The sequence below is a fragment of the Jiella endophytica genome (assembly GCF_004519335.1).
GTDB lineage: Bacteria > Pseudomonadota > Alphaproteobacteria > Rhizobiales > Rhizobiaceae > Jiella > Jiella endophytica.
The window spans coordinates 226918-338526 of record NZ_SOZD01000006.1 but is presented as its reverse complement, the minus strand read 5'-3'; the positions used below and the strand labels follow the sequence as shown (position 1 = coordinate 338526).

Annotated in this window: 105 protein-coding genes and 1 tRNA gene (2 of these 106 cut by a window edge); 50 read left to right on the top strand and 56 right to left on the bottom strand. The window is 65.9% G+C overall.

The features are described 5' to 3' along the window. Both E3C22_RS19900 and E3C22_RS19895 read left to right on the top strand, forming a co-directional pair. Nucleotides 1–377 carry the 3' portion of a DedA family protein gene (locus E3C22_RS19900; RefSeq protein ID WP_134763603.1) on the top strand. It extends 253 nt beyond the left edge of the window, so only the last 377 of its 630 coding nucleotides appear in the window; the start codon falls outside the window, past its left edge; its stop codon occupies nt 375–377. 189 nt (nt 378–566) lie between these two features. Then, the gene (locus E3C22_RS19895; protein ID WP_134763602.1) at nt 567–2756 is read left to right on the top strand and encodes a methyl-accepting chemotaxis protein; all 2190 of its coding nucleotides are present in this window, start codon (nt 567–569) and stop codon (nt 2754–2756) included. A gap of 134 nt (nt 2757–2890) precedes the next feature. Here E3C22_RS19895 and E3C22_RS19890 read toward each other — a convergent pair whose 3' ends face one another. Both E3C22_RS19890 and E3C22_RS19885 read right to left on the bottom strand, forming a co-directional pair. Continuing rightward, nucleotides 2891–3754, bottom strand: coding sequence for a bifunctional helix-turn-helix domain-containing protein/methylated-DNA--[protein]-cysteine S-methyltransferase (locus tag E3C22_RS19890; RefSeq protein WP_245515101.1), 864 nt, complete (start codon nt 3752–3754; stop codon nt 2891–2893). 126 nt (nt 3755–3880) lie between these two features. Continuing rightward, nucleotides 3881–4423 carry a DUF2244 domain-containing protein gene (locus E3C22_RS19885; RefSeq protein WP_134763600.1) on the bottom strand — a complete coding sequence of 181 codons (543 nt, stop codon included), beginning with the start codon at nt 4421–4423 and terminating at the stop codon, nt 3881–3883. A 22-nt stretch (nt 4424–4445) separates the two neighbouring features. Here E3C22_RS19885 and nth point away from each other — a divergent pair, with 22 nt between their 5' ends. Then, the gene (gene nth, locus E3C22_RS19880; RefSeq protein WP_425364995.1) at nt 4446–5249 is read left to right on the top strand and encodes an endonuclease III; all 804 of its coding nucleotides are present in this window, start codon (nt 4446–4448) and stop codon (nt 5247–5249) included. Here the strand turns inward: nth and E3C22_RS19875 are convergent. The 4 genes from E3C22_RS19875 to thpR all read right to left on the bottom strand — a co-directional run bounded on the left by E3C22_RS19875 (nt 5203) and on the right by thpR (nt 8303). Then, a complete protein-coding gene (locus tag E3C22_RS19875; protein WP_134763599.1) occupies nt 5203–5976 on the bottom strand; it encodes a sulfate transporter family protein in 774 nt (257 codons plus the stop codon). The genes nth and E3C22_RS19875 overlap by 47 nt on opposite strands. A 254-nt stretch (nt 5977–6230) precedes the next feature. After that, on the bottom strand, nt 6231–6737 hold the full coding sequence (locus tag E3C22_RS19870) for an invasion associated locus B family protein (protein WP_134763598.1): 507 nt from the start codon (nt 6735–6737) through the stop codon (nt 6231–6233). 473 nt (nt 6738–7210) lie between these two features. After that, nucleotides 7211–7585 carry a YkvA family protein gene (locus E3C22_RS19865; protein WP_134763597.1) on the bottom strand — a complete coding sequence of 125 codons (375 nt, stop codon included), beginning with the start codon at nt 7583–7585 and terminating at the stop codon, nt 7211–7213. Nucleotides 7586–7706: 121 nt separating this feature from the next. Next, nucleotides 7707–8303, bottom strand: a complete 597-nt coding sequence (gene thpR / locus E3C22_RS19860; protein ID WP_134763596.1) for an RNA 2',3'-cyclic phosphodiesterase — start codon at nt 8301–8303, stop codon at nt 7707–7709. Between the two features lie 408 nt (nt 8304–8711). Here thpR and E3C22_RS19855 point away from each other — a divergent pair, with 408 nt between their 5' ends. Beyond that, a complete protein-coding gene (locus E3C22_RS19855) occupies nt 8712–9311 on the top strand; it encodes a GNAT family N-acetyltransferase (RefSeq protein WP_167591837.1) in 600 nt (199 codons plus the stop codon). On the opposite strand, the gene E3C22_RS19850 is transcribed toward E3C22_RS19855, so the two are convergent. Beyond that, entirely contained in the window at nt 9303–9989 is a 687-nt protein-coding gene (locus E3C22_RS19850) for an arylesterase (RefSeq protein ID WP_134763594.1), read from the bottom strand. The two genes, E3C22_RS19855 and E3C22_RS19850, sit on opposite strands and share 9 nt — an antisense overlap. Before the next feature lie 104 nt (nt 9990–10093). Here E3C22_RS19850 and E3C22_RS19845 point away from each other — a divergent pair, with 104 nt between their 5' ends. The 3 genes from E3C22_RS19845 to E3C22_RS19835 all read left to right on the top strand — a co-directional run bounded on the left by E3C22_RS19845 (nt 10094) and on the right by E3C22_RS19835 (nt 14429). Further along, nucleotides 10094–10855, top strand: coding sequence for an ABC transporter ATP-binding protein (locus E3C22_RS19845; RefSeq protein WP_134763661.1), 762 nt, complete (start codon nt 10094–10096; stop codon nt 10853–10855). Nucleotides 10856–10872: 17 nt separating this feature from the next. Beyond that, nucleotides 10873–13449: an ABC transporter permease gene (locus tag E3C22_RS19840; RefSeq protein ID WP_134763660.1), complete on the top strand. Its 2577-nt coding sequence runs from the start codon at nt 10873–10875 to the stop codon at nt 13447–13449. Nucleotides 13450–13658: 209 nt separating this feature from the next. Next, nucleotides 13659–14429 carry a Bax inhibitor-1/YccA family protein gene (locus E3C22_RS19835; protein ID WP_134763593.1) on the top strand — a complete coding sequence of 257 codons (771 nt, stop codon included), beginning with the start codon at nt 13659–13661 and terminating at the stop codon, nt 14427–14429. Nucleotides 14430–14551: 122 nt separating this feature from the next. Here E3C22_RS19835 and E3C22_RS19830 read toward each other — a convergent pair whose 3' ends face one another. From E3C22_RS19830 to fabA, 4 genes are all read right to left on the bottom strand, one after another. Beyond that, on the bottom strand, nt 14552–14992 hold the full coding sequence (locus E3C22_RS19830) for a GFA family protein (RefSeq protein ID WP_134763592.1): 441 nt from the start codon (nt 14990–14992) through the stop codon (nt 14552–14554). Nucleotides 14993–15033: 41 nt separating this feature from the next. Then, a complete protein-coding gene (fabI, locus tag E3C22_RS19825; RefSeq protein WP_134763591.1) occupies nt 15034–15876 on the bottom strand; it encodes an enoyl-ACP reductase FabI in 843 nt (280 codons plus the stop codon). A gap of 20 nt (nt 15877–15896) precedes the next feature. Beyond that, the gene (fabB, locus tag E3C22_RS19820; RefSeq protein ID WP_134763590.1) at nt 15897–17126 is read right to left on the bottom strand and encodes a beta-ketoacyl-ACP synthase I; all 1230 of its coding nucleotides are present in this window, start codon (nt 17124–17126) and stop codon (nt 15897–15899) included. A gap of 131 nt (nt 17127–17257) precedes the next feature. Then, the gene (gene fabA / locus E3C22_RS19815; protein ID WP_134763589.1) at nt 17258–17785 is read right to left on the bottom strand and encodes a 3-hydroxyacyl-[acyl-carrier-protein] dehydratase FabA; all 528 of its coding nucleotides are present in this window, start codon (nt 17783–17785) and stop codon (nt 17258–17260) included. Between the two features lie 291 nt (nt 17786–18076). Between fabA and E3C22_RS19810 the strand changes: the two genes are divergently transcribed. Both E3C22_RS19810 and irrA read left to right on the top strand, forming a co-directional pair. Continuing rightward, on the top strand, nt 18077–18538 hold the full coding sequence (locus tag E3C22_RS19810) for a hypothetical protein (RefSeq protein ID WP_134763588.1): 462 nt from the start codon (nt 18077–18079) through the stop codon (nt 18536–18538). A 163-nt stretch (nt 18539–18701) separates the two neighbouring features. After that, a complete protein-coding gene (irrA, locus tag E3C22_RS19805) occupies nt 18702–19154 on the top strand; it encodes an iron response transcriptional regulator IrrA (RefSeq protein WP_134763587.1) in 453 nt (150 codons plus the stop codon). Between the two features lie 239 nt (nt 19155–19393). Here irrA and E3C22_RS19800 read toward each other — a convergent pair whose 3' ends face one another. Then, a complete protein-coding gene (locus E3C22_RS19800) occupies nt 19394–20905 on the bottom strand; it encodes an SH3 domain-containing protein (protein ID WP_134763586.1) in 1512 nt (503 codons plus the stop codon). A 248-nt stretch (nt 20906–21153) separates the two neighbouring features. Between E3C22_RS19800 and E3C22_RS19795 the strand changes: the two genes are divergently transcribed. Further along, nucleotides 21154–21453 carry a nucleotidyltransferase family protein gene (locus E3C22_RS19795; RefSeq protein WP_134763585.1) on the top strand — a complete coding sequence of 100 codons (300 nt, stop codon included), beginning with the start codon at nt 21154–21156 and terminating at the stop codon, nt 21451–21453. Next, nucleotides 21453–21803, top strand: coding sequence for a HepT-like ribonuclease domain-containing protein (locus tag E3C22_RS19790; RefSeq protein WP_134763584.1), 351 nt, complete (start codon nt 21453–21455; stop codon nt 21801–21803). The genes E3C22_RS19795 and E3C22_RS19790 overlap by 1 nt, the downstream gene beginning before the upstream one ends. Before the next feature lie 180 nt (nt 21804–21983). On the opposite strand, the gene E3C22_RS19785 is transcribed toward E3C22_RS19790, so the two are convergent. Continuing rightward, the gene (locus E3C22_RS19785; RefSeq protein WP_134763583.1) at nt 21984–22238 is read right to left on the bottom strand and encodes an SMc00767 family acetate metabolism repressor; all 255 of its coding nucleotides are present in this window, start codon (nt 22236–22238) and stop codon (nt 21984–21986) included. A gap of 241 nt (nt 22239–22479) precedes the next feature. Further along, on the bottom strand, nt 22480–23787 hold the full coding sequence (gene aceA / locus E3C22_RS19780) for an isocitrate lyase (protein WP_134763582.1): 1308 nt from the start codon (nt 23785–23787) through the stop codon (nt 22480–22482). 419 nt (nt 23788–24206) lie between these two features. On the opposite strand from aceA, the gene E3C22_RS24580 reads away from it, so the two are divergent. From E3C22_RS24580 to E3C22_RS19745, 8 genes are all read left to right on the top strand, one after another. Next, nucleotides 24207–24347: a hypothetical protein gene (locus E3C22_RS24580; protein WP_167591836.1), complete on the top strand. Its 141-nt coding sequence runs from the start codon at nt 24207–24209 to the stop codon at nt 24345–24347. A gap of 106 nt (nt 24348–24453) precedes the next feature. After that, a complete protein-coding gene (locus E3C22_RS19775; protein WP_134763581.1) occupies nt 24454–25875 on the top strand; it encodes a helix-turn-helix domain-containing protein in 1422 nt (473 codons plus the stop codon). 155 nt (nt 25876–26030) lie between these two features. Continuing rightward, nucleotides 26031–26825 (top strand): aspartyl/asparaginyl beta-hydroxylase domain-containing protein, encoded by a 795-nt coding sequence (locus E3C22_RS19770; protein WP_134763580.1) that lies wholly within the window; start codon nt 26031–26033, stop codon nt 26823–26825. Nucleotides 26826–26871: 46 nt separating this feature from the next. Then, entirely contained in the window at nt 26872–27378 is a 507-nt protein-coding gene (locus E3C22_RS19765; protein WP_134763579.1) for a GNAT family N-acetyltransferase, read from the top strand. A gap of 134 nt (nt 27379–27512) precedes the next feature. Continuing rightward, nucleotides 27513–28619: a polyamine ABC transporter substrate-binding protein gene (locus E3C22_RS19760; RefSeq protein WP_134763578.1), complete on the top strand. Its 1107-nt coding sequence runs from the start codon at nt 27513–27515 to the stop codon at nt 28617–28619. Between the two features lie 66 nt (nt 28620–28685). Further along, on the top strand, nt 28686–29822 hold the full coding sequence (locus E3C22_RS19755) for an ABC transporter ATP-binding protein (RefSeq protein ID WP_134763577.1): 1137 nt from the start codon (nt 28686–28688) through the stop codon (nt 29820–29822). Nucleotides 29823–29908: 86 nt separating this feature from the next. Next, a complete protein-coding gene (locus E3C22_RS19750; RefSeq protein WP_245515100.1) occupies nt 29909–30778 on the top strand; it encodes an ABC transporter permease in 870 nt (289 codons plus the stop codon). After that, nucleotides 30778–31596, top strand: a complete 819-nt coding sequence (locus E3C22_RS19745) for an ABC transporter permease (protein WP_134763575.1) — start codon at nt 30778–30780, stop codon at nt 31594–31596. Before E3C22_RS19750 ends, E3C22_RS19745 begins: the two co-directional genes overlap by 1 nt. Before the next feature lie 33 nt (nt 31597–31629). Here the strand turns inward: E3C22_RS19745 and E3C22_RS19740 are convergent, their stop codons facing one another. Both E3C22_RS19740 and E3C22_RS19735 read right to left on the bottom strand, forming a co-directional pair. Further along, on the bottom strand, nt 31630–32925 hold the full coding sequence (locus E3C22_RS19740; protein WP_134763574.1) for a hypothetical protein: 1296 nt from the start codon (nt 32923–32925) through the stop codon (nt 31630–31632). A 249-nt stretch (nt 32926–33174) separates the two neighbouring features. Continuing rightward, the gene (locus E3C22_RS19735; RefSeq protein ID WP_134763573.1) at nt 33175–34950 is read right to left on the bottom strand and encodes an AsmA family protein; all 1776 of its coding nucleotides are present in this window, start codon (nt 34948–34950) and stop codon (nt 33175–33177) included. A 413-nt stretch (nt 34951–35363) separates the two neighbouring features. On the opposite strand from E3C22_RS19735, the gene E3C22_RS19730 reads away from it, so the two are divergent. Together E3C22_RS19730 and E3C22_RS19725 are read left to right on the top strand one after the other, a co-directional pair. Next, nucleotides 35364–37316 (top strand): acetoacetate--CoA ligase, encoded by a 1953-nt coding sequence (locus E3C22_RS19730; RefSeq protein WP_134763572.1) that lies wholly within the window; start codon nt 35364–35366, stop codon nt 37314–37316. A 159-nt stretch (nt 37317–37475) separates the two neighbouring features. Beyond that, on the top strand, nt 37476–38423 hold the full coding sequence (locus E3C22_RS19725) for a hypothetical protein (protein ID WP_134763571.1): 948 nt from the start codon (nt 37476–37478) through the stop codon (nt 38421–38423). Here E3C22_RS19725 and E3C22_RS24985 read toward each other — a convergent pair. From E3C22_RS24985 to E3C22_RS19695, 6 genes are all read right to left on the bottom strand, one after another. Further along, the gene (locus tag E3C22_RS24985) at nt 38398–39123 is read right to left on the bottom strand and encodes a class I SAM-dependent methyltransferase (RefSeq protein ID WP_134763570.1); all 726 of its coding nucleotides are present in this window, start codon (nt 39121–39123) and stop codon (nt 38398–38400) included. The genes E3C22_RS19725 and E3C22_RS24985 overlap by 26 nt on opposite strands. A 9-nt stretch (nt 39124–39132) precedes the next feature. Then, complete coding sequence (locus E3C22_RS19715; RefSeq protein ID WP_134763569.1) at nt 39133–40023, bottom strand: tyrosine-type recombinase/integrase; 891 nt, start codon at nt 40021–40023, stop codon at nt 39133–39135. 99 nt (nt 40024–40122) lie between these two features. After that, nucleotides 40123–42366 (bottom strand): outer membrane protein assembly factor BamB family protein, encoded by a 2244-nt coding sequence (locus E3C22_RS19710; protein WP_245515088.1) that lies wholly within the window; start codon nt 42364–42366, stop codon nt 40123–40125. Between the two features lie 67 nt (nt 42367–42433). Beyond that, nucleotides 42434–42799: a hypothetical protein gene (locus E3C22_RS19705; RefSeq protein WP_134763568.1), complete on the bottom strand. Its 366-nt coding sequence runs from the start codon at nt 42797–42799 to the stop codon at nt 42434–42436. Nucleotides 42800–43011: 212 nt separating this feature from the next. Next, the gene (locus E3C22_RS19700) at nt 43012–44667 is read right to left on the bottom strand and encodes an ABC transporter permease (RefSeq protein ID WP_245515087.1); all 1656 of its coding nucleotides are present in this window, start codon (nt 44665–44667) and stop codon (nt 43012–43014) included. A 77-nt stretch (nt 44668–44744) separates the two neighbouring features. Then, a complete protein-coding gene (locus E3C22_RS19695) occupies nt 44745–45782 on the bottom strand; it encodes a Fe(3+) ABC transporter substrate-binding protein (RefSeq protein ID WP_425364997.1) in 1038 nt (345 codons plus the stop codon). Between the two features lie 540 nt (nt 45783–46322). On the opposite strand from E3C22_RS19695, the gene E3C22_RS19690 reads away from it, so the two are divergent. Further along, on the top strand, nt 46323–46979 hold the full coding sequence (locus E3C22_RS19690; RefSeq protein WP_245515086.1) for a class I SAM-dependent DNA methyltransferase: 657 nt from the start codon (nt 46323–46325) through the stop codon (nt 46977–46979). Between the two features lie 154 nt (nt 46980–47133). Here E3C22_RS19690 and E3C22_RS19685 read toward each other — a convergent pair whose 3' ends face one another. Then, nucleotides 47134–50967, bottom strand: coding sequence for an ATP-binding protein (locus E3C22_RS19685; protein WP_134763566.1), 3834 nt, complete (start codon nt 50965–50967; stop codon nt 47134–47136). Between the two features lie 568 nt (nt 50968–51535). Here E3C22_RS19685 and E3C22_RS19680 point away from each other — a divergent pair. The 3 genes from E3C22_RS19680 to E3C22_RS19670 all read left to right on the top strand — a co-directional run bounded on the left by E3C22_RS19680 (nt 51536) and on the right by E3C22_RS19670 (nt 52933). After that, the gene (locus tag E3C22_RS19680) at nt 51536–51991 is read left to right on the top strand and encodes a phasin family protein (RefSeq protein WP_134763565.1); all 456 of its coding nucleotides are present in this window, start codon (nt 51536–51538) and stop codon (nt 51989–51991) included. Nucleotides 51992–52355: 364 nt separating this feature from the next. Beyond that, nucleotides 52356–52432: transfer RNA gene (locus tag E3C22_RS19675), tRNA-His, on the top strand. A 141-nt stretch (nt 52433–52573) separates the two neighbouring features. Then, entirely contained in the window at nt 52574–52933 is a 360-nt protein-coding gene (locus E3C22_RS19670; RefSeq protein ID WP_134763564.1) for a hypothetical protein, read from the top strand. Nucleotides 52934–53039: 106 nt separating this feature from the next. Here the strand turns inward: E3C22_RS19670 and pstB are convergent, their stop codons facing one another. The 4 genes from pstB to pstS form a co-directional block, all read right to left on the bottom strand. Beyond that, nucleotides 53040–53873, bottom strand: a complete 834-nt coding sequence (gene pstB / locus E3C22_RS19665; RefSeq protein ID WP_134763563.1) for a phosphate ABC transporter ATP-binding protein PstB — start codon at nt 53871–53873, stop codon at nt 53040–53042. Then, nucleotides 53870–54712 carry a phosphate ABC transporter permease PstA gene (pstA, locus tag E3C22_RS19660; protein ID WP_134763562.1) on the bottom strand — a complete coding sequence of 281 codons (843 nt, stop codon included), beginning with the start codon at nt 54710–54712 and terminating at the stop codon, nt 53870–53872. The genes pstB and pstA overlap by 4 nt, the downstream gene beginning before the upstream one ends. Before the next feature lie 4 nt (nt 54713–54716). Continuing rightward, on the bottom strand, nt 54717–55688 hold the full coding sequence (pstC, locus tag E3C22_RS19655) for a phosphate ABC transporter permease subunit PstC (protein WP_134763561.1): 972 nt from the start codon (nt 55686–55688) through the stop codon (nt 54717–54719). A 266-nt stretch (nt 55689–55954) separates the two neighbouring features. Next, nucleotides 55955–57007, bottom strand: coding sequence for a phosphate ABC transporter substrate-binding protein PstS (gene pstS, locus E3C22_RS19650; RefSeq protein ID WP_425364994.1), 1053 nt, complete (start codon nt 57005–57007; stop codon nt 55955–55957). Nucleotides 57008–57757: 750 nt separating this feature from the next. On the opposite strand from pstS, the gene E3C22_RS19645 reads away from it, so the two are divergent. After that, the gene (locus tag E3C22_RS19645; protein WP_134763560.1) at nt 57758–58774 is read left to right on the top strand and encodes an LLM class flavin-dependent oxidoreductase; all 1017 of its coding nucleotides are present in this window, start codon (nt 57758–57760) and stop codon (nt 58772–58774) included. 968 nt (nt 58775–59742) lie between these two features. Here the strand turns inward: E3C22_RS19645 and E3C22_RS19640 are convergent. Then, complete coding sequence (locus E3C22_RS19640; protein WP_134763559.1) at nt 59743–60228, bottom strand: cupin domain-containing protein; 486 nt, start codon at nt 60226–60228, stop codon at nt 59743–59745. Between the two features lie 243 nt (nt 60229–60471). Here E3C22_RS19640 and E3C22_RS19635 point away from each other — a divergent pair, with 243 nt between their 5' ends. Both E3C22_RS19635 and E3C22_RS19630 read left to right on the top strand, forming a co-directional pair. Next, nucleotides 60472–60801 carry a nucleotidyltransferase family protein gene (locus E3C22_RS19635; protein ID WP_167591835.1) on the top strand — a complete coding sequence of 110 codons (330 nt, stop codon included), beginning with the start codon at nt 60472–60474 and terminating at the stop codon, nt 60799–60801. Then, nucleotides 60798–61139, top strand: a complete 342-nt coding sequence (locus E3C22_RS19630; RefSeq protein WP_134763557.1) for a ribonuclease toxin HepT-like protein — start codon at nt 60798–60800, stop codon at nt 61137–61139. The genes E3C22_RS19635 and E3C22_RS19630 overlap by 4 nt, the downstream gene beginning before the upstream one ends. 100 nt (nt 61140–61239) lie before the next feature. On the opposite strand, the gene E3C22_RS19625 is transcribed toward E3C22_RS19630, so the two are convergent. From E3C22_RS19625 to E3C22_RS19585, 9 genes are all read right to left on the bottom strand, one after another. Beyond that, entirely contained in the window at nt 61240–62031 is a 792-nt protein-coding gene (locus tag E3C22_RS19625; RefSeq protein WP_134763556.1) for a hypothetical protein, read from the bottom strand. Nucleotides 62032–62582: 551 nt separating this feature from the next. Continuing rightward, a complete protein-coding gene (locus tag E3C22_RS19620; protein ID WP_134763555.1) occupies nt 62583–62990 on the bottom strand; it encodes a hypothetical protein in 408 nt (135 codons plus the stop codon). A gap of 34 nt (nt 62991–63024) precedes the next feature. After that, nucleotides 63025–64113 carry a CBASS cGAMP-activated phospholipase gene (locus tag E3C22_RS19615; protein WP_167591834.1) on the bottom strand — a complete coding sequence of 363 codons (1089 nt, stop codon included), beginning with the start codon at nt 64111–64113 and terminating at the stop codon, nt 63025–63027. After that, the gene (locus tag E3C22_RS19610; RefSeq protein WP_206026995.1) at nt 64007–64570 is read right to left on the bottom strand and encodes a type II CBASS E2 protein; all 564 of its coding nucleotides are present in this window, start codon (nt 64568–64570) and stop codon (nt 64007–64009) included. The genes E3C22_RS19615 and E3C22_RS19610 overlap by 107 nt, the downstream gene beginning before the upstream one ends. Beyond that, complete coding sequence (locus tag E3C22_RS19605) at nt 64557–65927, bottom strand: nucleotidyltransferase domain-containing protein (RefSeq protein ID WP_134763553.1); 1371 nt, start codon at nt 65925–65927, stop codon at nt 64557–64559. Before E3C22_RS19605 ends, E3C22_RS19610 begins: the two co-directional genes overlap by 14 nt. 111 nt (nt 65928–66038) lie before the next feature. Continuing rightward, nucleotides 66039–67886, bottom strand: coding sequence for a TniQ family protein (locus E3C22_RS19600; RefSeq protein WP_134763552.1), 1848 nt, complete (start codon nt 67884–67886; stop codon nt 66039–66041). After that, the gene (locus E3C22_RS19595; protein ID WP_134763551.1) at nt 67883–69013 is read right to left on the bottom strand and encodes an ATP-binding protein; all 1131 of its coding nucleotides are present in this window, start codon (nt 69011–69013) and stop codon (nt 67883–67885) included. Before E3C22_RS19595 ends, E3C22_RS19600 begins: the two co-directional genes overlap by 4 nt. 14 nt (nt 69014–69027) lie before the next feature. Then, nucleotides 69028–71319: a DDE-type integrase/transposase/recombinase gene (locus E3C22_RS19590; RefSeq protein WP_134763550.1), complete on the bottom strand. Its 2292-nt coding sequence runs from the start codon at nt 71317–71319 to the stop codon at nt 69028–69030. 13 nt (nt 71320–71332) lie between these two features. Further along, nucleotides 71333–71935, bottom strand: coding sequence for a hypothetical protein (locus tag E3C22_RS19585; protein WP_134763549.1), 603 nt, complete (start codon nt 71933–71935; stop codon nt 71333–71335). A 789-nt stretch (nt 71936–72724) separates the two neighbouring features. Between E3C22_RS19585 and E3C22_RS19580 the strand changes: the two genes are divergently transcribed. Then, entirely contained in the window at nt 72725–73108 is a 384-nt protein-coding gene (locus E3C22_RS19580) for a hypothetical protein (protein ID WP_134763548.1), read from the top strand. 6 nt (nt 73109–73114) lie between these two features. On the opposite strand, the gene E3C22_RS19575 is transcribed toward E3C22_RS19580, so the two are convergent. Genes E3C22_RS19575 through E3C22_RS19550 form a run of 6 tightly spaced genes read right to left on the bottom strand, consistent with a single transcriptional unit; the run spans nt 73115 to nt 78354 of the window. Further along, a complete protein-coding gene (locus E3C22_RS19575) occupies nt 73115–74356 on the bottom strand; it encodes a His-Xaa-Ser system-associated MauG-like protein (RefSeq protein ID WP_206026990.1) in 1242 nt (413 codons plus the stop codon). After that, nucleotides 74340–74738, bottom strand: coding sequence for a TIGR03982 family His-Xaa-Ser system protein (locus E3C22_RS19570; RefSeq protein WP_134763547.1), 399 nt, complete (start codon nt 74736–74738; stop codon nt 74340–74342). Before E3C22_RS19570 ends, E3C22_RS19575 begins: the two co-directional genes overlap by 17 nt. Next, entirely contained in the window at nt 74713–75561 is an 849-nt protein-coding gene (locus E3C22_RS19565) for a peptidoglycan-binding protein (RefSeq protein WP_134763546.1), read from the bottom strand. Before E3C22_RS19565 ends, E3C22_RS19570 begins: the two co-directional genes overlap by 26 nt. A gap of 11 nt (nt 75562–75572) precedes the next feature. Continuing rightward, the gene (gene hxsC, locus E3C22_RS19560; RefSeq protein ID WP_134763545.1) at nt 75573–76667 is read right to left on the bottom strand and encodes a His-Xaa-Ser system radical SAM maturase HxsC; all 1095 of its coding nucleotides are present in this window, start codon (nt 76665–76667) and stop codon (nt 75573–75575) included. Further along, nucleotides 76664–78073, bottom strand: coding sequence for a His-Xaa-Ser system radical SAM maturase HxsB (gene hxsB / locus E3C22_RS19555; RefSeq protein WP_134763544.1), 1410 nt, complete (start codon nt 78071–78073; stop codon nt 76664–76666). The genes hxsC and hxsB overlap by 4 nt, the downstream gene beginning before the upstream one ends. Beyond that, nucleotides 78070–78354: a hypothetical protein gene (locus E3C22_RS19550; protein WP_134763543.1), complete on the bottom strand. Its 285-nt coding sequence runs from the start codon at nt 78352–78354 to the stop codon at nt 78070–78072. The genes hxsB and E3C22_RS19550 overlap by 4 nt, the downstream gene beginning before the upstream one ends. Before the next feature lie 160 nt (nt 78355–78514). Between E3C22_RS19550 and E3C22_RS19545 the strand changes: the two genes are divergently transcribed. Further along, the gene (locus E3C22_RS19545; protein WP_134763542.1) at nt 78515–79318 is read left to right on the top strand and encodes a hypothetical protein; all 804 of its coding nucleotides are present in this window, start codon (nt 78515–78517) and stop codon (nt 79316–79318) included. Between the two features lie 196 nt (nt 79319–79514). Next, nucleotides 79515–80315, top strand: a complete 801-nt coding sequence (locus E3C22_RS19540) for a metallophosphoesterase (protein WP_134763541.1) — start codon at nt 79515–79517, stop codon at nt 80313–80315. Nucleotides 80316–80349: 34 nt separating this feature from the next. On the opposite strand, the gene E3C22_RS19535 is transcribed toward E3C22_RS19540, so the two are convergent. Next, nucleotides 80350–80754, bottom strand: coding sequence for a thermonuclease family protein (locus tag E3C22_RS19535; RefSeq protein ID WP_134763540.1), 405 nt, complete (start codon nt 80752–80754; stop codon nt 80350–80352). A gap of 99 nt (nt 80755–80853) precedes the next feature. Between E3C22_RS19535 and E3C22_RS19530 the strand changes: the two genes are divergently transcribed. Continuing rightward, entirely contained in the window at nt 80854–81333 is a 480-nt protein-coding gene (locus E3C22_RS19530) for a hypothetical protein (RefSeq protein ID WP_134763539.1), read from the top strand. Between the two features lie 152 nt (nt 81334–81485). Continuing rightward, nucleotides 81486–82310, top strand: a complete 825-nt coding sequence (locus E3C22_RS19525; RefSeq protein ID WP_134763538.1) for a hypothetical protein — start codon at nt 81486–81488, stop codon at nt 82308–82310. Nucleotides 82311–82426: 116 nt separating this feature from the next. On the opposite strand, the gene E3C22_RS19520 is transcribed toward E3C22_RS19525, so the two are convergent. Both E3C22_RS19520 and E3C22_RS19515 read right to left on the bottom strand, forming a co-directional pair. Beyond that, entirely contained in the window at nt 82427–82699 is a 273-nt protein-coding gene (locus tag E3C22_RS19520) for a hypothetical protein (RefSeq protein ID WP_134763537.1), read from the bottom strand. Beyond that, a complete protein-coding gene (locus E3C22_RS19515) occupies nt 82696–82881 on the bottom strand; it encodes a hypothetical protein (RefSeq protein ID WP_134763536.1) in 186 nt (61 codons plus the stop codon). The genes E3C22_RS19520 and E3C22_RS19515 overlap by 4 nt, the downstream gene beginning before the upstream one ends. A 195-nt stretch (nt 82882–83076) precedes the next feature. Here E3C22_RS19515 and E3C22_RS19510 point away from each other — a divergent pair, with 195 nt between their 5' ends. Both E3C22_RS19510 and E3C22_RS19505 read left to right on the top strand, forming a co-directional pair. After that, on the top strand, nt 83077–83712 hold the full coding sequence (locus E3C22_RS19510; RefSeq protein WP_134763535.1) for a hypothetical protein: 636 nt from the start codon (nt 83077–83079) through the stop codon (nt 83710–83712). Then, a complete protein-coding gene (locus tag E3C22_RS19505; protein ID WP_134763534.1) occupies nt 83709–85667 on the top strand; it encodes an AAA family ATPase in 1959 nt (652 codons plus the stop codon). The genes E3C22_RS19510 and E3C22_RS19505 overlap by 4 nt, the downstream gene beginning before the upstream one ends. A gap of 64 nt (nt 85668–85731) precedes the next feature. Here the strand turns inward: E3C22_RS19505 and E3C22_RS19500 are convergent, their stop codons facing one another. The 3 genes from E3C22_RS19500 to E3C22_RS19490 all read right to left on the bottom strand — a co-directional run bounded on the left by E3C22_RS19500 (nt 85732) and on the right by E3C22_RS19490 (nt 92546). After that, entirely contained in the window at nt 85732–87498 is a 1767-nt protein-coding gene (locus E3C22_RS19500) for a hypothetical protein (protein WP_245515085.1), read from the bottom strand. A gap of 737 nt (nt 87499–88235) precedes the next feature. Continuing rightward, complete coding sequence (locus E3C22_RS19495; protein WP_134763532.1) at nt 88236–88409, bottom strand: hypothetical protein; 174 nt, start codon at nt 88407–88409, stop codon at nt 88236–88238. 177 nt (nt 88410–88586) lie between these two features. Beyond that, entirely contained in the window at nt 88587–92546 is a 3960-nt protein-coding gene (locus E3C22_RS19490) for a vitamin B12-dependent ribonucleotide reductase (protein WP_134763654.1), read from the bottom strand. A 543-nt stretch (nt 92547–93089) separates the two neighbouring features. Between E3C22_RS19490 and E3C22_RS19485 the strand changes: the two genes are divergently transcribed. Next, nucleotides 93090–94223 (top strand): sensor histidine kinase, encoded by a 1134-nt coding sequence (locus E3C22_RS19485; protein WP_134763531.1) that lies wholly within the window; start codon nt 93090–93092, stop codon nt 94221–94223. A 117-nt stretch (nt 94224–94340) separates the two neighbouring features. Here the strand turns inward: E3C22_RS19485 and gpt are convergent, their stop codons facing one another. Further along, nucleotides 94341–94838, bottom strand: a complete 498-nt coding sequence (gene gpt, locus E3C22_RS19480; protein WP_134763530.1) for a xanthine phosphoribosyltransferase — start codon at nt 94836–94838, stop codon at nt 94341–94343. 310 nt (nt 94839–95148) lie between these two features. On the opposite strand from gpt, the gene E3C22_RS19475 reads away from it, so the two are divergent. Further along, entirely contained in the window at nt 95149–95541 is a 393-nt protein-coding gene (locus E3C22_RS19475; RefSeq protein ID WP_134763529.1) for a DoxX family protein, read from the top strand. 63 nt (nt 95542–95604) lie between these two features. On the opposite strand, the gene E3C22_RS19470 is transcribed toward E3C22_RS19475, so the two are convergent. Continuing rightward, nucleotides 95605–96354 (bottom strand): competence/damage-inducible protein A, encoded by a 750-nt coding sequence (locus tag E3C22_RS19470; protein ID WP_245515084.1) that lies wholly within the window; start codon nt 96352–96354, stop codon nt 95605–95607. Nucleotides 96355–96592: 238 nt separating this feature from the next. Between E3C22_RS19470 and wrbA the strand changes: the two genes are divergently transcribed. The 9 genes from wrbA to E3C22_RS19425 all read left to right on the top strand — a co-directional run bounded on the left by wrbA (nt 96593) and on the right by E3C22_RS19425 (nt 104929). Then, nucleotides 96593–97192, top strand: coding sequence for an NAD(P)H:quinone oxidoreductase (gene wrbA / locus E3C22_RS19465; protein WP_134763528.1), 600 nt, complete (start codon nt 96593–96595; stop codon nt 97190–97192). Nucleotides 97193–97385: 193 nt separating this feature from the next. Further along, nucleotides 97386–98081 carry a ribose-5-phosphate isomerase RpiA gene (gene rpiA, locus E3C22_RS19460; RefSeq protein ID WP_134763527.1) on the top strand — a complete coding sequence of 232 codons (696 nt, stop codon included), beginning with the start codon at nt 97386–97388 and terminating at the stop codon, nt 98079–98081. A gap of 153 nt (nt 98082–98234) precedes the next feature. Beyond that, on the top strand, nt 98235–98804 hold the full coding sequence (locus tag E3C22_RS19455) for a DUF2059 domain-containing protein (RefSeq protein ID WP_245515083.1): 570 nt from the start codon (nt 98235–98237) through the stop codon (nt 98802–98804). Between the two features lie 190 nt (nt 98805–98994). Next, nucleotides 98995–100383, top strand: a complete 1389-nt coding sequence (gene gor, locus E3C22_RS19450) for a glutathione-disulfide reductase (RefSeq protein WP_134763526.1) — start codon at nt 98995–98997, stop codon at nt 100381–100383. Between the two features lie 119 nt (nt 100384–100502). Beyond that, a complete protein-coding gene (locus E3C22_RS19445; protein ID WP_134763525.1) occupies nt 100503–101075 on the top strand; it encodes a helix-turn-helix domain-containing protein in 573 nt (190 codons plus the stop codon). A gap of 17 nt (nt 101076–101092) precedes the next feature. Further along, nucleotides 101093–101362 (top strand): hypothetical protein, encoded by a 270-nt coding sequence (locus E3C22_RS19440; protein ID WP_134763524.1) that lies wholly within the window; start codon nt 101093–101095, stop codon nt 101360–101362. A 487-nt stretch (nt 101363–101849) separates the two neighbouring features. Further along, a complete protein-coding gene (locus tag E3C22_RS19435) occupies nt 101850–102827 on the top strand; it encodes a type III polyketide synthase (protein ID WP_245515082.1) in 978 nt (325 codons plus the stop codon). 1 nt (nt 102828) lies between these two features. Beyond that, nucleotides 102829–103341: an isoprenylcysteine carboxyl methyltransferase family protein gene (locus tag E3C22_RS19430; RefSeq protein ID WP_245515081.1), complete on the top strand. Its 513-nt coding sequence runs from the start codon at nt 102829–102831 to the stop codon at nt 103339–103341. Nucleotides 103342–103372: 31 nt separating this feature from the next. Further along, nucleotides 103373–104929, top strand: coding sequence for a DHA2 family efflux MFS transporter permease subunit (locus tag E3C22_RS19425; RefSeq protein ID WP_206026989.1), 1557 nt, complete (start codon nt 103373–103375; stop codon nt 104927–104929). A 99-nt stretch (nt 104930–105028) separates the two neighbouring features. On the opposite strand, the gene E3C22_RS19420 is transcribed toward E3C22_RS19425, so the two are convergent. The 3 genes from E3C22_RS19420 to E3C22_RS19410 form a co-directional block, all read right to left on the bottom strand. Then, nucleotides 105029–106303, bottom strand: coding sequence for a tlde1 domain-containing protein (locus E3C22_RS19420; protein WP_245515080.1), 1275 nt, complete (start codon nt 106301–106303; stop codon nt 105029–105031). A 231-nt stretch (nt 106304–106534) separates the two neighbouring features. After that, nucleotides 106535–106951 (bottom strand): hypothetical protein, encoded by a 417-nt coding sequence (locus E3C22_RS19415; RefSeq protein ID WP_134763522.1) that lies wholly within the window; start codon nt 106949–106951, stop codon nt 106535–106537. Continuing rightward, the gene (locus E3C22_RS19410; RefSeq protein ID WP_245515098.1) at nt 106948–107520 is read right to left on the bottom strand and encodes a LysR substrate-binding domain-containing protein; all 573 of its coding nucleotides are present in this window, start codon (nt 107518–107520) and stop codon (nt 106948–106950) included. The genes E3C22_RS19415 and E3C22_RS19410 overlap by 4 nt, the downstream gene beginning before the upstream one ends. On the opposite strand from E3C22_RS19410, the gene E3C22_RS19405 reads away from it, so the two are divergent. Further along, nucleotides 107494–108393, top strand: a complete 900-nt coding sequence (locus E3C22_RS19405) for a DMT family transporter (protein WP_167591833.1) — start codon at nt 107494–107496, stop codon at nt 108391–108393. The two genes, E3C22_RS19410 and E3C22_RS19405, sit on opposite strands and share 27 nt — an antisense overlap. On the opposite strand, the gene E3C22_RS19400 is transcribed toward E3C22_RS19405, so the two are convergent. Beyond that, nucleotides 108306–109211, bottom strand: coding sequence for an alpha/beta hydrolase family protein (locus E3C22_RS19400; protein WP_134763520.1), 906 nt, complete (start codon nt 109209–109211; stop codon nt 108306–108308). The genes E3C22_RS19405 and E3C22_RS19400 overlap by 88 nt on opposite strands. Before the next feature lie 88 nt (nt 109212–109299). Next, the gene (locus E3C22_RS19395) at nt 109300–109683 is read right to left on the bottom strand and encodes an MAPEG family protein (protein ID WP_134763519.1); all 384 of its coding nucleotides are present in this window, start codon (nt 109681–109683) and stop codon (nt 109300–109302) included. A gap of 99 nt (nt 109684–109782) precedes the next feature. Here E3C22_RS19395 and E3C22_RS19390 point away from each other — a divergent pair, with 99 nt between their 5' ends. From E3C22_RS19390 to E3C22_RS19380, 3 genes are all read left to right on the top strand, one after another. Continuing rightward, nucleotides 109783–110439: a gamma-glutamylcyclotransferase family protein gene (locus E3C22_RS19390; RefSeq protein WP_245515079.1), complete on the top strand. Its 657-nt coding sequence runs from the start codon at nt 109783–109785 to the stop codon at nt 110437–110439. A gap of 174 nt (nt 110440–110613) precedes the next feature. Next, nucleotides 110614–110850 (top strand): hypothetical protein, encoded by a 237-nt coding sequence (locus tag E3C22_RS19385; protein WP_134763518.1) that lies wholly within the window; start codon nt 110614–110616, stop codon nt 110848–110850. A gap of 32 nt (nt 110851–110882) precedes the next feature. Further along, nucleotides 110883–111609, top strand: the 5' portion of a protein-coding gene (locus E3C22_RS19380; protein ID WP_134763517.1) for a hypothetical protein. 500 nt of this gene lie beyond the right edge of the window; the window shows 727 of its 1227 coding nt (coding positions 1–727); the start codon lies at nt 110883–110885; its stop codon lies beyond the right edge, outside the window.

Genomic DNA, 111609 nt, shown 5'->3' with positions numbered 1-111609 from the left:
TCGGCGAAAAGCGCTTCAAGATGGTCGAGGAGCGTTTCGAGAATTACGGCTTCGTCGTCGTCCTGATCGCCCGTTTCGTCATCATCCTGCGCCAGCTCAACGGTTTCGTCGCCGGCACGATGCGGATGAACTGGGCGCTGTTCCTGCTCTACAATTCGATCAGCGCAGCGGCCTGGTCGCTCGCCTATGGCGGGCTCGCCTATCTCTTCGGCACCGCCTTCCAGAGCTATTTTGCCGGCCATTCGACCTGGCCGCTCTATCTCGTCGCCGCAGCGATCTGCCTGATCGGCTGCTTCGGCACCTACAAGTTCCTGTTCAGCGTCGACGATGGCGATGCGGCGCAGGCTTCGACCGCCGACGCCCGCTCGGATCGCTGAGCGCCGCCCCGTCGTAACGTTCCTTCACCGGGCTCACGGAGCGCTGCCCGAAGACCCTCTGGCTGAGCCACCCTGCTTCGGGGCGAAAAAGTTGCATTTTGCAAGCAAAGGGCGCTGAGTTTAACGCTTCCTAAGAAATCGCCGGGCCAGGTTGCTGCACAGCAACAAATCGCTTCCGAGGGCATCCGGATGAACCTGAAATCGCTTTCCGCAAAGCTCCTGTTCTTTGCGGGCGGGACCGTCGCCACCATCGTCGTCGCCGCGGTCGCCTTTTCGGCGATCGAGACGAAGTCGCGGGTCGAGGCCAGCGTCAACGACGAGGCGAGGGCGGAAGCCCGCAACGTCGCCGCTTCGGTCAGCGCCGAGATCGGCCTGGCGGTCGCCGCCGGGCGCAGCATGATCGCGATGATCGGTGCGGGCCACGAGGCCGGCAACCGCGACGGCGCCGCGGTGATCGCCGAGCTGAAGGCCGTCGCCACCAGCAATGACGGCGTCTTCGGCGCCTGGATGGCCGAGGCGCCGAAGGGTTTCGACGGGACCGCGGCGAAGGATCGGCCGGGCGCCAATGGCGCGGGCGTCTTCACGCCTTACTGGACCAAGAGCCCCGACGGAAAGCTCGAATTCTCGACCTTCGACGCGAAATACGACGCGCCCTGGTATGCGCTCGCCGCCACCAGCGGCAAGGCGGCGATCACCGAGCCCTACATGGCGTCCGAGGTGAAGGTGTTGATGTCCTCGACCGCCTTCCCGGTCCGCTCCGGCGGTCGGCTGATCGGCGTCGGCGGCGTCGATTTCAGCCTCGACGGCCTGACGAAGATGCTGAACGGCCTGACGCCCTTCGAGGGCGGCAGGGCCTATCTCGTCTCCGGCGGCGGCAACTGGCTGGTGGCGGGCGACGGCGGCCAGCTGACGAAGCCCTATGACGAGACAGGCACGGACGCGCTGAAGGCGGCGCTCGCTTCGGGCGAGCCGGCGGTGATCAGCGCCATCGAGGACGGCGCCTATGAGCGGATCGTCTATCCGTTCACCCTGCCGGGTCTCGACACCCGCTGGGCGGTGCTTCTCGACGTGCCCTCGGCGGCCTTCACGACGCCGGTCTATGCCGAGGTCAGCAAGTTCCTGATCGTCGGCGGCATCCTTCTCCTCGCCGTGCTCGGCGCGATGATGCTGGCGACCCGCCAGGTGATCACCCGGCCGCTCGCCCGCCTTTCGGCTGCGGTCGAGCGACTGGCCGGCGGCAACTACGACAGCCCCGTCGCCGGCACCGACAGGAAGGACGAGCTCGGCGCCTTTGCCGGCGCGCTCGAAGGCTTCCGTCACCAGCTGAAGAGCGGCGTTGCCGCCGAACTCGCGGCAGACAACGAGCGCAGCAAGGCCGAGCGCCTGCGCGAGGAAGGCGAGAGCGAGCGTCGACGGACCGGCGAGACCCAGGCCCGCGTGGTCGCCTCCCTCGGCGAAGGCCTGGCGCGGCTTGCCGCCGGCGACCTCGTTACCCCGCTCGAGGGCGAGTTCGACGGTCCCTACCGCAAGCTGAAGGCGGACTACGACGCGGCCCTCGACCGGCTGCGCTCGACCATGCAGTCGGTCAGCCAGTCGGTGGCGAGCATCGAGACCGGCACGCAGGAGATCGGCGCCGCGACGCAGGACATGACCCACCGCCTCGAAGGCCAGGCTGCGAGCATCGAGCAAAGCGTCGCGGCCCTCGGCGAGATCACCGGCCAGGTCGGCGAGAACGCCGATTTCGCCGCGGCCGCTGCCGGGACCGTGCGTTCGGCCCGCGAGGACGCCGAGCGCGCCGACCTGATCGTCCGCCAGGTGATCGAGGCGATGCGCAACATCGCCGGCTCGTCCGAAAAGATCGAGGCGATCATCTCGGTGATCAACGAGATCTCCTTCCAGACCAACCTTCTGGCGCTGAATGCCGGGGTCGAGGCGGCGCGGGCGGGCGAGGCCGGCAAGGGCTTTGCCGTCGTTGCCAGGGAAGTGCGGGAGCTCTCGCAGCGCTCCTCGGCCGCGGCCGAGGAGATCAAGACGCTGATCGCCGATTCGGCCAGCAACGTCGAAAAGGGCGTCAGCTACGTCGACAACGCCGCCGAAGCGTTGCGCCGCATCGCGGCGAAGGTCCTCGACATCGACGGCAAGGTCGAGCGCATCGCGCTTGGCTCGAAGTCGCAGGCGACGGGCATCGGCGAGGTGAATGTCGCCGTCGGCCAGATGGACCAGATGACCCAGCAGAACGCCGCGATGATCGAGGAGACCAATGCAGCGACGCAGGAACTGACGATCCAGGCCGACGCGCTGAAGCGGCTTGTCGGCTATTTCACCATCGCGATCCGGACCTCCGGCACATCGGCGCCGGTCACCCGCCGGGCAGCCTGACTCCGGAGTTTCGGCTCGGCAATCGCCGGGTCGTCAGAACACTTGCCGATCACGAACTGTGCTCCATCGAGCATGGCGATGCCCGGAAGGCCGTCGCAGCCTCCGGGCGATAACCCCAATCATCAGGCTCGCGCTCAGTCGCGCGCGAGCACGCCGCTCTCCCAGCCGAGCATCGCCCGCTTGCGGGTGATGCCCCAGTGATAGCCGGTGAGGGCGCCGCTCTTGCCGAGCACACGGTGGCAGGGGACGACGAATGAGACCGGATTTCGTCCGACCGCCGCGCCGACCGCCCGGGCCGCTTTCGGCACGCCGATCTTATCGGCGATGGTCGAATAGGTGGTGGCGCGGCCGAAGGGGATTTCGAGCAGGCTCTGCCAGACGCGGATCTCGAAGTCGGTGCCGATCAGCACGATCTTCAGCGGCCGCTCCTCCTGCCAGCGCGACGGCTCGAATATCCGCCTTGCGAAAGGCAGCGTCCGCGGCGCGTCGGCGATGAAGCGGGCGCGCGGCCAGCGCCGGCGCATATCCTCCAGCGCCGTCGCCTCGCCGCCGTCGGTCGGATCGGCAAAGCCGATGCCGGCAAGGCCGCGTTCCGTCGCGACGACGATGGCGAGGCCGAAGGGCGTCGGATGGTAGCCGTAGAAGAGATCGATGCCCTGGCCGCGGGCCTTGTAGTCGCCGGGCGAGACCGCCTCGTGCTTGACGAACAGGTCGTGCAGCCGCGACGGGCCGGAGAAGCCGACCTCATAGGCGGCGTCGAGCAGCGAGGCGCCGTCGTCGAGGAGGCGGCGGGCGTGGTCGAGCGTCACCGCCTGGAGGAACGCCTTCGGCGTCAGCCCTGCCCAGCGCTTCAGAAGCGTCGTCAGCGTCTCCTCCGAGCGGCCGACGGCTTCGGCAATCTCGGCAAGCGAGGGCTGGCTGCGATATTCCGTCGAGATGAACTCGATCATCCGCCGGACGGTCTCGTAATCGGTCAAGGTCGCGCGTCCGGAGGGCATGACATGGGGCAGAGGCACGGCTTCGCAGGTGGCAGTGGCAAATGACAGCATGATCGGGTCTCCTTCGCCAGCATCAGTGCATGCCGGGGCTTCGCGCCGCCACCCGATTTCCGGAAGGTCGCATTATCAGCGCTGCTTTGCCGTCAGCAGCGCCTTCTGGAAGGCCTCGGCAAAGCTGTCCTTGTCGTCGGGATTGAGGAAACTGCCGATCTCGGTCGAGACGTCGCGCGAATCGACGCTCATCCGGGTGATGCCGATCTCGTCGTGCCGATTGACCTGAAATCTCGCGAAGAAGGGGTTGTGATGGGCCTCGCGCACGTCGCCCTTCGGCGAGGTCTTGCGGATGGCGCAGTCGGTGCGGGTAACGAGAACCTCCTCGCGGGCCTTTGCCGAGCGATAGCTCGCCGAAAAGGCCCACCAGAGAATCAGGACGTCGAGACCGAAGAAGCCGACCACCGGCCAGGCGCCGTTGAGAAGGAAGAGGACGCCGGTGACGAGGCTGACGAGGCAGAAGAAGCTCATCATCACGGTGAAGCCGAGCCGTCCGAGCGAGCGATAGGGCGTCAGCAGCGCCTGGAAGATCGGCCTGTCCGCATTCGGCGAGGCTGACGCACGGCAAGGGCGCAGAGGCTCCGGGCCGGCGGCGTCGTGATCGCGATTGTCATCCATCGGCCAAGCTCGCTATAGGGCGATGATGGTTGAGAAGATCGACAAGCCGGCCCCCGTGGTCAAGCGGGCGGGTGCGCGGGCGCCAGCCAGGAAGCCGAATGGCCGCACCGCCAGGCGTCGCCCGAAGATACCCTACAGCGCCACCGAAATCGCCGAGATCTTCCGGCGCTTCGCCGTGCAGAGGCCGGAGCCGGAGTCGGAACTCGAACATACCAACCCGTTCACGCTGCTCGTCGCCGTGGTGCTCTCGGCCCAGGCGACCGATGCGGGGGTCAACAAGGCGACCCGCGGCCTCTTTGCCGCCGCCGACACGCCGCAGGCGATGGCAGCCCTCGGCGAAGAGGCGATCCGCGAACACATCAAGATGATCGGCCTCTTTCGCAACAAGGCGAAGAACGTCGCGGCGCTCTCCGAGGCGCTGATCGCGCGCCACGGCGGCGAGGTTCCGGGCGACCGGGCGGCGCTCGAGGCGCTCCCCGGGGTGGGGCGCAAGACCGCCAATGTCGTCCTCAACGTCGCCTTCGGCGAGGAGACGCTGGCGGTCGACACCCACATCTTCCGGCTCGGCAACCGGCTGCATCTGGCGCCGGGCAAGACCCCCGACGAGGTCGAGGAGAATCTGTTGCGGATCATTCCGCAGCCCTATCGCCGCCATGCCCATCACTGGCTGATCCTGCACGGGCGCTATGTCTGCAAGGCGCGCAAGCCGGAGTGCGAAGCCTGCGTCATCGCCGATCTCTGCAGGGCCGAGGTGAAGACCACCGACATTCCGGCCGAGCTCAGAGCCCTGCCGCCCGGTCCACCGCCTGCCGCGATGACGGCCTGACCTCCGCCCGCCCGAGATGGGCGAGGCCGCCGTCCTTTGCCGAGATCTTCTGGTGCAGATGCACCATCAGGCTGGCGGCAAAGAGCGGCGTCAGGAGATTGACGATCGGCACCGCCATGAACAGCGCGACGAGAAGGCCGGCGAGGAAGATCGTCGTCGAATGGGCGGCGCGCAGCTCCTTGGCGTCGGCTTCCGGCCGGTAGCGCATCGCCGCGAACTCGAAATATTCCCGGCCGACGAGATAGCCGTTCACCAGGAAGAAGGCGGCGATGTTGATGCCGGGAACGACGAGCAGGGCGAGCGCCACGAGATTGCCGAGGATGACGACGCCGAAGAATTTCAGCGACAGGACGATGCCCTGCCAGGCCGGCACGGCGCGGCCGACCGGCGAGCCCGGATAGGCGCCGCGCTCGACCACCTCGGCGACGTCGTCGAGGAAGAAGCCGGCGATGATCGCGCTGATCGGTCCAATCAGGAAGAACAGGCCGATGGCAAGGGCGATGCCGGCGCCCCAGCCGGCGAGCGTGCCGGCCTCGTTCACCCAGCCGGGCGCGTCGGGAAAGAGGTTGGAGAGGAACGGCACCGCCAGCCATTCGAAGACCGTCTCGACGCCGAACCAGAGGACGACGAGCACCACCGCGGTCAGGCCGAGCGACTTCCACAGCGTCGCGCGGAAGGGCGGCGAGAAGAGGTCGGACAGGGCCAGGCTGGCAGAGGTGAAGATCATCGCCGTCTCCCGTTGCAACGGGAGGGAGATAGGCGGGGCGAGGGCCTCCCGCAACACCGTGCGCCCGCCGACGTCAGAGCGTCGGTCATCCCGCGGACGCTTCAGCCCGGTCGTTGCCGGGCATCGTTCTGAGGCGACTCGAGCCCGATCTATGCGCCGGTTTCGTCCCGGCGTCAGCGCAAACGAACCGGCCCCGCCAAAGGCGGAGCCGCTGGTCGGGCCTTGCTTTCAGCCCGAGCCGTTGACGGCCCGGCTTACTGGCAGGACTTGATCGAGTTGAGCGCCGCCGTCACGCCGGACAGCGAATAGGTGTAGCTCGTATTGGTCCCGCGCTGCGAAGTCGCCTGGATGCTCAGCGAGCGGCCGGCGCGCATGGCGGCGACGAGCTGCGGCTCTTCGGCGGCGTTCTCCATCCAGGCCGAGTTGCCCTTGGTGAACATCATGAATTTCTTGCCGTCGATGTCGACGGTGACCTTGGAGCCTTCCTTGAGGTCGTATCCCATGACGGCCTGCGGCTCGTAGGAAACGCCTTCGCCAGGCTTCTGCGACACGAGGAAGAAGATGTCGCCGTGGTCGACACTGGCCGGGAGCATCTTCTTCGGGGTCGAGAGGATGTAGCAGACTTTCCCACCGGATCCCGAATAGGCGTAGGTGCCCCAGTCGTTGAAGGTGTTCATCCGGCTCGGTGTCGGGGCGGCGACGACCGCGCTGGACCAGATCAGCAATGCCGCCGCGGTGGTCAGGATAGTCTTAGCGTTCATGGTTTCCTGCTCTCCGGAGTGCGTCTTTCGGGCGATTGCCGCGACCTCGCCGAGGCCCGGCGACCGTCGGAAAACGATGACTTGCGTCATCATAGTCGGTGCGGGTTTAGCGATGGTTAACGAACCGCAAAAGGCCGTAAGGCAAATTTCACGGTCCGGAATGACACGCTGACGCCGCCACAGCTGGATGCGCCATCGCCGCCCGATATGCAAAATGCCGCCGCGCCAAAGGCTTGGCTGAGGAAGTTACGGTGAAACCCCCGGCTGCGGACGCATCGAGCGAACAAGGCAAGGAATCCGGCGAGAATTTGACGGCGGTTCCGGTGGCGAGAGAAGTGAAGGGGGACGGGCAGGTGGGAGCGGGCGCGTTTGAGGCTGGAAGCGGACGCATTGCGCCTCTCCGCATCGCAGCCCGTCGCCGGGAGCCGGGCGGTCCGCATAGCAGCCCGCGCGGGCTGGAATTGCAAGTGCGGTCAGAGGTCGGCGAGGGTTTCCCGGGCGCGGGCGTAGTGCTCCGGCCGGATGTTGCCTCGCACGGCGTTGAAGGCCGTCAGGAGGACGGCGATGTCGTCAGTGAAGCCGATCCCGAGCAGCATGTCCGGGATCAGATCCGTCGGCAGCACGAAATAGGCCAGCGCCGCAATCAGGATGCCGCGGGTCGAGGCCGGCGTCTCGGAATCGATGGCGCAGTAATAGGACGCGACGACGTCCTCCATGAAGGGGACATGGCGAAGCGCCCGGCGCACCGTGTCGAAGAACGAGGAATGGACGCGCTTCTCGCGCTTGCGGAAATCCTCGTCCGACCCGATCCTCAGAATGTCCGAGATCTTGCGCTCGTCGATCGCCATCGTCGTCTCCCGTAATTGCCAGAGATAGAAATGGCGAAGGACAGGCTGGTCCTCAAGCCCCGGCGCGGTGGTTCCGCGCCGGTTCGTCGTTTTTTCCGAAGGACTTAAAGGCCGGGCGCGGTCAGCCGTAGTCGTGGGCGTAGCTCGTGTCCGCCCGGGCCGGGGCCGGTGCGAAGGCCTCGCCGCGGCCAAGATCGAAGGCCTCCTCGAGGACATAGGGGCCGCCACCGATGGAATCGCGCGACGAAAACAGCCCGAAGCGCTCGACGGTGAAGCTGCGGCTGCGAAAGCCGCCGCGCAGCGCCAGATAATGCGCGACGTCGGAGGGCTTGCCGTTCTTCACCCGGGCAAGCGTGACATGCGGCAGGAACTTGCGCTGGTCTGGCGCGAGGCCAAGCCGGCGGCAGGCGCGGTCGATATCCGCCTGCAGGGCGGCGAGCTCCGGCGACGGCGCGACCTCGGCATAGACGGAATGCGGCTTCTTGTTGCCGAAGGCACCGAGGCCCGAGAGCGACAGCCGCAGGCTGGAACGCTCGATCCGGTCGAGGGCGGCGACGATCTCGTCAGCGAGCCGGGGCTCGATGTCGCCGATGAAGCGCAGGGTCAGGTGATAGTTCTCCGGGTCTATCCAGCGGGCCGAGGACAGACCGCCGCGCAACAGCGAGAGCGAAACGGCGATGTCCTGCGGAATTTCGAGGGCGGTGAAAAGTCGCGGCATCGGACAGACCTCCGTGCGTCGTGCTGGCCCCGGACGCGCAATCGCCTTATCGCGTCACCCGTTCGCCAGCCTGACGGCCCGCCCCGGGGCTTTGGGATGAAACGCCGGCCGGCGCGGACGAGTCGCATTGGCCAGTCGTTTCATCGACGAGACTTTCATCACCAAAGCCATGTTTCAAGGACAGGGCAGCCTTGCGCACGGCTTTTCGTCATTGCCTCTGTTGCGGTGCACAATTATTTCGCGGGTCGGGAGGCTCACGATCCGAAGGCCGCTGAGGCGATCTTCGGTCAGGCCAGGCACCAGTTCATGCGTTTTTCTCCCTCGGCTACTTCGGCCGAACCCGCTCTTCCAGACCCCATTCCCGCCATCGACGATCCCTTGACCGGTCCGGTGCATTCGCCCGCGGCGATGAGACCGATCGTCTTCACCCGGCGGCTCCATCCCGGCGAGCACCGCCTTCTCGAACGGCACCTCCTGCGGCTCGACACGCTTTCGCGCCGGCTGCGATTCGGCAATGTCGTGAACGACACCTTCGTCGCCCGATATGCCGAGACGAGCCTCGATGTCGGCGGGCTGGTGCTCGGCCTCTTCGTCGACGGCGAGGTGCGCGGCGTCGCGGAGCTGCGCTTCACCACCCGCGATGGCGACCAGGCGGAAATCGCCTTCTCGATCGAGCCCGACTTCCAGGGCTTCGGCCACGGCACGCGGCTGTTCGGCCGGATCGTCGATGCGGCCCGCAACCGCGGCGTCCGGCGGCTGTGGCTGACCTGCCTTACCGAGAATCGGCGGATCCTCGCCATCGCCAGGCGGTTTGGCGCCACCGTGAAGCTCTTCGGCAACGAGGCAACGGCGGAACTCCTCGACCAGCATCCGGGGCAGGGGAGCCTGACGCGGGAATGGGCTGAGGAGAGCACCGGCCAGCTCATCGCGCTGATCGACCGGCGCAGGCGGCGCTTGGCAGAACTCCTGTCGCCATCCGCCGGCGCGTCGACTCAGGCTCTATCGTGACGCGGCCTCGGCTTTGAGGCCGAGCGCCGTCTCGATGACCGGCTTCATCGCCGCGACGATCTTCGCGACGCCTTTCGCGGTCGGATGCATGCCGTCGGCCTGGTTGAGCTCCGGGTCGGCGGCGACGCCCTCGAGGAAGAACGGATAGAGCGTCACCGGATATTTCTTGGCGAGATCCGGATAGATGGCGTCGAACTTCGAAGCGTAGTCCTCGCCCATGTTGGGCGGGGCGAGCATGCCGGCGAGGATCACCGTCTGGCCGCGATCGGTCAGGCGCTTCAGGATCTCGTCGAGATTGTTGCGGGTGATGTCGGGCGAGATGCCGCGCAGGGCATCGTTGGCGCCGAGTTCGACGATGACAAGGTCGGCCGTCTGCGGCACCGACCAGTCGAGGCGCGACAGCCCGCCGGTCGTCGTGTCGCCGGAAACCCCGGCATTGTCGACCGCGACGTTCAGCCCGTCCTTGCGGAGAGCGGCCTCGAGCTGCTCCGGAAAGGCCTTGCCCGGCTCGACGCCGTAGCCCTGCGTCAGGCTGTCTCCGAAGGCGACGATCTCGATCGGTTTGCCGTCGCCTGCTGCTGGCTGCGCCGCGACAGGCCCTACGGCTGCGACGAAAAGCCATGACAAGGCCGTGAGGATGACGGCCCGTCGGCCGACAAATGGTTGGAAGCGTTGCATTGGTCACCCATATGGACAGCCGATCCGGCCGAACCGCCAAGCGGGGCCAGCCGAGCGGCCCCCGCGAATTTCGATCTCGGCTGAAGACATAGGAAGCGATGACCTTGGCGGAAACGGCGATCCGACTGCGCGACGTTCAACTCACCCTCGGCACCGGCCGCTCGACCGTGCATGTGCTGAAAGGCATCGACCTCAACGTCCAGCGCGGCGAATCGGTCGGCATCGTCGGACCGTCCGGTTCCGGCAAGTCGACGCTTCTGATGGTGCTGGCGGGGCTGGAGCGCGCCGACAAGGGCCTCGTCGAGATTGCCGGGACGCCGCTCGGCGGCATGAGCGAGGACGCGCTCGCTTCGTTCCGCGGCCGCAATGTCGGTATCGTTTTCCAGTCCTTCCATCTCATCCCCAACATGACGGCTCTCGAAAACGTCGCCGTGCCGCTGGAACTTGCCGGCTCGGCCGACGCCTTCGAGCGGGCGGCGCGGGAACTCGCCAATGTCGGGCTGAAGGACCGCGCCAGCCACTATCCGGGGGAACTCTCGGGCGGCGAGCAGCAGCGCGTGGCCATGGCCCGGGCGCTGGCGCCGGAACCGGCGATCCTGATCGCCGACGAGCCGACCGGCAATCTCGACCAGGAAACCGGACGGCAGGTCGCCGACCTGCTCTTTGCCGAACAGGCGCGCCGGCAGATGACCCTCGTCCTCGTTACCCATGACCCGGCGCTGGCGGCGCGCTGCGGCCGGACGATCGCGGTGCGCACCGGGGTGATCCACGACGACGGTCACGGCTCGGCCGCAGCGACCGTCCCCGCTGCCGGACCCGCTGCCTCGCCGGTCGGTGACGCCGCGCTGCCGCAGGCGGCGCGATGACGGTCGCGACCGAACAGATGGCCGGCGCCAGGGGCGGCGAGCGGGAGGATGCGCTCGGCTTTGCGGCGCGTTTCCGCCTCGCCTGGCGCTTCGCCATGCGCGAGATGCGCGGCGGGCTTTCCGGCTTCTACATCTTCCTTGCCTGCATCACCCTCGGCGTCGGCGCCATCGCGGCGGTGAACTCGGTAGCGTCGATGATGTCAGAGGGCATCGCCAAGGAAGGCAAGGCGATCCTCGGCGGCGACCTGCGCTTCGCGCTGATCCAGCGCCCGGCGACAGCCGACGAGATGTCCTACATGCAGGGGCTCGGCGAAGTTTCCGAGACCCAGACGCTTCGCTCCATGGTGCGGCTCGCCGATGGCAGCGACCAGTCGCTCGCCGAGGTGAAGGTCGTCGACGGAGCCTATCCCCTCTACGGCAGCATCGAGACCACGCCGGATGCGCCGCTCGGCGACCTTCTGAAGAAGACCGGCGACGGCTTCGGTGCGCTTGCGGCCGAGAGCCTCTATGACCGGCTGGGGCTGAAACCCGGCGACAGGGTGAAACTCGGCAATGTGACGCTGACGCTCACCGGGGTGATCGACCGCGAGCCGGACCTTCTCGCGGAGGGCCTTGCCTTCGCGCCGCGGCTGATGATCGGTCCCGAGGCGCTGGCCGCCTCCGGCCTCGTCCAGCCGGGCAGCCTGATCGAATATGCCTACAAGGTGAAGCTGCCGCCGGGCGTCGATCCCGACGATGCGGCCCGACCCGCGAACGACCATTTCGGCGCCTTCGGCTTCCAGGTCCGCACCGCCAAGGATGCCTCGCCGTCGCTCCAGCGCAATATCGAGCGGTTCTCGCAGTTTCTCACGCTGGTCGGGCTCACCGCGCTGATCGTCGGCGGTGTCGGCGTCGCCAATGCCGTCGGCGCCTATCTCGATTCCAAGCGCCAGGTGATCGCGACCTTCAAGAGCCTCGGTGCGAGCGGCCGCTTCGTCGTCGCGGTCTATCTGATCCAGATCATGTCGCTGGCAGCGATCGGCATCGCGCTTGGCCTGTTGCTCGGCATCGTCGCGCCGTTCCTGACGGCGCGCTTCCTGGAAAGCCTCATTCCGATCGCGGCGAGCGCCTCGGTCTATCCCGGCGCGCTGGTCGTCGCCGCGCTGTTCGGCGTGCTGACCTCGCTCGCCTTCGCGCTGATCCCGCTCGGACGCACCCGCGACGTGCCGGCGACGGCGCTGTTCCGCGAGGCGGGCGGGACGGGCGACGCCCGCATGCGCTGGTTCTATCTCGGCGCGGCGATCGTGCTCGCTCTGATGATATCGGGTCTCGCCGTCTTCATGGCGAGCGACAAGACGGTGGCGCTGATCTTCCTCGGCGGGACCGCCGCGGCCTTCGTCATCCTCAGGCTGGTGGCGCTCGGCATCGCGGCGCTGGCGAGGCGCGCGCCGAAGGTGCGCTCGACGCCGCTGCGCCTTGCCATCGGCAACATCCACCGGCCCGGCGCGCTGACCCCTTCCGTTGTCCTGTCGCTCGGTCTCGGCCTGACGCTGCTCGTCACCCTGGCGATCATCGACTTCGACCTTCGCCGCGAGATCGGCACCGGGCTTGCCAACCGGGCGCCGGACTTCTTCTTCCTCGACATCCAGAACGGCGAGATCGATCCGTTCCGGACCAAGGTTGCGGCGCTCGCCCCCGGCTCGGACCTCGACGCCGTGCCGATGCTGCGCGGCCGGATCACCAAGCTGAACGGCGAGGACGTCGCGACAATGAAGATCCCGGCGGAGGGCGGCTGGGTGCTGCGCGGCGACCGCGGCATCACCTATGCGCCGGCCGTGCCGGAAAATTCCCGCGTCACCGAGGGCGAGTGGTGGCCGAAGGATTATTCCGGCGAACCGCTCGTCTCCTTCGCCGCGGAGGAGGGCCACGAGCTCGGCCTGAAGATCGGCGAGACGCTGACGGTGAACGTCCTGGGGCGGAACATCACCGCGAAGATCGCCAATTTCCGCGAGATCGAATGGGAAAATCTGGGCATCAACTTCGTCATGGTGTTTTCGCCCAACACCTTTGCCGGCGCGCCGCATTCCTGGCTGGCGACCCTGTCGATCAAAAAGGATGGCGAGGCGGCGGAAAAGGCGGTGGTCAACGGCATCACCAACGCCTTCCCGGCGGTCACCACCGTCCGGGTCAAGGAGGCGCTCGACGCGGTCAACGCGCTGATCGCGCAGCTGGCGCTGGCGGTCCGCGTCGCCGCGGCCGTGGCGCTGGTCTCTTCGGTGCTGGTGCTTGCCGGGGCGCTCGCCGCCGGCAATCGCGGCCGCATGCATGACGCCGTGGTGCTGAAGACGCTCGGCGCGACGCGCATCACGCTGGTTCAGGCCTTTGCGACCGAATATCTTCTGCTCGGCCTTGCCACCGGCGTCTTCGCCGTGGCGGCAGGGGCTGCGGCCTCCTGGTTCGTGGTCGACACGATCATGGCGCTGCCCTGGGTGTTCGACTGGACAGTCGCGTTGACGACGCTGATCGTTTCGCTCGTCCTCACCGTCGGCTTCGGCCTCGCCGGCACCTGGCGTATCCTCGGCCAGAAGGCGGCGCCGGTGCTGCGCAATCTGTGAGCGGTCCCGGCAAGCCGGCAAGATAACGCAGAATTAATCCCGATCGCCGGAGAATCAGCGCTTGCGGCCCCTTGCGCCCTTGTGCGCAAAAGCGGCAATCCGCATATTGTCGGCAGGACTGCTGGGCGTCCCGCCAGCGGCGCCTCCACGCCGAGCCGCAAGCCATGGCGCGGACACCGGACGGGACACGCAGAAAAGGAATTCGATCCATGGCTGATTATCGCAATGCCAGTGTGCGGTCCGTACCCGCGACCGGTACGCGCGCTGATATCGACCAGGGCCTTCGCAGCTACATGCTGAAGGTCTACAATCTGATGGCGGGCGGCCTCGCGCTGACCGGCATCGCCGCCTATGCGCTCTACGCCATGTCGGTAACGACCGAGCCGACGGCCTATCAGGTCCGTCCGGACCTCTTCCTGACCGATCTCGGCTACACCGTCTTCGTCTCGCCGCTGAAGTGGGTGCTGATGCTGGCGCCGCTGGCGATGGTGTTCTTCCTGTCGTTCCGCGTCCACAAGATGAGCGTTGCGGCCGCGCAGGCGACCTTCTGGGCCTATGCCGCTATGGTCGGCCTGTCGCTGTCGACGATCTTCCTCGTCTACACGCAGGAATCGATCACCCAGGTGTTCTTCATCACTGCGGCCGCCTTCGGCGCGCTGTCGCTGTGGGGCTACACCACCAAGCGGGACATCTCGGGCTGGGGCTCGTTCCTGTTCATGGGCCTGATCGGCATCATCCTCGCTTCGATCGTCAACATCTTCATCGGCTCGGGCGCCATCGCCTTCGCCGTCTCGGTGATCGGCGTGCTCGTCTTCGCCGGCCTCACGGCCTACGACACGCAGCAGATCAAGGAGATGTACTACGAGGGCGACGGCTCGGCGGTGATGGGCCGCAAGGCCGTGATGGGCGCGCTGCGCCTCTACCTCGACTTCATCAACATGTTCCTGTTCATCCTGCAGCTCTTCGGCAACCGCAACTGATCTGCCAGCGAAAACGGAATGCGAAAAGGGCGGCTTTCGGGCCGCCCTTTTTCGTTGGGGTTCGTGTCTGGACGTTTCTGCCCGCAGCCTGCGTCACCGTGAGGAAATGAAAGCTCCGTCGCTCACCGTGATGGAGGGGCGAGCCTGGAGCGGGCCGAATCTTCGAGCCGCTCGAGGTCATCATCGATGTGGAGCCACGGCAGGCGCTCTGCTTCATGGGCGTGCAGCCGAGGCGCGAGCTCGTCAGCCTGATCGAGGATGCCCACCCCGATGTAGACCTTGCCTGGCAGGTAGTCGTAGCGCCCCGCAATGGGTGATCCGCAGCTCGCGCAGAACGAGCGCGTCACACCCGCATTGACGCTGACATGGCGGCCATCATCCGGCGTGAACGTCACTGCCGATGCGGCGAATTCCGCGAAGGCGGCAACCGGAGCGCCGGTCACGCGCCGGCAGTCGGCGCAGTGGCAATAGGCGATGGCTTCCGGTCGCCCGGAGGCGTGGATCGTGATGGCGCCGCAATAGCATTGCCCGGAGATCGTCGGCGGGAGCGGGTTCTTCTTCATTTCGTGGTCACTGCAAAGCGTGGGAGGCGCCGTGGCGCGGCTCAGCCCTCGCCGTCCTCCTCACCCTCGACGATCGCCTTGCGCTGTTCCTGCGCCTTCAGCTCGTCCAGCGCCGGCATCGACATGACGTTGTAGCCGGAATCGACGTAGTGGATCTCGCCGGTGACGCCGTTGGCAAGCTCCGACATCAGATAGAGGACGGCGCCGCCGACCTCCTCGATGGTGGTGTTGCGGCGCATCGGCGCGTTGCGGCGCTGATAGTTGAACATCAGCCGCGCGTCGGAGACGCCGGCGCCGGCGAGCGTGCGCACCGGCCCTGCCGAAACGGCATTGACGCGGATGTTGCGCGGGCCGAAATCGGCGGCGAGATAGCGCACCGAGGCTTCCAGCGCGGCCTTGGCGACACCCATGACGTTGTAGTTCGGCATGACCCGGACGGCGCCGCCATAGGTCATCGTGACCATCGAGCCGCCGTTTTCCATGATTGCCGCGGCCCGCTTGGCGACCTCCGTGAACGAGAAGCAGGAGATCAGCATGGTGCGGGTGAAGTTCTCCCGCGTCGTATCGGCGTAGAGACCCTTCAGCTCGCTCTTGTCGGAAAAGGCGATGGCATGGAGCACGAAGTCGATCGAGCCCCATTCGGCCTTCAGCGTCTCGAACACTGTGTCGAGCGAGGCGGTGTCCTCGACGTCGCAGGGGATCACGAGCTTCGACCCGATCTCTGCGGCGAGCGGCTTCACCCGCCGCCCGAAGGCGTCGCCCTGATAGGTCAGCGCCACTTCGGCGCCCTGCGCCGCCAAGGCCTTGGCGGCGCCCCAGGCGATCGAATTGTGGTTGGCGACACCCATCACGAGCCCGCGCTTGCCTTGCATGAGATCGCCCATGGCGGTCTTCTCTCTTCTTTTCACTCTGTGACGCGCTGGAAGACCAGGCAGGCATTGGTGCCGCCGAAGCCGAACGAATTAGACAGGATCCGGTCGATCTGGGCGTCGTCCTGACGCTCCGTCACGATCGGCATGCCCGCAAATTCCGGATCGAGCTCGTCGATATGGGCGCTCTTGGCGATGAAGCGGTCGCGCATCATGATCAGCGAGTAGATCGCCTCGTGGACGCCGGTGGCACCCTGGCTGTGGCCGGTCAGCGACTTGGTGCCGGAGATCGGCGGGATCTGGTCGCCGAAGACGTCGCGGATGGCCTGGATCTCCACCCGGTCGCCCACCGTGGTCGAGGTGGCGTGGGGATTGATGTAGTCGACCTGGCCGTTGAGCCGGCCGTCGAAGCCCGCCAGCGCCTGCCGCATGCAGCGCACCGCGCCTTCGCCCGAGGGGGCGACCATATCGACGCCGTCCGACGTCGCGGCATAGCCGACGATCTCGCCATAGATCCTGGCGCCGCGCGCCTTGGCGCGTTCGTACTCTTCGAGAACCAGGACGCCGGCGCCGCCGGCGATGACGAAGCCGTCGCGGTTCTTGTCATAGGCCCGGGAGGCGACCTCGGGGGTCTCGTTATAGTCCGAGGAGAGTGCGCCCATGGCGTCGAAGAGGTTCGACAGCGACCAGTTGAGGTCCTCGCAGCCGCCGGCGAAGACGACGTCCTGCTTGCCGAGCATGATCTGCTCGGCGGCATTGCCGATGCAGTGGCTGGAGGTCGAGCAGGCCGAGGAGATCGAGTAGTTGATCCCCTTGATCTTGAACCAGGTGGCGAGCGTCGCCGAGGCGGTCGAGGCCATCGCCTTCGGCACCATCGTCGGCCCGATGCGCTTCGGGCCCTTTTCGCGGGTGATGTCGGCCGCCTGGACGATCGAGATGGTCGACGAGCCGCCCGAGCCCATGACGATGCCGGTGCGCTCGTTGGAGACCTCCGAATCGGCGAGGCCGGCATCGGCGATCGCCTGATCCATGGCGACGTGGTTCCACGCCGTGCCGCCGCCGTGGAACCGCATCGCCCGCCGGTCGAGGACGGTCGTCGGATCGAGGCTCGGCTTGCCATGGACATGGCTGCGGAAGCCGAGTTCCGCATATTCGGGCGCGAAGGAAATGCCCGACCGCGCTTCCTTCAGCGAACGGGCGACCTCTTCGACATCGTTGCCGATGGGCGAAACGATCCCCATGCCTGTGACGACGACCCGTCTCATCCGTGCGTCCTCTCCTGTCTTCTGGAACATGATCCGGAACGCTTGGGATCAGTCCGTCGGGGTATCGATCGATTTGGCTGATGACAATAGCGCGCGGCGGCGCTTCGGGCAGGCGTCGTCGCGCCCGCCCGTCAGGCACCGGCGAGTGCAACCTCGTCGGTGAACAGCCCGACGCGCAGGTCGCTCGCCCGGTAGATCACCTCGCCGTCGGCCTTCACCCAGCCATTGGCGATGCCGAGCTTCAGCTTGGAGCGCATCACCCGGCGGAACTCGACGCCGTATTCGACGAGCTTGACCTTCGGCGTCACCTGGCCGGTGAATTTCACCTCGCCGACGCCGAGCGCCCGGCCGCGGCCGAGCTCGCCAAGCCAGGTCAGGAAGAAGCCGGTCAGCTGCCAGAGCGCGTCGAGGCCGAGGCAGCCGGGCATCACCGGATCGCCCTTGAAGTGGCACTGGAAGAACCAGAGGTCGGGATTGACGTCGAGCTCGGCGGTGATCATCCCCTTGCCGTTCTCGCCGCCGGTCTCGTCGACATTGGTGATGCGATCGAACATCAGCATCGGCGGCAGCGGCAGCTTGGCATTGTCCGCACCGAACAGCTCGCCGCGACCGTGGGCGAGAAGATCGTCGTAGTCGAAAGAGGATTTGCGCGCTGTCATCGGTCTGTAATATCCGCCCTGTCCATTTTAGCTGCCACCTGTTGGTCGGCTTTGCCTGCGGCCTTAGCATGGCCACTGCATGGCTGAAAACCGGAAGTCGCTGCGATCTTGCCGGTTAAACCGCCGCAGCCGGCGCCATCCCGGCGTCGTCGGCGCCGTCTGGCCATGATGCGCTCGCAAATGTAGATGCGGCGGCAGGGTTTAAAGACCACCGGCCGGCCCATGGCGGCGCTTTCTCCATGGCGGGCCGGCCGCAAACGACATTCCAGGTTCTCATCCATGCGACGAAAGATGCCGCGCAACCGCCTGATCCTTGTAATCGCCACCCTTGCTCTCGCGGCCCTCATGCCTGTGCGGCCGGGCCTTGCCGCCGGCTGGCGCTTCGCGAACGGTCAGGCCGGGCTCTGGGCCGACGGGGCGTTCAACGGCCTCGTCGTCGGTTGCGGCGAGGGCGGCGTCTCCTTCGATTTCTTCGGCTTTCCGGCCCGCCTCGAAGCCGGCACGAGCTATTCCGTGGTGGTGACGGTGGACGGCACGGCGCGCCGGCTGCGGGCAAAGGCAGATGGGGGGCAGGGGGTGGGCTCGACGCTTTCCGCCACGCTCGGCGGGCAGGAGGCCGCCGATCTCATCGAGGCGCTGGGCCGGGGCCGCAAGGCCGAGGTGGCGACGCCGGCCGGCCGCTACGACCTGCCGCTCGCAGGCTCGTCGAAGGCGCTCGACGCGCTTCGCCGGTCGGCGGACTGCCCCGGCTGAGAGGGGCCGGTTGCGTGCGGGACGAAAAGCTGATCAAAAGAGTCAGGGATATCGCTAATTTTTGATGCTTTGCCGGCTCCACTATGCTATGGCGCTAGGCGTGAATGGACCGCACTTTCGGTGTGCGGGGTGTATGACCAGACAGGCAGTGGCGTAGTCAGCAATGGAAAAGCAGACGCGGAACCAGAGCTTTTGCGTGTTCGAGCGGCTTCGCTCGGTCGGGCTGAGGCCGACCCGGCAGCGGGTCGCTCTGTGCAACATCATGTTCGGCTCGGGCGACCGGCACCTCTCGGCCGAAGAGCTTTATGAAGAAGCGCAGAGAGCCGGCGAGACGGTTTCGCTCGCGACGGTCTACAACACCCTTCACCAGTTCACCGATGCCGGCCTCGTCCGCCCGCTCTCGGCTGAAGGCCAGCGCACCTATTTCGACACCAACACCTCCGACCATCATCACTTCTTCATCGAAGACGAGAACGAGATGGTCGACATTCCGCTCGGTGCCCTGAAGCTCGACGAGCTTCCGCAGCCGCCCGAGGGCATGGAGATCGTCAATGTCGACGTGGTGGTGCGGGTGCGGCGCAAGGCCGCTTCCGGCCTCGTGAGTGATCCCCACTGATCCTTCGCCCGGGCGCTGCGGCGCAAGGTGGACCTTGCGAGATTTCGATCCCGGACCGGCAACGGCTCCGGGATTTCGTATTTTCGAGGCTTTTCATCTTCGCCGCAGATCGATGCGGCGCGGCGGCATTCCAACCGCCGGATCGCACGCTGCGACGGCGGGTGGGGCGAGCCGCGTGGATACCGGCCCTGCTGCGCCTGCCTCACTCCTGACCCGCCCGAGACCCCTGAACCGGCCGACTATTCGGCGACGCCTTGATTGGCAGGCGTGATGGCGAAGCGCCCGGCGCGCGTGCCGAATCGCTCCGCATGGCCCCCGACGAAGCGCGCCGACACCCAGCCCTGCTGGCCCGCTCGGCCGACCTGATACCAGACGCCCTGGTCGTCGCTGGTCGTCCGGCAGGCGGTCACCTCGACCTCGTTGCCCGAAAGAAGCGTCGTGACCACCTGGCCGCTCCGGCCGGGCGCATCGCGCAGATAGACGTCGCGCTTGATCCTGGCCGGGCTGTCGGCGGTGAAGGTGTCGGGCAGCACGGCGCCGTCCCGGCAGGAATAGGCCTCGGCGAGGAGGAAGTTGCTGACGGTGTCGACGCCCGCCGCCGGCATCGGGCACATATCGCTCGGGAACGGATCCTCCATCTCCTTGCAGCCCTCGCTGCCGCGCCAGACGGACACGCCGACGCGGCCCTCCTCGTCGGTCCGCACCTGGCAGGTGAACCAGCCGCAGGTGGCATTGAGCGATCGGGTGCCGCCCTTCAGAAGGTCCGAGAGGAGCTTGCCGCCGCTTTCGTCGGGTGAATAGGTGGCGCCGAGCTGGAAGTCGCAGAACTCGTCCTGCGCCGCCGACATCTGGACGGGACCGGCCTTCAGGACGAGATTGCAGAGATGGCCGACGGCGATCGTATCGAGCCCGGCAAGGCCGATCTCGCTGACAGCCTCGGGGGCGGCGACCGGCGAAAAGCTCATCCGCCAGGTCTCGAGGTCGCCGGAAAGGACGTAGAAGGACGAGGCCGTCCGGTGTTTCAGCATCCGCAGCAGGAGTTCCGGCGGATTGGCACTCTGCTGCAGGAGGCTGACCATCTCCCCGGCAACGTCGTAGCCGAGCCCCAGCATCTGCCGCGCCCCGGTGCCGGTGGTGTCGGTTCCCTCGGGAATATAGGGCATGTGGAAGCCGAGCTTGCCGCCATTCTCGACGAAGCGCGTGTCGGTGTCGGGATGCGCCGTATCGACCGAGGCGGCAAATGCGATGGCGCAGGCAGACAGGCACTCGTCCCCAGCAAAGACCATCAGCCCGGCGATCCGCGGATCCTGGCTTTCGATGTCGTAGCGCAGCACCTCGGCGATGCGGAAGGCTTCGGCGAAGACGCCGCCCGGGCTGTCGAAGGAAATCACCAGCGGGCGGTTGGTGCCCTCCTCCAGCGCCTGCTTCACCCGCTCGGCATCGCCCTTGACGATCTCGCCCTCGATCCGGAGGACCGCCGGGTTGCCGCCGTCGGCAAGGCCGGACGGGAAGGCGGCGAGCGAGGTGAAGCTCTCCGGATCCTCGACCTTGATACCCTCGGTGCCGTCGAGCGTGCGGGGCGGGAAGAGCCGCTTCATCTTCACCGCCCGGTCGAAAAGATCCTGCCGGATGGTGACCTCGGCGGCCGAGGCAGGAAGGACGGGAAGGGCCGCCGCAACGAGGCCGAGACTCGCGGCAAGAAGACGGACCGCGGGGGCGATCGGGCGGCGCATCAGAGTGGCTTGGGGCATCCGGACAGGACCTGCATAACGGCCGGTCGGCGCGCCGGCACCGATCGCCGCCGCGGACACGACCCTTGCTGCCCCGCGCCAGTTGAGACGCAGCGTGAGGTCAAGTCAATCGCAAAGCTTGATAGCATCGGCGCCGGCGGAAATTGAGGGGCCATGCCGTGCCGGACGGCCTCTGACTGATCGAATCACCGCATCGTGCTTTCCGAGAATCGATTCCGATTTCCGGGCCGGTGCTGTAGACTGGGCGCATGACCCGCGATGCGATCCTTGCCCGCCTGAAAGCCATCGAGCCGCGGATGCGCAGCCTGGGGGTGGCGGCGCTGTATCTCTATGGCTCCTACGCCCGCAACGAGGCCGGGCCGGACAGCGACATCGATCTGCTGGCCGATTTCGTCGATGGCGGAGACAGGGACATCATGGATTTCCTCGCACCCTATGAGGAACTGGAAAAGGCTTTCCCCGGAATGGAGATAGGCTTCAGCACCCGCGACCGCATCGTGGCAGCCTATCGGCCTTCCATTGAAAACAGCGCTATCCGGATCTTCTGATGTCCTCCGCGAAGGACCCACGCGTCCGGCTTGGGCACATTCTAGAAAACATCGACGGCATCCTCGCCCACACCGAAGGGCTCACATTCGACGCGATCCTTGCCGATTTCCTGCTCATCCGTGCCACCGAGCGAGCGCTGCAGATCATTTCAGAAGCGGCAAAGGAACTGCCTGCCGAATTGCGGGACCAAGAGGCCACGGTGCCATGGCAGAAAATCATCAGCCTCGGCAATTTCCTTCGTCACGAATATTACCGGATCAACGAGAGCGACATCCAGTCGATCCTGGACGTGCATCTGCCGGCCTTGCGGCCGGCAGTGCTGCGCATGATGGAACGGTTGGGCGAATGAAGAGACGTCGCATCGCCTCGGATCGAGACAGTGAGTGCTACCGACAAAGGCTCGTTGCCTGTCGGCGCAATGATTGAAATCGAGCTGCCGTAGCAAGCGCTGCTTCAGGGCCTCGAGGTATCGCTTGTCCGATGGGTCGGGCCGATGGAGGCCCGAGCCACCGCATGCAACCCGTCCCCCTCAATCGCCGCTCTTCAGCACCACCGGGATCAGCAGGTCGCCCCAGTTGCCGTTGCCGCCGTGGTGGCGGGCCGAGCGGACGAGCTCGACCGAGACGCCGGCCTCGACCGCCTTCATGACGGACTGGTTGAGACGATGGAGGTCATTGGCGAGCATGCGGATGGCGGTCTGCTGTGCCTCGTCCATGGCCGAAGACTGCTCCTCCGCCCGCTCCTTGACGCGGGTGCGGGGAAGGTCGTTGGCAACTGCACTCATCGTTTTTCTCCCTGATTGTCGGCAAACGGGTCACCGGCGGCGGATAGCCTGCCGAAGCCGTTCGGCTGCTGCACGTCGTTGGATGGGCCGCAACCCGTCAGAAGGCATGGTTGCGGTCTGATCGACCGGACGGCTCTCCCAAGACGCCGTCCGGTCGCCTGCGGGCCCTGAACGTGGCTGGCCCGCAATTCGTCCCAGCGATGCGGGGCGACGCCTTTCGGCCGTCCCGCCCGCAGCTTCGTCACTCTGCCGCGACGTGCAGCGGCGTCTTTTCGCGGAACTGGGCGCTTTCGGTGGATTCGCCCATCGCCGTCGTCGAGGAGAGCCCGCCGGTGATCGCCATCGAGACGGCGTCGAAATAGCCGGTGCCGACCTCGCGCTGGTGCTTGGTGGCCGTGTAGCCGTCGCTCTCGGCGTCGAACTCGGCCTCCTGCAACTCCGAATAGGCCGCCATCTGCCGCTCGCGATAGCCGCGGGCGAGCTCGAACATGCCGTAGTTCAGCTGATGGAAGCCGGCGAGGGTGATGAACTGGAACTTGTAGCCCATCGCGCCGAGTTCCTTCTGGAACTTGGCGATCGTCGCGTCGTCGAGGTTCTTCTTCCAGTTGAAGGAGGGCGAGCAGTTATAGGCGAGAAGCTGGTTCGGATGCTCCCGCTTGACCGCCTCGGCGAAGCGACGCGCCTGGTCGAGATCGGGCTTGGAGGTCTCGCACCAGATCAGGTCCGAATAGGGCGCATAGGCGATGGCGCGGGCGATGCAGGGCTCGAGGCCGTTCTTCACCCGATAGAAGCCCTCCGGCGTGCGGCCGGCGTCGTAGTCGACGAAGGGCCGGTCGCGCTCGTCGATGTCCGAGGTGATCAGCTTGGCGGCCTCCGCGTCGGTGCGGGCGACGACGAGGGTGGGCACGCCCATCACGTCGGCGGCGAGCCGCGCGGCGGTGAGGTTGCGGATATGCGCCTGCGTCGGGATCAGCACCTTTCCGCCGAGATGGCCACACTTCTTCTCAGACGCCAGCTGGTCCTCGAAATGGACGCCCGCCGCGCCCGCCTCGATATAGGCCTTCATCAGCTCGAAAGCGTTGAGCGGCCCGCCGAAGCCGGCTTCGGCGTCGGCGACGATCGGCGCAAACCAGGTGTCGACGGAAAGACCGTTGCCCTCCGCCGCCTCGATCTGGTCGGCGCGCTGGAGCGTGCGGTTGATCCGTCGGCAGAGCTCCGGCCCGGCATTGGCCGGATAGAGCGACTGGTCGGGATACATCGCCGAAGCGGTGTTGGAATCGGCGGCGACCTGCCAGCCTGAGAGGTAGATCGCCTTCAGCCCGGCGCGCACCTGCTGCATCGCCTGATTGCCGGTCATCGCGCCGAGCGAATTGACGAAATCTTCCGAATGGATCAGCTGCCACAAACGGTTGGCACCATTTTCGGCAAGGCTGTGGCGGATCTGCACGGAGCCCCTGAGGCGCCGGACGTCCTCGGCGCTGTAGGGGCGCTCGATATCGTCGAAGCGGCCCTCGGGCGCTGACGGGACGAGATTGTAAAAATCGGTCATGTGATACCCTCCACTCGGATCGTGCCTGGCAGTGGGACTGGCGGAGCGAAGCCGCCGATCCCGGCCGGTCGTTGCGATAACTGACACTTGCGGCCGCGTGAGCGAAGGGATGCGAGGCGGAAAGCCAGGATATTTCGCGTCGCAATGTGTTGCGATTGACAGGATGGGAATGTAAATTTGTCAAATATGTAAAGGCGCGAGCGGAGGATTTTTCGGCTAGTCTCGCCGGACGGCGACTGTCACCTGAAAGCCGCAGCGACGCCGATTTCGCCGAACTTGCCACGTCTTGCCTAAAAACAGCCCGACAGATGGTTCCCACATGCACCTAAGCACCTCTTTTCATTCGCAATTTGTCAAGCTTCAGGAATTACTTTTGTGTTTCCATTGGGAGGTGGAGGACCGAAACCGTCGAGGGTGTCATGACCGGCACGAATCTCATCCTGTCCATGCTGCGGGCAGTCAGCGAATTCATCCATCCGACCTACCGGCCGGAGCGCCATTATATGCGCGGCCCCGGCCCGGCCTGCGCCCGCAAGTCCGGCCGCTCGCTGGCGATCTGAGGCTGTCTCCCGTCTGGCGGCTCGCGCGCCGGCAAACACCCGGCGATAGCGCTGGAAGCCCGCGAGCCGTCTCGAGGACGATCGCGGCGAGGGGCGCCTAGCCGCCATGGCCGAGAACAAGATCTTCGCCGGCCCGCGCATCCGCCGCATTCGCAACGGCCTCAACCTGACCCAGACGGCGATGGCCGACGAGCTCGGCATCTCGCCGTCCTATCTGAATCTCATCGAGCGCAACCAGCGCCCGCTCACCGTTCAGCTGCTCCTCAAGCTCTCCGAGACCTATCATGTCGACCTCGCCGACCTGCAGGCGGGGCGCCAGCAGGGCGTCTTTTCCGAGCTGAAGGCGATCTTCTCCGATCCGCTGCTCGCCGGGGAACTGCCGGGCGACCAGGAACTCGTCGAACTCGCCGATGCGGCGCCCAACGCCGCGGCGGGCGTCTCCAAGCTTTACCGGGCCTATCGCGAACAGCAGGTGCGGCTCTCCGACCTGTCGCAGCTGCTCGCCCGCGAGGGGCGGATGCTCGGCTCGGCCGGTGCGAGGCTGCCGATCGACGAGGTGCACGAGGTGTTCGAGACGCGGCCGAACTTCTTTGCCGCCATCGAGACCGCCGCCGAAGCGCTGCATGCAAGGCTCGCGCCGGGCGACGACCTTCTCGGCGCCATGCGCGCCTGGCTGAAACGCGAGCACGACGTCTCGGTGAGGGTGCTGCCGCTCGCCACCATGCCGCTCTGGCGTCGGCGTTTCGACCGCCATTCCCGGCGCCTGTTTCTCTCCGAGCGGCTGTCGGTGGCCGACCGCATCCGCGAGACCGCCATGGAGGTCTGCCAGATGGCGATCGGCGACGTTGTCGAGGCGGAGAGCCGCACCTTCACCTTCGAGACGGACGAGGCGCGGCGGCTCGCCCGCTTCGAGCTCGTCCGCTATGCCGCCCACGCCCTGATGATGCCCTATCAGGCCTTCCAGGGCGCCGCCGAGCGGGCGGGCTACGACATCGACGTTCTGAAGGGGCGCTTCCAGGTCTCCTTCGAACAGGCGGCCAATCGTCTCACCATGCTGCAGCGCCAGGGTGCGCCGGGCGTTCCCTTCTTCATGCTGGAAGTCGACAATGCCGGCCACCGCTTCCGCCGCGCCGGCGCCAGAGGCTTTCCCGTCCAGCGCTTCGGCGGCGGCTGTCCGAAATTGCCGATCCATGCCGCTTTCGCCCAGCCGGGCCAGATACTCGTCGAGCGCGCGGAAATGCCGGACGGCGCCGAATTCCTGCTGATCGCCCGCACCCTCGAGGGGATTTCCGGCGGCTTCGAGGAGCGGCCGCGCCGCACCGCGATCCTCGTCGGCTGCGACATCGGCTTCAAGGACGAGACCGTCTACGGCCGGCATCTCGGCGAGAAGTCGGCGATCGTCAGGATCGGCCCGGCCTGCCGGCTGTGCGAGCGGCAGGGCTGTCTCGCCCGGGCCGAGCCGCCGCTCACCCGCCCGCTCGGCCTCGACGAGATGGTCACCGGCCTTTCGGCGTTTGACTTCCAGTGATGCCGGGTCCAAATCGGCTGCGAAAGCGTTCGATCGAACGGGATCCCTCCGTCACCGAACCGTCACGATCCACCGTCCGCCTGCGGTCATTGCAGGCCGACGCGGGCCATTTCGGTCTCCGATCGAACGCCACGTGCAAATTGAAGCGTAGAATCATGGACAAGAGCGTCAGCCAGCAGAAACTGAAGACCGAGGGCATCGAGGATACGTTGACGCGCGAGGGTTTCGTCGCCCGCGCCGTGCAGAAACTCGTCGACGGTGCCGAAGCGCTCAATCTGAAGCATTCCGCCGTCGGTAACCCGCCCGTCTTCGAGACGGATGCCTTCCCCTGGGCCCGCGAGGTCGAGGCGGAGTGGCACCTGATCCGCGAGGAGCTGGACAAGGTGCTGGTGCGCAAGGGCGACCTGCCGGCGTTCCACGAGATCTCCGCCGAGGTGCGGTCGATCTCCTCCGACAGCAACTGGAAGACCTTCTTTCTCTGCGGCTACGGCATCACCTCGGAAAACGCCATCGCCCAGTGTCCCGAGACCTGGCGGATCCTGCAGAAGATCCCGGGGCTGAAATCGGCGATGTTCTCGATCTTCGAGCCCGGCAAGCATCTGCCGGCCCATCGAGGCCCGTATAACGGCGTCTTGCGCTTCCATCTCGGCCTGATCGTGCCGCCCGAGCCGGACAAGATCGCCATCCGCGTCGACGACCAGGTCTGCCACTGGGAGGAAGGCAAGGCGCTGATCTTCGACGACGCCTATGAGCACGAGGCCTGGAACCACTCCGACAAGGTGCGGGTGGTGCTGTTCGTCGATTTCGAAAAACCGCTGAACTTCCCGGCCCGCCTCACCAACAAGGCGGTGCTCAACATGGCGGTGTTCACGCCCTTCATCCGCGAGGGCTACAAGGCGCACAAGAAATGGGAAAAGCTGTTCTACGGCGAAGGCAGCAAGCACCGCTGAGGCCGGGCGAGGGGAGAAGCATCCTCCCTTATGGCCGTTGGACCCGATGACGGCTGCCACACCCGCCGCCTGGCGCCCGATGCGTGCCGGCGACCTTCCGGCCGTCATGGCGCTCGCTGGCCGCATCCATCCCGGCCTGCCCGAGGACGAGGCGGTGTTCGCCGAGCGGCTTTGCCTCTTTCCCAGTGGCTGCCTCGCGCTCGATCTGAAGGGCGAGCCTGCCGGCTATGCGGTCGGCCACCCGATCCTCTATCCCCACCCGCCATCGCTGAACACGCTGATCGGGGCGGTCCCGCCCGACGCCGACGCCTTCTACATCCACGACGTCGCCATCGCGCCCGAGGCGAGGGGCCACCGCCATGCCGAAGAGGTGGTGGCGGCGCTGCTGCTGGCAGCCAGCGCCTATCCGCAGGCATGCCTCGTCTCCGTCTACGGCACGGTGCCCTTCTGGCAGCGATTCGGCTTCCTCCCCGCCGATGACGACCTCGCTCCCGCGTCGCTTTCCGCCTATGGAGCCGACGCCCGCTTCATGCAGCGCCTGACGCTCGATTGAGCAGAAATCACGCTTGATTCATTTCTTGGCGTCGGAAGGCTAGGAATCGGCCGATCGTTGCCGCTATGGTTGCGTTTGCGCAGACCGGGCCGGCGGCGGCCTCGAACGGCATTCGCGAATGGGGTGGTTCCGACATGAAGCATATTCTGACGCGCCTTGTTGCAGGCTTCTGCCTGGCGACGGCGATATCTTCGGCGGGCGGGGCGCTGGCTGCCGACAAGGTGGTCAACGTCTACAACTGGTCTGACTATATCGACGAGTCGATCCTCACCGACTTCACCAAGGAGACCGGGATCAAGGTCGTCTACGACGTCTTCGATTCGAACGAACTCGTCGAGACCAAGCTTCTGACCGGCGGTACCGGCTACGACGTCGTCGTCCCGACCGGCAGCTTCCTTGCCCGGCAGATCAATGCCGGTGTTTTCCAGGCGCTCGACAAGTCGAAGCTGCCGAATATCGACAACATGGATCCGGAGATCATGAAGCGCCTGGCGACCTATGACCCGGGCAACCAGTATGCGGTCAACTACATGTGGGGGACCACAGGGCTCGGGCTCAACGTCAAGGAGGTGAAGAAACGTCTCGGCGACGACCAGCCGCTCGACACCTGGGCGCTGCTCTTCGATCCGAAGCTCGCCGAAAAGCTGTCCGACTGCGGCATCTACGTGCTCGACACCGCCGACGAGGTGGTTCCGGCGGCGCTGATCTATCTCGGTCTCGACCCGAATTCCGACGACCCGGGCGATCTCGACAAGGTCAAGGAACTGCTCTTGTCGATCCGCCCCTATGTGCGCAAGTTCCATTCGTCCGAAAACATCCAGGCGCTCGCCAATGGCGACATCTGCATGGCCCATGGCTGGTCCGGCGACATGCTGCAGGCGCGCGACCGCGCCAAGGAAGCCGGGCGCGGGGTCGAGATCAAATACGTCATCCCGCGGGAAGGCGCGGTGATCTGGCTCGACAACATGGCGATCCCGGCCGACGCCCCGCATCCCGAAGCCGCGCACGAATTTATGAACTATCTGATGAAGCCCGAGGTCATCGCCAAGGCGACGAATTTCGTCAATTATGCGAGCGGGAATCTCGCGGCGAAGCAGTATGTGGACAAAGAGATCCTGAACGACCCAGGGGTGTATCCGCCCGAGGAGACGCAGAAGCGCCTGACCGCGATTCTGCCGAAGGGACCGAAGGCGCAGCGTATGCAGACCCGCTTGTGGACGAGCATCGTCACGGGTCAGTAGGAGGATCATGCAGGTCGAGACACGGGCCGTCGCGTCTTCTGGGCGGCCGGGGACGCGTTGCGCCCCATGAAATCCCTCGGCAGCATCCGTCGCGATTTTGCCCCCTGGCTCGATCAGGCCGCGACGCCGTTCATCCGCTTCGAGGGCGTCACCAAGCGCTTCGGCAATTTCGACGCGGTCGACGATCTGAGCCTGTCGATCTTCGAGGGCGAGTTCTTCGCCCTCCTCGGGGCGTCGGGCTGCGGCAAGTCGACGCTGCTTCGCATGCTGGCGGGCTTCGAGGCGCCGACGGAAGGGCGCATCGTTCTCGACGGCGAGGATCTGGCCGGCATTCCGCCCTATCGCCGGCCGGTCAACATGATGTTCCAGTCCTATGCGCTGTTTCCCCATATGAGCGTCGAGAAGAACATCGCCTTCGGCCTGAAGCAGGAGGGGATGGCACGGGGCGAGATCGCCGAGCGCGTCGACCAGGTGCTGAAGCTCGTCAAGCTCGAAACCTATGCGCGGCGCAGGCCCGACCAACTCTCCGGCGGCCAGCGCCAGCGCGTCGCACTCGCCCGCTCGCTCGCCAAGCGGCCGAAGGTGCTGCTACTCGACGAGCCGCTCGGCGCCCTCGACAAGAAGCTGCGCGAGGAGACCCAGTTCGAGCTCTCCGATCTGCAGTATCAGCTGAAGACCACCTTCATCATGGTCACCCACGACCAGGAGGAGGCGATGACCATGGCGGACCGCATCGCCGTCATGGACAAGGGGCGCATCGTCCAGGTGGCGACGCCCGCCGAGGTCTACGAGGCGCCGAATTCCCGCTTCGTCGCCGACTTCGTCGGCAATGTGAACATCTTCGAAGGCGTGGTGCGTTCGGTGGAAGGCGAGCGCGTCACCATCGAGACCACCGCCGGCTTCGACGTCGTGGCGACGAGCGAGGTGCCGGTGGCCGCCGGTCAGTCGGTCTCCTACGTCCTTCGCCCGGAGAAGTTGAGGATCGCCGCAGAGCCGGTCCCGGGGCCGAACGTCGTGGAAGGCGAGGTCTGGGACATCGCCTATTTCGGCCCCGTCACCTCGTTCCACATCCGCCTTAACAACGGCGCCATCGTCAAGGTCGCGATGGTCAACGCGACGCGGCAGGGGCCGCTGCAGCTGACCTGGCACGACCGGGCCTATGTCCAGTTCGACGAGGACGCCGGCCTCGTCCTGGCCGAGTAGCGGAGGTGGCGGTGGCAAGGTCGGGAGGAGCGACGGGGGCCGGCGCCAGGGGCCCGCAGGCGGAGGAAAGGGCGGGCTCCGGCGGACTGTTCCGCCGCATCGTCATCGGCGTGCCGTTCCTCTGGCTCGTCCTGTTGTTCCTCGTGCCGTTCCTGATCGTCTTCAAGATCTCGCTGTCGCAGGTGGCGGTGGCGATGCCGCCTTACATCCCGACCTTCGGCGACCCCTCGACATGGTGGAGCGCCCTCCAGCAGTTCTCCCTCGACAACTATGCCTGGATCGCCGGCGACCAGCTCTATCTCGACGCCTATATCCTCAGCCTGGTCATCGCCGCGACCTCGACACTCCTGACGCTGCTGATCGCCTATCCGCTCGCCTACGGCATGGCGAAGGCGCCCTCCGCCTGGCGCACGACGCTTTTGATGCTGGTGATCCTGCCGTTCTGGACGAGCTTCCTCATCCGCGTCTATGCCTGGATCGCCATCCTCAAGCCCGAGGGGCTATTCAACCAGCTGCTGCTCTTTCTCGGATTGATCGACCAGCCGCTGGTCATTCTCAACACGCCGGTCGCGATCTTCATCGGCATCGTCTATTCCTATCTGCCGTTCATGACGCTGCCGATCTATGCCAGCCTCGAGCGCATGGATCACAGCCTGATCGAGGCTGCGGCCGATCTCGGCTCGCCGCCGCTGAAGGCCTTCTGGAAGATCACCTTCCCGCTGTCCCTGCCGGGCGTCGTCGCCGGCTGCTTCCTGGTGTTCATTCCCGCCGCCGGCGAGTTCGTCATCCCGGACCTTCTCGGCGGCTCGCGGACGCTGATGATCGGCAAGACGGTCTGGCTGGAGTTCTTCACCAATCGCGACTGGCCCGTCGCCTCGGCCGTGGCTGTCGTTTTGGTGGCGATCCTCGTCGTGCCGATCGCGATCCTGCAGCGCCAGCAGGAGAGGGAGGGCTGATGGGCTGGCGGCTGACGAAGTTCAACCTCGTATCGCTGATCTTCGGCTTCACCTTTCTCTATCTGCCGATCACGCTGCTCGTCGTCTATTCCTTCAACGAGTCGCGGCTGGTGACGGTGTGGGCCGGCTTTTCGACGGTCTGGTACCGCGAGCTCTGGCACAATCGCGGTCTCATCGATGCCGCCTGGGTGACGCTGCGCCTGGCGCTGATCTCGGCGAGCGTCGCCACCGTCCTCGGCACCATGGCGGCGATCGCCTTGTCGCGCTACACGCGGTTTCGCGGTCGTACGCTGATGACCGGGATGATCTACGCGCCGCTGGTGATGCCGGAGGTGATCACCGGCCTGTCGCTGCTTCTGTTCTTCGTGGCGATCAATCTCGACCGCGGCTTCCTGACGGTGACGCTCGCCCATATCAGCACGTCGATGTGCTTCGTCGCCGTCGTCGTGCAGTCGCGGCTGCGCTCCCTCGACCGTTCGCTGGAAGATGCCGCGATGGATCTCGGCGCGACGCCAACGGCGACCCTCTTCCACGTCACCCTGCCGCTGATCTGGCCGGCGGTGATCGCCGGCTGGATGCTCGCCTTCACCCTGTCGCTGGACGATCTCGTCATCGCCTCCTTCACCACAGGGCCCGGCTCGACGACCCTGCCGATGAAGATCTACAGCCAGGTGCGGCTCGGCGTGACGCCGGAGATCAACGCCGTCTGTACGATCCTGATTGCGATCGTCTCGGTCGGTGTCGTCGCGGCGACGCTGATCAACCGGCGCCGGATGGTGCGCCAGGCCCGCGACGAGCGCCTCGCCGCGGAGGGCTGACCGGGCCGGCGGCTGCTGAGCGACCGCTGCGGATCAGTTCTTGCTGCAGCCGCAGCTTTGCGAATGGGCGGTCGAGATCGCGTCGATCGTCCGGCCGATCGCAGCGGGGACGGAGTCCTCGCTCTCGGCTGGCCGGTGGTCGAGATAGTCGAGCACCTCGATCGAAGAGAAGCTGTCGATCAGCTGGCGGCGCGCCGCAAGGTCGCTGATCGCCGGCCGCGATCCGTAGACCAGCGGGCGAAGCTCCTCCAGCCGGGCGATGACCGGCCGCCCGTTTGCGCCCGCTGCGGCTGCGTCGGGCGTGGCCGGGCTCTCAGCAGCCGCGTCGCCCTGGTCCGCCGTTTCTGCCCCGGCAGCGACGTCTTCGGACAGCGCTCCGCTTTGCTTCGCGGCTTCCACCAGCCTGTCGAGCGCGGCGAGGCGGTCGTCGTCGCTGGCCAGCGTGATCGGCTTCGGCTGGCTGAGCGGCGGCAGGTCCGGGTCCTCGCCGGCATTGGCGGACGCGTCGGAGGCTGTCGCGGCATCGGTGGCGAGTGCCGTCTGGGTTGCGCCGGTCGTCGCCGGGGTGGCCGCCGCCGGCGGTGTTTCTGCAGCCACCTGGTCCCGGCCGGCGATGCCGACCGCCGGCCGCAGCTCGGCGGCAGGTGTAGGCGGAGCCTCGCTCGGCGCCTGAGGCGAGCTCGGCGCTGCCGTCGGCAGCGGCACCGGGCGAAGCGCATGGAGGGTTGCGAGAATGCTGTCCGAGGCGACCGCCGCCTGCGCCGCCTTCAGGTCGTCGAGTGACGACGCGTCGCTGCCGGCCCGGGCGAGATATTTGCGCATCGTGTCGAGATAGTCCGGCACGCCGCCGCAGAGATATTCCGTCTCCTCCTGGCCGAGATAGCGGCCGAGTTCCTTGCCGACTTCGCCGACGATCCAGCGGGAATCCTTGCTGGCGAGCCAGGCCGGTCGGTTCTGCGAGCGAGCCAGCTGGTTCGCCGCGATCAGCGCCCGGCGTGCGTCGCCGCTCTTCGGCGTGACGATCGGATTGAAGACGAGGTGGCCGGGAAGGCTCTCGTCGGGCTTGCCCGCGTCCTCCCGGGCCTCCTTGATCGACTGATATTCCCTGTCGCGGATCGCCGCGAGGGCGGCGTGATACTTCGCCGCGCCGCAGCTCGTGTCGCTGCCGGACTGCGGAGCATCGGTGCCGCCGAGCTTGAGGACGGACTGTGCCGCTCCGGGGCCACAAAGGAGGGCGGTGACCACGACGGACGCGGCAAGCCGTGTGACGCCGCCGGGGATCGAACGGCAGAGGCGGGGACGAAAGAGCGGGTTTGCGGCGCGCGGCATGGGCCAATCTCGTTTTGCAGGCTGCATCTTATGAGGCGATCTCGTCTCGATCGGTTACCAGTTGCCGCACCGCCGCAATGGCGCGGGAACGACGCTCTGGCCGATCGTCATGCATCGTGCCGCCGGACGGCCGTGCTGGCTCCGGGCAGTCGATGCTGGCGGCGACATTGCGCCCCGGAGCTGGAGCGAGCCGAACCTGCGGCGGCAGTCCGTCAGGGCGCCTGGGGCGCGGGTGAAACGCCGGAGGGTTCACTGGGAAAGGGACGGCGCGGTCGTCACGTTCGGGTTCGGCCACTCGCCCTTCATCTTGAAACCGACCCTTTGGGCCTGCGGTGAAACGCCGCTCGCCTCGGCGACCTGCGCTTCGCCGGCCTCGAAGTCGCCGGTCACGTCGACCTCGTTGGTCTTGGCGAAATAGCGGCCGCTGGCGGTCAGGAGGCCGGCGTCGTTGCGGATCGTCACCTTGTCGAGATCGAGATCGGTGCCGGCGACAGCCATCTTCGCGTCGAGGGTGGTGAAGGGGATCGAGCCGCTGCCGGTACCCGCCACCAGCGGCCGGGCGCCGGGCTCGGCGAAGACACGCGGGTCGAAGCCCGCGATCTGGCCGTTCCTCGCATCGAAATTCGCCTCGATCCTCAGCCCGGTGAGAACCGCCCGCCAGTTGCTCGCCGGCGCGTCGAGCTTGGCGCGGACCGATGAGCGCCCTGTCAGGCTGATCGAGCCGATCGCAAGATCCTGCATCATGCTGGCGGTGTCGAGGCCGCTGGCGCTGATCCAGCCCTCGACCGTCGGTTCGCCGTTCCGCCCGTCGACGGTGATCGCCGCCTGGCCCCTGCCGCCGAACATCGCCGCGTCGCCGACGTCGAGCTTGGCGATGCCGCCGCCGACGCTGACCACCGCCGCGACATCCTGGAAGGGCACCGAGCCGAGCATCAGCTCGCTTGCCGACAGCCGGATCTCCATCTGCATCGCCTTGGCGAAATCGATCGCCAGCGGACGCTCGAAATCGAGCGCATTGCGGGGATAGGGCGCGATCGAGCGGGCGATCGGCGTCAGATTGAGGTCGTTGAAGGCGAGCGTGCCGCCGACGACGGGAAGGTCGCCGTCGAGCCGCGCTTCCATCGCCCCGCGGCCCTCCGAGGCACCGAGCCGCAGGCTCGCCTCGCGCAGCTCGGCGCTGTCGCCTTCGAGAAAGAGGTCGCCCGCAAGATCGACGACGCCGAGTTCGGGCACCCTTATGCCGGGGGCAAACAGCCACTCGATCGCCCGGGTGAAGGACTGGGCCGAGATGCTGAGGCGTCCGTGTGCCTCGCGAAAATCGTCGAGATGGACCGTGCCGGAGAAATTCGCGGCGAGCGCCGGGGAATCGATCGAGACATCGACATTGCTGTTGCCGCCGTTCTTCAGCGGCGCATCGGCATTGATCTCGAGGTCGACGGTGCTCGGTTGGCCGTTCCAGACGAAGCCGCCGGAAAGGCTGAGCGTGTCGGTGGAGGCGGACTGGGCGATCTGGATGTTGGCGTTGCTGATGCCTCGCGGGCCGGCAAAGCCTGGCCCGGCCGGCCGGAACAGCCCGTCGCGGATCTCGACGGCGCGGATGCCGTCCATCCGCGACAAAAGCGTGTGGACGCCGTTGAGGAGGCCGTTGCCGGTGCCGGCTGCAATGGCGCTCGCTTCCGCGGTGTCGCCGGCAACGCGCCATTCGGGACGCACCAGCACCAGCCGCGAGATGTCGCCGTCGCCGGCGATGACGTCGAACAGGCTGAAATTGGCGACGAGATTGTCGATGGTGGCATCGTCGTCGCCGAGCCTGACATGTTCGAGGCTGAGGCGGGCCCGCGGCAGCACCGAGAACTCGATGCGCCCGTCGATCGAGACATGCCGGCCGGTCAGCGCCTCGAGCCGATCGACGACCAGCGCCCGCGCCGTGTCCGAGCCGAGGGCAAGGCCCGGCAGGATGGCGGCAAAGACGACCACCAGCGTCACCACCGCGGCGAGCGCGACGGTCAGCCAGCGGCGGCGCAAGCGGCTGGCTTTCGCGGAGGGGGCCTCCACATCCGGTGTCTCGGCTGGCCAGTCAGGTCGCACGCCGTTTGCTCTCCCCCAAATGGACTCGTTCCGCGCCAGTGGCTCGATTCCGACATCCGCGTCCGTCTTCTATCAGGCCCGCGGCAAATGTCGGAATCAAAGAACCACCAGGTAAATCTCTGTTTCTGGTGGAACTTTCGAACTCGACATTGGATGCGAAGCCCATATCGGCCGGGACTCAAATGTCGAATTCGCTCCACTAGGTAGCGGCGCGCCGTGCTTTGCGAAAGCCACCGGCGGTGGCGGCGAGGCGATATCCCCCGGCGACGGACCGTCAGGGGGATCGACGGCTTCGTTGCCTTTGTTACATGGGTATGGCACCAGCAAGGCGGTTTTCGGGAGGCGTGAAAATGAGCGACACACCGTTGTGGACACCCTCTGCGGCGCGCGTCGAAGCCCATCCGATGAACCGTTTCAGGCAGGAAGCCGAAAAGCTGGCGGGCAAAAGCCTGGCCGACTACGCCGCCCTGCACGGATGGTCGGTCGACGACCGCGCCGCCTTCTGGTCGCTGGTCTGGGACTTTACCGGCATCGTCGGCGACAAGGGCGGCACGTCGCTCGTCGAAGGCGCCACGATGCGCGAAGACCGGTTCTTTCCCGAGGCGCGGCTGAACTTCGCCGAGAATCTCCTGTCGCGAAACGGGCCGGGCGACGCGATCGTCTTTCGCGGCGAGGACAAGCGCTCCTCACGGCTCTCGTGGGACGATCTGACGGCGCTGGTCTCGCGGCTGCAGCAGGCCTTCCGGGCCGAAGGGATTGTCGCCGGGGACCGGATCGCGGCGATGATGCCAAACATGCCGGAGACGGTCGCCGTCATGCTGGCGGCGACCTCGCTCGGCGCGGTGTTCTCCTCCTGCTCGCCGGATTTCGGCGAGCGCGGCGTGCTCGACCGCTTCGGCCAGATCGAGCCGAAGCTGCTCGTCGCCTGTGACGGCTATTTCTACGCCGGCAAGGAGATCGACATTGCCGACAAGCTCGGCCCGATCAGCGAAAAGCTTGGCCCGCAGAAGACCATCGTCGTGCCCTATCTCGGCGACGGGGCGAAAGCCGCCTCAGGCGCTAAAAACGGCGTGACGCTCGGCGATCTCATCGCGCCTTTCCAGCCGGGCGAACTCACCTTCGAGCGGCTGCCCTTCGACCACCCGCTCTACATCATGTTCTCCTCCGGCACGACGGGCGTGCCGAAATGCATCGTCCATGGCGCCGGCGGCACGCTGATCCAGCACCGCAAGGAGCATCTCCTTCATTGCGGCTCGGGCGAGGGCGCGCGGGTGTTCTACTTCACCACCTGCGGCTGGATGATGTGGAACTGGCTGGTCTCGGCGCTCGCCGGCGGCTCGACACTGCTTCTCTATGACGGCTCGCCCTTCCATCCGCACAAGGCCATCGTCTTCGACTATATCGCCGAGGAGAAGGCGAGCTTCTTCGGCACCAGCGCGAAATTCATCGATTCGGCCCGCAAGTTCGGCCTGAAGCCGCGCGAGACCCATGATCTGGCAAGTGTCGCCGTGATCGCCTCGACGGGCTCGCCGCTGTCGCCGGAGGGATTTGCCTACGTCTATTCGGACGTCAAGGAAGACGTCCATCTCGCCTCCATCTCCGGCGGCACGGACATCGTCGCCTGCTTCGTCCTCGGCGTGCCGCTGCTGCCGGTCTATGAGGGCGAGATTCAGGGCCCGGGCCTCGGCATGGCCTTCGACGTCTTCGACCCGGACGGCAAGCCGCTCAAGGGCGAAAAGGGCGACCTCGTCTGCACCGAGGCCTTTCCCTCGATGCCGATCGAGTTCTGGAACGATGTCGGCGGCGAGCGCTACACGGCCGCCTATTTCGAGACCTTCCCCGGCATCTGGGCGCATGGTGATTTCGCCGAATGGACAGAGCATGGCGGCATCATCATCCACGGCCGCTCCGATGCGACGCTGAACCCGCAAGGGGTGCGCATCGGCACGGCGGAAATCTACAACATCGTCGAGCAGTTCGAGGAGGTCACCGAGGCGATCTGCATCGGCCAGAGCTGGGAAGGCGACGTGCGCGTCGTCCTCTTCGTTCGCCTTGCCGAGGGCTACGACCTTACCGGCGACCTCGTCAAGCGCCTCAAGGACGCCATCCGCACCGGCGCTTCGCCCCGCCATGTGCCGGCAAAAATCCTCGCGGTGAAGGACATCCCCCGCACCAAGAGCGGCAAGATCACCGAACTCGCCGTGCGCGAGGTGGTCGAGGGCCGGCCGGTGAAGAACAAGGAGGCGCTGGCCAATCCGGAGGCGCTCAAGGAGTTCGAGGGGCGGGGGGAGCTGTCGGATTGAAAAGACGCAGCCCCCATAGCCGTAAGGTGTGTCCGTTGCACATTTCGACGTGTGCGATAATATGCATCCGCAGGTTCAACGAGCGGATAACTCGGAATTATGACCTATGGAGTTGTTAGATTCGAAATATCCCCTATCGACTCGCAGACCGATACTAGTATGACGGAGACGGCATTAGCCATCTATGCCCAGTCCACTCCGCCATACGAGCGCACGAAAACTAGCGAAATTCGAAGCTGGATCAGTGAATCACCTCACAATTCGCACGGATTGCATTTCTTTGCGCTAAAGATAAATGATCGCGTATGCGGGTTTGGCGAGCTACGCTATATAGCTAGCTCCGACGTAGCAATCATTGACTATCTTTGTGTAGCACCCCCGGACAGTTCAAACGCCGCTTATTTCACATTTCTTGAGATGATATGCGGTTTTGTTCAGAATACATGGGCGCCATCTTATGTTGTTACGGAGCTTTTGTACAATCCGGATGGATCAACAAGAGATACTGATAATCGCTACTGGTTCCGTATGCTGCAGCTGCAAGGCTTTAAGTCAACACATGCGCCGTACTATCAACCTTCTTTAGAAATTGATCACCCAGATCAATGGCGCGATGCTGTTTTAATGGTATTATCTGCGGATCAATCCGAACAGTTAGAAGGGCAACGCTATATTCGTATAGTTAAATCAATATTTGATGATCACTATAATTCCTGGTTTTCGATATATAGAAACAATTCAGAACAATATAAAGAAAAGTTAATTAACAAACTCACTCAGATAGAAATTGAAGTGCGAAAATCACCTTATATAAAGATGAATGGGAGTATTCGACCCAATACTACGGTTGAACAGGAGAGTAAAAACACAGATCCGACGTTTCCATCGATTTATTTTACATTATTCAATGTTGTAATTGTTTTTCTTATAGCTGGATCTATGTTTATATCTGCGAGTTATGGGGATTTAAGTGTGAGTGATACAATATTACTATTTTCTTCCTCTGTGATAACATACCTTTTGATATTATCGATAGCGCTTCCTCAGAAAATTACACTTGCGGCCAAAGCTGGCGAAATCGTCAAAACGCTACTTTCTGCGCGATGATGAAAACGCTTGAGCTTCTGCGTTGGATTAATGGGATCCTTTCTGAAAAGAACTCGAGGTTGCATGCCAAGCGGGTTAGGTAGTTGCTTTTTGTTAGCCCGTAAAGTAGGCTTGTTGCAACATGGATATAGTATATTTTCAGAATGAGCAAATTGAATGCTTTGAGGATTGCCAATATTAAATCACGGTTGTAGAGCCAGATGCTCTCTGCAGACCCGTGTATCTCTGTCTGCAGCAGGAATTGATCCTTTCGCTGAATGTTTGTTCCCATGTGTTCGAATGCATTCGTTTGTTCAAAATCGAATGCAATATACCCGCCCGGCTTTAATGTTTTATACAGTTCTCCTATAACTTCGGTCGCTGAGCAATAATTGAGGACAGAGCCAACCATGTAGATGGCGTCAAAAACCGATGGGCCGAACGGCAAGTAGTGTACGTCTGCGCAGACTGATCGCGGTGTATGTCGTAATGATCTCGGTGCAACATCACAGGTGATGATATGCGAGTCATTATCGAAGTATGTGTGTTGGCCGCCGCCAGCATTTAGTGTTGCGCCGCCTTCAAATATATTTTTATTTTCATTTAGGATTCTGTGGTAGCTGCGATGCAGATGAAAGTGCCAATAATCTTCCGGGTCCCAAATTTCTCGCTGCGAGTTATACCGATTTTGTACTCGTTCAAGTGATATCCGGGGCGCCATAATTCCGAGTTATCCGCCCGAAACCATCCTCATCGTGTCCGCGCTCATCACCGCCTGTTTCAGCCGTTCGTCGCTGACATGGGTGTAGAGTTCGGTGGTCGAGATCGAGCGGTGGCCGAGCAGGCGCTGGACGAAACGCATGTCGATGCCGGCTTCGAGGAGGCTGGTCGCTGCCGAGTGGCGGAGCATGTGGGGTGTGATGCGGCGGGGGAAGCCGGCGCGCTCGGCGAGGCGGCGCAGGTGCCGGCGGATCCAGGCGGTTGAGATGATCCGGGCGCCGGCGCCGGCCAGAAGCGGTGCTCCGGGTGAACGGCCGGGTGTGAGCGCGATGTGGGCGGAGAGTTCGCGCACGACGTCGTCATTGGTGAGATAGACCTGACGTTCCCGGTCGCCCTTGCCGCGAACGCGCAGCGTGCGGCGGTCGAGATCGACGTCTTCACGGCGCAGCTGCACGAGTTCGCCGACGCGCATGCCGGTGGTGAACATCAGGAGGATCGCCAGTGACAAGGCGCGCGGGCCGCCACGCCGCGCGGCGAACAGGGCGCGCAGTTCGGCGGCGGTCAGGCATCGCGGCAGTCGCTTCGGCAAGCGAATGCAGATTTCGGCCTTGCGGAAGGGCGAGGCGTCGATCAGCCCACGCCGTTCGGCATAGGCAAAGAGCGCGCGCAGAAAGGCAAGCCGGCGCTTGACGGTGGCGGCCGCAAGCTTGCGGGCATTGGCAAGCCAGTTCGCGTAGTCCGTCAGTCCTTCCGGCGTGGAGAGCGTGCGGGCGCCCCGGGACGCCAGGAAGCGGGATGCTTCGCTGAGATCCTGCCGGTAGGCCTTGAGGGTGTTGGCCGAGAGGTTGCGGCCGCTTTCACAGTGGCGCAAAAATGTGCGGGCGAGGGTCTCGAGATCCATGATGGCGATTCCAACAGTTGTATGGAAAAACCATCATGGGCCGCACCCATCGGTCGGGGGAAGGGCACGCAGGGGCGCCCTCCACCTGATTTTGTGTTGCTACTCCGGCAGCGCGAACGTCACCACCTGATCCGACACCTTCGGCAGCAGGATCGTGTTGCCGCCGACGACGAAGGTCACGTACTGCTTGCCCTTGTAGGTGTAGACCGCCGGCATCGACACCGCCGGGGCGTCGACGAGGGCCTTCCACAGCACCTTGCCGGTCTTCAGGTCGAGCGCCCGGACGCGAGAATCCATCGAGGCGCCGATGAAGATCAGGCCGGACTTGGTAATCACCGGCGCGCCGATCGTCACCGAGCCCCAGGATTCCGGCATGTAGAAGCCGTATTTCTGCACCTGGCCGAAAGGCTCGTTCCACAGCCGCTTGCCGGTCTTCAGGTCGTAGGCGGCGATGGTGCCGTAGGGGCCCTTCCAGCAGGGCATGCCCGCCCAGTTGAGGAAGGTCTCGAGCTTGAAGGCATAGGGCGCGTCGCCTTGGGCGTAGTATCCGCTCGTCTCGCCTTCCTGGCTCTTCTGCTCATACTCCTTGCGCGGAATCAGCGTGTAGATCTGCACGACCGAGTTGGAGTTGGCGACGAAGATGCCCGAACTGGGATCGACGGCGCCGCCGCCCCATTCCGTGCCGCCGGTGGTCGGCGGATAGGCGATCGAGCCCTGCAGGCTCGGCGGCGTGAAGCGGCCGTCATAGCGGTAGTTCGCGGCCCGCCGCGAGCACTCGCCGAAGCCGACGGCATCGGCGATGGCCGAGACGCCCGGCCATTCGTCCGGGGTGACCGGCTCTGGCTTGGCGACATAGGGCTGCGTCGGTGATGCCTCTTCGCCGGGGATGTCGGATTTCGGCACCGGACGCTCCTCGATCGGATAGATCGGCTCGCCGGTCTCGCGATTGAGAACGTAGATGAAGCCCTGCTTGGAAGTCTGGACGAGGGCGGGAACCGTCTTGCCGTCCTTCTGGATGTCGACCAGCGTCGGCGGCGCGTCGGTGTCGTAGTCCCAGATGTCGTGATGGATCAGCTGCCGGCTCCAGACCACCTTGCCGTTGTCGGTGTCGAGCGCCGTCACCGAGGTCGCCAGCGGCAGCTTTTCCTTTCGCTCGCCGCCATAATAGTTCGGGCTCGGCGAGGAGACCGGCACGTAGAGGAGGCCGCGCTCGGGGTCGATCGACATCGACGCCCAGACATTGGCCGTCCCGGTCTTCGACAGCACCTCGTTCGGCAGAGCGTGGAACATCCATTTCAGCTTGCCGCTCTTGGCGTCGAGGGCGATCACCGTCCCCGGAGGGGCGGCGCTGTTGGTCCAGTCCTTGCCGGCCCAGCCGAGGAACAGCGTGTCGTGATAGACCGTCGCCGGCTGCAAGAGCGACAGCGGCCATTTGTCGTTGACGGTGTTCCACTGGTTGACGTCGACCATGCCGTTGTCGCCGAAGGAGGCGCAGGGCTTGCCGGTGTCGGCATCGACGCCGTAGAGCTTGGCGTCCATGGTTCCAATATAGACGATCTTCTGGCAGGCTTCCCCCTGCTTGGGCTCCTCCGCCTGCCAATAGGCGACGCCGCGGTTCTTCAGCGCCGGCTGGGTCAGCGCCTCGAGCTTGGCCTTCGGATCGAAGGTCCATTTCGCCTTGCCGGTGTCCGGCTCCAGCGCGACGATCTTGTAGAAGGGCGTGCCGATATAGAGCGTGTCGTTGACGAAGAGCGGCGTCGCCGACCAGACCGTATAGGGCAGGTCCCCCGAGCCGTCGGAGACGTCGCCGGTGTGGTATTCCCAGGCCTTCTGGAGATTTTCGACATTGTCCGGGGTGATCTCTTCGGCGGGGGAATATTTCTGGGCGCGCAGGTCGCCGTTGAAGGTCGCCCAGCTGTCGCTCGTCTCCATCCAGGCGTCCGGCTTCTGAGGCTTGCGCGCCGCGTCTTCAGTCGCCTCGCCGGCATTGTCGCTGCCGGTTGCCGCGGCGTCGGCGGGCCGCTCGACGCTGCCGCCGCCCTTGGTCTCTTCGGTGGTCATTTCGGGCGGATTGCCACCACCGTCCGATTGGTCCGCCTTGCCCGACGGCTGGTCGCCTGCCGTCCCGGCGGCTTGAGGCTGATCGCCCTGGGCGGCGCTCTCGGTGTCGCCCTGGTTGCTCTGGTCACCCTGGCCGTCCGTCGCGGCGGGCTGGTCGCTCTGCGGCTGGGCTGCCGCAGGCTGCTGATCCTGCGGGGGTGCGTCCTGCGCGGCCGCGGCGAGCGGCAGCGAAAGAAGAAGCGCGAGCGCGGCCGTGGAAGTCGCCAGTCTGGCTCTGGTCATCAAGTGTCGTCCCGTCTGCAATGAAGTCGGGGAGCGGCGGCCTGCGCCACTCCGCAAAGGGTCCTGGTCAGTCGAGCGGCGAGGGGTCCGCCGCCACATGGATCACCCAGCCGACGAGGGCGACCCCCATGGCGGCGACGAGGACCCAGGCAATGAGGAAATAGGCTGCCGCGCCGGTGCCGAGGATGCCGAGCAGGATGAGCACGGCAAGGACGCCCCGCGAGGCGCCGGAAAGCGCCAGATGCAGCGCCAGGATCAGCGCGGCGCCGAGAACCAGGATGCTCGAGACCAGCACCAGCCAGGCGCCGAAGCTGAAGGCGATGCCGTTGCCGAGATTGACGGCGTTGAACGCCGCGACCAGCGCGCCGACGGCGCTTGCGGCGACGATCAGCCATGCGCCTCCGGCGGTCCGCGGTTCGGAAATTTCGGACATGAAGTGTCGACCCCTCTGATTTGATCGCGCCCCGACCGCGGGATCGGGGCGCCGCCCAAGGGTCAACTAGCGCTTGCGCGCCGCGTGTGGAGGGCGGAACCGGCCATCAGCCGGCGATCCCGCCTAAACTTTCGTTCATCCTCGTGGCCCGTATTTGCCATTCGACGCCGTCCTGCGACAATCGCCCGGCAAATGGCGGATGCGAAGGGCCGTTAGCCGCGGGCCGTCTCGGCGAGGATCGAGCGGTTGAGGATCGCGACCGGCAGGATCCCGACGAGGACGATCAGCAGCGCCGCGACGGCGCCGTCCTCGAAGGCCGAGCGGGACGTCTGGGCATAGACGAAGGTCGCCAGCGTCTCGAAGTCGAAGGGGCGCAGGAGGATCGTCGCCGAGAGTTCCTTGGAGGCTTCGACGAAGACCAGCAGAAAGGCCGTCAGCAAAGCAGGGCGCATCAGCGGCAGCAGCACTTCGACGAGGGTCGCGCCGGGCGCGCGGCCAAGGGTGCGCGCCGCCATGTCGAGATGGGTCGAGAGCTTGGCGAAGCCGCTTTCCAGCGAGCCGTGGCCCATCGCCATGAAACGCGTGAAGCCGGCATAGACGATGGCAAAGCCCGAGCCTGAGAGGAGAAGCCCGGTGGAGACGTCGAAGGTCTCGCGCATCCTGGCGTCTACGAAGTTGTCGAGGCCGGCAAGCGGAATGAGGATGCCGATGGCGAGCACCGTGCCGGGTACGGCATAGCCGAGGACGGCGAGGCGGCTCATCAGGATGAGGCGCTTCGAGCCGGTCAGCCGGACGCCGTAGGACAGCAGGAAGCCGGCGGCCACCGTGACGAGGCCGGTGATCGAGGCGAGGACGACCGTATGGGTCAGCGCCCGCCACAGCGCCGGGTCGGCAAGCTGGTCGAGCCGCCGCAGCGCATAGTCGCCGAGGACCAGGAAGGGGATGGCGAAGCCGAGGAGGATGGGCAGGGCGCAGGCGACGACGGCGAGCGCCGCGCGGCCCCCGGTCAGCCGCTCGGAGCCCGGCTGCGGACGGTCGGCACGCCCGAGGGTGAAGCGCTGACGGCGCCGGGCCAGCCGCTCCACCGTCACCAGAAGCACGATCACCGCCAGCATCAGGAGCGCGATCTGCGTCGCGCCATAAAGGTCGCCGCGGTTCAGCCAGGTGGAATAGACGGCGAATGTCAGCGTGCGGACGCCGAGAAACTCCACCGCGCCGATGTCGTTCACCGCCTCCATCAGCGCCAGCGTCACGCCGATGGCGATGGCGGGCCGCGCCAGCGGCAGGAGGATCCTGAAGAACACCGAGGCCTGGCTGGCGCCGAGGGTGCGCGCGACGTCGGCGGCCTTGCGCCCCTGCATCAGATAGACCATCCGCACGGTGAGATAGACGTAAGGATAGAGCACCGAGGAGAGGATCAGCACGGCGCCCCAGAGCGAGCGGATCTCGAAGAACCAGTATTCCCGGCTGGACTTGTAGCCGAAGATCGCCCGGATCGCCGTCTGCACCGGCCCGGCGAAATGCAGGAACTCGACGAAGGCATAGGCGGCGATGTAGGTCGGCACGGCGAGGGGCAGCACCAGCGCCCAGGAGAACAGCCGCCGGCCGGGAAAATCGAAGCTGGCGACGAGCCACGCCGTGACGACGCCCATCGTCCCGGTCATGAGCGCGACGCCGAGCATCAGCTCGAAGGTGACGAGGCTCGCCTCCGGCAGGATGGTCGCGGCGAGATGCGCCCAGTTCGAGGACGTTCCGGAAAGCGCCAGCCAGACCAGCGCGACGAGCGGCATGGCGACGAGCGCTGCAAGGCTCGCGGCCGTGACGAAATAGCGGCGGTCGCACTTTCCCCGCTGGATGATGCGCGGCAAGACGGGCCAGCTGCGGGCAGGGCGAATGGCGGACAAGTCAGGCGGCCGGTCGGCTGATGCGTGGGTCGGCTGGTCGGTCAGCTCTGCGGACCGCCGTCATAGTCGACCTCGTCGACGATCTCGGACGCCTTGGCCCGATGGCGGGCGATGTCGTCGAGGGAGAGCGTGTCGGGCTTCAGCTCGCCGAAGGATTTCACCAGCTCGGAGGTCTCGATGCCCGGCTCGACGGGGTATTCGTAGTTGAGCTCGGCATAGATCTTCTGGGCTTCGTCGCCGGAGAGGAATTCCATCAGCCTGATGGCGTTTTCCGCGTGCGGCGCGTTCTTCGCCAATGAGACGCCCGAGACGTTCACATGGGTGAGGCCGTTGTCGAAGGTCGGCATGACCACCCGAATTGCCGCTGCCCATTCCTTTTGCTCGGGCTCGCGCTCGTCGGTCGCCATCTTGCCGACATAGTAGGTGTTGCCGAGGGCGATGTCGCATTCGCCGGCATAGATCGCCTTGGCCTGTTCACGGTCGCCGCCCTCGGGTCGCCGCGCGAGATTGTCGCGAAGGCCAGTGACCCATTCGCGCGCCGCGTCCTCGCCGTAATGGGCGATATAGGCGGCGATCAGCGCAATGTTGTACTGGTGCTGGCCGGAGCGGGTGCACAGCCGCCCCTTCCACTTCGGATCGGCGAGTTCCTTGTAGCTGATCTGATCGACATCTACCCTGTCGCGGGAGGCATAGACGACCCGCGCACGGGTGGTGAGGGCGAACCAGTCCTTCTCGCGGTCGCGGAATTTCTCGGGAATGTTCGTCGCCAGCACCTCGCTGTCGACCGGCTGGACGACGCCGGCCTGCTTGGCCGCGTCGAGCCGGCCGATATCGACGGTCATGATGAGGTCGGCCGGCGAGTTGGCGCCTTCCGCCTTGATGCGCTCCTCGAGACCCTTGTCGATGAAGATCGTTGCGGTGGAGAGGCCGGTCTCCTTGGTGAAGGCATCGAGGACCGGCTGAATGAGGTCCGGCTGCCGCGAGGTGTAGATATTGACGTCGGCGGCCGATGCCTGCGTCGCTGCGAAAGCGACGAAGAACAGGGAGGAGACGGCGGCAAGGGCTCTTCTGTGCATCATCATCACATGCGGTTCCTGGCAGTTCATGGCAGTTTCCAGCGCCTCGCCCTCCCGCCGGGCCTTTCAAGCCGCTGGGCGACGGGCCGTCGGCAAGGCGCGGGTCCCTCGTCAGGATCTCGTCCGAACGACGGTCCCCGATTTCCGGCGCATGCCATAGCGGCCGGGCTTTTTCCAGCCGAATCAATGAGTTGGAAGAATTCTAAACTGGCTGTCATGTCTGCCACACGACAAGAGCGAGCGGATTCAAGGTCTTACAGCCGGGTGGCTGGCCGGCGTAAATCGGATCGCCGTCATCACGTTTTCGTGGATATCGGTCCGGCGAGCCGCTTTGCGGCCGACGAGCGGTAAAATCCGCGGGCTGCCGCCGCAAGTTTTCGAATATCGATGCGAGACGTTTCACGTCGGTGCGTGAAACGCGTATAGTTTAAACGGCTTAGCAGAAAGATTTCGCAATCGGTCCTGTCAAGTCTGCAATCGCCCCGTAAGATGCGTAGTTTCTTCAACGTCCGAACCGATTGCAACGAAACGAGAGGTCGTATCTTGTCGAATTCTGAAAGCACCATTCATGCGTCGCACGAGCTTGATGGCGATACCGGAAAGCTCGAGAAATACTACGCGGATTGGGCTTCGCGCTATGACGACGACGTCCGGAGCGAGGAATATGGCGGTCCCGCCGCGATCGCCAGCATGGCTCTCATGATGGCCGAGAGCTATCTCGGCCGCAGCCCGAAGACCGTTCGCGTGCTCGATGCGGGATGCGGCACGGGGCTCGCCGGCATCGAACTGAAGGCGAAGGGGTTTTCCAAGATCGACGGTTTCGATCTGTCCGAGGAGATGTGCGACATCGCGCGGGAGACGGGCGTCTACGACAAGCTCGCCGCCAATGTCGATCTCAATGTCGAGGCGGAGCCGGTGTTCGAGGAAAAGTACGACCTGGTCGTCTGTTGCGGTGTCTTCACCCTCGGCCATGTCGAGCCGGTCGGTCTTCGCCGGCTGGCCTCCTATCTCAATGACGGCGGCTATCTCGTCGCCTCGACCCGTAAGAGCTACTACGACGGCAGCGACTTCGAGAGCGAAACCGCCAGGATCGAGGCCGACGGTATCCTGGAGCGCGTCTCGACCCTGAAGGACGCGGTCTATATCGCCGAAGAGGGCGCGCATTACTGGATCTACCGCAAGGGCGCGAAGGCGTCCTGACGCCGCGAGGCTCCCAGGCGTTTCCTGAGGCGCCATATGACGGCGAAGGGCTGCCCCGTCGGGTGGCCCTTCTTGCTGCGCTCGCCTGGCAGGTTGCGGATCCGTCGCTATGCGGACGGCCGACAGGGCGGCCGGATGCGAGCCGCAGCCGATCTCAGTCGAGCAGAACCCTTGCCGGCGGAAACCGCACCTCGACCAGCGTTCCCTCGCCGGGCGTCGAGGCGATCGAGAACTCCGCCCGGTTGGCCTCGGCGAGCGCCCGGGTGAGCGGCAGTCCGAGCCGGCCGCTTTCGGCGCCGCTGGCGACATGTCCGGCGCCGGGGCCGCGCAGGGCATTCTCGATCTCGTCCTGGCGAAGGCCGACGCCGCTGTCGCGGAATCTCAGCGACACGCCGGTGTCGGCCGAATGCTTGATCGAGACGATCAGCTGGCCGCCCGGCGGCGTCGCGCGGATCGCGTCGGCGACGAGATTGGTGGTGATCTGGCGGATGGTGTCGTGGTCGCCGACGACCGGCGGAACCGAACTCGGCAGATGGGTCCGCACGATCACCCGCTGGCGGTTCGCCTGGGGCGCCATCACCGCCGCGACCTCGGTGACGATCTCGGCGAGCGACACCGCCTCGAAGGAAAGCTCTCGCCGGCCGGTCTCGACCCGTGCGAGATCGTGGAGGATGGTGACGAGGTCGATGACCTGGTGGCCGGACCGCTTGATGTCGTCGAGATATTCCAGATAGCGCTCGTTGCCGACGGGCCCGAGGCTCTCGCTGCCCATCAGATCGGCAAAGCCGATCATCGCGTCCACCGGATCGCGGATCTCGCTCGCGACCTCCGACAGGAAGGTGCTCTTCTGGAGGTTCGACGCCTCGGCGCTGGCGCGGGCCTTTTCGGCAATCTCCTCGGCCCGCTTCCAGCGGCTGATGTCGTGGATGACGGCGCAGTATCCGCTGCTGCCGGCGATCCGGCCGAGCGAAACGGCGAGCGCCATGAAGCCGCCGCCGGCGACACGACCGATGACGTCGCGCCGGGCATACCACTTCGCCTCGCCGTCGCCGGCAGGCGCGGCGCCGCGCAGCGCCTCCTCCTCGCCGTCGAGGATCGGCTTCAGGCTCTTCTGGCTCTCATGGGCGAACAGCGTGAGGAAGGCGCGGCCGGCGACGTCGCCGGCGGGAATGTCGAAGAGCTGCTGGGCGGCGCCGCTCATCGCGGTGATCAGGCCTGCCTCGTCGACCAGCACGATGCCGTCGGCGGCAAGATCGAGCACCGGATTTTCGAAGACGCCGCGGATGGCGGCATCGCCCGTCTCCTCCGCCGCCTCGATCAGCTCGCGCGACATCACCGCGAGTCGCGGCGTCGCGAAGAAGGAAAGGATCAGGCAGCCGGTGCCGGCGACGGTCGCCCGCTGCATGCGGGCGCGGATCGGGACGCTCTGGCCGTTCGCCCGGCGAAGCCGCAGGAAATCCGCGTCGCCCTCGCGGCGCTCCTGGACGAGCGCCTCCAGCCCGCCCGCAGCCTTCAGTTCGTCGACGTCGGCATGGCCGGTCAGATCGAGGAATTCGCGGTTGGCATAGACGAGATCGTCGCCCGCCTGGGCGAGGATCGGCAAGGGGAGGCTGCCATAGGCCTCGTCCAGCGCCGCGGCGACGGCGCCATCGGCGCTCGTTGCCGGGGAGGGCGCCGCATCCGCCTGGTCTTTTGTCTCCGACGTCTGGCCTTCGCCGGGCTCCGAATGCCGCTCGCCCTCGATCGCCTCGATCCGCTCGGAGGCGGCGCGCACGGCTTCGACGAGGTCGCGCGGGTCGCTGCCCTGCGCCAGGGTTTCGCCGATGGCGCGGAAGGCCGCCTCCTCGGTCTGGCTGAGATGGCCGTTCTGCGGCCGACGGCGCTCCTCGAGGCGGATCACCTTGTCGCCCGGCCGGGCGCGCTGCGGCTCGGCGGCAGTCTCGTCCGGGGCCGGTAGGTGGTCCGCCGGCGGGCGCTGTTCGGGATCGCGGCGGCCGAAGCTCACCGGCGGCGTCGGTGCGCCGATGCTGTGCATGAAGGCCGGGATCGGATGGTCCTCGGCCGGCGCTTCGCTGGCGCCGGCCTCACTCGCTGCTCTTTCAAGGGCCGCGGCGGGGGCGAGACCGATCGCCTCCGGATCGTCCTCGGCATCGGCGAGGCGCACGACCCCGAAGCCGCGAAAGCCGTCGAAGCTGCGATCGCGGGCATAGATCGGCAGCGCCGCGAGATCGACGGGCACCTTCTTGGCGGTCGCCTGCAGCGGCCACATCACGGTGCGGCCGGACCAGGTCTCGCGCCTCGAAAACAGCCGGCGCAAAGCGCCGTCCTCGTCGAGCCGGTAGGCGGCAGCCACCTCGTCGACGCTGCGGTCGAGGATCGCCGCCGAGACCGGACCGACGGCGGCGGCAAATTCCGGCGAGAGCGAGCGGAAGCGGCCCTCGCTGTCGACGCGCCAGACGAAGCGGACGGGATCGCCGCCGATCTGCGGAGAGAAGTCGCCGGCCGGCTCCTCGGCCTTGCGGCCGGCGCCGAGGAAATCTGCGGCCGTCGCCGGGCGGATGTCGGGGGCGGTCACGTCAGCTCGATCCTCGTTGCCGGCGCCGTCGGCGCTCGCTTTGGCGTCGTCACTCTCTGCATCGGAGGGTTCGCTTGGCTGTGCGAAAGTCGGCGCGCCAGCGCCGGTCGGTGCCGTGGTGCCGGTTGGCTCACGATCGGGCTCTGACGTTTTCGCGTCCTGCGTCGGCTCTTCGCGAGACTCGCCGTCGGCCCGCCCCTGCGACGCCAGCCCGCCCCAGGCAGAATGCCGGCGGGTCGTCTGCAGCGTCCCCGTCCTCGACGGCGGAGCAGCAGGGAGATCCGGCTCGGCTTCATCCTCGGGCGTTGCGGGCGCAGCATCCTCTTCTGCTGCCATTGGAGCACTCTCCGGCGCGGAGGTGAGGGCGTCCTCGGGCGCCACGGTCGTTGCAGCGTCCAGCGTGGCCGGCTCGGCTATTTCGTCACTATCCGCGTCCGGCGCCCGGTCGGCGAGGGTCCCGTGCTCGCTGACCTGCGCATCGCTGTCTGCGTTGCCCTGGTCCTGCCCTGCAGCGGACGCACCCGCGAGCGGCAGCGCAGCGCCCCAGTTCGAGCGCAGCACCGGCCGCGCCGTCTGCGGCGGTGGCGCGACACTCGCCTCCGTCCCTTCCGAGGAGACCTCTTCGACCTCTGGCGTCCCGGGGGGAACCGATCGATCCTGCGGTGACGAAACCTCGTGCGGCGAGGCGTCACTCGAGGGGACGCCATCGGCCATGGGACCGCCGGCATCGGCACCGGTGACGTCGGCACTGGCAGCGTCGCCGACACGGGCCGCCGCGTCCTCACGAGCCACAGGAGCATTCACGAGCGGCAGGACGAGCAGCCGGTCTTCGGCGATCCGTGCGACGATCAGCCCGCCGGACGCGCCCGCCGCGATCTCGGCAAGGCCCGCATCGCTCGCGGCGAATCCGGCGATCGTCTCGGCGCCCTGAAGATCGTCGTCGCCGATCACCGAACCGATTTCGTCGGTCGGGATCAGGCGCGCGCCCTCGGCACCGGGCCCTGCTTCGCGCAACAGGGCGGCGTCGCGCCCGGCAGCATCATAGGCCGGGCGGAGCTGACGTGCGGTCAGAAGCGCGAGGCCCTCCGTCTCGCCCAACTCAGGCGCGATGCGGGCAAGTTCCGCTGCAACGCTGGCGCGAAAGCCCCCGGCCTTGCGCAGGAGCAGCGTCGCGCGGCCCTTGCGGGCGAACAGGCTGCGCGAACCGGCCAGCTGGCCGAGCAGGCCATCCGGCATCGTCTCCTGCGGGCCGGGTGCCGCCAGGCCGAATGAGGCGGCGGCTGCGCTGTTTGCCCAGATCAGCCGCGAAAGATCGGCGGAAAGGACAAGAAGCCCGGTGTCGGCGGCGTTCGATCCGCGAATGGCAGGATCCGCCATGATGGCCAGCAACTGTCGCATCGGTGTGGTCGCCATGGTTTCGTTCGTTGCTTTCGCCACACGCGCGCCGCCGGTGGGGCCGGTCCAATCCGTCAGTGTCTCAAAGCCCGATCCGCCACTACAGGGCACGGGCCGATCACCCCGTGCGTCCTCGCGATCTGCCGGCATCGCTCGGCCGCCAACTGGAAAGGCGAGGCCGAGACCGCCGACATCCAACCCCTTGCCAGTGCGCCTGCGGGTCGGGCTCTTAAGCTTTCATTCATAGTGTTGCGAGCGTGGCGAATAAAGAACCTTGCCCGGCCGCCCACCGATGACTTTCAAAACGGTTAACGAATCCGACCGCGGCTTGCTCCGGTCCTCCGGCCTCGGAAAGCCTGTCAGCACCGGCCTGCGATTGCCGGTTCGGTCGAATTTCCGGTCAGGCGACGGGCTGGCGGCGCGTCCATCACCTCGCGCAGATCGGCCGGACAAACGAATGGTCAATGAGCAGCTGCAAAAATTTTAGCCAGATTTGTTGCAGTGCAGCATGAGAACTGCTATCTGAGGTGTCGATAGGGAGGCGAAACTCCCATCTTTCAAAAGCAAGAAATGAGGAGATAGCCAGATGGCCGATGCCAAGAGTGATCCGTTCGCCATGCCGAATGCCCAGTCGATCCTCGGGATGGACCCGAGCCAGCTCAACGAGACCTTCCGCTCGATGACCCAGAAGTCGATGGAGCAGTCGAAGGAGGCCTATGGCCGCATGAAGGCCGCCGCCGACGAAGCGACCAAGGCCCTCGAGTCGACCATGGAGAACGCCCATCAGGGTTCGCTCCAGCTGTCCAAGAAGGCTATCGACGCGATGCGCACCAATGCCGAGCTTGGCTTTGCCCATCTCGATTCGATGATGTCGGCGAAGTCCTTTGCGGAAGTCATCGAGATGCAGACCGCCTATGTGCGCAAGCAGGTCGAGATGGCGACCGACCAGGCCAAGGAGATGCAGTCGCTGACCCAGGCCGTCGCCAAGGACATGATGAAGCCGGGTCGCGACGCCTTTCAAAAGGCGACCAACCGCGGCTGATTCCCGCCACAGGCGGTGAGCGCGGGCCATCGCCCGCCGGTCGCACTCTAGAAGTCTACAAGGGTCGCGCCTGCCGCGGCCCTTTTGCGTTTGCGGCGACGGGCGGGGCAACGTCTGACCGGCGTCCACGGCAGCATTGCCCAAAGGACCGATCCCGCAGCTCGCACCGTGCCGACAGCCGGGGCCGCCACTAACGGGTTCGCTTGCAGGGCAAGAAGAACGAGCCGCAGTGGCGATCGTCCCGGACCGGCGGGGCGGCATCCGCCGGCGCGTCGCAATCGCACCGGCGGGCTTGCATCGCCCGGCGAAAATCACTATCCGGTCGCTGTGAGCAAGGAACGCGAGCCGCCCCTTGCTCTTTCGCGCGGTTGTAGCTCAGTTGGTTAGAGCGTCGGATTGTGGCTCCGAAGGTCGCTGGTTCAACTCCAGCCAACCGTACCACTCCCTTTCAGATGAAGCCGGCCAGTCTGGCGTTGGGGCTCCTTTCACCCCGGCCTCCCCCAGGTCCCGTTAAGCTGCGCACTTCCCTTCACAGGTAGCGTCACACTATCCTCTGTCGCGCCACGCGAGATGGGATGACACATGAGCCGTCTGCTTTTTGCCGTCGTGTTACTCGCGCTCAATACGCCAGCGAGCGCTTACGTCTCCTCGGCGGGCGATGAGTATGATCTCACCTGCAACGCGGATGGCTATTCGCTGCGGTCGAAAGACCCCATCTCGCGCGTCGTTCAACGCGGAGGGAGTGCTCGCACGATCGCGGAGCGCGAGACGCTTTCGCTGGGGCGCTCCTGCGATGCCCACCTGAAGGCCTATGGAAAAGGCGAATGGTGTTGGGCGAACGGCGGTTTCGTCGCGACGTTTGGCGACGAAAAGGTCGGTTTCCCCCGCCAGGAACTCTCGTGTCTTGTCCCGATGGACTACGAATCGAATTGCCGGTGTTGACGCCTTGTCTCGCGGATGGTCAGCGCCTGTCTAACGAGACGCCTTTGGCCCCTGTGCTGACGATGCCGGGGCCCGTCCGGGCGAACCGACAAGTCTGCCCGCCGCCTTACCCGAACCGGCCCATCACATAATCGCGGGTGCGTTTTTCCTGCGGGCTTTCGAAGACTTCCCGCGTCTCGGCATATTCGACGAGTTCGCCGAGATACATGAAGGCGGTGCGATCGCTGATCCGCTGCGCCTGCTGCATGTTGTGGGTGACGATGACGATGGTGAACTCCTCGCGCAGCTCCTTCAGCGTCTCCTCGATATGGCCCGTCGAGATCGGATCGAGGGCGGAGGCCGGCTCGTCGAAAAGGATGACGTCCGGCTCGGTGGCGATCGTCCTGGCGATGCAGAGACGCTGCTGCTGACCGCCGGACAGCGACAGCCCGGAGGCGTCGAGCTTGTCCTTCACCTCGTTCCAGAGCGCCGCCTTCTTCAGCGCCGTCTTGACCCGCTCGTGGATCTCGGCGCGGCTGAGATCGGTGTTGAGCCGCAGGGCGAAGGCGATGTTGTCGTGGATCGACATCGGAAACGGCGTCGGCTTCTGGAACACCATGCCGACCTTGCTGCGCAAGGCGTTGAGGTCGGTCCTGGCGGCGAGCACGTCGGTGCCGTCGATGACGACCGAGCCGGTCGCCCGCTGGCCGGGATAAAGGTCGTAGATCCGGTTGAGCACCCGCAGCAGCGTCGACTTTCCGCAGCCGGACGGCCCGATGATCGCCGTCACCTGCCGGTCGGGGAGCGCCAGCGAGATGTTCTTCAGCGCGTGGTGCTTGCCGTAGAAGAAGTCGAGATCGCGGATGTCGATGCGCGCGGCAGGCGCCGCGGCCGCGACTTCGGCGATCTCTCCGCGCCGGACACGCGTCGTCGTCGGGGCGGTGGTCAGCACGTCGCTCATGAAGTTTTCCGCTTCGTCGTCAGAAGCCGCGCGATGATCGAGAGCGCCAGCACGGCAATGGTGATCAGGAGCGCCCCGGCCCAGGCGAGCGCCTGCCAGTTTTCGTAGGGCGACAGGGCGAACTGGAAGATGGTGATCGGCAGCGACGCCATCGGGGCGTCGATGTCGAGGGAGAAGAAGTTGTTGGAAAGCGCGGTGAAGAGCAGCGGCGCCGTCTCGCCGGAGATCCTCGCAAGCGCCAGCAGGATCCCGGTGACGATACCGGCCCGCGCCGCCGTGTAGACCACCTTGCGGATCACCAGCCAGCGCGACACGCCGACCGCCAGCCCCGCCTCGCGCAGGCTGTCGGGGACGAGGCGCAAGACATCCTCGGTGGTGCGCACGATGATCGGCACGACGAGGATCGCCAGCGCCGCGGTTCCGGCGATCGCCGAGAAATGGCCGAGCGTCACCACCAGCATCTGGTAGACGAACAGGCCGACGATGATCGAGGGAGCCGAGAGTAGGATGTCGTTGACGAAGCGGATGACCGCCGAGAGCCGCGAGAACCGGCCGTATTCGGCAAGATAGGTTCCCGCGAGGACGCCGACCGGTATGCCGACGACCATGGCGAGCATCGTCATGATCAGCGATCCGACGATGGCGTTGCGAAGGCCGCCCGGCGAATTGGGCCCGGGTGTGTCTTCGGTGAACAGCGTCATGTCGAAGGACGCCAGTCCCTTGACGACGAGATGGACGAGGATGATGGCGAGGACGGCGAGGCCGAGCGCCGCGGCGAGGCTGGTCAGCCCCATCATCACCCCATTGACGAGCTTGCGCCGGGCGAGTTTCGAACTCATCGGCTCACTCTCCCGCCCGTCGCCGCATGCGGCCGAGCATCAGCTGGGCGCCGGCCAGAACCAGGAAGGTGATGACGAAGAGGACGAGGCCGAGGGCGACCAGCGAGGCGGTGTAGATGCCGGTCGTCGCCTCGGTGAACTCGTTGGCGATCGCCGCCGAGATCGTCGTTCCCGGCTGCAGGATCGATCCCGGGATGCGATGGGCGTTGCCGATCACGAAGGTCACCGCCATCGTCTCGCCGAGGGCGCGGCCGAGCGCCAGCATGGTGCCGCCGACCAGCGCCGAGCGGACATGGGGGATGACGATCGAGCGGTTGACCTCCCAGCGGGTCATGCCCATGCCATAGGCGGCTTCGCGCAGCATGTCGGGAACGGTGAGAAACACCTCGCGGGCGATCGAGGCGATGAAGGGGAGGATCATCATCGCGAGGATGAGCCCGGCGGTCAAAAGGCCGATGCCATAAGGGGGCCCGGCAAACAGGGGGCCGATCAGCGGAACTTCGCCGAGCGAGCCGATCAACGCCGGCTGCACGACACTCTGCATGAAGGGCGCGAAGACGAAGAGGCCCCAGATGCCGTAGATGATCGACGGGATGCCGGCGAGAAGCTCGATGGCGATGCCGACCGGCCGGCGCAGCGGCCGCGGGCAGGTCTCGGTCAGAAAGATCGCGATGCCGAGGCCGACGGGAACGGCAATGATCATCGCGATGACCGAGCTGACCAGCGTGCCGTAGAGCGGCGCCAGCGCACCGAATTTTTCGGTGACGGGGTTCCAGGACCGGGTGACGAAGAAGTCGAGGCCGAAGGTCTGGAGCGCCGGCCAGGCGCCGACGACGAGGGAGACGAAGACGCCGGCAAGGACGGCGAGGACGATGATCGCGGCGCCAAGAGTGAGGCCGCGAAAGACCGCATCGCCCCGCGCCGGGGATGGCGCGGATCTGGGTCTCCCCTTCGCTGCATCGATTGCGAGGCTCATGGCGGGTCTTTGCTGAGAGGGGGGAAAGGCGAGGGCCGCAACCGGCCCCCGCCGCTTTGGAGCGTCCCGCGTCCGAACGGACGCGCCAAGGACGCTCTGACTCATTGCATCATCGCATCGTGCTTTCCGAAAATCGGTCCCGATCTTCGGGCCGATGCGGTAGAGCGCCGCGCGTCCGACAGGACGCGCTAAGGACGCTCTCACTCACTGAATCACCGCATCGTGCTGTCCGAAAATCGGTCCCGATTTTCGGGCCGATGCGGTCGTCAGTGGCCGGCGGACCAGACGGCCTTGCCGTCGGAGCCCTTGATCTCCGCCCATTCCTGCTCGATCTCCTTGACCACCGCATCGGGCATCGGGATGTAGTCGAGCTTGGCGGCCATCTTGTCGCCCTTGGCATAGGCCCAGTCGAAGAACTTCAGCGCCTCGGCGGAAGCCGCGGGATCCTTGGCATCGGAATGCATGAGGATGAAGGTCGCGGCGGTCATCGGCCAGGTCTTGGCGCCGGGCTGGTTGGCAAGGATCACGCCGAAGCCGGGCTGGCTCGACCAGTCGGCATTTTCGGCCGCGGCGGCAAAGGCGGCTGCCTTCGGGGCGACCCGCTTGCCGTCCTTGTTGACCATGTCGGTGTAGGTCATCTTGTTCTGCAGGGCATAGGCGTATTCGACATAGCCGATCGAATTGGCCGTCTGCGAGACGTTGGCCGCGACGCCCTGATTGCCCTTGGCGCCGACGCCGACCGGCCACTCGACCGAGGTGTTGACGCCGACATTGTCCTTCCACTCGGGCGCGACGTCGGCGAGATAGGTGGTGTAGTTGAAGGTCGTGCCCGAACCGTCGGAGCGGTAGACGACGGCGATCGCCGCATCCGGCAGCTTGGCCTTCTTGTTCAGCTTGGCGATCGCCGGGTCGTTCCACTTGGTGATCTTGCCCATGTAGATCGCGGCAAGCGTCTTGCCGTCGAGGACGAGTTCGCCCGGCTTGACGCCCTTGACGTTGACCACCGGCACGATGCCGCCCATCACCGTCGGGAACTGGACGAGGGTGTTCTGCTTCAGCTCGTCGCCCTCGAGCGGCTTGTCGGTGGCGCCGAAGGTGACGGTGCGGGCCTCGATCTGCTTGATGCCGCCGCCCGAGCCGATGGCCTGGTAGTTGAGGCCGGTGCCGGTCTTCTTCTGATAGGCCTTCGCCCAGTCCGAATAGATCGGATAGGGGAAGGTGGCGCCGGCGCCGGAGATGTCGGCGGCATGGGCCGCACCGGCGAGACCGGCAGCGAGAAGGACGGCCGAGAGCGCCGTCGCCTTGAGGCGGTTCAACATGGAAGTCTCCTTGGAGAGGGGATGATCGAAGACCCGCGAGCGGATGTTCGGGAAGGATGGCCGCAGCCGGTGGAGCCTGCCGGCAGGCTCCGGCCATTTGGCCGGTGCGCGCGATCCCGCCGGCGCGGCGTCAGGCCGCACGATGCCGAGGCGAGATTTCGGAAACGACCGACCAAAGCGAGGGACCTGCACCGACTGACACGACGCCGCATCGTGCCGGGGGCGAGGCCGTCCGGGCCGGGCCATGATGCCCGTCCAGCCGCCGCGTCCGCCGTCGCCGATGCGCGTGGGTCCCTTGGTCCTGCTTTATAAAACTTATGTGACAGACGGGGCTGTCCTGCCGACCTGTGGGCGACAACTTCGCAGCGAAAGTACAGCAACGGCACGTGTTTGCGGCTCGCGGCGGTCAACATTACATCTTGGTAAGATACGCCGGATCGCGTACTTGGGCGTGTCCGCGACCATCCCGCGAGCACGCCGCGAGCCTGCCACTGAGACTCGGCAGCCGGTCGATGCGCGGCTGGCGAGACGCACCGGGCCGTTCCCGTCCAGGCCATCCTCTTGTCGCCATTCCCGCACTCTGAACGGCCCGTCACCGCCGGCGTCGTGGCGATCGGCTTGACGCCGCCGTTGCTGTTTGGCCTTTCGTCGAAGCGCGCCGTGCCTTCGCGGGCGCCACGGCTGTCAGAGCGCTCCAATGCGCCTTGCGGCGGCCCGTGACACGGAAGGCAGTTTGAAGGGTTTGCGACGATGAAGAAGATCGGCTTTCTTTCCTTCGGCCACTGGTCGCCCTCGCAGCATTCCGGCACGCGCTCGGCCGCCGATGCGCTGCTGCAGTCGATCGATCTTGCGGTCGCGGCCGAGGAACTCGGCGCCGACGGCGCCTATTTCCGCGTCCATCATTTCGCCCGCCAGCTCGCCTCGCCCTTTCCGCTGCTCGCCGCCGTCGGCGCGAAGACGCGCCGCATCGAGATCGGCACCGGCGTCATCGACATGCGCTACGAGAACCCGCTCTATATGGCCGAGGACGCCGGGGCTGCCGACCTCATTTCCGGCGGCCGGCTGCAGCTCGGCATCTCCCGCGGCTCGCCCGAGCAGGTGATCGAGGGCTGGCGCTATTTCGGCTTCCAGCCTCAGGAGGGCCAGAGCGACGCCGACATGGGTCGGCGCCATGCCGAGGTGTTCCTCGAGGTCCTGAAGGGCGAGGGCTTCGCCGAGCCGAACCCCCGGCCGATGTTTCCGAACCCGCCCGGCCTCCTGCGCCTCGAGCCGCATTCGGAAGGGCTTCGAGAGCGCATCTGGTGGGGCTCCGGCGCCAACGCCACCGCCGTCTGGGCGGCCAAGCTTGGCATGAACCTGCAAAGCTCGACCCTCAAGGAAGACGAGAGCGGCGAGCCCTTCCATGTCCAGCAGGCGAGGCAGATCCGCCTCTACCGCGACGCCTGGAAGGACGCCGGCCATGCGCGGGCGCCGCGCGTCTCCGTCTCCCGTTCGATCTTCGCTTTGATGAACGACCAGGACCGGGCCTATTTCGGCCGCGGCAAGGACAGCGACCAGATCGGCCAGATCGACAATATGCGGGCGATCTTCGGCCGGTCCTACGCCGGCGAGCCCGACCAGCTGATCGAGGAGCTGAAGCGTGACGAGGCGATCGCCGAGGCCGACACGCTGCTCCTGACGGTGCCGAACCAGCTCGGCGTCGCCTACAACGCCCATGTGCTGGAGGCGATCCTCACCCATGTCGCCCCGGCGATGGGCTGGCGGTGAGCGGGCAGTGGCGCTTTCGCCGGGCGGGGTTTTCCTGTCCTGTGCGGTTGGTCAGGGACGAAAGCCGTCCTTCAGCGCATCGTCATTCTCGGGCCCCGTCCCGAGGATTTAGGGCGACCGCCGCTGCGTCGGCCGCTTCTGCCCTCCGCAGCCGACGGCAAGAGAGCCCTATGATCTCTGGATTCTCGGGACGGGGCCCGAGAATGACGAAGCGGGGAGGATTGCACTCCTCCCTGCCGGTGTCGGCGCCCACGGTTTCGCGTTCCCGCGCCGCGCTGCGGCCGGGGGTGTTCTCTGTCCCACCCTTAAGCTCGGCCTTCGGCCTCGCTGGCGGGTCCCTGTCGCCCCCCCCGCGAAGGGCTCGGGCGGCGGTGCACCGGAGGCAAGCCCTCCGTGGTAGTCACACGTTTCCGGCTCGCCTCCGGCGCACCGCGCGGCTCTTTTCCTGCCTCCATGGACCGTCGCCCGCCTGATCGACGGGGTCCGGTGGCGGCTGGCTCTTCACCCGCCAGTGCCTTTTCAGCACGGCGACCTCAAGCGGACCGATCCGCGCCCGCGCCGTATTACGCGAGGGACCAGCGGCACCAGGAGGCCGTCCGGGACGCCCGCCCTCCGGAAGGGCGAACGGCGCGGAGACCGCATCGCCGGCCCGCAGACGCTCCCGGTGAGCGCCCGTGCCCGGTTCCCGTCGACTGGATGGGGTGGACCGGCGATGGGGGAAGTATGGGGCGGCACTGTGGGGTGGGGATAAGAATTTTTGCGGCAGCGAGGAAAATCAGCAGCTTATGGCTGGAAGGACGCGGCGCTTATCCCCGCGGTGCGTTCATCGCGCCGGCGATCCGGGAGCAGGTCTCACCGATCGGCCTCAATTGGCCTTTTCCCGGGTCTATGGCTCTCCAACCGAGCGCATCGAGGGATCGAGGTCTTTTGAAAATCGAGCCTCGCACCGATGAGAAACGCGCCGACGGCTATTCCGGCTGCTTGTGGATCGGGTCGACCCAATAGACCGCCTCCGGCTTTTCGACCGGATCGACATCGGTGATGTTGACCACCACCGCCTCGTTGTCGGAGCGCACCAGCACGCATTCGAGCGGCGCAGACGGATCGGCGTTGATCTCCTGATGCGGCACGAAGGGCGGCACGAAGATGAAGTCCCCGGGCTCGGCCTCGGCGGTAAATTCCAGCCGCTCGCCCCAGCGCATGCGGGCCTTGCCGCGGAGCACGAAGATGACGCTTTCGAGTTCGCCGTGATGGTGCACGCCGGTCTTGGCGTCCGGCTCGATCGTCACCGTCCCGGCCCAGATTTTTTGCGCGCCGACGCGGGCATGGTTGATCGCCGCCTGGCGGAACATGCCCGGGGTCTGGGCGGTGTTGGAATCCAGCCTGTCGCCCTTGATGACGCGCACGCCGTCGTGCTTCCAGCGGGGTTGTTCTGCGTGGCTGTGGTCGGTCATCGTTGCGTCCTCATCGCTGTGTCGTGGGGAGATGGTAGCGGCAGACGGTCGCGGGGCAAAGCGGCGAGAAAGGCTGAGAGTGGCAAGACAGGCAACACGGCCACCTGCTTTCGCAAGGGCTTTTTGTCGGAGACCCGCCGCGACCCCGGCCCGATGGGGCGGAGCCGTCGCAACGCCCCCATTCACGGTTTGTCAGGTCTCCAAGAAACGCCTATTTTCTGCGGGGAACGAGAGCGTAGAGCCATGTCCGTCGTGACGATCAGCGAGCGAAAGATGCGAGAGGCAAGCCGCCGCTCGGCCGCTGCCGCGCGCGTTGCTGCTCGGCTGCGGGACTATGCCCGGCGGGAAGGCGGCCGCTTCGTGCTGTTCGGTTCGGCAGCGCGCGGGACCATGGACCACAAGAGCGACTTGGACGTTCTCGTCGACTTTCCGATCGCGCGGGAACACGAAGCCTTCGCTTATCTGGAGGAGGCGTGTCGCCTGGAAGGGCTCGACCTCGATGCTCTGACCTTCCGTACGATGTCGACAGACTTTTTGGAGCGCAACGCAAGGGATCTGCAGGTGCTCGCGTGAGCGATGCCCGGTTCATCGACGTCGAAGACGACCTTGCGGTCGCCATCCGGCACTTTCGGATGGCCGCCCTGCTTTACGACGAAGGCGGCTTCGAACGCAGCGACGTTGCAGGCTACCGCGCCTCGATGGCGTTGATGCATGCGCTGCAGTCGGGGCACACCTCCGTCGAGGCCGCGCTGGTCAAGGCTCTCGACATACTGGGCGAAGACCCGCCGCAGGGCGGCGACTGGCATGCCACCATCATCCGGCGGCTTTCGCGGGAACGTCGCGACGAGTTCGCACGCCCGGCGGTGGAGCCGGCAGGGCGGCTGGCGGTCAGGCTCAAAGGGGACTGTTGAGCGGTTGAAGGCGATCGATGAATGAGACGGTTCCTGTGACGGAGCGGTGAGTACTAATCTCGAATTTTTGACGATGGCGGGGCCTCAAACTGACAGAATTCTATCGGCTAATCCAGATTTCTAATGTTTTTTCCGGTACAGAGGAGACGCGAACGGCTTTAATTTCATTTTTTGCTAGATTAGAGGACTGAACCGCCTTCGCGAGTATTTCCGCTGGCAATGGATCGCCGGAGTATCTAATTTCGGATAAGCCGGCCGCCTTTGCTGTTCGTTCCCCTCCGCCTGCAACTCCTTCGACGTTCCAACCCTGTTCTTTGAGCTTGCGCATCAGCTCTCGGATACTGTCGCGGGTGAGGGTGCCGGCGAACTGCATGGAGACGGTGTATTCCGACGGCCGCACTGCTTTTGGCGGCGAAGGCAAAGTGTCGCTAGGCGCCGGAAAAGTTGATGCATTATTGGGAGTTTCCGAAGATTGTACGTTTGATACAGTCTGGGAATCGACGGTCTCTTTACAGTCGAGCCAAAAATAAACGACACATGATAATTGTTGTCGCGCTGTTGTCGAGAGCGGCGCCCCCCGCAGTGCTATGTATGATAAAACCCATAGAATAAGTAAAATAGTAAAGAACCAGCATATAACACTCATGATAATTTTACTATTTATTATTTGCGTCGCAATAGCTAGAAACAGCCCTACGCCTAAAATATAAAATACAGGAGCTATATTGCTTTGAAAATCGATTCCAAACGCAGAAACAAGCGCAACAGCGGCGAAGCAGGCGATACCCCCGAATACAATCGCAGCCGAAGCCGGGTTGGTTCGAGCCCAATGCTTTAAAAATACTAACGGTGAAGCGCCATCTGTACCACTGATCTCGTCTTTCTTATTCATGTGCGCCTCGGTGCGTGGGGACGCAATATTTCCGACGCGTAACGTCGGAGATATCTTTAGCAAATTCTGTCGCCAGAATGATTCTACGTGGACCATTCTAACGCAACGTAGTTTAGCACAGTTATCTTTAACGTAAACCGTTATATGAATTCGTCTGGTATAATCGTCTAAGTGAGCCTGAACGTCCGTCTGGACTAGTCTGTTTCATCCGAGCAGCAAATCCAAGGCGCCTCCCCGAGCATTTACGGACCACTGCGATCGTATCAAGCACTATCCAGCCGATAAAATCGGTGGAGCAATTTGAAAACTTCGTGTGGAAAGAGCGAGCGTGCCGGCCGTCCCTTGCGGAACGGCCTGTCCCGCGACACATAGTCCCTCGCAGTCGCGTTCACCGCTCACCCGAAATCAACCACTTGCCTCGCGGTCGCGCCACATAATCGGCCGCAGGTGACAAATGAAGTCATCGCAGGGGCGCCCCGGAGATAGGATGGAGCGTCGACCATAGCGATGTGGTTCTGAGTGTAGCCGCCATCGCGCAGATGGTGGGTACCTCACAGGCGCCCGCCACGAAAGGGGTTCGGAGAGCGAGGGAATACGTCTACTCTTCCAATTTCGATCAGCATTGCGCGGTCTCCGGAATTGTTCCAGACAGGCCGCCTAAGCCCCCAATGAAACCTATGTATCTTTTTGCCACCTTTATCATATACAATATCATTACCTACGCCAGTACGAAGAGAAATCAAATCTCCCTTCCTTACCTCGTGATCAGGGAAAAAATAGGTGTGCCTGAGTTTATCGGATACAGCACCACTATCTTCGTATGTGGTGTCCGTGACTAAATAAGAAAATAAATTGCAATCATCCTTTGCGGTGAATATTATTCGCTCTTCGTCTATATTGCCGTTTTCGACAAGATTTTTGATAAATATTTTCATACTAGCTGCGCCACCGGGATACATCTGCCCTCCTTTCTTTAGTCTATTTTGTGTCAGGTTACGAACTTTTACGGGGGCCGTAGAAGGCGGGGTAAGTCGGCCTTGGGTTGTCAAAGAAGGATGCAAGCTCCTCCCTCCCTTCATCGAACAAGCGCTTTCCTTCGCCTGGCAGGATGGCCTTGGCAGTTTTGACGTCGTCCAGCGGGATCGGGTGAACCTGATCCGGAATATCCAAGCGGCAGAAGCGCTCGGGTCCAACGAGCAGTTTGGCCTGACCGTCGGCGTTCTGGCTGCTCAGTTCCATCGCGACGTTGACGATGTCGCGCCAATCCCACTGGCCGCCGCGAGAGATCTGCTTTTCGGACATTCTCAGTTCGCCTGAGCCGCAGCCGAGGGAGAGGATCCGGACCTTATGTCTGTCGAGGTCGTAGCAGGTGAGGGCATCGACGAGCGCAAGCATCACCGGGTTGTTCGCCCAGACGCCGCCATCGGCGTAGACCTGCGTGCCGATCCGGTGAGGCGGTAGATACGTCGGCGCTGCCGACGTCGCCAATGCTACGTCCACCATCCGCTTCTGCCAGTCGATCTGGAAGTCCCCATGGTGAGGGGTCTTCAAGACGTTGACCTTGGTATGCGCGTCGAAGGTCGGTATCACGAGCCGTCGTTTGCTCTCGCCGTAAAGCTGGCTGCCGAACGTGCGCTCAAGCTGCCGTGTCAGTGCTTGTGCGTCGTAGCGCACACCGCTCACGTTTCGCCCGAACTTCCACCAGTCCCCGACGACCTTCTGGACGCCCTTTCTCTCGGGTTCCGGCGGAAAAATCTCTTCTCCATGATCGGTGTAGAGCTTCAGGATGTCGCCGGCCGTTTCGCCCTTGCCCAATCCGAGTGCAATGATGCCGCCGGTAGAGGTGCCTGCGATCATGTCGAAGTAGTCGCCGGCGGACTCACCGCGAAGGAAATGTCGCTCGCACAGGTCAAGGATAGTCGCGGGCAGAATGCCCCGGATGCCGCCTCCGTCGATCGAGAGGATCCTGAACTCTTCAGCTTCCCAGGGCTGCTGTGGACGCCGCGAGCGCCGCGAACCTGTCGAGCGAACTCCTTGGGGTATCGGGGCCAGTTCCCGGCTCGAGTTTGTAGTTTGGCTCACCCGTTCGCTCCTGTCCTGCATGTCGCCCCAGCCCCAACCATTTGCCCGTCGCCAACCAGCCCTCGTAGGACTGAAGCCAGTTCAGGGTGAACGGGATAGTGGTGGTCGATAGCGGGTCGCTGAGGGTCCATTCGCGTGCATCGGCATCGAAGACACAAAGGAACGGGCCTGGTCGTGCCGCCCGCGGATGCTCCCAGTAGACGTGGGGTAGCGCGCCTTCCGCACTGCCATTCCGCCTCTGGAGTCGAGGCGAAAGAACCTCGACGAGAGGCTGCAATCTCAGGAGACATTGGTATTCGATCACCGGTGGCACTGTGTGCTCGACCCGGACGCGGTAGGTCGTGTTGTAGGGCGTCAATTCACCGACCCAAAAAGCGGTCCGCTCGGCTATGCGGGTCATCTGCCACTCCGGCAGACAAGCGGCCATATCCTCTATCTGTCGTTCAATGGTCATCATCGGGAATGACGCCGCCCATGCTGGTGTTGGCTCGTGCGGGGGTGATGAGACCGGACGCGGCTGCGCCTCCGATGATGGCCGGGGTCGAAGGCCGAGGGTGTCTAGGGGACGTCGGCCGCGCCGGAACGGCAGGCGAGACCGGCCTTCCATCGTGCGTCATCTTGGAGTTGCCACTCAGCACGGCCGCGTTGTGAACCCTGTAATGCTCCTCGAGAACACGGTCGGCGATGTCCTCTCCGAAGAGGTCGTCGAAGGTCTTTTTCACCGAAACAGGATCGAAGCCCTTCGCCTTCAGGAGACGAAGGCTGTTCACGAGGTGGATCAGGTCCGCTGCCCAGAGACGCTGAGCATGGCGATCCTCCGGCCAGCGATCGGTGAAGATATCCTCCTCGTGCGCAGGATTGCGAACCTCAAGCTTCCTGCCAGCGAGGTCTGCCGCCACGATCGCGTTCCGGATCGTCTCGGCCACCGCGATCAGTTCATCCGTCAATGTCGGCGCAATAGGCGTGGCCTCGAGCGCCAGTGCCGCCATCACCACAGAAGGAGGCTTCCGTTGCCCTCTGTGATCGTCATGCTTCCTGTACCGCTTGTCTCGGAACCGCTTCAAAATCTGCAACGCGACCACGCGGGGAGCTTTCTGATCGAGAGGCAGAAAATCCGGCATCGGCTGGGTCTCGGCCTTCTCCGTCAGCACCTCGCTCGGTGCGTTCAGATCCCGAACCAGTTGCTCGGCATAGGTAGCGCCTTCGACGATGAAGCGGCGGGTATCGAACCTCTTGGCGAATTCGGCACTGATTTCGACAACTTCGTTGAAGTGGTTGGCAAACCCCTTCGGATTGACCTGCTTCCGGTAGCTCTCTCCCTTCTCCTCGTTATGATGGAAGAGATTGGCGACGCGCTCGGGCGTGTTCGGCAGCCGAACCACCGGCATGAGATCGACCGTTACGCCATCGGTATAGTGGACCGTGATGCAACGGCTGTTTCGCTCAACCTCCCGGCCGCGGTAGCCGCCGCCCGACTCACCCACGATTGCCTTCTCAAGAGCGTCGAGAACCGTCGCAGGGTCGGCATCTTGCGCGACCAGGATCTCCAGGACCGCGTCGACATCATGCTGCTCCCGCTTGATGTCCGAGCGGATGGCTGCATGGATCGCGAAGCTTCCCGACGGGTAGACTTCTTTGACCTCGTCCTGGAGCGGGCTTCCCTCTCGGTCGACATATTCCGCGAGAGACTCATATCGGCGTGTAGCCTCACGATGCATTGTCGGCGTCAATTGGATGGACCTGGCCAAGTCCATGAGAGCCGCCTCTACAGGGTCGATGGCAAGGCTCTCGTCGATATTCGCGCGGATATTCATGACACCTCCCAAGCCTCACCGGTTGTTTGCCCGATGTAGTAACGGCAGGTCTTCGGTGCAATCCTTGGTTAGCGAGATATTAACGCTGACGTAACGAGGGCGGCCGGATCCTCAGCAGCGATCGCTTGGTGTCGGGAGGTCATGCCGATCGTAGAAGCAGACATCCACGATCCTCGGATCGAAGCACGGCCGCAGCGCCGCCCGCTGGACGAACTGCATCGTATGCCGAAAATGCTCCCCGCGCTCTCGGGCGAGCGTGAACAGGGAGACGTACCGCGCCTGGAACGCCTCGATGTCGGCCGGCCGCACCAAAAGCACGTCGCACTTGTTCACGGGATCCTTGGCGATGAACGAGGGCAGGGCGCCGATCCGGATCAGCGCCGCGACCACCTCGGGTCGGGTCTTCATGATCTTCGCGGCCTTGTAGGCGGCCAAGCCGCCGTGATCCTCGCCTGATAGGCGCTGGCGGACCTCGGCAAGGTCGAGCAGAAGCGCACCGTAGTCGCGCCGGCCGGCAAGGCGGCCCTTCCAGGTCAGCCGCCCCGACAGGATCAGGTCGATCATCTGCGGAACCGTGGACAACGTGCGGTGCCGGGCCTCGTAGATGTCGACCATGCCGTCCGCCGGCGCGTCGACCTCGACGGCGCCGGCGAACAGGCGGTCCATGAAGGCGTCCGCCGCTGCCCGGGTGAACCGGAACTCGCCGATGCCGTAGCGCTTGTCCTTGCCGTAGAACGGCTCGATGTAGGTCTCGATCACGATCTTGCCGTGGACGCGCGACATCTGCAGGTATTCGGCGAGGGCATTTCGCGAGAAGGTTTCCGACGCCGGCGGAAACCGCGCCTCGAAGGCGGCGCGCTCGAACACGACGCGCTCGTCCATGAGGCCGTCCGTCTCCGGTCCGATCATCTCGAACAGGCGCAGCACCTTGCGGAGAGTCTTCGGATGCCAGCCGCTCATCTCCGAGGCGGATCGGATCGAGAGGAGGCGGCTTTCGACCTTCCGGCCGACGGCGACGCCGGCATGGTGGTGCGGCATGGTCTCGGCGACGAACTCCGCGATGATCTCGCGGATCGGCTCGACCTCCGGGCCGGACTCGCGCGGGAGAAAGCAGTCGTGAAGGCGCCCGAGCATAGGCCGCAGACCCCAGTTCGCGTCCGGATCGGCGAGGGCGTCGTCGACCAGCATGCGCATGATGCGTCGCAGGCCGTCGGCGCCGTCCTTGAGGACTTCAAAGCCCTCCGCGCGAGCGAGATGCAGATCCGCTGGCGGCCTGCCATGACGAACGGCGGCCGGGCCTTCGGTCAGCGTCATGCCGACGATTTCCATGAGCCGGTCTGCGACATGGTAGGGCAGACCGTCGAGAAACGGCGCGGTGTGTCCGCCGCCGAAGACGCGGCCGGCCAGATACGTCTCCGCGCCCACCGGCACCCGCCGTTCCGGCGCGCGAGCGTCCTGGAGGATCGCCGGCAGGTTCGTTTCGATGCAGTAGGCGAACTCTACGCCGCCGATCGTCGCGGCGGGCTCGTATTCGCGAAGAGCCACCTCGTGCTCGCGGCAGGTCGATAGCGCCTCGATCGCCCACGGCAGCCGGCCATGCGTTCGCAGCGTCGGAGATCCCGACCTGGAGGCGACGTCTTCGGCCACGCAGACGGGGCAGACGCGGAACCGCCTGCGCGCGAGGTTGCTCTTGCGCACGAGTTCGCGCCCGATGCGGTACGTCCGGCCGTCCATGACGATGCCGGTGGCGGCGGACAGCGGCTCGACGCCGGCGAGCGCGGCAAGGAGGGAGAGCGCGGCCGGATTGCCGTTGCCGATGTCGAAGACGCGAAAGCCCCAGCGGGTGACGAGGTGCTCGAGAGAGGACGCCCCGTTCGCCCAGGCGAGACGGGAGGCGTAGCTCCAGGGCGTCTCGTCGTGACGGGGACGGGGGCGCCGCGGAAGAAGGCCGGGTGTCATTGTTCCTGCGCCTTCGGAGCGCGGCCGCGCTTGCGCGACACCTGGCGCCGCTTGGGAGAGGCGTAGAACTCTTCCTCGTCCCGCGCGATCAGGATCGCCGTCTGCGGGTCGTCCGGCCAGACCGCCATCTCCGGCCAGTCGGAGACCAGGAAGACGTTCTGCTCGTCGGCGCACAGGGTCAGCAGCCGGACCGCTTCCGCGAAATGCCCGGGCTCGAGCGTCTCGTCGCGCAGGAGCAATGCCTCGTTCGCGGCGAGCGAGGCCAGAATGCCGAAGCGACCCAACTGGCCCGTGGACGCATGGACGAGGCGCTCGACGAAGTCCCCCTGCGTCGCCGTCCGGTCGGCGAGGCCTGCCGTCCTCGCCACCTCGGCGACGTAGTCGATCAGCTTCCGCCGATCACGGGCGATATCGAGCGGCGGCACCTCGAAGAAGTTGTCGCGGCGCATGACCTGCGGATTGCCGAACCGGCCGGCGATGAACCCCTGGATCTTCGGCAAGCCCGAGAACACCAGCGAGACCGGGTTGTCCGTCTGCTGCGAGATGTTCTTCAGCGTGTCGACGACCTCTTCGGCGTCGATCAGGTCGGCTTCCGCGACGTGCTGGAACTCGTCGACGTGGACGATCAGCGTCCCGCACTCGACGAGCAGCCGGCGCACCATCGCCCAGGCCCGCACCCGCGTCAGATCCGCGACGCCCGGGAAGTTCTCCTGCCGCATCCCGAGAGCCTGCAGCATGATGATGGCGAACTCCCGGGATTCGCACGGCCGCGGCGCGCGAATTGTGATGAGGGGGCGGACCGTGCCCTCGTCGTCCTCGAAGGTCCGCAGCCCTTCGAAGGAGGAGAAGACGCGATCGCACAGGCGCGTCTTTCCCGCGCCCGACGGCCCCAGCACCGCCAGAAAGTTGCCTTCCTCGCGTCGCTCGCCGTCGGGGCCCGTCGCCAGGACGTGCGCGATGAGCGCCTTCAGTCGCATCGAGAGCGCCTTCTCGCGCCGCGCCATCGGCAGGTGAAGGGTCTTCAACCGCTCGATCTTCCGGCGGTATTCGGCGAAGGCGGGGTCTTCGCGCTCCGTCACTTCGGCAAGACGCGCGAGACTTCGCTGGACGGCGCTCGATGGCGGCATGGCTGAATCCTTTCTCAGTCGTCGAGGTCGGCGGCGCTACGCCGGGCGACCGAGGGAATGGGTGGTTCTTCCGTTTGCTCCCGCGCCGGCAGTGCAGCGGGCGCCGGCGGGTCGACCGGAACGGCAGCCGTCCGGGGGGCGATACGTCCGGACATCGCGCTCTGCCGCCGCTTTGCTGCCCGGCGTGCCCGGCCTTCGGGATCCGGCCCCTCGAGATTCGCCGAGACCGCCCGTGCTTCCTCCGGCACGATGTCCGCGCCGGACGAGCGAAGACGGGCCTCCCAGCGATCGAAGTGCTCCTCGATCTGCTTACGGGCCCGCTCCAGATCCTTAGGGCTCGGGCAGGGGTCGCCGACGCCGCTCCGCAGCCGCGCCTCTTCGGCGAGCGCCTCGAGGTCGGCATGCGCCGCGAGCCTGGCGGCACGATCGCGGGCGAGCGCCGCCTCTTCGAGCGCGTCCGGCCTGTCGTAGTTGCGGATGTGCTCCATGACGTCGACGAACGTCTCTCCGGCCGTCTTCGGGTCGTAGGGCTGCGAGGGCGTCGCCGGCGCCGGGCCGTAACCCGTGCGCTGCGCCGTCACCCAACCCTCCGGCGTGCGGACGGCGATGGCCGACAGCGCGTAGGGATTGACCCGGATCTCGACGGTCCGCTCTTCCTGCCCGGCTTCCCGGCTATGATCGGCCAGCATCCGCGCGAGCGGGCGCGCATGGTAGTAGCCGTTCATGTAGCGGATGCCCGTCTTCTGCAGGATGCGCTGGAACGGCACGCCGAAGATGACCCGCTGCAGCGTTGCCTCCGGCGGCGTCCGGATCCGGTGGTGCCGCGTCTCCGTACGCCACACCGACATCGGCGTGCGTCCGCGCAGCCCCGAATGGGCTTCGTTGTGGTAGACGTCGCAGATCCACCGCACGAGCGCGCCCTCGAACTCGGCCGCCGTCAGGCTGGCCAGGTCTTCGGCTTCGTAATCGCCTCGGTCGACGACGTGCGCGAAGGTCCGGCCCGTGAAGTAGCCCATCAGGCTGCTCGCGGTCGTGCCGAAGAACCGCTCGATGCGCGGGCGCAACTGCGGGGTCCCGGCGGGCGGCTTGAGGTGGGTCACTCCCATGTCGTCGAGCGCGGCCCGGAATTCACCAGAGATGAAGGCGGCGCCCTTGTCGGTGAACACGGCTTCGGGCTTTCCGCAGATGCGCCAGTGCGACGCCGCACCCGTCGCCCGGGCGGCCGGCGTCTTGTCCACGAGGACATGATGAAGGCATGTCAGCGCGCTGCGGTGAGACGGCGGCTCCGCATGGACGTGGACGCCTGCGATGCACCGCGTCCGGCAGTCGATCGCCACCGTCGCCCAAAGGCGGATCCGCGCGATCTCCTTCCGCTGCTCCTCGGTGAGCGTCATCCAGCGGCGCGACTGCACCATCAGGGACATCAGGTTGACGCGGCATTCGTCCATCTCGATGCGTTCGAACGGTGCCGACGCCTCGACGCCTCCGAGAACCGGGCTCATCCTGCGCATCGCCATCGCTCGCCCGTGGCGCCCGAACAGGACGTCGAGCACCGGCAGCTTCTCGACCCGCCGCTGGATCGTCCGCAGCGAAGGCTTCTCCGGCGGAATCGTCATCCTGCGCTCGGCGACCAGCCGGTCGATCTCCTGGCATATCGTCAGATGGATCATGGGACAGTTCGGACGGGTGTCGGACGCGAAGGTCGGGACGAACTGCGCGATCACGTCCTCGACGAGATCGTTCAGCGTCCTGCCATGCCGGCCCGACCGGCAGCGCCCGTCCCGAAGCGCCATGATGTCCTGATCCCTCAGAAACGCGAGGCTCCACTTGCGAAGCTGGTAGACGGACGGGCTCGGCAGACCGACCCCGGTTTCGGCTTCGTCTTCGCCCAGGGCGAGACGCTCCTCCTGAATGATCTTGATCCCACGCGCGATGCCGGCGTCGGAGCGGCTGGCGCGCTTGGCCTCGCAGAGCAGGACGAAGGCTTCGACCCATCGCCGGCGATGAAGCAGCACGGCCCGATCCGCCGGCTCCAGGTCGAAGAGCGACGTCGCGCCCAGACGGCGGGCGTTCTGCTGGCTGAGGGTGAAATACCCCGCGTCGACGACGATCGTGCCGGCGAACAGGCCCTGCTCGAATTCCGCATGGGAGATCTCGCGCGGGTTTCTCAGTTGGCCGAGCGGAGCGAGGACCTGATGATCCTCGGTCGTCGCCTGGTGCCGGTAGAGATCGTCCCCGATGTGGATCCGATCATGCGCGTTGAGCCGGAAGATGATCGGCTCGGCGCCTCTGAAGTGAATATTCATGAGGGTTCCGTCCTTACTGCTCGGCGATGACGATCGCCGAGCAGATCTCGAGCAGGCGGCCGCCGACGAGGGCGATCTCCCGATTGCGCAGCAGCCGGGCGGCCGCAGCGAGGGCGCGGTTTCCGAGGCCGGCGCGGCGGCCGGCTTCCTCCACCGTGAGCGGACCGTCGGCGGTGCACAGGGCCTCGAACAGCCGGTCGTCGGCGTCGGGGTCCGGCTCGTCGAGGGCCTTCTTGGTCAAAACCGCGTTGGCCACCCGCCAGTCGGGCAGCATGTCCTCGTCGACGACCTGGAAGAATGCCCGCCGATCCTGCCGCTGCGCACGGAAGGCCGCGATGACCGCGTGGATCCCCGAACGCTCGTGCTTCGCCTTCGGCTTGACCGCGTCGTGGACGACGATCCCACTGCGCAGCGTCTTCACGAGGTCGAAGACGTGGCTCCGCAGCCGCCCCTCTTCGTCCCGGTAGCGGAGACGCTTCTGGATCGTCATCGAGACGACGTCGGGATCGGCCTCCGCGACCAGGAGGTTCTTGACCTCGAGGTTGCTCTCGGCGCCGTAGTTGAGCGCGCCGAGGCCCGCATAGGTGCCGGTCAGGGAAAAGCTCGACGCTCTCATCGTTTCGCGATCTCCGACGACCCGGCGCGGAGGGACTACCGGGTGTGATTAGTCGCCGCGTCCGATGCGTCCTCGGCCCCGTTCGCTCCGCCGTGCGCCGAAAGGGCGAAGGGGGAGAAGGCGGTGTCGCGGTCGCAGCAGAGACGGCTGGACGGTCCGGATTGGGATTGAGACATGGATTTCACTGCCGACCTCCTAAGGTTGTGGGTTAAGACACGGTTTCCCTGTTCCCGGACCGCGATGCGGACCGGGCTGAGGGCGCGAGTTGAGGACGCGACGGGGCGGACGACGGCGGCGCGGATGATGGCGCCGGCCGCGGTCAGCGGGCCGTCAGGCTGCGTTCGAGTTCGCGGATGTGCTGGAGGCGGCGCAAAGGCCGGGCACGCGGAAAGGCTGGGATGGCCAGGCGCGAGCGGTCGTCACGTGTCGTGAAGAGGGGCTGCCCTCAGACCGTCTGAACTTCGGCCACCCGGACAGCGCTCTTCACGCGGCGGACGATCCGCAGGCGCTTGAGCATCATGTTGGTCAGGGTGGTCACGAAGCGGGATTCCTTTGATCCAAGGGTCTGCATGGGACTGTTCCAAGGCTAGGCCGGAGGCACTGCCGGTTGCAATCTATTTTTCCAGTGTCGGGGCGTCGAACCACCGAGGTGGTGAACCGAACGTCAACGACGAGAACAGACTGAGAACAATCTCTTCGGGCGTCAAGCCCCGGGAATCGGATTCCTCTCGCAGCCCATGGTCGTCTCTTGCGACGACACCGTCCGGTCTGGCAGCCTGCGACGGTCTGATGATTCCATACGGTTCGACGATGAAATCCATCGCTCTCGCTATCTCGCTCCTGGCAATTCCTTGCGGTGCGCGAGCCGCATCCGTGGTCGCCGACGGGCACGAGTACGACGTCACCTGCACGGCGGACGGCTATCGTCTGGCGTCGAAGTATCCGGTAAGCCGTATGGTGGGGACCGGCGCGGGGAGCCATCTCGTCGAAGGTCGGGAAATCCTTTACCTCGGCCGCTCCTGCGACGCCTACACCAAGGTGTTCGGCTACGGCTCGTGGTGCTGGGCCAATGGCGGCTTCTTCGCCAAGTTCGATCGGCACCACTTCGGATTCCCGCGGCAGGAACTCGCCTGCTTGCCTGAACCGTCCTTCCAGTCGAACTGCGGCTGCTGACCCGGATCAGTCGGTTTCGGCCACCGGCTCGCGACTGTCATATTCCAGCGTCTTCAGGAAAGCTTCGAGGTCGCGGATCTCGTCGTCGGCGAGATAGACCCCGCTGATCGGCTCGCTCGACCACGCTTTCAGGCGCTCGTAGAAGTCGGCGCGCTGCACGCCGGTCATCGAGCGCGGGTCGTAGATCGCCAGCGGGTCGACATGGGCGCGGATGGCGTCGCCGAGATCGGCGATGGCGCCGGAATGGGAGTAGGGCGCAGTCTTCGTGACGTTGTAGAGCGGCGGCGTGCGGAACCGGTAGAGGTCGGCCGGGTCCATGGTGACGTTGTACCGGCCGTAGTCGATCCCGAATCCGTTCTTGCCGAAGCCGGCCTGCGGGAACGGGACGGCGTGGAAGGACATGTCGCTGAAGTACGGGCCGTCGTGGCAGGCCGAGCAATGGGCCTTGCCATAGAACAGGAGGCCGCCCGCGATCTCCTGCGGGCTCAGCGGTCCGCCGTCGAAGACGAACCGGTGCAGCCGGGTCGTGCCTATCGCGAAATTCTGTCGGATGAAGGCCGCGATCGCTTCGGCCATGTCCTTGAAGTCGAGCTTCTCGACCGGTTTGGCGGTCGCCGCGGCCAGAGGATCCGCCAGTGAGGAAAGGGAGCGGACGCGCTCCGCAAGGGCATCGAAGACTTTCGCGGCCGATCCGACGCTCTCGCCTTCGAGCGTGCTGTGCTCGGCGGTGTCGGCGACCATCTCGTCGATCTCGACCGGCGGAAGGTGGACGGCGACGACGAGGGGGTCCTGCGAAGGCTCCCGGCCGGCGAACTGGCTGAGGATGGTGCCGGACGAGCCGTCGACCTTTCCGTCCCAGAAGAAGGTCGTGAAGCCTTTCCCGCCTCGTCCCCAGAACGGCAGCGTGTTGCGCGGGATGACCGCGCCGCCGCTCCGCATCCGGGCCGTTCCTTGGCCTGTCGAGCCGACCCCCATGGCGTTCGGGAGGCCGTCCGACGAGCCGAAGCGGTCGAGATGGCAGGACGCGCAGGCGGTCTCGTGGTCGAGCGAGAGCGATTTCGACTGGAAGAGAAGTCTGCCGGCCTCCGCCATTCCGCTATCGACGCGGACGTGCGTTTCCGCAGCCGGCGTCAGTCCGGCATCGATCGCGCTCTTGCGGAGAACCTTCTCGCGGAGCCCTTCGCCCGAAGACGGGGTGACGGATCCTGCCAGAAGCGCGAGAAGAACGGCGCTAGTAGCGGATTTCATGGATGCGGACGACGTCCTGGAGAGTGTCGGCGCGTTCCTCGACGGCGCGCAGGCTCATCTCGCTGATTTCGTTTTCGGTGAGGCCCCACCGGATCAGCCGTTTGCGCATCAGGTCGTAATCCTGACATGCGAGCAGCCCGACCTCCATCGCCTCTTCGTCGCGCACCGCATCCTCCGAAGGGTGCGTGACGAGTTTCTGCTTGGCGATCATCTGCGATCGCATGGCGTGGTCGCAGCGATAGGTGAGTTCTCCGAACTCCGCCTGGTTCGCGTCCATAACGCCGGCCTTCCACAACGGAGCGCCGACGTTTGCTGCCGCCACGCCGAGCGCGAAGGCGACAGCCGGAACGATGACCTTACTGAGCCTGGACGCCAAGCGCATCGAGTACCTCGGGCGTCACCGTGCCGGTGACCTTGAGACCGTAGTCCGACTGCATCTTGGAGAGGGCCACCCGCGTGTTCGGCCCCACGACGCCGTCGATCGACGAGGTGTAGTAACCGTAGGTGTAGAGAGCCGTCTGCACCTGCATGACGATCTTCTTGAACTTCTCGGAATTGCCAGGGAGCACCTTCGGAGCGACCGAGGACGAACTCGGAAGAATCGAGGAGTTCGGCACGCTGTCGAGATTGCGGGTGACGGAGGCGCGATCGCTGAGACGCACGATGCCGGCGTCGGTCGTTACGGACCAGTCCGAGTCGTTGATGGACAGGACCGTTCCCAGACCGGAGATCTCCGCGCCGACGACAGCTTCGGATGTCTCGCTCGTGGCGGTGGATTTCTTGTGCAGCCACGCCGTCTGCCGGATGACGCCGACGACTTCCCAATCCGACGGATCGTCCAGGCCCGAGCCCGATCCGTCGAGAAATTGGACGCTGCCGCCGGATGTCGACGAGCCCACGTCGGGCACGGATGTGGTGCGGGGCACGTAAGACGGAGTGCTGGGCGGCGTGTAGCTCCGTGCCGGCGGCGTGTAGCTCGGTCTGCTGTAGCTGTAGCCGCCACCGGACGAGGATCGATGGCTCGAATGCGAGGCATGGGACGCGTGGCTCGAATGCGAGCGATGCCCGGCGAGGATGTACTTGTGCTGCAGCCGGAACCGCTCGAACAGCGTCGGCTTCGGATCCGGCTTCGCCAGGAGCGAGCCCGGCACGATGGCCGAAGCCTTGTTCGGAAACATTCCCGCCGCGATCAGCGACGGGATCATGAATAGCCTCTTCATAACGGTGCGACCCCCGAAAATCCCCGATCGTCAGGATACCACTCGAAGAAGCCGCTACAAGCCCCACGAGCGCTACAGGTTGTACACGCATCGAGGTAGCGCTGCTTCCAGTCGGAAATCGTGCGCGGAGCGAGCGAGCGGTACGCGGCCGGCACCGTACAGAGCGGGAAGTTGTAAAGGAGCGCCTGGATGCCTCTCGCCCGCACCAGATCGGTCGCCTCGGCGATCGGCGCGAAGGCGTCCGGCGCAGAGGTGTCGAGAAAGAGGTCGTTCCAGTTTTTCCGGCCGTAGCCGATGTTCTCGAGTTGCATGAGCGCCCACACCGAGATGAAGGGGAGGCGGGTCGTGACGAGGCGGGCGAGCGCGACGAGATCCGGCGCGTTCGGCTTCATCACCACCGTCCGCAGTTCGATGGCCGCGCCGGCGCGGGCGAGGATAGCGAAGGATCTCATGAGACGGTCGAACGCGCCGGGCTTCACGACGATTTCGTCGTGCCGGGCGGGAACGTGCGAGTAGAGCGGAATGCCCCAGAGAACCCGGTCGTGCGGGATCGAGGCCAGCGTTTCGACGTCGCTTTCCTCGAAGTGCTGCCCGTTCGTCAGGATATGGAACCGGACGTCCGGCCTCGCCTCGATCGCGTCGAGGAGAAAGCGGAAGAGGTCCTCCTTGAACAGCGTCGGCTCGCCGCCGGACAGGCCGATATAGACGTCCCGCGGCGCGAGCCTCACGGCCTCCCGGAAATGCGGGAACATGTCGACGTGGTGCCGCTTCGGCGGCTGGGAGCACATCAGGCACAACTGGTCGCAGCGCTCGGTGACGAGCAGCGTGTTGTGCGGCGAGGCGGCGCGGATCAGGCGATGCGCCGACGCCTGCCCCGGAAGGACGAGGATGACGTCGTCTTCCACGTCTTCGATCGGCGCATCGTGAAGCCGCAGCGGGAATCCGGCGAGGTCGAATTCGGAGACCGGTCCGTCCGCACCCAGGAACACGGCGTCGAACGGGCCGGCATCCGGGGCGTCGGCAGCGCGCAGGCGCGTGACGATCGGCTCGTCGACGGGGAGGGGATCCACCTTGAAGCGAAGCGGGATCATGCGTGCTCCGGCGCGATCGAGTAGGGAAGGTCCGGAACTCCGGCCCAGATCGCGAGCGAGCGGCGGACCTTCGGATCTCGCGAGTAGAGAAGCTCGAAGACGAGATCGAACATGAAGGTATGCCGGCGGCAGAAGTCGGTATGGATCTTCGGGCCGTCGATCCGGCCTTCCCGCGCGATGTCGTCCACGAGGTCGACGCCGCAGAAGGCCTGATACGGGCAATGCAGGCAGTCCGGATCGAAGAGGTTGGTGGCGTGCGCGTTCAACGCGTCGAGCTTCGAGGTGTCCAGCCCGGAAAAGATGTCGCCGACGGACAGGTCGATCTGGCCGATGCGTGTCATCATGCGCGCTTCGTCCGTCGGGTAGAAGCGCCCGTCATGATCGAGGACGAGATAGTCGCGGCCGAGGAAGTTCGGGTTCCTCAGGTCCACGTGTCCGTCCTGCCCGGTCCGCAGCACGCGGCGAAGGCAGTGCACGAGGTAGTATTCCTCGAAGGTCTCGCCGCCCTCGGCGTTCCGCTCGATCATCAGGTCGACGAACTCGCGGTAGATCGCGTTCCAGCGATCCATGACGTTCAATGCCGCGTGGCGTTTGCGGGCGAAACCCTGGTAGTTGATCGGCCGCAGGTAGATCGACCGGATCCCGTAGCGCGCATAGGTGTCCAGTACCGATGCGGCCGGCGGCGGCGCCTCGACGTCGATCGTCGGAAGCGCCGATATACGCCCGGGCCCCAGCCTCTCCAGCGCGAGATCGAGGTTAGAGAAGAACTCCTCGGTCTTGTCGTCGGTGATGGTCCGCTGGGCGCGATGGGTCGCGACGTTGCCGTCGATCGACGTGCTGACGAAGGTGTCGGGCGCGTCGATGAAGGCCCACTCCGCCGCGCCGAGGCGCTGCAGATTGGTGCAGACCACGAATTCGGCGCTCTTGAAGCGTCGCCGGCAGAACGCCCGCACGCGCTCGAGGAGGTCGACCCGCAGGAGCGGCTCGCCACCCTGGAACTCGACCTTGATGCTCTCGGTCTTCAGCCCGTCGAGGAAGGCGATCACCGCCTTCAGCGTCTCCTCCGTCCAGTCGTGACCCCGGGCGCGCTCGTCGGCCCGTGAGACCTGGCAGTAGGAGCAGGCGAGATTGCAGCGGAGCGTCGGGACGAGGATGACGTAGGCGAGATCGCCGGCGGCGGCCTGACGCGACGCCCATCGATAGGCGAAGCCCGTGTGATCGAGATCGCCCTCTGTCTCGAAAGCATGGCCGTTCGCCGAGAGGAACTCCCGGTCCGACCCGGTCAATGCTCCGAGCGCGTAACGGTCGAGGAAGGCGCCGTCCGAACGAAAGAATCCTCCGGCGTCGTCGGCGAACAGGATCGCGCCGTCATGCGTCGGCCGGAATTTCAGGGGCCAGACGTTCATCGCGACAAGAGCCCCTCGATGAGCCGGGTACGCAGGTCTTCGCCTCGGTCGCTGATGCGCTCCCGGTACAGCGCGTGAAGGACGTCCCGGCGCATCGTCGGTGCATCGCCGATGGCCCCTTCGACCACGATCACGTGGTCGCGGACGTTGAAGGTCGCGCGAGGATGGAGGTAGCCAAGCCTGGTGACCGCGGCACCGGCGAAGTCGGAGAGCGCGGGTTCGATCTCGACTTCCATCGCCGCCGAATTTTCGGCATCCAAATCGGCTTTGCGGTCTGCCATGCGGAGCGGTCCCATCTGCCGGCGGAGCGCGTGGGTCCAGCGGCGAATCAATCAGCTTGTACGCTTGATGATTGCATATGGACGGCCCGCTCGGCATCCTTGCCGGTACGAAGCGGAGTCGGAGCAGGAAATGACTGGCAGGGTGTTGCGCGCATGTCTGATGACGGTTGCTCTTCAGGCGGTGCTGGCGGCGACAGGGGCTGCCCGGGCGACGGACATCTCCGCGACCTTCTTCGGGCACCGGCTTGAGATTCAGCAGGGTGACGACGGGCGGACGCTGCGCATCGACGACGTCGATCTGCTCAAGAACTGGTATCTCGGGATAGACGAGGTCGCGATAGTCGGCGGGATTCCCGTCATCATCGGGACCTCTTCGAACGGCGGAAACGCTTGTGCGGGAGCGCCGTTCGTCGTCTCCTTTCCGGAGATTGGGAGGCCGCGGATCGATGGCCCTCTCGACACATGCTGGGGAACCGACCACCGGCTGACGAAGAACGGCGTGGAGTTCTTCTCGTCACCGGTCCCGGGCCGGGACGGAGAACGATGGGAGTGGACGCTAGCGGACGCCTTCACCAAGGAGGCATCGACGCCTTTCCAGCCAGATCGAGCGAAGGGATGGGCGCAACTGCGCGAGCGCACGGCGACCCATCCGAGCGACATCCTCGACTACGGTGAAATCGCAACGCGGATCTATCAGTTGCTCGGTCCGGACAAGGATCGCGTGGTCTCCATCCTGACCGGCGTCGGCACCGCGTCGTTCGACGGCGACTGGTTCATAGGCCAGGCCTGCCTCCCCCATTCGTGCGGGATCGAGGAAGGGATCGTCGTCGCGTCTCTCGCCGACAAGGACGTGTTCCTCGCATGGAAACCGGAAGACCAACGGATCGTCGTCCGGCCTCCGGTCGCGCAATGGCCGGATCGCGCGAAATCGGCGCTGCGGGATTGGGCGAAGAAATGGAAATGACTGCCTGATCCCGCCACTCGCTTACCGCGTGTCCCGATGCTATATGCGGGGCATGACCTACGAGACGAGAAAGCCCGTCGTGATGAAGAAGACGCCGCAGCGCTGACGCTGCCGGCGATCGCCATCACGCGCCCTAAGGGGCGGCTTTGCATCTCAGCCGGGCTTCCTGCGCCGGCCAGTCTCGAGGTCCGGCGCAATGAACACGACGCGCCTTCTCATCCTGTCAGATCTCCACCAGAACGACGGCGGCCGGCCGTTCGACCCCGCCGCCGAGGTCACCGTGCCGTTCGACGTCGCGGTCATCGCAGGCGACTGCGCGGGCCGGCTGACGTCGTCGATCGCCTGGCTCGGCGAGCGCTTCGCCGGCACGCCGACGATCTACGTCCCGGGAAACCACGATTGGTACCGCGACGGCGGCCCGCTCGGCTTCACGATCGAAGACGAACTTGCAGCCGGCCGCGATCTGGCTGCCAGACTAGGCGTCACGCTGCTCTCCGACGACGTCGCCGAGATCGGCGGCATCCGGTTCCTGGGCACGACTCTCTGGACCGACCTGCGCTCGCGGCATCACGCGACAAGGCGGCATGCCTTTGCCGACGCGAACCGCTGGATGAACGACTACCACTGCATCCATCGGAACTCGTCGACGCGCCGTTCGCGCCGGATCACGCCGAACGACACGCTGGACTGGCACCGGGCCTCGCGGCGGTTCCTGGCCGACGCCTTCGCTGAGGATGCCGATCCGCGGCGCACGGTCGTCGTGACGCACCACGCGCCCAGTCTGCGGTCGCTCTCGCTGCCGGACGACACGCTCAACCACTGCTACGCCAGCGACCTCGAGCCCGAGATCGCGGCATGGCGGCCGGCCGTCTGGATTCACGGGCACATCCATGCCGCCCGCGACTATGCGATCGCCGGCACGCGGATCCTGGCGAACCCGCTCGGCCGCGCCGGCGAATTCAGCGGCTTCGATGCGAACCTCGTCGTCGATTTGTAGGTGCTGAAAGTGCTGGCCTACGAACGGCGGCGGGTCAGCGGCACCACGGGTTGGCGTGGTTCGGCCAAGGCTGCGCGAGGTGCTCGCGCAGCAGCAACTGGCCGAGATCCTGGCCGTTCGAGAGGGTGATCTTCACCAGTTCCCGGCCGTAGTACCCGGTGCCATGCGCCTCGAGACGATAGTTGCCGTCGCCGAGAAGGGCAGCAACGCGGTCGCGCGCCGCGATCCCGTCGCGACGCTCCGATTTGCACTCGGGGTGCGAGATCTCGGGAGCATCGATATCTTTGAGGCGCCATTTGACGCCGTTCTCCCAGCCCGTATCGCCATCGACGATGCAGGTGACCTTCCGGTCGGCGCGATGGCCGCCGGAGCAGATCGGGAGGGCAAGGGACGGCACGGTGGACGCCGCGATGATCGCTAGTGACAAGATGATACGCATGCGCTCACAGGTAGCGTAGGCAAGGGCAAGATGGAATCGGCGGAGGAGACCGTCCACAGGTCTCGGTGGATCAGCCTGAAAGAGGACTGGAGAACGTGGATGTCGAGATCGTGGTGGCGTGTCGCCGGGTTGGCGCTCTTGTCGGTCATGATGATCGCCCAGGCGAGGGCGGAGAACCCGTCATCGATGATGACGATGTCAGGCCGGTGCGACAAGCTTCTCGTCGGCGGTCATGACATGACGCGGTTCTGCGAGGGAAAGATCCTGTCGACCGCTTACCCCTCCGGCCGGGTCGGCTTCTATTTCGTCCTGCGGAACGGCGCGATCGTGACCTTCTCGGGAAATGACGTTCCGAATCCGACGCCGCAGACGGACCGCCTGTTCATCGACAAGCTGATCACGAACCTGGGCGACGGAATCCCTTCTGCCTCGGAACCGGCCATCGGTTCTTGCGACTACTCCAACCCGTATGCCGGGAAGCCGGCGTTCGTGCGCTGCATCGGCAAGGGAGCAGCCGGCGAGCCATTTCGGGCATCATTTACGACTGACGGCCGGCCGCCCGTCGAGGCGCTCAAGTAGCCGCTCGCGAGAGGAGGAGATTACCTCGCGGGAACTTTTGCTGGCCAGGCATCCAATCTTGATCAGTTGAAGGCATCATCCATATCGCCGGCGGCAGCCCACGCGGCACATGATCGCGGCGCTGCCCGAACATCGAGCATGCGAGAAATGCGATGACGAGCGGCAACTCTCCCCTTTACGACTCGGCGCGCAAGCGCGTCGCCTTATCCACCGCTGGATTTTTGACCATCGGAAGCGGACTTGACGACGTCGGGGAGAGCCTCGGCTCCGGATCCCTCGCGCGGATCGGGTCGGCGTCAGGCGTAGTCACGGCCGCGCACGTTCTGGAAGCCCTGAGTAGACATGAGCGCGTCGGTATCGTCCATTTCGCTCGGCCCGAGGGGAGGGAACAGCGTGCTATACTTACGACCAATCATTGTGGCGACGTGGCATTCCGAAAGCTGCCGTGGCAGCAGAGAGGTCCGGATCTCGCGTTCGTGAAGCTTCCGCCCTACGTGGTGGGCTCACTGGAAGCCCAAGGCTGCGTTTTCATCGATCTCGATAGCCGCAAAGAGTCGATCTTGAAAAACGGGTATCAACCTCAAGGCTTCTGGTTCGTGGCTGGCGTGGTTGCCGAGCGATCCGGGGTTGCCGAGAAGGATGACAAGAAGGTCACGGTGTCGGTAGAGGCCGCAGTCGAGCCTGGGGATGTCTCGGATTTCCCCCTCGACGAGGGCTTCGACGGTTATTGTTTCGTTCCGGGCCAAGATCCTTTGTACGTTCCGCCGTCCAGCTACGAAGGGATGAGCGGCGGCGGCTTGTGGATCGGCCACACCACGGATGGCGAGGGCGCCGCGGGCGAGTGCAGCAGCCTCAGCTTCGTCGGTGTCAACTTCTGGCAGTCGGATGTAGGCGAGCAGGGCCGATCGATTGTCTGTCACGGTCCCAATGGGATCTACAAGCGGCTCTCCGACGCCGTGCATGCGAAATTTCCATGACCGTCGTAAGGCGCGGGCGGAGTAGTAAAGTCCTGTTCGATTGACGGCCGCTCCTAGTCGCACAGTCAAATCGGCGCGCATCTTGGCATTCAAATTGGTCACGGACGTCTAAAGAGTCATCCATGCCCGCCGCGGGCTGCGCTGCCGCGCCGGCTGCACTCGACGAGTTCACGGATCCGTACGACGAGGTGCTCGGCGACGAGACGACGGGCGTCGTCGTAGCCCTGCCAGTCGACGCGCGGGCGGGCGATCGCGATCCGGGCGCGCAGGTCCGGCGGGATCTCCTCCCATGCCAGGAGCACGGCCGTCCGCATCTCGTGGTCCACGGCGTCCGGCAAGCGATCGGCAAAGCTTTCGAGCGGACGGCGGTGCCGGGCGCGCCCGCTCATCGCTTCCGCCTGACGTAGCCGGCGGAGATCTGCCGTGACAGCCGCTCCTCGATCTCGTGCTGCCCGCGGATCAGGCCACGGACCGCCTCGCGCGGGTCGCCGCCGGCCTCGGCGATGGCCGCCTCGACCACGTCGTCCGGCACGTCCGGAAGATGGACCGTCGACTTTTCCGCCTTCGCCATGAGGACCTCCGTGCGAACCCCCGAGCAGAATCGGGGTTGACCGACTACCGATGTTCTTATTACGTTCTCATCCATGATCAAGCGCACGAAGATGACCGTAGTCGTGGCCAAGCGCCCGACCTCCCGCACCGCCGGCTGACGAGGCTCTCTCGTCCACCGGCGATCGCCCATTCACGGCATCTCCGGACGACGACCATGAGCCTCCGCCTCGATCATTCCCTTCTCGACAATTCTGCTGCCGACGCCTCCCGGGCTCTGACCGAGACGCGGCGTCGCGCGTCAGGCCGCCGCTTCGGCCCGACAGGAACGGTCCGCTGCACCGGGCGCTCGGCGTTCCGGTCGGCACTGGCGCGCGATCTCGGCCTGCTGCTCGATCTCGACCCGGAGGTCGCGGCGTGGGCGTGCCTGCCAGCCGTCCTGGAGTTCGCAAACCGCGACGGCGAGGTCGTCGAGCGCGTGCCCGACTTCCTCGTCCGGGAGGAAGACGGCCGCGAACGCTTTCTCGACGCCGGCGAGACAGGCCTGACGCCCGCCGATCCCTCCGTCGCCTATCGAGCGGTTCCCGAAGACGAGATCCGCCAGGAACCCCTGATCTCCAATGCTCGCGACGCGATGCGGTACGCGAAACGCGTGGTGCCGCTCGGCGACCGGGTACGGCTGCTCGCGTACCTGGCCGAGATGTCGCCGATCACGCTCGTCGAGGCCGCCTCGGCGATGCGCGAAAGCAGCGAACCCGTCGGCGCCGTCATCGCGCTTGCGCTGAGAAGGATCGTCCGCATCGACTGGGAAGACGCCCAGATCGGACCTGAGACACCCGTGAGGGCGAGATGAGAAGACAATATCGGGGCATCCCGTCGGCTGCGCGGCGCGCAGCGGCACAGGAGAATGAAGAAGACGAGGCGGAGCGCGAGTTCTCCCGGCAGCAGGTGCTGCGGCAGATCGAGCGTCTCGGCGCTTCCGAACGCGTGATCTTCGACGCCGTCAGCGCTGGCGTCGCTGCCGCCGCGGATGCGCGACCGGATCGGAGCCTGCTGATCGCCGCGGTCGTGTTCGACGGCCGATGGGGCGGCCCGGCGGCGACTGCGATCAAGGTGGCAGCGCGCGAGGCCTATTGCGACGTGACGTACGACTTGGTCGTGCTCGCGGCTCCGAACAGCAAGGCTTCCGGGCAGTCGTTCGGCTCGTTCGACATTGACCGCATTCCAAGCTTTCTGTCCGAGAACTCGCTCATCTGCCTGTTCGGCGAAGACGACGCGATCCCGGACCTGCTCCGGACGTTCGCGGACACGATCCTCGAGGTGCGCGAGCCGTCGCTCGACCTGCTTGCGGAGGAGATCGGCTTCGGGGACGCATCGGACGTTCCTCACCCGCTCGGCTTCCGGGAGTTTGCGCCTGATCAGTTCGACTTCGCCCTGTCGCGCGGCCGGACGCCGGCGGAGCGATTCTCGTTGCTCGTGACGCTTGCACGGCGGGACCCGCCGGAGCGCGAGCGTGCGGATCCGCAGCCGGATCCTGACGACGGTCCGCGGCTCGAGAATCTCGACGGCTTCGGCACGGCAAAGGAGTGGGGGCTCCGGCTTGTCGAGGATCTGCGTGCTTTCGCGGTAGGCGAGATCGAGTGGCGCGACGTCGACGCGGGCGCCCTTCTTGTCGGTCCGCCGGGCACGGGGAAGACGACGTTCGCCGAAGCGCTGGCGACCAGCGCGGGCGTGCATTTCGTGCCGACCAGCTACAGCGATTGGCAGACGAACCGCGGCGGCTACCTCGGCGATGTCTTGAAGGCGATGCGAGCCGTCTTCAGCGAGGCGGCGGCGAACATCCCGGCCCTCGTCTTCATCGACGAGATCGACACGGTCCGCGGCCGCGGCAGCACGGACAGGAACGACGGCTGGTTCACCGCGATCACGACGTGCCTGCTCGAATGTCTCGATGGGATCGGTCGGCGGGAGGGGGTCATCGTGATCGCTGCCTGCAACGACGACAGCAGCCTGGACCCCGCGCTCGTCCGCTCCGGGAGGTTGGACCGCCGCTTCTTCATCGGTCTCCCGGACGAAGAGGCGCTCGCGGGCATCTTCCGCTACCATCTGGGCGACGGGATCGACGAGAACGTCATCGACCGGGTCGCGACGCTGTTCGCGGGCACGATGTCTGGTGCGGACGTGGTGAGGATCGCGCGTGACGCGAGGCGCCTTGCGCGCCTCGCGAAGCGGCCGCTCGCGGCCGAGGATCTGGTCGCTGCCGCAGTTCCGGAAGACCGTCGCTCGCCCGCTGTTATCAGGCGCATCGCGATTCATGAGGCGGGACATGCCGTCGTTCGGATGCTGTTCGGTCAGGTGCCGAGGTCGCTTTCCATCATCGAGAGCGGCGATCTCGGTGGCTTCGTGTCGCACGACGTCGACATCGCGAGCGTCGAGGGCCTAGGCTCGGAAATCGCTCGAGACGTCATCGCGATGCTCGCCGGTCGGGCGGCGGAAGAAGTGATCCTGGGCGTCGCGTCCGGCGGTGCCGGCGGCCCGAAGGATTCCGATCTCGGACACGCGACGCGTCTCGTCGCCGCCGCGGAAGGTGTCTACGGCTTCGGCGGCACGCTCGCGCATGGGCTCGAAGTCGACGGGCGGCGCGTGCATGAGCGGCTCGCGAGGCTCTACGCGGAAGCGATCATGCTCGTCCGCCGGCATCGTGCCGAAGTCGAGGCGCTGGCCGCGCTGGCGATCGAGAAGCGGGTCCTCGGCCGGTCGCTTCTCGCGGAGTTCGCCGTGCGGCGCGGTCTCGGCCGCGCCGGATGAGGCGACGACTTCGCTCTCAGAGGAGCCTCGGCGGATATGCGTCCGCCGAGGCCCCCCGTCTTTGTCAGGCCGCTTCCCATACCTTGTTCAGGATCCGCGCAGCTATCGTCGCCTTGTCCTGCGGGAGAAACCGGCCGTAGTGCTGGGCGACCATCTCCGGGGTGTCCTGGATCGCATAGCTTGCCTGCTCGTAGGATCCGGTCTGCTTCAGGATGTGCGTCGCGAGCACGTCACGGACGTTGTGCGGTCCGTGAGGCAGGAGCCCGGGTATGGCGCCCCGTCCCGTATAGGGATTGTAGATGCCGTACCGCTGCACGGTCAGCCGCCACGCCTCGTAGAAGGTCGTCTGATTGTAGGCGGCGTCGGCAGACGGCCTCTTGGCGGTCTTGACGAAGAAGGTGCCGGGATCCCGCGCCGGACCGAGCAGCCGCGCCCTGTGTCGGCTCACATAGGCGTCGATCATCGGGTAGAGCCCGCCGATATCGGGCAGCACCAACCTGAAGGGCTTGTCGGCGAAGAACGTCGAGGTGGCGTTCTTGAACGCGATGGCGGGGATCAGGACCTCCCATCCGGCTTCGCGGATGCTCCACCGGATCTCTCCGCGCCGGGCGTCCTCGAGAGCCCGCTCGGAGGTCGGAACACGGTCCCGCGGGCAGAGCAGGAGTTCGCGCAGGTTCTTCTGGCGCAGGCCGAGATGGAGGCCGAACCGCAGCAGGAGAAAGGACCGGACGGCCTCGGCCGCCGACTTCGGGTAGAGCCTCTCGTCCGGCATTAGCCGGAGAATCTCTTCGGTGATCTTGCGGTACTCCCCGACCGGGCTGTCGGCCTCCAGGATGGGCAGGATCGGCTCGAAGGGATCCCGATGGATGCGGGCCACCCGGTCGATCTCCTTGATCCGGTTCCGGCCGTGCCGATACATCGCGTCGCACGCCGCCGCCCAGTCTCCTCGAGCCCTCTCCACGTCATCTTCCGAGACCATGCCGGGTATCGGCGCGAGATGCAGAGCGAGCCGCGGGTTCTGCCGGAGCCACCCGGTGTCCGCCCTGACCATCGCGAGCACGATGGCCAGCATGTCGACTTCCCACCGCGTATAGAAGCCGCGCCGGCGCTCGCGCCACTGAAGGTACCAGTCCCAGACGGCAGGGAAGACGAGGTGGCCGAAGGAGAGAGTGGCGAGATCGGCACCGAAGCCCTGGACCTCGCTGTCCGGCGAGGAGACGAGCGCGCCGAACATCAGCCCCAGATGCTCGATCTTCTGGTCGGCCGTCTCGGCGTTCCAGACGCCGTTCCGCTGGAAGCCGTAGGCGGTCAGCGTCGAGGTCTTGAAGCGGAGGAGATCGTCCATCTCCTTCTGCAGCCGGGGCGGCGCGTCGACGACGCCTCCGTCGCCCGACGGCAGGGCGCGGGAACCGGGCCGGCGACGGGATCCGTCGATGTGCCGGAAGCGGACGGCATAGCGCTGCTGCGTCGCCGCGGCCTGATAGCGGCGATAGTCGGTCGAGCCGCTGATCACCACAGTGCGGACCCATTCCAGAATCTCGGCCTGTTCGGCGGCCGGACGGGAGGCGAAATCGTCCGGCAGATGCCAGACGAGCCGCCGACGCTCCGACGGTGTGATGTCGGCGAGGAGGTGCCCCCTCGGCGCCGCGTTCTGCTTCGGCAAGAGGACCTTCAGTGCCCCGTCCGGCAGGCCGTAGCGCCTTTCGATGAAGGCGACGGTCCGGAGACTTCCGATCGTCCGCGGACTGGCGCTCGCGCTGCACCAGTCGGAGAGCGTCTTCGGATTGCAGGGAAGGCCGGAAGCCTCGATCGCCCGGGATAGATGGTACATCGTCTCGCCATGCCGCTCGATCTCCCGGCGAAGCGACTCGGCGAACGTTCCGTCCGGGACTTCGGCTTCCCACAGCGCCGGCGGACGATCGAGGATCGGACGAGGCTTGCGACCCCGCTTTTGTTTCGGCTTCTCTCTCGATGCTCGGCCGACCGGCGGGGTCGACGGCGACGATGGCGATCGCAAGGGGACGGCAGGCACTCGCTCTTCCGAGGCGAGGGCCCGGCACAACGCGTCGAATATCGGCTGCAGGTGATTGCGGTTCGTCCGGATCGCCTGCGCCTTCACGCCCGTCCCATCGGCCAGGAGCGAGTGATCGATCCATTGCCCTCGATACGGCGGGAAGCTCCGTGTCGCGAGGAGGTCGAGGAGGTAGCGTTCGATCGCCATTACCTCGCTGCGCGAGAAGTACGGCGCCAGGCGCCGCTGACAGTAGGCTGCGATCGTGGTCGGGTTCAGTCTGGGTTTCATGGGTCCACGTCCAATAATGTTGAACGTGGACCCTCATTCCGAATGGGACCGGCGGCTGCCAGCCGACGAACGATTGACGATCAGTCGCGAACTTTTATCCGGTCGGCAGGCCCGCCGCGCAGGCGATGTAATGGCGCTAGGAGTGATGCTCCGGAAGGATCTCCCGTGCCGCCGCACCTCAAGTCATGACATCAATGTAGTGGTTGTCCGGCCGGGTCGCCACGCGCCGCGTGAGACACGGCAGCGGAAGCCCGCCCAGAGCAGGTTCACTTCTCTTTGCGAACACCCTTGAAAGGCGTGCCGTCTTTCTTCCCATCCATGAACCTGCCGTCCTCCTTGTTCCGCTTGGTCCATGTTTCCGTCTTCGGATTATGTACCTGCGATCGATTGCGAACAGCGCCTTTGCGATGACCGTCGCCGGTCGGAGGATTGGTGGCCATGCGATGCTCCTAATTCACGTTTCGTTCCCGCTTTTTCATCCCCACCCGCCGGTCTTTTGGCGGGTGGGGCCATGGGCTGTCCCCGCCCGACCTCAGATCTCCGAGGGATGCGGCGGGATTATGTGTCGTTATCGTGAGTTATATGTCGCGTGACACGGCCGGCCTTCCGAGCTGACCTCAGCTGCACCCGCTCGTCGAGCCGCAGGTGTCGCACTTCAGGCAGGTGCCGTTGCGCACCATGGTGAAGTTGCCGCATTCCGAGCAGCTTTCGCCGGTGTAGCCCTTCATCATCGCGATCGACCGGCGTTCGGCGCTGGTGGCCTTCGGGTCGGCATTGCCGGAGGCGGCCGCCGCGACATTGGCGCTGTCCTTGTCGGTGGCCTCGAAGGCCAGCGGCTGGTCGAACAGGCCCTGCGCCGGCGAGGTGTCGGCGACGGGCGCCGGCGAGGCGAGGGGGGCTTCCTCGTAATCCCGCTTGAAAGCCGTGGCCGCCTGGGCGCCGGTCGCGGCAGGGCGTGCCGCAAGCGTCGGCTGGACCGGCGAAGCGGCGGCTGCCGGCCTTGCGGCCGAGGCCGAAGCGGCGGCCGGCTTGGCGGTATTGGCCGCCACCGGCGCTGCCGGGCGCTGGGCGCCGGCGGTCACCGGCTTGGCGCCGCCGGCCGACGGTGCCGAAGCGCCGCCCGTCGCTCCGCCGGCGGCCTGGCCCACCGGCTCGTTCGACGAGACGAGGCGGAACTTTGCCGTCTGGCCGCGCACCATGCCCGACGAGATCGGCAGCGGCGCCGGCTTGTCGCCCTCCACCCCGCGGCCGACCGTCGAGGCGGTGATATCCTCCGGCTGGACATGGGCGAGGTCGTGCCGGCCGAGATAGGAGACGGCGAGCTCGCGGAAGACATAGTCGAGGATCGAGGTGGCGTTCTTGATCGCCTCGTTGCCCTGCACCATGCCCGCCGGCTCGAAGCGCGTGAAGGTGAAGGCCTCGACATATTCCTCCAGCGGCACGCCAAACTGCAGGCCGAGGGAGATGGCGATGGCGAAGTTGTTCATCATCGCACGGAAGGCGGCGCCCTCCTTGTGCATGTCGATGAAGATCTCGCCGAGGCGGCCGTCGTCGAACTCGCCGGTGCGGAGATACACCTTGTGGCCGCCGACGATGGCCTTCTGGGTGTAGCCCTTGCGCCGGTTCGGCAGCTTCTCGCGGTCGCGAACCACCTTCTCAACGATGCGCTCGACGATCCGCTCAGCGACCTCGGTCGCCTGGGCGGCCGGCGGGGAGGCGATCAGCGCGGCAGCGACCTCTTCCACCGTCTCGTCCTCGTCGTCCTCATCGGCGATCAGCGAGGCGTTGAGCGGCTGGGAGAGTTTCGAGCCGTCGCGGTAGAGCGCGTTGGCCTTCAAGGCGAGCTTCCAGGACAGCATGTAGGCCGCCGTGCAATCCTCGACGGTGGCGTCGTTCGGCATGTTGATGGTCTTGGAGATCGCCCCCGAGATGAAGGGCTGCGCCGCCGCCATCATGCGGATGTGGCTGTCGACCGAGAGGTAGCGCTTGCCGATCCGCCCGCAGGGATTGGCGCAGTCGAAGACGGGCAGGTGCTCGTCCTTCAGGAACGGCGCGCCTTCCAGCGTCATCGCACCGCAGACATGGATGTTGGCGGCGTCGATGTCCTTGCGCGAGAAGCCGAGCGCCGGGAGCATCTCGAAGGTGAAGTCGTTCAGTTCAGCGTCGGAGAAGCCGAGGACGTCCCTGCAGAACGCTTCGCCAAGGGTAAACTTGTTGAAGACGAACTTGATGTCGAAGGCCGAACCCATCGCGGCGTTCAGCGTCGCGATCAGCTCGTCGGTGAAGCCCTTGGCCTTCAGCGAGGAGGGGTTGATCGCGGGGGCCTGGTTGAGATTGCCGTGACCGACCGCATAGGCCTCGATCTCGGCGATCTGGCTTTCCGAATACCCGAGCGTACGCAGGGCATCCGGCACGGCGCGGTTGATGATCTTGAAGTAGCCGCCGCCGGCGAGCTTCTTGAACTTCACCAGCGCGAAGTCGGGCTCGATGCCGGTGGTGTCGCAGTCCATCACGAGGCCGATCGTGCCGGTGGGCGCGATGACCGAGACCTGGGCGTTGCGATAGCCGTTCTTCGAGCCGAGCTCGACGGCCTCGGTCCAGGCGACCTTGGCGCGGCCGGACAGCCGCTTGTCGGTCAGCGAGGCGTGGTCGAGCGGCACCGGATCGACGGCGAGCGCCTCGTAGCCATTGGCGATGCCATGGGCGGCGCGGGCGTGATTGCGCATGACGCGCAGCATCGCCTCGGCATTACGCTCATAGTCCGGGAAGGGCGAAAGAACGCCGGCGATCTCCGCCGAGGTGCGGTAGGCGATACCGGTCATCAGCGCCGAGATGGCGCCACAGATCGCTCGGCCCTCCTTGGAGTCGTAGGGGATGCCGGAGGTCATCAACAGGCCGCCAATATTGGCGAAGCCGAGGCCGAGGGTGCGGTAGTCGTAGGAGCGCTGGGCGATCTCCTTCGACGGGAACTGCGCCATCAGGACGGAGATCTCGAGGACGACGGTCCAGATTCGCACGGCGTGCTCGAAGGCTGCCGTGTCGAAGCGCTTGGTATCCTTGCCGCCTTCGCCCGTCACCGCTTCCTGGAACTGGATGAGGTTCAGCGAGGCGAGATTGCAGGCCGTGTCATCGAGGAACATGTATTCCGAGCACGGATTGGACGCCCGGATCGAACCGGCCTCGGGGCAGGTGTGCCAGTCGTTCATCGTGGTGTTGAAGTGGAGGCCCGGATCGGCCGAAGCCCAGGCCGCATAGCCGATCTGCTCCCAGAGTTCACGGGCCTTGACGGTCTTGTGGACCTTGCCGTCGGTGCGGCGCACCAGCTTCCACTCCTCGTCGTTCTCGACGGCGCGCAGGAAATCGTCGGTGAGCGAGACGGAATTGTTGGAGTTCTGTCCAGATACGGTGAGGTATGCCTCGGAATCCCAGTCGGTGTCGTAGACCGGGAATTCGATATCGGTATAGCCCTGGCGCGCGAACTGGATGACGCGCTTGGCGTAGTTCTCCGGCACCTGCGCCTTCTTGGCGTCCTTGACGGCGCGCTTCAGCGCCGGGTTCTTCATCGGGTCGAAGCAGTCGCCGTCCGGGCCCTCGCAATTGACGCAGGCCGAGAGGATCGCCTTCAGATGCTTCGCCACGGTCTTCGACCCGGTGACGAGGGCGGCGACCTTCTCCTCCTCGCGGACCTTCCAGTTGATGTAGGCCTCGATGTCCGGATGGTCGATGTCGACGACGACCATCTTCGCCGCGCGGCGCGTCGTGCCGCCGGACTTGATGGCGCCGGCCGCCCGGTCGCCGATCTTCAGGAAGCTCATCAGGCCGGAGGACTTGCCGCCGCCGGCGAGCTTCTCGCCCTCGCCGCGGAGGAACGAGAAGTTCGAGCCGGTGCCCGAGCCGTATTTGAACAGCCGCGCCTCGCGCACCCACAGATCCATGATGCCGCCCTCGTTGACGAGGTCGTCGGCGACGGACTGGATGAAGCAGGCGTGGGGCTGCGGATGCTCGTAGGAGGTGGCCGAGCGGGTCAGCTGGCCGGTGCGGTAGTCGACATAGTAGTGGCCCTGGCTGGGACCGTCGATGCCATAGGCCCAGTGCAGGCCGGTGTTGAACCACTGCGGCGAGTTCGGCGCGACCTTCTGGGTGGCGAGCATGTAGACGAGTTCGTCACGGAAGGCCGAGGCGTCTTCCTCGGTCTCGAAATAGCCGCCCTTCCAGCCCCAGTAGGTCCAGGTGCCGGCGAGACGGTCGAAGACCTGCCGGCCGTCCATCTCCGAGCCGGTGCGCTCGTCCTCGGGAAGCTTGGCGAGGGCCTTGTCGTCGGCGACCGAGCGCCAGAGGAAGGAGGGGACGTCGTGCTCCTCGACCTTCTTCAGCACCTTCGGAACGCCGGCCTTGCGGAAATATTTCTGCGCGAGGATGTCCGCCGCCACCTGGCTGAACTGCTCGGGGACGTCGATCCCCTCCAGCCGGAAGACGACCGAGCCGTCCGGGTTCTTGATCTCGCTGGTCGCCTTGCGAAAGGCGACCGCGGCGTAGGGGCTCTCGCCGGCCTTGGTGTAGCGGCGCTCGAACTTCATGCCCATCTCAAAAACCCATCCTCGAGTGACTGTCTTGGCGGCGGCAAGGGCGTCCGCACGTCCGCCGACGTGCTGTTCCCTCGACCCTCTGGAATCGTGAAACCGACCCGCATCTAGTGGTGCCTGTGTCGGGTGACCCTACATATAGTGGCTGATGAGGGTTACGCGAAGCTTAAAATTTCGGATTTTAGCGAAGCGGCTGACTTATCAACGGGATTCACCGGTATCCCCAGACGGCCGGCCCGAATCGTGGCATCCGCGAGCACTTTTGAGCGTCCCGGCCATCGAAGAGGAGGGTAGGGTGAGTCCGCCGAAGCGGTCAATTGCCGATCGATCACAGTGGCGGATCCGCCTGCCGGGACAAACTGTGTACAAACTGTCGCGCGGGAGGCGCGAAGCCTTGCATTCCGCGACGTCGGCACCTTACGTTAACTTTTATCCAATTGGCCTCGAGAGATCGCGAATTGGTCAATCGTACGAACCGTTTGTGACAATCGAACTGGACACTGGATCGTCGATTCCGTCTCTCTGAAAGGACCGTGTTTGTCTCGGCCTGAAAATTCGACGTGGAATCTCTCCGCCGCCGATCTGACGGTCGTCGGGCCGGAGGAGGCGATCGACCGCGTCACCCGCATGGCGACGCGGCTTCTCGGCGTTCCTGCGGCATTCATCGCGCTGTCGGACTGCGACACCCAGGTCTTCAAGAGCGAGATCGGGCTTCCCGAGGGTGGACGGCGCACCGAGAACGGCCTGCGGGTCCTTGCCGGGGACGAGGCGGTGTGTCTGGCGCAGGTCGAAGGCGGCGAGCCGCTGGTGATCGACGACGTCGCGGCAGACGGTCGCCTCGCCGACAGCGCCATTGCGGGGATGCTGCGAATCGGCGCCTTCATGGCGATGCCCGTCAGCCTGCCGGACGGCTCGGCCGTCGGCTGCCTCTGCGTTCTCGACGAGCGGCCGCGCGCCTGGTCCGCCGACGACCGGCGGTCTCTCGAGGAGTTGCGGGCGATTCTCTCCTCGGAACTGGCGCTGCGCCAGGAGGTCAAGCAGCGCCAGCGCCTCGAACAGCATGCCTTCCTGATGTCGCGGGAGATGGAGCACCGCATCAAAAACTCCCTCTCGACGGTCCAGGCGATCATCCTGTTGTCGGTTCGCGACGGCCAGAGCGCCTCCGAGATCCGGGCCGATCTCCTCGAGCGGGTCGCCTCCCTCGCCAAGACCCAGTCGCTGCTCGCCGATGGCGATGGCAAGGGCGCGATGTTTGCCGACATCGTGACGGCCGAGCTCCAGCATTATGGAATCGGCACGAATGTCTGGATCGACGGCCCCGAGGTGCTGGTCGGCAAGGACGATGCGGTGTCGGTGGCGATGATCATCCACGAACTCGCGACCAATGCCACCAAGCACGGCGCCTTGGCGCTGCGCAACAAGGGCGGCGTCTCGATGCGGTGGGAAACCTTCGAGCGGGAGAGGCAGCCCTTCCTGACCTTTCATTGGGAGGAGTGGTTCGGCGGCGGGCCGACGCCGCCTGTCATGCGCGGCTCGGCGGGGCTCGGCTTCGGCACCGAGCTGCTCGAAACCCTCGTCCTGCGTCAGATGCGGGGCGAGATGTCCCGGGAGCTGACGCCAGGCGGCCTGATGTTCACCGCCACCGTCAAGCTCAGCCGGATCCCCGCCTGAAGGGTTTTCCGGCGAGCGGCTCGACGACACGAAAGCCGACCGCTGCCGCCTGTCGCGCGGCTGGACCGCCGCTCGGTCGGATCGCTTAAGAACGCGTCGTTCCTGCGCCCGAAGTGGTCAGCCGGGCGAGCCCTTGCCGATCGGCGCCTGGAAGCTCAGACCGAGATCCCAGGGAAAGAAGATCCAGGTGTCCTGGCTGACCTCGGTGATGAAGGTGTCGACCAGCGGCCGGCCCTTCGGCTTGGCGTAGACCGTGGCGAAATGCGCCTTCGGCAGCATCGCCCTGACGACGCCGGCCGTCTTGCCGGTATCGGTGAGGTCGTCGACGATCAGGATGCCTTCGCCGCCGTCTTCGAGGAGTTCCTGGCTGATCTCCTTCAGCACCTTCAGCTCACCCTGCTCGACATATTCGTGATAGGAGGCGATGCAGACCGTCTCGATCAGCCGGATGCCGAGTTCGCGGGAGATGACCGCCGCCGGCACGAGGCCGCCGCGGGTGATGCAGACGATGGCGCGCCATTCGGGCCGGATGCCTGCAAGGCGCCAGGCGAGCGCCCGCGCGTCACGATGAAACTGATCCCACGAGACGGGAAACGACTTCTCCACCATCGACATCGCGCTGTTTGCTCCGCCCGCCTTGAAATGAAGCGAGTGGATAGATCGGAACCGGCTTCGAAGGCAAGCTGCCGTGTCCGTCGCCGGGGCGGCAGCGTGAAACTTGCGGAGCGAGGGCAGGAAAGCGGCACGAAACAGTGACTGCCTGTCAACGGGGCGGCGCTGGAAAGCCCGCGACCCGCCGGCTAACGGTCGTTCGCCGGACGATGCGGGCGAAAGGGCGGTGTTCATCCGGGATGCCGCCTTGCCGAAACGACGCCGTCACCCCCGCAGCCATCTGGCCGCCGACCATCCCGCATTGAGGAAGACAATGACACTCGACCGCTATCACCCCTACGCACTCGCGCTGCTGCGCATCGTCGCGGGCCTCCTGTTCATGGAGCACGGAACCCAGAAGCTCCTGTCCTTTCCTGCCGGCGAGCATGGCGGCGTGGCGCTGATGTCGCTGTTCGGCGCTGCCGGCCTGATCGAGCTCGTCGGCGGTGCGCTGCTCGCCGTCGGCCTGTTCACCCGGGTGGTCGCCTTCATCTGTTCCGGCGAGATGGCCGTCGCATACTGGATGGCCCACGCCCCGCAGAACCCGTTCCCCGTCAACAATGGCGGCGACGCTGCGATCCTCTACTGCTTCGTCTTCCTGTTGCTGGTCTTTGCCGGTGCGGGAGCCTTCAGTGTCGACGGAGCCGGCAAGCCGTCGCGGGTCTGACGCGAAGGCCAGGAGCTCTGAACGGCCCCGGACGCTGCGCGCCGGCTCGGGGCCGTTTCCATGTCAGGCCTGTCGCCGGTTTTCGATGCCGGCGAGCATCGCCTCGACGGCCTTTGCCGCCGTGTCCAGCGCCGCGTCGTCGCGCGAGCGGATGACGATCTCCGTCGAATAGCGCGTGCCGTCGAACTTCGGATAGGAGCCGATGACCACGCCGGGATTGGCCTTGGCGATCTCGCTCAAGGGATCGCCGATGTCGCCTTCGCCGAAGGGGCAGGGGATCGCCCGGCTCTTCAGCGGTTCGCCGGCGGGAAGCTGGTCGACGAGGCTCGCCAGCATCGCCTGGAAGACGCTCGGCACGCCGGCCATGACGAAGACGTTGTCGACCCGGAAGCCCGGCGCCACCGACACCTTGTTGTCGATCAGTGCGGCGCCCTGCGGCGTGCGGGTCATCCGGCGGCGGGCCGGGGTGAATTCCATCTCGCGCGAGGCGTAGTGCGCTTCCAGCCGGGCGAGCGCTTCCGGATGCTCGATCACCGGCAGGCCAAAGGCCGCGGCGACCGCGTCGGCGGTGATGTCGTCATGGGTCGGCCCGATGCCGCCCGAGGTGAAGACCAGGTCGTAGGCGCGCCTCAACGTGTTCAGCGTATCGGCGATCATGTGCGGATCGTCGCCGACGATGCGGACCTCCTTCAGATCGATGCCGGCGAGCGTCATCACCTCGGCGAGATGGCCGATGTTCTTGTCCTTCGTCCGGCCGGACAGAAGCTCGTCGCCAATGGCGAGCATGGCGGCCGTGGCGTTTTCACGCGGCATGCTGGTGTCTCCCGCAGGGTTTTGCCCGAATAAGCGGAACTGCCCTTCGGAAAGCAAGAGCGGGCAGGGCACGCGCGCGCCGCGATTGTTGCCGCTGACGCGACGGTGCGTCGCAGGAAAGGTCCGAGCCAGGCGGCGCGCAGTCGCCTATGTCGCTCGGAGCGATCCCGGCGGACGGGGCGCCAAGACCAGTCGAAGTCCAGTCAATCCCTCGAAGTCCAGTCAAGGAGTGCATGCGATGGCGAAGGTTCTCGTCCTCTATTATTCCAGCTACGGCCATATCGAGACGATGGCGAAAGCCGTCGCAGAAGGCGCCGAGAGCGCCGGCGCCAGCGTCGACATCAAGCGCGTCCCCGAAACGGCGCCGCAGGAGGTCGTCGAGGCGGCGCATTTCAAGACGGACCATCCCTATCCCGAATGCGATCCGATGGAACTGGCGAACTACGACGCGATCATCGTCGGCGTGCCGACCCGCTTCGGCAACATGGCCTCGCAGATGCAGTCCTTCTGGGACAGGACCGGCCCACTCTGGGCGAAGGGTGCCCTGGTCGGCAAGGTCGGCGGTGCGTTTGCCTCCTCCGCCACCCAGCACGGCGGCAACGAGACGACGCTGATTTCGGCCATCAAGACGCTTCTGCATCAAGGCCTGATGGTCGTCGGCCTGCCCTATGCCTATGCGGGCCAGATGACCATGGACGAGATCGTCGGTGGCTCGCCCTATGGCGCGACGACCATCGCCAAGGGCGACGGCTCGCGCATGCCGAGCCAGATCGAGCTCGACGGCGCGAAGTTCCAGGGCAGGCACATTGCCGAGGTGGCCGCCAAGGTCGCCGGCTGACATCGATCCGTCGCTGGATCCGGCTCGTACGGGCCGGGCCCCCACTGCGAGGATCACCGGCCTAAGTTTGAGAACGGTCGTCCGCAGGGGCGGCCTTTCATGCGCCTTTCCCCCATGGCTCTCACCCTTCGACCTATCGGTACGGCAGCGAGGCTGCTAGACGAACGCCAGGATCGATGAAGGAGAGCGCGGCATGGCGAGTGCGGAGGAACTGAAGCGGGCGGCGGGTGAGGCGGCGCTCGCGCATGTCGAGGACGGGATGCGGCTCGGCATCGGCACCGGCACGACGGCGGAGGCCTTCGTGCGGGCTCTGGCGGTGAAGGTGAAGGACGGGCTGACGGTCACCGGCGTCTCCACCTCCGAGCGTACCGAGCGGCTCTGCCGCGAGGTCGGCGTACCGATGGCGACCCTCGAAAACGTCCCGCAGCTCGATCTCACCGTCGACGGCGCCGACGAGATCGATTCCCGCCTCCGCCTCGTCAAGGGCGGCGGCGGCGCGCTCCTGCGCGAAAAGATCGTCGCCGCGGCCTCGAAGCGGATGATCGTCGTTGCCGACGAGAGCAAGCTGGTCGACACGCTCGGCGCCTTCCCGCTGCCGATCGAGATCAACGGCTTCGGCATGATCGCTACCTATCTCGCCATCCAGGACGTGGCCCGGCGGCTCGAACTGCCCTGCGACCTGACGCTGCGGCGCGACGGCGAAACGCCCTTCATCACCGACAGCGGCCACCTCATCCTCGATGCATCCTTTGGCCGCATTCCCGATCCACAAGCGCTGTCGCGCGCCCTTCACGACGTTCCAGGCGTCGTCGAGCACGGGCTGTTCCTCGGCCTGGCCAGCGAGGCGGTGATCGCGACGCGAGGGGGCGTCCGCCATCTGACCGCCTGAGCCGGCGGACCGACCGGGCGGCTTGCGCGATGCCGCAGGAGGCGCTAGTCCGCGCCGGAACGGGCAGGACAGCCATTCGCGGCGGGGCAGGGGCGGAGCTCGACAGGGGCAGCCGGCCCGGGGCGCAGATCAACCAACGGAGTCAACCAAGCGATGATCTTCAGTCAGTCGATGCGCCGCGGCGTTCTTGCCGCCGCCACCGCCATGTTGCTGTTTCCGGCGGCTGCCAGCGCCCAGCAGGCCACCGACCAGCAGAATGCCGGCCAGCCCGCCGCCGCCGAGGAGATCAGCGACAGCCATCTCGCGGCAGCGCGGGCGGCGATCGCGGCGATCCATGCGACCGACCAGTTCGACGAGATCCTTCCCAACGCGGCGACGCAGATCAAGTCCGAGCTGATCGCCAACCGTCCCGACATGGACTCGAAGATTTCCGACATGGTCGACGACGCCGCCATCGAGCTGGCGCCGCGCCGCGCCGCGCTGGAGACGGAAGTCGCGCGGATCTACGCCCGGCTGTTCACCGAGGACGAGCTGAAGAGCATCTCGGCCTTCTACACCTCCGGGGCCGGCGAGAAGCTGCTCGCGCAGGGGCCGACGGCGACGCGCGATATGGTGAGGGCGGCCGATGTCTGGAGCAAGGGCATCATCCGCGATCTGCGCCAGGCGGCGTTCGACGGCTTCCGCAAGATGAACGACGGTGGCGCTCCTTCCAACGGCGGCTGACCGGGCGTCGCGCTGAGCCGCCGCCTTGCGGCAGGGCCTGGGCACGCCTGGCTCGCGCATACGCCAGGATGCGTCAGCGCAGCGAAACATTTCGGATCGAAACATCGTAAGAGGCGATGACGGCCCCGACCATCCGGGGCGGAGATTGCCCGGCGGCGGCGCGCCGGGCCAGTGATCGGGACGGCACGCGATGAGCGCATATGACTACGACCTCTTCGTCATCGGCGGCGGCTCGGGTGGCGTCAGGGCGGCGCGCGTCGCAGCCTCGCTCGGCAAGAAGGTCGCGATCGCCGAGGAATACCGCTTCGGTGGCACCTGCGTCATCCGCGGCTGCGTGCCGAAGAAACTGTTCGTCTATGCCTCGCAGTTTCCCGAGGCCTTCGAGGATGCGGCTGGCTATGGCTGGACGGTCGGCGAGAGGCAGTTCGACTGGCAGAAGCTGATCGCCGCCAAGGATCGCGAGATCGAGCGGCTGGAAGGCCTCTACGAGGTGAATGCCGGCAAGGCCGGCGCCGTGACGATCACCGACCGCGCCGTCCTCGAAGGGCCGCACGAGATCCGGCTGATCGGCCGCGACGAGCGCGTCACCGCAGACCAGATCCTGATCGCCACCGGCGGGCGGCCAAACCGCCACCCGGCAATGCCCGGCGCCGAGCACTGCATCACCTCCGAGGAGGCCTTCCACCTCAAGGAGCTGCCGAAGCGTATCGCCATCCTCGGCGGCGGCTATATCGCGGTGGAATTCGCCAACATCTTCCACGGCCTCGGCGTCGAGACGACGCTGGTCTATCGCGGCAAGGAAATCCTCCAGGGCTTCGACGACGACCTCAGGCACGAGCTCCACCAGGCGATGGACAAGAAGGGCCTGCGCGTCCACTGCTGCGATACCTTCGAGCGGGTCGACATGCGCGAGGACGGGACCCTCGCCGCGACCTGCAAGAGCGGCGAGGTGATGGTCGCCGACCAGATCATGCTGGCGATCGGCCGCACTGCCAATACGGAAAATCTCGGCTGCGAGACGGCCGGCGTCGAGCTCGACGAGCGCGGCGCCATCAAGATCGACGACTATTCACGGACGAGCGCCGAAAACATCTATGCCATCGGCGACGTCACCCATCGCGTGCAGCTGACGCCGGTGGCGATCCACGAGGCGATGTGCCTGATCGAGACTCTCTATCGGGGCAAGCCGACCAAGCCGGACTACGGCTCGATCGCGACTGCGGTGTTCTCTCAGCCGGAGCTCGGTGTCGTCGGGCTGACTGAGCACGAGGCGGGCCGGCAATATGCCGGGCTCGAGATTTATCGGGCCTCGTTCCGGCCGATGAAGAACACCCTTTCCGGCCGCGACGGGCGGATGCTGATGAAGCTCGTCGTCGATGCGGACAGCCGCAGGGTGCTCGGCGCCCATATCCTCGGGCCGGATGCCGGCGAACTCGCCCAGGTGCTCGCCATCACCGTCAAGGCGGGGCTGACCAAGGACCAGTTCGACGCCACCATGGCCGTCCACCCGACGGCGGCGGAAGAGCTGGTGACGATGTACCAGCCGAGCTATCGCGTGAAGAACGGCGAGCGGGTCTGAGGCAGCGCACGTCCGTTCGGGCGCGCAAACTACGCTCCCGCTTGTTGATCACCGCGCATCGTGCTTTTCGGAAAATCGGTTCCGACTTTCGGGCCGATGCTGTAGGATCCGGCACGGACATGACCTTCGCACTCCCCTTGACCTCGGCGCTGATCGGTCGCTCGCTGCGGCGCTGGCGGCGGCTGAACGACGTCAAGCAGGAGACGGTCGCCGCGATGCTGGCGGTCTCGCAGCCGACCGTTTCGCGCTGGGAGGCCGGCCGCGGCCAGCTGACCGCCCGGGAGAAGGCGGCGCTCACCCGGATGATCGGGGCGCGGGCGGATTCGGCCGCCGACCAGGCGCTCGTCAGCCTCGTTGCCAATTCCTCCGAGCCGATGCACCTCGTCTGCGACCTGTCGCACCGGCTGCTCGCCGCATCGCCCGGCAGGCTCAGGAGCTGGCGCAGGAATGCCGTGGAGCTTTGCGGCCTGTCACTCTGGTCCTGCGCGTCAGAGGACATCATCGAGGCCGAGTGGCGGCTGCTTCAGACCGGCTGGCACGAGGCGGCCTCGGCCGAAATGCAGTTCACCACGCGTTTCCACGACTGCCCGACGCTGTGGATCGAGCCCGGCACCATCGTCTGGACTCGCATCCCGCTGTCGAACGGCACCATGGCGCGGCTGGTGCGGGACGGGGCCGACCGGACCGGCTGAATGAAATATTCCGGCGATTGAGCCGATCCGTCGCCGGGATCATGGTCGTCGCCATGACGACGACCCTTTCACCGCCCTCACTGAAGACGCTGCTGATCTCTGCCCTGACCGGGCTTCGCGGATGGCCTCTCGGACCTCGGCGGATCCCGGATGCGCGCCGCCGCGGCGCCGGTGGCAAGTCGCCGGACTGGCGGCGGGACCCGCTGACCCATCCGGATCTCGTACGCATGGACGAGCGCCAGCTTGCGGATCTGCCGTTTTCGCCCTTCCGGGTGAGCCCCGAATAGGCCGGCCCGACAAAAAACCGGTTCGATACCGCCATGGCCTTCCAACCGATGGCGGCCGAAGGGTCGGTGACGAGGTCCCAGCCAAGCTGTCGCGCGAGGACCGGCGAGCGGGTCTGCTGCGCCGTGGGAGCGATAGAGCGACCTCCGAGCGACAGTACGCACAGAGGCCGGGCCAACTCTGGCGCCGGGTGCGTGAAAGCGTCACGGGCTCGGCTATGAGCGGAACGCATTTAAGATCAACATGTTGTTCGGCTGCAAATGCACCGCCCCGTGTGGCCAGTAATGAGCAGACACCATGGACCATCCGGTCCTCGAAACGACGCCTGGCGAGATTTCATCGCGTTTCTCATCCCCCTCTTCAGACACGGACGGCCGGCAGGACGTCAGCCATTCGAGCGCGGGGCAGAAGGCAAATCCCAAAGCGCAACCCCGGATCGTCGGGCTGGCGACGGCAGTCCCGCCGCATCGGCTTTCCCAGAAAGACGTGGTGGCTCATGCGGCTGACATGTTCGCCGGGCGTTTCCGCGATTTCGAGCGGATGCGACCGGTCTTCGAAAACAGCGGCATCGCCAACCGGTATTCCGTCGAGCCGATCGACTGGTTTCACCGGCCGCAGGACTGGGAGAAGCGCACGGCGGCCTATCTCGATGGCGCGACTTCGCTTTTCGTCGATGCGGCGTCCAGGGCTCTGGATGACGCCGGACTGCGAGCCGAACTGATCGACACGGTCGTCACGGTCAGCTCGACGGGGGTCGCAACGCCCACCCTCGAAGCCCGCGCCCATCAGGAACTTGGATTTCGGCCCGATATCCGCCGGGTGCCGGTGTTCGGTCTCGGCTGTGCCGGGGGGGCTTCGGGCCTGGCGCTCGCTGCTCAGCTGGCCGGTGCCGCACCGGGTTCCCGGGTTCTCCTCGTCGTCGTCGAGACCTGTACGCTTGCCTTCCGTGACGATTCGCTGACCAAGAGCAACATCGTCGCAACGGCGCTTTTCGGCGATGGCGCCGCGGCGCTGGTGCTGACGACGGCGGCGGGGCCGGAAGGCCCGAAGGTCGTCGCGGCGGGCGAGCATCTCTGGCCCTCCACCCTCGACGTCATGGGCTGGAATGTCGACCCTGTCGGCTTTACGGCGGTGTTCTCCGCCTCGATCCCCACCCTCGTGAGCGAGCGCATGCGTCCCGCCGCGACGGCGATGCTGGCGCGAAACGGCGAGACTTTGGACGACGTCGACAATTTCGTCTTTCATCCCGGCGGTGCCAAGGTGATCGAGGCGCTCGAACCGACCTTCGCTCTCAAGGAGGGTTCGCTCGCCTGCGAGCGCGAGGTTCTGCGCGACTTCGGCAACATGTCGGCGCCGACGGTGCTGTTCGTCCTAAAGCGCAAGCTCGAGCAGGGACTGCGCGGCCCGACGCTGCTTGCGGCTCTGGGGCCGGGGTTCACCGGCAGTTTCGTGAGGCTGGACGCCTGAGGTGACCGGAGACGCCGCCTTTCCCATAGGGTTTGCCATCCTCGCCTATGTGACGGGGCAGCGTCTGGTCGAACTCCTCCTCGCGCGCCGCAACACGCAGCGGCTCATTGCGGAGGGAGCGTTCGAGGTCGCCTCCGGCCACTACGGTCTGATCGTGCTCGTCCATGCGGCATGGCTGATCGCGCTCTGGCTCTACGCGCAGGGAAGGCCGATCCTCGTCGTCCCGCTGGTGCTGTTCGCCATCGTCCAGCTTGCCCGCTTCTGGGTGCTGGCTTCGATCGGCCGGCGCTGGACCACGCGGATCATCGTCAAGCCGGGCGAGACGCTCGTTGCCAGGGGGCCGTATCGATGGTTTGCCCATCCGAACTATCTCGTCGTTGTCTGCGAGATCTTCCTTCTGCCGGCCGTGTTCGGACTCTGGGAGATCGCGATCCTGTTCTCCCTGCTCAATGCCGGCATCCTGATGATCCGTATTCCCGCCGAGGCTTCGGCGCTTCGCCGGCATCGCGGATGAGCGGCGCGGCCGGCCATCGGGCGTTCCGGTGATGACGGCCGGGACGCCGGCATCAGCTCCCTCGGAGAGGGTTTCGGCCGGAACATGGATCGGCTTTGCCGCCATGTGCCTCGGCATGTTCATGGCGGTGCTCGACATTCAGGTCGTCGCGACGTCCCTGCCGGCGATCCGCGACGCGCTCGGCATCGCGGCCGAGCAGATGAGCTGGATCCAGACCGCCTATCTGATCGCCGAAGTCATCGCCATTCCCTTGACGGGCCTGCTCACCCGCGCTGTCGGGATGCGAAGCCTCTTCGCCCTTGCCGTCGGCAGCTTCACGCTCGCCTCGATCGGCTGCGCCGCGAGCACCGGTTTCGCCAGCCTGGTGATGGCCCGCGTGGTCCAGGGGTTCTTCGGCGGCATGCTGATCCCACTGGTGTTTTCGGCGGTGTTCCTGCTCTTTCCCCTGCGCTTCCAGGGCCTCGCAACGACGCTCGCCGGCATGCTGGCAGTGCTCGCACCGACAGTGGGGCCGATCGTTGGTGGCTGGATCACCGAGACGGGCTCCTGGCACTGGCTCTTCCTCGTCAATGTCGTTCCCGGGATCGCCGCTTGCGGTCTCGGGCTGACGACGCTGCCGCGGGTCATGGGCGACCGCTCGCTGCTGCGCAGCCTCGACGTCGCCGGGCTGGCGCTTCTGGCCTTCTGTCTCGCCAGCCTTCAGATCGGGCTCAAGGAAGCGCCTGACGGCGGCTGGCTGACCGCGCCGGTCATGGCGCTTCTCGCCGCCAGCGTTCTTGCCGGCTGCCTCTTCGTGATGCGCATGCTCGGACGAATCCGTCCGATCGTGCAGCTTCGGGCGTTTCAGGACCGCGGCTTTGCCCTCGGCTGCGCGCTGAGCTTCATTCTCGGCATAGGCCTCTACGGCTCGGTCTATCTGATGCCGGTGTTTCTCGCCTTCGTGCGGGAGCATGGGCCACTGGAGATCGGTCTCGTCATGCTGGTGACGGGCGTTGCGCAGCTGGCGACCGCACCCGTGGCCGTCGCGCTGGAGCAGCGCGTTAATGCACGCCTGCTAACGCTCGCCGGCTTCGGTACGTTCGGTATCGGCCTCGCCATGAGCACGGCACAGACCGTCGAGACGGACTTTTCCGGCATGTTCTGGCCGCAGGTCGTGCGCGGCGCGGCGATCATGTTCTGCCTGTTGCCACCGACGCGGCTGGCGCTCGGGAATCTTCCGCCGGAAACGGTGCCCGACGCGAGCGGCGTCTTCAACCTGATGCGAAATCTCGGTGGTGCCATCGGCATCGCGCTGATCGACACCGTGGTCTACGGACGCGCGCCGCTTCACGCGAAAGCGCTCGCTGCGGGGCTTGCCGGGCTCGACCCGAAAGCCTTTGAAACCGTTGGAATACCATTGGAGGCGACGGCGCGAGCCTCCGACCCCGAGGTGGTCGCGGTCGTCAGGCCGATGGTGGAGAAGGCGGCAACGACACTGGCGATCAACGAGGCTTGGGCGATGGTCGCCTGCGTCACCTTCGTCGGTTGCGGCCTGGCACTGCTGGCACCGCGCCGCTCCGGCGCTGCCGGGGTCTCTGCCATGCATTGAAACGGGCCGATGGTCCGGCTCGGCGGCAGAGGTTTCGGCCTGCTACCCGCGGCCCGGAAGATTGCTTTCCGGTCGCTGGTACCAATCCCGCGCGCCGATCTACAGTGCCGCCATGTAGGTCGGCAGTTCGTCGAGGCTCGGCACGACGATCATCCTCTTCACCCGGCCGCGCTTGAAGGCTGCGAGGAAGCGGTCGTAATTCTTGAAGACGACGCAACCGTTCGACTGGGAGCGGTCGCCGCCGCCGATATACATGTAGGAGTGGGCGAGGAGGCCGTCGCGGTTGTACTTCTTGCGCCCGTCCGCCGGCAGGAGCCGGATGGCCTCGACGCCGTGGAACAGCGCCTCGCGCATGCGCAGATTGTAGACGTTCGGCGGCGTCGGGCCGCGCATCTTCTGGGCGACGTAACGCGGGTTGTCCTGCATGTGGCCGAGGCCGGAATGCGCTTCAAGCTTGCCGTCGCCGGGGAGATAGACGGTCTGGGCGGAGATGTCGTAGACGGCGATGCCGCTGCCTGCTCCCGGCAGCTTGGCCGAGCCGCCGCGACCGAACAGCTTTTCGAAGAAGCTGGGACCGTCGTCGGTGTCCCGACCCGGAACGTTCGGCCGGGTGCTGGCGACGGCGGGAGCGCGGCGCTCCGCCGGGCGCTGGGCCGGCTGCTCGGGCTGCGGCTGCGGGCTGGCGACCACCGGCGGGGTATAGTCGGGCCGGCGCTCGGGCAGCGGCACTGCGAGGGCGGTGAGATCGTCGCCGGCGGTGCCGAGCGGGCCCGGTCCGGCCTCGGGGCCAAGGCTTGCGACCTTGACTTCCTTGCCGGCCTGGGATTCGGGCCGCGACGCCGGCAGCGGGACCGCGGCGAGGACTGCCTCGCCCGCCGGCTCGGACGCTTCCGTGGCGATCTCGGCGTCGATTTCCGGGCGCAGCGACGGCCGCGGCACGTCGGCCGACTGGTAGGCGGCGACGGCGGTGCCTTCCAGCACGGGGCGCGGCGCCGGCTTCGGATCGAAGGCGGCGAGGAGCGCGAGCGCGCCCTGGCCGCTGGCCGGGCGACTGTCTGCCAGCTGGTGGCGCGGCTTGACGGTCGGTGCCGGTTCGTCGGCGACCTTGGCCTCGAGCGCCTTCGGGATCGCGCGCAGGATCGTCTTTGCGGCCTTCGGCGGCGCCGGCATCAGCGCTGCGACGGTGAGATTGTCCTTGCGGCTGGTCTCCGCGACGGTCGGATGGAAGACCCGGCCACCCCGCTCGGCGAGCTCGTGGCCTTGCGCCTGTCCGAAACCGGATTTTGCGGCGAGCGGCTCGAAGATCCGGCCGGTCCGATCGGCCTCGGCGTCTTGCCGGTGGCCGGCCCCCTCGAGCGAGGCCAGACGAATCATGCCGGCCTGCCGCTGGACGGCATTCTTCGCCGCGCGGCTCGCACCGGGCGCCTTCGACGATTCGGCGAGGAAGGCGATCGACCCGGCCGCGATCGCGGCCGTTGCCGAAATGGCCAGGGCGCCCGTCCAAAGGGCGCGACGACTGGAGCCGCGCGTCGCGCGCGCCGGCTGGCACCCCTCGGGGCGCATCCCCTCAACGTTCTCTGCGGTCAACCGCGTCCCCCATTCGCTTCATTCGCGATGATCGGCGGAGAGCCCCCTTTGCCCGACACCGGCGTTTTTCGCCGGCCCGCCAATCGTTTCATGCATCATCGGCGAATCTTGGTAACCAATTCGTTTCGCCCACCGAATTTTAACCCTGCCGGCCAAACCGGCAATGCCATGCAAGGCCTTGCCGGAGTACGCGTCGCCCGCAGAATGCGAGCGGCGATCGCCGGCATGACGCGTTGCCGCGCCGGGAAATCCAGGACGGCTCTGCGCCGCCATATGTGTTGAGTGCTGAACCCCTCCAGCAACTGTCAACGAACTTAACCTGGCGGAAGCGGCATAATTGCGGCAATTGATGCGTTTTTGCATCTGCTCACGGATCCGGCCGTCTTCGCCCGCCCCGGCGAGCCTCTCACGATCCTGATGTTGGCCGCAACTCATGATGCGAGTTCCCGGCGCAACCAAGCCAGCAGCGCCCCGGTCTCCGCCCGGTTGCCGGCCTGCGGGCTGACATAGACGCAAAACTCCCGCGGCCGATCGAGGCTCTCGCGGCATGGCCGCAGCAGCGAGCCGTCGGCGAGAAGCCCCGAAACGGTTCGCCGCCAGCCAAGGGCGATGCCCTGGCCGGCGATCGCCGCCTGCAGCACCAGCGGATAGCTGTCGAAGGCCATGACGTTTTTTGCGACGGCCTGCGGCAGACCTGCCAGCGCAAAAAAATCTGGCCAGTCGAGCCAGTCCTGCGGCGCGACGCGGTGGGAGAGCAGCCGGTGCTCCTGCAAGGCTTCAAGGCGGAGGGGCGGCGTCGTTTCTCCGAGATAATCGGGCGAGCAGACCGGGAAGACGACGTCGTCAACAGCGAAAGCGAGGCGGCTGGTGCCGGATGGCCTGCCGGCGGTCTGGATCGCCACGTCGAAACCTCCGCCGCTCTCGGTGAGCGGCCGGATCGATGACTGCAGCCGCAGCTCGATCTCGGGATGGGCGGCGTGGAAGCCCGCAAGCCGCGGCGTCAGCCAGTAGAACGCCTCGCAGAGCTGGCAGAACAGAACGACCTCGCCGCCGCGCGCGCTGCCGCGAAGCCGCGTCGCTTCCGCTGCGACGTCATCGGCCCGTTCTGGGTGACGCTGCGCAGCCTGCTCCTGACCGGCATGTGGTTCGCCTATTACGGCGCTTTGCCCGAGATGGAACTGGCCGTGGCGGCGGCGGCGCTCTACACCGCGCCGCTGATGATGGCGGCATTCTCGGCCCTGATGCCGGGCGAGCGAATCGGCCTTTCGGGATGGGTCGCCGCCGCGTTGGGGCTCTGCGGCGTGATGCTGGCACTGCGCCCGGATGCCGGCGCTCTGTCGCCGGCGACAGCGATGCCCTTCCTCGCCGCCGCCTGCTACGCTTTTGCGGCGATCGTCACCCGCCACCGCTGCGCCGGCGAGGCGCCGCTCGCCATGGCGCTGAACCTCAATCTCGTTCTGGCGGCGGCCGGCGCGGCCGCGGTGGGTTCTGCCGGGTGGTTCGACCTCGACGCAGGCGAGGTAGCAGGCCGGCTTGCCGCCTGGCCGGCGCTGTCCGCCGCCGACATCGGGCTCGTCTGCCTGCTCGGCGCGCTGATGGCGGTGATCGCCGTCGCCGTCGCTCGGGCCTATCAGCTGGCCGAGCCGGCGGTCGTCGGCCTGTTCGACAATTCCTATCTCGTCTTCGCGGTCGCCTGGAGCGCGCTGTTCTTCGGCGAGGTGCCGGGCCTTCTTTCTCTCGCCGGAATCGGTCTCGTCGGGCTGGCGGCCGTGCTCGCCGCCCGCAAGCCTCAGCTTGGCCGCCTGCCATCGAGGAGAAAGTCCGTCGCGACCGGCCAGAGCGGACCGCGCATCTCGCGGCGGAAGAAGCCCATGTGACCGATCTCGTCGCCGGCATCCTCGGGCCGCAGCCAGACCTCGTCGATCTCGGCATTGGAGAAATGCTTCAGGAGTTCCGCCACGGCCTTGGGCGTGCCCCAGCGGTCGTCGCCGATCCCGATCGACAGGAGCGGCAGGCGGACGTCGGCGAAGCGCTGCGATTCGGGAACGGAGGCGTCCTCGAACAGGAAATCGCGGTTGCGGCACCAGCGCGTCCAGTCCCGGAAGATCGGCCCGGCAAGCGCGGTGCCGAGGCCGGCGGCGGCCGGGATGTGGCCGAGCAGCCAGGTCGTCGGTACGCCGGCAATCGCCATCCGGGCGTACACCGTCAGCGGTTCGGCGGTGTTCCTGAAATAGCCGTTCAGCGAGGCGACCATGCAGTAGCGCTCGAACCGTTCCGAGACGCCGCTAAGGCCGAGGGCGACGCCCCCGAAGGAATGGCCGACGCCGACGATCGGCCCGTCCCCGACTTCGGCCTCGAGGGTGGCGAGGGCGGCCGGCAGGTCGTGGACGCCCCAGTGCTTCATGCGGAATTCGCCGGCCTTCGGCCCCTTCGCCGCGGCGCCGACACCGCGATAGTCGTAGGTGAGAACGGCGCTGGCCCCCTGTTCGACCAGATGAATCGCAAAGGCGCGATAAAAGCGCCGCTCCACTGCCGCAGCTTCCGAAATCAGCACCGCCGGCTTGCGTCCCTCGCCGGTGAACAGCGTGGCCGGAAGCATCACGCCATCGGCGGTCTCGATCGAGACTTCGCGCTGCGAGACCGGAAAGAAGGCCGCATGAGCGGTGGTGCCGGGTGGGTGGGTGAAGGTCGGCATTGGTCGAAAGTGGATGACGCTTACGTTCACGTCAAGGCGGGCGGCTGTCGAAACGCCTCGCTGCGGCATCCGCTGGAGCGAGGCCGGATCATCCGATCGCGCCGATCAGGCAGGCGATGGCGCTGACGACGAGCGAGGCGAAGGTCGCCGCCATGCCGACGATCCGCCAGCCGATGATCTCGGCCAGCTGCGAGACGCCATAGGCATGAAGCAGCCGGCCGGCGACGAGGGCGAGTCCTGCGACATGCAGGGCCCAGGCTGGCGTCGCGAGGCTTTCCGCCAAAGCGAGCAGGATCAGCCCCATCGGCGTATATTCGCAGAAATTGCCGTGGACGCGGATGCGGCGCCTCAGGGCGGCGTCGCCGCCGTCGCCGATGATCGTCGCGAGGCTGTTCCTGCGCAGGACGACCCGGACGGACAGGGCAAGGAAGACGGGTGTCAGGATGGCGGCATAGAGGGCGGCGATCGGCATGGCTCACGCTCCGGCGGACGATGCGTCAGCCATAGCATTTTTATGCCCCGCCGCGGTAGGTAATCTTGCGCTGCACAAATCGTGGCTTGATCCGCCGCGATGTTGCGTTATGCCGCGCTCATGGAGATTCACCCGGACCACCCCGACCTCGAACAGCTCGCCGCCGAGGGCCGCGTCGTCGCCTATTTCGGCTACGGATCGCTGGTCAATCCGCGCACCCTGCGCACCAAGTTCCTCGGCATAAGACGGGCGGAGGCCGCCGGCTGGCGGCGGGTATGGCTGCCGCGCGAGGCGAATGAGGCGATGTCGCTCCTATCCGTCAAGCGCGACGAGGAGGCGGGCGTTCATGGCGTCGTCGTCTACGATCTCGCCGATCACCTGCCGTCGGTCGACGAGCGCGAGGCGGGCTATGCGCGGCGGATCGTCGACCTCGGGCGGCTGACGGTGGAGCGGCCGCCGCTGAGGGACATTCCCGTCTATATCTACGAGGCGCGTCCCGGTGCGCCGAGCGCCGAAGACCGGCAGTCGGCGATCCTGCAGAGCTATCTCGACGCGGTGATGCAGGGTTTCCGCATGCTCTATGGCGACGACGGGCTGAGACGCTTCGTCGAGGAGACCGACGGCTTCGAGACGCGCCTCTTCGCCGACCGGAACGCGCCGCGCTATCCGCGCCCGGTGACGCTGGAAGAGGGCGAGGCCGAGATGTTCGACCGGCTGGTCGAGGCGCGGGGCGTGCGGCCGGTCCTGATCCGCTGACGTTGCGCAGGTCGATGCCTGAACGGGCAATCCGGTCGGTGCAGAAGTCTTGCCGAAAGATCGCCGACAGGTTTCACGAGGAATTTTCTTTCGTCGGTCAAACAAACTGTCCAAGATGAGACGGGGCGAAGCTGTCGACCGGTCGCAACGGTCGCTGACGACGGAGTTTGCGTCATGTCTCGTCGGCTCGCGCAACAGGCCCCGGCAGCCCTCCTCGCGCGGCTGCTTGTCGCCGGTGTCGTGCTTCTATCGGCCCTCAGCGGACCCGCCCTCGCGCAGGTCCCCGACCACGCCCCCGGCACGATCTGCTTCACCGAGCACTTCTGGTGTTGGGCCTCGCCGCCCGGCATTCCCGGAAACGAGTGCTTCTGCCCGTCGATCGCCGGGCCGCAGGCGGGAACGCTCGGCTAGCGGCGCGGCGCCGCAGGCCATGGGAGGGCGGTTTGGACTATCTTCGCCAGCTCAGCGCCGATGCGCTGCTCGTCGCCAATTTCGGCCTGAAGAGCGGCAAGCTCGACAGCGACCGTCTCGCCAGGGCGATACAGGGTCTTGCCGCCAAGCCCGACGCCGATCTCTCGACGCCTGAAACGCTGACGCTGCAGCAGGAACTGCGCCTGGCGCTGCACAAGATCCAGCCGGTGACGCTGATCGACCTGCAGCAGGGCTTCGATCCCTTCGCCCGCGACGGCGAGGGAGCGCCGGAGCGGCGCGTGACACCGTTCATCGACCGGCTGTTCAAATGGTCGTTCTTCTGGCTCGCGCTCGTCCTCGCCGTCCTCTGCTCCTACTACACCAGCTGGCAGCGCGAGGCGGACAAGCTGTTCGTCGAAGTCTCGCAGCTCGAGGATGACCGACAGGCGGCGCTGCTCGACGAGATCATCTTCGCCGCCTTCGGTGCGAAAGACGTCTTCGACCTGCGGGTCTCCGATCCTGCGAGGTCGAGCGGCGCCGTCGCTCTGCAGGACAGGATGAACACGCTGCGCCGCTACGACATCCGCCTCAACACCGTCGCCAACCGGGCGGCGCGGCTGACGCTGAACGCCAATGTCCTCGACTATGCGATCGCCAGCATCAAGGCGATGCTCTTCACCTATGGCCGCAACGTCCCGCAGGGCGACTGCTTTCTGCCGGAAGCCCGCAAGATCATCGACGCGACCGAGAAGGGCGACG

Excerpts from the sequence above, each read along its gene's own strand:
- E3C22_RS19895 (WP_134763602.1), top strand. The coding sequence starts at position 567 with ATGAACCTGAAATCGCTTTCCGCAAAGCTCCTGTTCTTTGCGGGCGGG.
- E3C22_RS19890 (WP_245515101.1), bottom strand. The coding sequence starts at position 3,754 with ATGCCCTCCGGACGCGCGACCTTGACCGATTACGAGACCGTCCGGCGG.
- E3C22_RS19885 (WP_134763600.1), bottom strand. The coding sequence starts at position 4,423 with ATGGATGACAATCGCGATCACGACGCCGCCGGCCCGGAGCCTCTGCGC.
- nth (WP_425364995.1), top strand. The coding sequence starts at position 4,446 with ATGATGGTTGAGAAGATCGACAAGCCGGCCCCCGTGGTCAAGCGGGCG.
- E3C22_RS19875 (WP_134763599.1), bottom strand. The coding sequence starts at position 5,976 with ATGATCTTCACCTCTGCCAGCCTGGCCCTGTCCGACCTCTTCTCGCCG.
- E3C22_RS19870 (WP_134763598.1), bottom strand. The coding sequence starts at position 6,737 with ATGAACGCTAAGACTATCCTGACCACCGCGGCGGCATTGCTGATCTGG.
- E3C22_RS19865 (WP_134763597.1), bottom strand. The coding sequence starts at position 7,585 with ATGGCGATCGACGAGCGCAAGATCTCGGACATTCTGAGGATCGGGTCG.
- thpR (WP_134763596.1), bottom strand. The coding sequence starts at position 8,303 with ATGCCGCGACTTTTCACCGCCCTCGAAATTCCGCAGGACATCGCCGTT.
- E3C22_RS19855 (WP_167591837.1), top strand. The coding sequence starts at position 8,712 with ATGAGACCGATCGTCTTCACCCGGCGGCTCCATCCCGGCGAGCACCGC.
- E3C22_RS19850 (WP_134763594.1), bottom strand. The coding sequence starts at position 9,989 with ATGCAACGCTTCCAACCATTTGTCGGCCGACGGGCCGTCATCCTCACG.
- E3C22_RS19840 (WP_134763660.1), top strand. The coding sequence starts at position 10,873 with ATGGCCGGCGCCAGGGGCGGCGAGCGGGAGGATGCGCTCGGCTTTGCG.
- E3C22_RS19835 (WP_134763593.1), top strand. The coding sequence starts at position 13,659 with ATGGCTGATTATCGCAATGCCAGTGTGCGGTCCGTACCCGCGACCGGT.
- E3C22_RS19830 (WP_134763592.1), bottom strand. The coding sequence starts at position 14,992 with ATGAAGAAGAACCCGCTCCCGCCGACGATCTCCGGGCAATGCTATTGC.
- fabI (WP_134763591.1), bottom strand. The coding sequence starts at position 15,876 with ATGGGCGATCTCATGCAAGGCAAGCGCGGGCTCGTGATGGGTGTCGCC.
- fabB (WP_134763590.1), bottom strand. The coding sequence starts at position 17,126 with ATGAGACGGGTCGTCGTCACAGGCATGGGGATCGTTTCGCCCATCGGC.
- fabA (WP_134763589.1), bottom strand. The coding sequence starts at position 17,785 with ATGACAGCGCGCAAATCCTCTTTCGACTACGACGATCTTCTCGCCCAC.
- E3C22_RS19810 (WP_134763588.1), top strand. The coding sequence starts at position 18,077 with ATGCCGCGCAACCGCCTGATCCTTGTAATCGCCACCCTTGCTCTCGCG.
- irrA (WP_134763587.1), top strand. The coding sequence starts at position 18,702 with ATGGAAAAGCAGACGCGGAACCAGAGCTTTTGCGTGTTCGAGCGGCTT.
- E3C22_RS19800 (WP_134763586.1), bottom strand. The coding sequence starts at position 20,905 with ATGCCCCAAGCCACTCTGATGCGCCGCCCGATCGCCCCCGCGGTCCGT.
- E3C22_RS19795 (WP_134763585.1), top strand. The coding sequence starts at position 21,154 with ATGACCCGCGATGCGATCCTTGCCCGCCTGAAAGCCATCGAGCCGCGG.
- E3C22_RS19790 (WP_134763584.1), top strand. The coding sequence starts at position 21,453 with ATGTCCTCCGCGAAGGACCCACGCGTCCGGCTTGGGCACATTCTAGAA.
- E3C22_RS19785 (WP_134763583.1), bottom strand. The coding sequence starts at position 22,238 with ATGAGTGCAGTTGCCAACGACCTTCCCCGCACCCGCGTCAAGGAGCGG.
- aceA (WP_134763582.1), bottom strand. The coding sequence starts at position 23,787 with ATGACCGATTTTTACAATCTCGTCCCGTCAGCGCCCGAGGGCCGCTTC.
- E3C22_RS24580 (WP_167591836.1), top strand. The coding sequence starts at position 24,207 with ATGACCGGCACGAATCTCATCCTGTCCATGCTGCGGGCAGTCAGCGAA.
- E3C22_RS19775 (WP_134763581.1), top strand. The coding sequence starts at position 24,454 with ATGGCCGAGAACAAGATCTTCGCCGGCCCGCGCATCCGCCGCATTCGC.
- E3C22_RS19770 (WP_134763580.1), top strand. The coding sequence starts at position 26,031 with ATGGACAAGAGCGTCAGCCAGCAGAAACTGAAGACCGAGGGCATCGAG.
- E3C22_RS19765 (WP_134763579.1), top strand. The coding sequence starts at position 26,872 with ATGACGGCTGCCACACCCGCCGCCTGGCGCCCGATGCGTGCCGGCGAC.
- E3C22_RS19760 (WP_134763578.1), top strand. The coding sequence starts at position 27,513 with ATGAAGCATATTCTGACGCGCCTTGTTGCAGGCTTCTGCCTGGCGACG.
- E3C22_RS19755 (WP_134763577.1), top strand. The coding sequence starts at position 28,686 with ATGAAATCCCTCGGCAGCATCCGTCGCGATTTTGCCCCCTGGCTCGAT.
- E3C22_RS19745 (WP_134763575.1), top strand. The coding sequence starts at position 30,778 with ATGGGCTGGCGGCTGACGAAGTTCAACCTCGTATCGCTGATCTTCGGC.
- E3C22_RS19740 (WP_134763574.1), bottom strand. The coding sequence starts at position 32,925 with ATGCCGCGCGCCGCAAACCCGCTCTTTCGTCCCCGCCTCTGCCGTTCG.
- E3C22_RS19730 (WP_134763572.1), top strand. The coding sequence starts at position 35,364 with ATGAGCGACACACCGTTGTGGACACCCTCTGCGGCGCGCGTCGAAGCC.
- E3C22_RS19725 (WP_134763571.1), top strand. The coding sequence starts at position 37,476 with ATGACGGAGACGGCATTAGCCATCTATGCCCAGTCCACTCCGCCATAC.
- E3C22_RS24985 (WP_134763570.1), bottom strand. The coding sequence starts at position 39,123 with ATGGCGCCCCGGATATCACTTGAACGAGTACAAAATCGGTATAACTCG.
- E3C22_RS19715 (WP_134763569.1), bottom strand. The coding sequence starts at position 40,023 with ATGGATCTCGAGACCCTCGCCCGCACATTTTTGCGCCACTGTGAAAGC.
- E3C22_RS19710 (WP_245515088.1), bottom strand. The coding sequence starts at position 42,366 with ATGACCAGAGCCAGACTGGCGACTTCCACGGCCGCGCTCGCGCTTCTT.
- E3C22_RS19705 (WP_134763568.1), bottom strand. The coding sequence starts at position 42,799 with ATGTCCGAAATTTCCGAACCGCGGACCGCCGGAGGCGCATGGCTGATC.
- E3C22_RS19695 (WP_425364997.1), bottom strand. The coding sequence starts at position 45,782 with ATGATGCACAGAAGAGCCCTTGCCGCCGTCTCCTCCCTGTTCTTCGTC.
- E3C22_RS19685 (WP_134763566.1), bottom strand. The coding sequence starts at position 50,967 with ATGGCGACCACACCGATGCGACAGTTGCTGGCCATCATGGCGGATCCT.
- E3C22_RS19680 (WP_134763565.1), top strand. The coding sequence starts at position 51,536 with ATGGCCGATGCCAAGAGTGATCCGTTCGCCATGCCGAATGCCCAGTCG.
- E3C22_RS19670 (WP_134763564.1), top strand. The coding sequence starts at position 52,574 with ATGAGCCGTCTGCTTTTTGCCGTCGTGTTACTCGCGCTCAATACGCCA.
- pstB (WP_134763563.1), bottom strand. The coding sequence starts at position 53,873 with ATGAGCGACGTGCTGACCACCGCCCCGACGACGACGCGTGTCCGGCGC.
- pstA (WP_134763562.1), bottom strand. The coding sequence starts at position 54,712 with ATGAGTTCGAAACTCGCCCGGCGCAAGCTCGTCAATGGGGTGATGATG.
- pstC (WP_134763561.1), bottom strand. The coding sequence starts at position 55,688 with ATGAGCCTCGCAATCGATGCAGCGAAGGGGAGACCCAGATCCGCGCCA.
- pstS (WP_425364994.1), bottom strand. The coding sequence starts at position 57,007 with ATGTTGAACCGCCTCAAGGCGACGGCGCTCTCGGCCGTCCTTCTCGCT.
- E3C22_RS19645 (WP_134763560.1), top strand. The coding sequence starts at position 57,758 with ATGAAGAAGATCGGCTTTCTTTCCTTCGGCCACTGGTCGCCCTCGCAG.
- E3C22_RS19640 (WP_134763559.1), bottom strand. The coding sequence starts at position 60,228 with ATGACCGACCACAGCCACGCAGAACAACCCCGCTGGAAGCACGACGGC.
- E3C22_RS19635 (WP_167591835.1), top strand. The coding sequence starts at position 60,472 with ATGTCCGTCGTGACGATCAGCGAGCGAAAGATGCGAGAGGCAAGCCGC.
- E3C22_RS19625 (WP_134763556.1), bottom strand. The coding sequence starts at position 62,031 with ATGAATAAGAAAGACGAGATCAGTGGTACAGATGGCGCTTCACCGTTA.
- E3C22_RS19620 (WP_134763555.1), bottom strand. The coding sequence starts at position 62,990 with ATGTATCCCGGTGGCGCAGCTAGTATGAAAATATTTATCAAAAATCTT.
- E3C22_RS19610 (WP_206026995.1), bottom strand. The coding sequence starts at position 64,570 with ATGATGACCATTGAACGACAGATAGAGGATATGGCCGCTTGTCTGCCG.
- E3C22_RS19605 (WP_134763553.1), bottom strand. The coding sequence starts at position 65,927 with ATGAATATCCGCGCGAATATCGACGAGAGCCTTGCCATCGACCCTGTA.
- E3C22_RS19600 (WP_134763552.1), bottom strand. The coding sequence starts at position 67,886 with ATGACACCCGGCCTTCTTCCGCGGCGCCCCCGTCCCCGTCACGACGAG.
- E3C22_RS19595 (WP_134763551.1), bottom strand. The coding sequence starts at position 69,013 with ATGCCGCCATCGAGCGCCGTCCAGCGAAGTCTCGCGCGTCTTGCCGAA.
- E3C22_RS19590 (WP_134763550.1), bottom strand. The coding sequence starts at position 71,319 with ATGAATATTCACTTCAGAGGCGCCGAGCCGATCATCTTCCGGCTCAAC.
- E3C22_RS19585 (WP_134763549.1), bottom strand. The coding sequence starts at position 71,935 with ATGAGAGCGTCGAGCTTTTCCCTGACCGGCACCTATGCGGGCCTCGGC.
- E3C22_RS19580 (WP_134763548.1), top strand. The coding sequence starts at position 72,725 with ATGATTCCATACGGTTCGACGATGAAATCCATCGCTCTCGCTATCTCG.
- E3C22_RS19575 (WP_206026990.1), bottom strand. The coding sequence starts at position 74,356 with ATGAAATCCGCTACTAGCGCCGTTCTTCTCGCGCTTCTGGCAGGATCC.
- E3C22_RS19570 (WP_134763547.1), bottom strand. The coding sequence starts at position 74,738 with ATGCGCTTGGCGTCCAGGCTCAGTAAGGTCATCGTTCCGGCTGTCGCC.
- E3C22_RS19565 (WP_134763546.1), bottom strand. The coding sequence starts at position 75,561 with ATGATCCCGTCGCTGATCGCGGCGGGAATGTTTCCGAACAAGGCTTCG.
- hxsC (WP_134763545.1), bottom strand. The coding sequence starts at position 76,667 with ATGATCCCGCTTCGCTTCAAGGTGGATCCCCTCCCCGTCGACGAGCCG.
- hxsB (WP_134763544.1), bottom strand. The coding sequence starts at position 78,073 with ATGAACGTCTGGCCCCTGAAATTCCGGCCGACGCATGACGGCGCGATC.
- E3C22_RS19550 (WP_134763543.1), bottom strand. The coding sequence starts at position 78,354 with ATGGCAGACCGCAAAGCCGATTTGGATGCCGAAAATTCGGCGGCGATG.
- E3C22_RS19545 (WP_134763542.1), top strand. The coding sequence starts at position 78,515 with ATGACGGTTGCTCTTCAGGCGGTGCTGGCGGCGACAGGGGCTGCCCGG.
- E3C22_RS19540 (WP_134763541.1), top strand. The coding sequence starts at position 79,515 with ATGAACACGACGCGCCTTCTCATCCTGTCAGATCTCCACCAGAACGAC.
- E3C22_RS19535 (WP_134763540.1), bottom strand. The coding sequence starts at position 80,754 with ATGCGTATCATCTTGTCACTAGCGATCATCGCGGCGTCCACCGTGCCG.
- E3C22_RS19530 (WP_134763539.1), top strand. The coding sequence starts at position 80,854 with ATGTCGAGATCGTGGTGGCGTGTCGCCGGGTTGGCGCTCTTGTCGGTC.
- E3C22_RS19525 (WP_134763538.1), top strand. The coding sequence starts at position 81,486 with ATGACGAGCGGCAACTCTCCCCTTTACGACTCGGCGCGCAAGCGCGTC.
- E3C22_RS19520 (WP_134763537.1), bottom strand. The coding sequence starts at position 82,699 with ATGAGCGGGCGCGCCCGGCACCGCCGTCCGCTCGAAAGCTTTGCCGAT.
- E3C22_RS19515 (WP_134763536.1), bottom strand. The coding sequence starts at position 82,881 with ATGGCGAAGGCGGAAAAGTCGACGGTCCATCTTCCGGACGTGCCGGAC.
- E3C22_RS19510 (WP_134763535.1), top strand. The coding sequence starts at position 83,077 with ATGAGCCTCCGCCTCGATCATTCCCTTCTCGACAATTCTGCTGCCGAC.
- E3C22_RS19505 (WP_134763534.1), top strand. The coding sequence starts at position 83,709 with ATGAGAAGACAATATCGGGGCATCCCGTCGGCTGCGCGGCGCGCAGCG.
- E3C22_RS19500 (WP_245515085.1), bottom strand. The coding sequence starts at position 87,498 with ATGTACCATCTATCCCGGGCGATCGAGGCTTCCGGCCTTCCCTGCAAT.
- E3C22_RS19495 (WP_134763532.1), bottom strand. The coding sequence starts at position 88,409 with ATGGCCACCAATCCTCCGACCGGCGACGGTCATCGCAAAGGCGCTGTT.
- E3C22_RS19490 (WP_134763654.1), bottom strand. The coding sequence starts at position 92,546 with ATGAAGTTCGAGCGCCGCTACACCAAGGCCGGCGAGAGCCCCTACGCC.
- gpt (WP_134763530.1), bottom strand. The coding sequence starts at position 94,838 with ATGTCGATGGTGGAGAAGTCGTTTCCCGTCTCGTGGGATCAGTTTCAT.
- E3C22_RS19475 (WP_134763529.1), top strand. The coding sequence starts at position 95,149 with ATGACACTCGACCGCTATCACCCCTACGCACTCGCGCTGCTGCGCATC.
- E3C22_RS19470 (WP_245515084.1), bottom strand. The coding sequence starts at position 96,354 with ATGCCGCGTGAAAACGCCACGGCCGCCATGCTCGCCATTGGCGACGAG.
- wrbA (WP_134763528.1), top strand. The coding sequence starts at position 96,593 with ATGGCGAAGGTTCTCGTCCTCTATTATTCCAGCTACGGCCATATCGAG.
- rpiA (WP_134763527.1), top strand. The coding sequence starts at position 97,386 with ATGGCGAGTGCGGAGGAACTGAAGCGGGCGGCGGGTGAGGCGGCGCTC.
- E3C22_RS19455 (WP_245515083.1), top strand. The coding sequence starts at position 98,235 with ATGATCTTCAGTCAGTCGATGCGCCGCGGCGTTCTTGCCGCCGCCACC.
- gor (WP_134763526.1), top strand. The coding sequence starts at position 98,995 with ATGAGCGCATATGACTACGACCTCTTCGTCATCGGCGGCGGCTCGGGT.
- E3C22_RS19445 (WP_134763525.1), top strand. The coding sequence starts at position 100,503 with ATGACCTTCGCACTCCCCTTGACCTCGGCGCTGATCGGTCGCTCGCTG.
- E3C22_RS19425 (WP_206026989.1), top strand. The coding sequence starts at position 103,373 with ATGACGGCCGGGACGCCGGCATCAGCTCCCTCGGAGAGGGTTTCGGCC.
- E3C22_RS19420 (WP_245515080.1), bottom strand. The coding sequence starts at position 106,303 with ATGATTCGTCTGGCCTCGCTCGAGGGGGCCGGCCACCGGCAAGACGCC.
- E3C22_RS19415 (WP_134763522.1), bottom strand. The coding sequence starts at position 106,951 with ATGAGTTGCGGCCAACATCAGGATCGTGAGAGGCTCGCCGGGGCGGGC.
- E3C22_RS19400 (WP_134763520.1), bottom strand. The coding sequence starts at position 109,211 with ATGCCGACCTTCACCCACCCACCCGGCACCACCGCTCATGCGGCCTTC.
- E3C22_RS19395 (WP_134763519.1), bottom strand. The coding sequence starts at position 109,683 with ATGCCGATCGCCGCCCTCTATGCCGCCATCCTGACACCCGTCTTCCTT.
- E3C22_RS19390 (WP_245515079.1), top strand. The coding sequence starts at position 109,783 with ATGTTGCGTTATGCCGCGCTCATGGAGATTCACCCGGACCACCCCGAC.
- E3C22_RS19385 (WP_134763518.1), top strand. The coding sequence starts at position 110,614 with ATGTCTCGTCGGCTCGCGCAACAGGCCCCGGCAGCCCTCCTCGCGCGG.